This is a genomic window from Streptomyces actinomycinicus, from assembly GCF_016741775.1.
Lineage (GTDB): Bacteria > Actinomycetota > Actinomycetes > Streptomycetales > Streptomycetaceae > Streptomyces > Streptomyces actinomycinicus.
In genome coordinates this window covers 341,374-447,726 of sequence record NZ_JAERRK010000006.1, presented here as the reverse complement: position 1 = coordinate 447,726, position 106,353 = coordinate 341,374, and the positions used below count along the sequence as shown (strand labels likewise).

At 72.2% G+C, this 106,353-nt stretch carries 86 protein-coding genes, 11 tRNA genes, 1 other RNA gene and 1 riboswitch (1 of these 99 only partly in view); of the genes, 51 read left to right on the top strand and 47 right to left on the bottom strand.

Annotated elements, in window-relative coordinates; translation table 11 throughout:
• Nucleotides 1-268: 268 nt before the first annotated feature.
• Nucleotides 269-823, bottom strand: coding sequence for a MarR family winged helix-turn-helix transcriptional regulator (locus JK359_RS15905; protein WP_201836017.1), 555 nt, complete (start codon nt 821-823; stop codon nt 269-271).
• 110 nt (nt 824-933) lie between these two features.
• Here JK359_RS15905 and JK359_RS15900 point away from each other — a divergent pair, with 110 nt between their 5' ends.
• Nucleotides 934-2,217: an MFS transporter gene (locus JK359_RS15900; RefSeq protein ID WP_307788117.1), complete on the top strand. Its 1,284-nt coding sequence runs from the start codon at nt 934-936 to the stop codon at nt 2,215-2,217.
• 240 nt (nt 2,218-2,457) lie between these two features.
• Here the strand turns inward: JK359_RS15900 and JK359_RS15895 are convergent, their stop codons facing one another.
• Together JK359_RS15895 and JK359_RS15890 are read right to left on the bottom strand one after the other, a co-directional pair.
• Nucleotides 2,458-4,104 (bottom strand): ATP-binding SpoIIE family protein phosphatase, encoded by a 1,647-nt coding sequence (locus JK359_RS15895; protein ID WP_201836015.1) that lies wholly within the window; start codon nt 4,102-4,104, stop codon nt 2,458-2,460.
• A gap of 131 nt (nt 4,105-4,235) precedes the next feature.
• Complete coding sequence (locus JK359_RS15890; protein ID WP_201836013.1) at nt 4,236-5,615, bottom strand: NAD(P)/FAD-dependent oxidoreductase; 1,380 nt, start codon at nt 5,613-5,615, stop codon at nt 4,236-4,238.
• A gap of 377 nt (nt 5,616-5,992) precedes the next feature.
• Here JK359_RS15890 and JK359_RS15885 point away from each other — a divergent pair, with 377 nt between their 5' ends.
• Nucleotides 5,993-6,829 (top strand): TetR/AcrR family transcriptional regulator, encoded by an 837-nt coding sequence (locus JK359_RS15885; protein WP_201836011.1) that lies wholly within the window; start codon nt 5,993-5,995, stop codon nt 6,827-6,829.
• 350 nt (nt 6,830-7,179) lie between these two features.
• Nucleotides 7,180-9,129, top strand: a complete 1,950-nt coding sequence (locus JK359_RS15880) for a sigma-70 family RNA polymerase sigma factor (protein ID WP_201836009.1) — start codon at nt 7,180-7,182, stop codon at nt 9,127-9,129.
• Here JK359_RS15880 and JK359_RS15875 read toward each other — a convergent pair.
• The gene (locus JK359_RS15875; protein ID WP_201836007.1) at nt 9,116-12,514 is read right to left on the bottom strand and encodes an AfsR/SARP family transcriptional regulator; all 3,399 of its coding nucleotides are present in this window, start codon (nt 12,512-12,514) and stop codon (nt 9,116-9,118) included. The two genes, JK359_RS15880 and JK359_RS15875, sit on opposite strands and share 14 nt — an antisense overlap.
• Before the next feature lie 269 nt (nt 12,515-12,783).
• The gene (locus JK359_RS15870; protein WP_201836005.1) at nt 12,784-14,859 is read right to left on the bottom strand and encodes an asparagine synthase-related protein; all 2,076 of its coding nucleotides are present in this window, start codon (nt 14,857-14,859) and stop codon (nt 12,784-12,786) included.
• 724 nt (nt 14,860-15,583) lie between these two features.
• On the opposite strand from JK359_RS15870, the gene JK359_RS15865 reads away from it, so the two are divergent.
• From JK359_RS15865 to JK359_RS15850, 4 genes are all read left to right on the top strand, one after another.
• The gene (locus JK359_RS15865) at nt 15,584-17,008 is read left to right on the top strand and encodes an NsdA family TPR-like regulatory protein (protein ID WP_201836003.1); all 1,425 of its coding nucleotides are present in this window, start codon (nt 15,584-15,586) and stop codon (nt 17,006-17,008) included.
• Between the two features lie 218 nt (nt 17,009-17,226).
• Nucleotides 17,227-18,444 carry an L-2-hydroxyglutarate dehydrogenase gene (lhgD, locus tag JK359_RS15860; RefSeq protein WP_201836001.1) on the top strand — a complete coding sequence of 406 codons (1,218 nt, stop codon included), beginning with the start codon at nt 17,227-17,229 and terminating at the stop codon, nt 18,442-18,444.
• A gap of 258 nt (nt 18,445-18,702) precedes the next feature.
• The gene (trmB, locus tag JK359_RS15855; RefSeq protein ID WP_201835999.1) at nt 18,703-19,530 is read left to right on the top strand and encodes a tRNA (guanosine(46)-N7)-methyltransferase TrmB; all 828 of its coding nucleotides are present in this window, start codon (nt 18,703-18,705) and stop codon (nt 19,528-19,530) included.
• 43 nt (nt 19,531-19,573) lie between these two features.
• Nucleotides 19,574-20,893: a PrsW family intramembrane metalloprotease gene (locus tag JK359_RS15850; protein ID WP_307788116.1), complete on the top strand. Its 1,320-nt coding sequence runs from the start codon at nt 19,574-19,576 to the stop codon at nt 20,891-20,893.
• Between the two features lie 222 nt (nt 20,894-21,115).
• Here the strand turns inward: JK359_RS15850 and JK359_RS15845 are convergent, their stop codons facing one another.
• Nucleotides 21,116-22,060, bottom strand: coding sequence for an aldo/keto reductase (locus tag JK359_RS15845; RefSeq protein WP_201835994.1), 945 nt, complete (start codon nt 22,058-22,060; stop codon nt 21,116-21,118).
• 120 nt (nt 22,061-22,180) lie between these two features.
• On the bottom strand, nt 22,181-23,230 hold the full coding sequence (locus tag JK359_RS15840) for a M23 family metallopeptidase (protein WP_201835992.1): 1,050 nt from the start codon (nt 23,228-23,230) through the stop codon (nt 22,181-22,183).
• 9 nt (nt 23,231-23,239) lie between these two features.
• A riboswitch (cyclic di-AMP (ydaO/yuaA leader) is annotated at nt 23,240-23,405 on the bottom strand.
• 318 nt (nt 23,406-23,723) lie between these two features.
• Here JK359_RS15840 and JK359_RS15835 point away from each other — a divergent pair.
• Nucleotides 23,724-23,797: transfer RNA gene (locus JK359_RS15835), tRNA-Met, on the top strand.
• Nucleotides 23,798-23,963: 166 nt separating this feature from the next.
• Here the strand turns inward: JK359_RS15835 and JK359_RS15830 are convergent.
• The gene (locus tag JK359_RS15830) at nt 23,964-25,097 is read right to left on the bottom strand and encodes a dihydrofolate reductase family protein (protein ID WP_201835990.1); all 1,134 of its coding nucleotides are present in this window, start codon (nt 25,095-25,097) and stop codon (nt 23,964-23,966) included.
• Nucleotides 25,098-25,177: 80 nt separating this feature from the next.
• On the opposite strand from JK359_RS15830, the gene JK359_RS15825 reads away from it, so the two are divergent.
• Entirely contained in the window at nt 25,178-25,711 is a 534-nt protein-coding gene (locus JK359_RS15825) for a MarR family winged helix-turn-helix transcriptional regulator (protein ID WP_201835988.1), read from the top strand.
• 96 nt (nt 25,712-25,807) lie between these two features.
• The gene (locus JK359_RS15820) at nt 25,808-26,443 is read left to right on the top strand and encodes a GTP cyclohydrolase II (RefSeq protein ID WP_201836074.1); all 636 of its coding nucleotides are present in this window, start codon (nt 25,808-25,810) and stop codon (nt 26,441-26,443) included.
• Nucleotides 26,444-26,728: 285 nt separating this feature from the next.
• On the opposite strand, the gene JK359_RS15815 is transcribed toward JK359_RS15820, so the two are convergent.
• Nucleotides 26,729-28,504, bottom strand: a complete 1,776-nt coding sequence (locus tag JK359_RS15815) for an MFS transporter (RefSeq protein WP_236677858.1) — start codon at nt 28,502-28,504, stop codon at nt 26,729-26,731.
• 11 nt (nt 28,505-28,515) lie between these two features.
• Entirely contained in the window at nt 28,516-29,136 is a 621-nt protein-coding gene (locus JK359_RS15810) for an NADPH-dependent FMN reductase (protein ID WP_201836070.1), read from the bottom strand.
• 152 nt (nt 29,137-29,288) lie between these two features.
• Here JK359_RS15810 and JK359_RS15805 point away from each other — a divergent pair, with 152 nt between their 5' ends.
• Nucleotides 29,289-29,972 (top strand): TetR/AcrR family transcriptional regulator C-terminal domain-containing protein, encoded by a 684-nt coding sequence (locus JK359_RS15805; protein WP_201835986.1) that lies wholly within the window; start codon nt 29,289-29,291, stop codon nt 29,970-29,972.
• 259 nt (nt 29,973-30,231) lie between these two features.
• The gene (locus tag JK359_RS15800; RefSeq protein ID WP_201835984.1) at nt 30,232-30,912 is read left to right on the top strand and encodes an HdeD family acid-resistance protein; all 681 of its coding nucleotides are present in this window, start codon (nt 30,232-30,234) and stop codon (nt 30,910-30,912) included.
• Between the two features lie 246 nt (nt 30,913-31,158).
• Here the strand turns inward: JK359_RS15800 and JK359_RS15795 are convergent, their stop codons facing one another.
• From JK359_RS15795 to JK359_RS15760, 8 genes are all read right to left on the bottom strand, one after another.
• Nucleotides 31,159-31,887 carry an SDR family oxidoreductase gene (locus JK359_RS15795; protein ID WP_201835983.1) on the bottom strand — a complete coding sequence of 243 codons (729 nt, stop codon included), beginning with the start codon at nt 31,885-31,887 and terminating at the stop codon, nt 31,159-31,161.
• A gap of 110 nt (nt 31,888-31,997) precedes the next feature.
• Nucleotides 31,998-32,666: a nitroreductase gene (locus JK359_RS15790; RefSeq protein ID WP_201835982.1), complete on the bottom strand. Its 669-nt coding sequence runs from the start codon at nt 32,664-32,666 to the stop codon at nt 31,998-32,000.
• Nucleotides 32,667-33,030: 364 nt separating this feature from the next.
• Entirely contained in the window at nt 33,031-33,516 is a 486-nt protein-coding gene (locus JK359_RS15785) for a MarR family winged helix-turn-helix transcriptional regulator (RefSeq protein WP_201835981.1), read from the bottom strand.
• A gap of 310 nt (nt 33,517-33,826) precedes the next feature.
• Nucleotides 33,827-33,899 (bottom strand) — tRNA-Lys (locus JK359_RS15780).
• Between the two features lie 99 nt (nt 33,900-33,998).
• Nucleotides 33,999-35,522: an amino acid permease gene (locus JK359_RS15775; RefSeq protein ID WP_201835980.1), complete on the bottom strand. Its 1,524-nt coding sequence runs from the start codon at nt 35,520-35,522 to the stop codon at nt 33,999-34,001.
• 362 nt (nt 35,523-35,884) lie between these two features.
• On the bottom strand, nt 35,885-37,960 hold the full coding sequence (locus tag JK359_RS15770) for a DEAD/DEAH box helicase (protein WP_201835979.1): 2,076 nt from the start codon (nt 37,958-37,960) through the stop codon (nt 35,885-35,887).
• Nucleotides 37,961-38,434: 474 nt separating this feature from the next.
• Nucleotides 38,435-38,977, bottom strand: coding sequence for a hypothetical protein (locus JK359_RS15765; RefSeq protein WP_236677857.1), 543 nt, complete (start codon nt 38,975-38,977; stop codon nt 38,435-38,437).
• A gap of 51 nt (nt 38,978-39,028) precedes the next feature.
• On the bottom strand, nt 39,029-39,379 hold the full coding sequence (locus tag JK359_RS15760; RefSeq protein WP_201836066.1) for a metallopeptidase family protein: 351 nt from the start codon (nt 39,377-39,379) through the stop codon (nt 39,029-39,031).
• An 83-nt stretch (nt 39,380-39,462) separates the two neighbouring features.
• Here JK359_RS15760 and JK359_RS15755 point away from each other — a divergent pair, with 83 nt between their 5' ends.
• The 9 genes from JK359_RS15755 to JK359_RS15715 all read left to right on the top strand — a co-directional run bounded on the left by JK359_RS15755 (nt 39,463) and on the right by JK359_RS15715 (nt 48,079).
• Entirely contained in the window at nt 39,463-41,019 is a 1,557-nt protein-coding gene (locus JK359_RS15755) for a metallophosphoesterase family protein (protein ID WP_201835978.1), read from the top strand.
• A gap of 80 nt (nt 41,020-41,099) precedes the next feature.
• A tRNA-Glu gene (locus JK359_RS15750) sits at nt 41,100-41,172 on the top strand.
• Between the two features lie 36 nt (nt 41,173-41,208).
• Nucleotides 41,209-41,283 (top strand) — tRNA-Asp (locus JK359_RS15745).
• 24 nt (nt 41,284-41,307) lie between these two features.
• Nucleotides 41,308-41,381 (top strand) — tRNA-Phe (locus tag JK359_RS15740).
• Nucleotides 41,382-41,452: 71 nt separating this feature from the next.
• The gene (locus tag JK359_RS15735; protein WP_236677856.1) at nt 41,453-43,075 is read left to right on the top strand and encodes a carboxypeptidase-like regulatory domain-containing protein; all 1,623 of its coding nucleotides are present in this window, start codon (nt 41,453-41,455) and stop codon (nt 43,073-43,075) included.
• A 69-nt stretch (nt 43,076-43,144) separates the two neighbouring features.
• Nucleotides 43,145-43,465: a hypothetical protein gene (locus JK359_RS15730; RefSeq protein ID WP_201835975.1), complete on the top strand. Its 321-nt coding sequence runs from the start codon at nt 43,145-43,147 to the stop codon at nt 43,463-43,465.
• Between the two features lie 77 nt (nt 43,466-43,542).
• Entirely contained in the window at nt 43,543-47,499 is a 3,957-nt protein-coding gene (gene hrpA, locus JK359_RS15725; RefSeq protein WP_201835973.1) for an ATP-dependent RNA helicase HrpA, read from the top strand.
• Between the two features lie 95 nt (nt 47,500-47,594).
• Nucleotides 47,595-47,669: transfer RNA gene (locus JK359_RS15720), tRNA-Asp, on the top strand.
• Nucleotides 47,670-47,884: 215 nt separating this feature from the next.
• On the top strand, nt 47,885-48,079 hold the full coding sequence (locus JK359_RS15715) for a DUF6274 family protein (protein ID WP_201835972.1): 195 nt from the start codon (nt 47,885-47,887) through the stop codon (nt 48,077-48,079).
• Nucleotides 48,080-48,539: 460 nt separating this feature from the next.
• Here the strand turns inward: JK359_RS15715 and bldC are convergent, their stop codons facing one another.
• Both bldC and JK359_RS15705 read right to left on the bottom strand, forming a co-directional pair.
• Entirely contained in the window at nt 48,540-48,746 is a 207-nt protein-coding gene (gene bldC, locus JK359_RS15710; RefSeq protein WP_003949541.1) for a developmental transcriptional regulator BldC, read from the bottom strand.
• Between the two features lie 538 nt (nt 48,747-49,284).
• On the bottom strand, nt 49,285-50,127 hold the full coding sequence (locus JK359_RS15705; RefSeq protein ID WP_201835970.1) for a DUF8083 family protein: 843 nt from the start codon (nt 50,125-50,127) through the stop codon (nt 49,285-49,287).
• A 200-nt stretch (nt 50,128-50,327) separates the two neighbouring features.
• Here JK359_RS15705 and JK359_RS15700 point away from each other — a divergent pair, with 200 nt between their 5' ends.
• Both JK359_RS15700 and JK359_RS15695 read left to right on the top strand, forming a co-directional pair.
• On the top strand, nt 50,328-51,434 hold the full coding sequence (locus tag JK359_RS15700; protein ID WP_201835968.1) for a Leu/Phe/Val dehydrogenase: 1,107 nt from the start codon (nt 50,328-50,330) through the stop codon (nt 51,432-51,434).
• Nucleotides 51,435-51,724: 290 nt separating this feature from the next.
• Nucleotides 51,725-51,973, top strand: a complete 249-nt coding sequence (locus JK359_RS15695; protein ID WP_201835966.1) for a DUF3073 domain-containing protein — start codon at nt 51,725-51,727, stop codon at nt 51,971-51,973.
• A 63-nt stretch (nt 51,974-52,036) separates the two neighbouring features.
• Here the strand turns inward: JK359_RS15695 and purM are convergent, their stop codons facing one another.
• From purM to purS, 7 genes are all read right to left on the bottom strand, one after another.
• Nucleotides 52,037-53,131, bottom strand: a complete 1,095-nt coding sequence (gene purM, locus JK359_RS15690) for a phosphoribosylformylglycinamidine cyclo-ligase (RefSeq protein WP_201835964.1) — start codon at nt 53,129-53,131, stop codon at nt 52,037-52,039.
• A 33-nt stretch (nt 53,132-53,164) separates the two neighbouring features.
• Entirely contained in the window at nt 53,165-54,694 is a 1,530-nt protein-coding gene (purF, locus tag JK359_RS15685) for an amidophosphoribosyltransferase (RefSeq protein ID WP_201835962.1), read from the bottom strand.
• Nucleotides 54,695-54,894: 200 nt separating this feature from the next.
• A complete protein-coding gene (locus JK359_RS15680; protein ID WP_307788115.1) occupies nt 54,895-55,329 on the bottom strand; it encodes an META domain-containing protein in 435 nt (144 codons plus the stop codon).
• 56 nt (nt 55,330-55,385) lie between these two features.
• Entirely contained in the window at nt 55,386-56,183 is a 798-nt protein-coding gene (locus tag JK359_RS15675) for a maleylpyruvate isomerase family mycothiol-dependent enzyme (RefSeq protein WP_201835958.1), read from the bottom strand.
• A gap of 204 nt (nt 56,184-56,387) precedes the next feature.
• Nucleotides 56,388-58,664 carry a phosphoribosylformylglycinamidine synthase subunit PurL gene (gene purL, locus JK359_RS15670; RefSeq protein WP_201835956.1) on the bottom strand — a complete coding sequence of 759 codons (2,277 nt, stop codon included), beginning with the start codon at nt 58,662-58,664 and terminating at the stop codon, nt 56,388-56,390.
• Nucleotides 58,661-59,365, bottom strand: a complete 705-nt coding sequence (gene purQ, locus JK359_RS15665; protein ID WP_201835954.1) for a phosphoribosylformylglycinamidine synthase subunit PurQ — start codon at nt 59,363-59,365, stop codon at nt 58,661-58,663. Before purQ ends, purL begins: the two co-directional genes overlap by 4 nt.
• The gene (purS, locus tag JK359_RS15660) at nt 59,362-59,625 is read right to left on the bottom strand and encodes a phosphoribosylformylglycinamidine synthase subunit PurS (protein ID WP_201835952.1); all 264 of its coding nucleotides are present in this window, start codon (nt 59,623-59,625) and stop codon (nt 59,362-59,364) included. The genes purQ and purS overlap by 4 nt, the downstream gene beginning before the upstream one ends.
• Before the next feature lie 310 nt (nt 59,626-59,935).
• On the opposite strand from purS, the gene JK359_RS15655 reads away from it, so the two are divergent.
• The 8 genes from JK359_RS15655 (at nt 59,936) to JK359_RS15620 (ending at nt 64,504) form a co-directional block, all read left to right on the top strand.
• Nucleotides 59,936-60,253, top strand: a complete 318-nt coding sequence (locus tag JK359_RS15655) for a histone-like nucleoid-structuring protein Lsr2 (protein ID WP_145488531.1) — start codon at nt 59,936-59,938, stop codon at nt 60,251-60,253.
• Between the two features lie 165 nt (nt 60,254-60,418).
• Nucleotides 60,419-60,490: transfer RNA gene (locus tag JK359_RS15650), tRNA-Gly, on the top strand.
• An 80-nt stretch (nt 60,491-60,570) separates the two neighbouring features.
• Nucleotides 60,571-60,643: transfer RNA gene (locus JK359_RS15645), tRNA-Gly, on the top strand.
• 127 nt (nt 60,644-60,770) lie between these two features.
• Nucleotides 60,771-61,745 carry an ABC transporter ATP-binding protein gene (locus tag JK359_RS15640; RefSeq protein WP_201835949.1) on the top strand — a complete coding sequence of 325 codons (975 nt, stop codon included), beginning with the start codon at nt 60,771-60,773 and terminating at the stop codon, nt 61,743-61,745.
• The gene (locus JK359_RS15635) at nt 61,742-62,530 is read left to right on the top strand and encodes an ABC transporter permease (RefSeq protein ID WP_201835948.1); all 789 of its coding nucleotides are present in this window, start codon (nt 61,742-61,744) and stop codon (nt 62,528-62,530) included. Before JK359_RS15640 ends, JK359_RS15635 begins: the two co-directional genes overlap by 4 nt.
• A gap of 16 nt (nt 62,531-62,546) precedes the next feature.
• Nucleotides 62,547-63,794, top strand: coding sequence for a sensor histidine kinase (locus JK359_RS15630; protein WP_201835947.1), 1,248 nt, complete (start codon nt 62,547-62,549; stop codon nt 63,792-63,794).
• Nucleotides 63,791-64,405, top strand: coding sequence for a response regulator transcription factor (locus JK359_RS15625; protein ID WP_201835946.1), 615 nt, complete (start codon nt 63,791-63,793; stop codon nt 64,403-64,405). The genes JK359_RS15630 and JK359_RS15625 overlap by 4 nt, the downstream gene beginning before the upstream one ends.
• Before the next feature lie 23 nt (nt 64,406-64,428).
• Nucleotides 64,429-64,504 (top strand) — tRNA-Gly (locus JK359_RS15620).
• A gap of 172 nt (nt 64,505-64,676) precedes the next feature.
• On the opposite strand, the gene JK359_RS15615 is transcribed toward JK359_RS15620, so the two are convergent.
• The 6 genes from JK359_RS15615 to ffs form a co-directional block, all read right to left on the bottom strand.
• Nucleotides 64,677-65,576 (bottom strand): phosphoribosylaminoimidazolesuccinocarboxamide synthase, encoded by a 900-nt coding sequence (locus JK359_RS15615; protein WP_201835945.1) that lies wholly within the window; start codon nt 65,574-65,576, stop codon nt 64,677-64,679.
• 103 nt (nt 65,577-65,679) lie between these two features.
• Nucleotides 65,680-67,179, bottom strand: a complete 1,500-nt coding sequence (locus JK359_RS15610) for a N,N-dimethylformamidase beta subunit family domain-containing protein (protein WP_201835944.1) — start codon at nt 67,177-67,179, stop codon at nt 65,680-65,682.
• Between the two features lie 258 nt (nt 67,180-67,437).
• Nucleotides 67,438-69,204 carry a M48 family metalloprotease gene (locus JK359_RS15605; protein ID WP_201835943.1) on the bottom strand — a complete coding sequence of 589 codons (1,767 nt, stop codon included), beginning with the start codon at nt 69,202-69,204 and terminating at the stop codon, nt 67,438-67,440.
• A 297-nt stretch (nt 69,205-69,501) separates the two neighbouring features.
• Nucleotides 69,502-70,803, bottom strand: a complete 1,302-nt coding sequence (gene purD / locus JK359_RS15600; protein WP_201835941.1) for a phosphoribosylamine--glycine ligase — start codon at nt 70,801-70,803, stop codon at nt 69,502-69,504.
• Between the two features lie 218 nt (nt 70,804-71,021).
• Nucleotides 71,022-73,643, bottom strand: a complete 2,622-nt coding sequence (locus tag JK359_RS15595; protein ID WP_201835939.1) for a DNA polymerase III subunit gamma and tau — start codon at nt 73,641-73,643, stop codon at nt 71,022-71,024.
• A 54-nt stretch (nt 73,644-73,697) separates the two neighbouring features.
• Nucleotides 73,698-73,796: signal recognition particle sRNA small type (gene ffs, locus JK359_RS15590), an RNA gene on the bottom strand.
• Between the two features lie 97 nt (nt 73,797-73,893).
• Between ffs and JK359_RS15585 the strand changes: the two genes are divergently transcribed.
• A tRNA-Ser gene (locus JK359_RS15585) sits at nt 73,894-73,981 on the top strand.
• Between the two features lie 124 nt (nt 73,982-74,105).
• On the opposite strand, the gene JK359_RS15580 is transcribed toward JK359_RS15585, so the two are convergent.
• The 8 genes from JK359_RS15580 to JK359_RS15545 form a co-directional block, all read right to left on the bottom strand.
• Complete coding sequence (locus JK359_RS15580; RefSeq protein ID WP_201835937.1) at nt 74,106-74,765, bottom strand: hypothetical protein; 660 nt, start codon at nt 74,763-74,765, stop codon at nt 74,106-74,108.
• Between the two features lie 208 nt (nt 74,766-74,973).
• Nucleotides 74,974-76,458, bottom strand: a complete 1,485-nt coding sequence (locus tag JK359_RS15575; RefSeq protein ID WP_201835935.1) for an alpha/beta hydrolase — start codon at nt 76,456-76,458, stop codon at nt 74,974-74,976.
• Between the two features lie 310 nt (nt 76,459-76,768).
• The gene (locus tag JK359_RS15570) at nt 76,769-78,874 is read right to left on the bottom strand and encodes a serine hydrolase (protein WP_201835933.1); all 2,106 of its coding nucleotides are present in this window, start codon (nt 78,872-78,874) and stop codon (nt 76,769-76,771) included.
• 322 nt (nt 78,875-79,196) lie between these two features.
• Nucleotides 79,197-81,050, bottom strand: a complete 1,854-nt coding sequence (locus JK359_RS15565) for a copper resistance CopC/CopD family protein (RefSeq protein WP_201836062.1) — start codon at nt 81,048-81,050, stop codon at nt 79,197-79,199.
• Between the two features lie 398 nt (nt 81,051-81,448).
• Complete coding sequence (locus JK359_RS15560) at nt 81,449-82,210, bottom strand: SDR family NAD(P)-dependent oxidoreductase (protein ID WP_201835931.1); 762 nt, start codon at nt 82,208-82,210, stop codon at nt 81,449-81,451.
• A complete protein-coding gene (locus JK359_RS15555; protein WP_201835930.1) occupies nt 82,207-82,683 on the bottom strand; it encodes a cupin domain-containing protein in 477 nt (158 codons plus the stop codon). The genes JK359_RS15560 and JK359_RS15555 overlap by 4 nt, the downstream gene beginning before the upstream one ends.
• Nucleotides 82,680-83,267, bottom strand: coding sequence for a GNAT family N-acetyltransferase (locus JK359_RS15550; RefSeq protein WP_201835928.1), 588 nt, complete (start codon nt 83,265-83,267; stop codon nt 82,680-82,682). The genes JK359_RS15555 and JK359_RS15550 overlap by 4 nt, the downstream gene beginning before the upstream one ends.
• Nucleotides 83,260-85,500 carry a penicillin acylase family protein gene (locus JK359_RS15545; protein WP_201835926.1) on the bottom strand — a complete coding sequence of 747 codons (2,241 nt, stop codon included), beginning with the start codon at nt 85,498-85,500 and terminating at the stop codon, nt 83,260-83,262. The genes JK359_RS15550 and JK359_RS15545 overlap by 8 nt, the downstream gene beginning before the upstream one ends.
• Nucleotides 85,501-85,575: 75 nt before the next feature.
• Between JK359_RS15545 and JK359_RS15540 the strand changes: the two genes are divergently transcribed.
• The 4 genes from JK359_RS15540 to JK359_RS39860 all read left to right on the top strand — a co-directional run bounded on the left by JK359_RS15540 (nt 85,576) and on the right by JK359_RS39860 (nt 87,738).
• Nucleotides 85,576-86,298, top strand: coding sequence for a siderophore-interacting protein (locus JK359_RS15540; protein WP_201835924.1), 723 nt, complete (start codon nt 85,576-85,578; stop codon nt 86,296-86,298).
• A 105-nt stretch (nt 86,299-86,403) separates the two neighbouring features.
• Nucleotides 86,404-87,000, top strand: a complete 597-nt coding sequence (locus tag JK359_RS15535; protein WP_201835922.1) for an HhH-GPD-type base excision DNA repair protein — start codon at nt 86,404-86,406, stop codon at nt 86,998-87,000.
• A 238-nt stretch (nt 87,001-87,238) separates the two neighbouring features.
• On the top strand, nt 87,239-87,559 hold the full coding sequence (locus JK359_RS15530) for a hypothetical protein (protein ID WP_201836078.1): 321 nt from the start codon (nt 87,239-87,241) through the stop codon (nt 87,557-87,559).
• A gap of 53 nt (nt 87,560-87,612) precedes the next feature.
• Nucleotides 87,613-87,738: a hypothetical protein gene (locus JK359_RS39860; protein WP_269139006.1), complete on the top strand. Its 126-nt coding sequence runs from the start codon at nt 87,613-87,615 to the stop codon at nt 87,736-87,738.
• A gap of 22 nt (nt 87,739-87,760) precedes the next feature.
• Here JK359_RS39860 and JK359_RS15525 read toward each other — a convergent pair whose 3' ends face one another.
• A complete protein-coding gene (locus JK359_RS15525; RefSeq protein ID WP_201835920.1) occupies nt 87,761-89,323 on the bottom strand; it encodes a helicase HerA-like domain-containing protein in 1,563 nt (520 codons plus the stop codon).
• 113 nt (nt 89,324-89,436) lie between these two features.
• Between JK359_RS15525 and JK359_RS15520 the strand changes: the two genes are divergently transcribed.
• Complete coding sequence (locus tag JK359_RS15520) at nt 89,437-89,733, top strand: type II toxin-antitoxin system VapB family antitoxin (RefSeq protein ID WP_003999914.1); 297 nt, start codon at nt 89,437-89,439, stop codon at nt 89,731-89,733.
• 98 nt (nt 89,734-89,831) lie between these two features.
• Nucleotides 89,832-90,470: a LytR C-terminal domain-containing protein gene (locus tag JK359_RS15515; RefSeq protein WP_236677852.1), complete on the top strand. Its 639-nt coding sequence runs from the start codon at nt 89,832-89,834 to the stop codon at nt 90,468-90,470.
• 118 nt (nt 90,471-90,588) lie between these two features.
• Here JK359_RS15515 and upp read toward each other — a convergent pair whose 3' ends face one another.
• Nucleotides 90,589-91,224 carry a uracil phosphoribosyltransferase gene (gene upp / locus JK359_RS15510; protein WP_103817752.1) on the bottom strand — a complete coding sequence of 212 codons (636 nt, stop codon included), beginning with the start codon at nt 91,222-91,224 and terminating at the stop codon, nt 90,589-90,591.
• A gap of 104 nt (nt 91,225-91,328) precedes the next feature.
• Between upp and JK359_RS15505 the strand changes: the two genes are divergently transcribed.
• The 9 genes from JK359_RS15505 (at nt 91,329) to JK359_RS15465 (ending at nt 96,942) form a co-directional block, all read left to right on the top strand.
• Nucleotides 91,329-91,577, top strand: coding sequence for a DUF4461 domain-containing protein (locus tag JK359_RS15505; RefSeq protein ID WP_236677931.1), 249 nt, complete (start codon nt 91,329-91,331; stop codon nt 91,575-91,577).
• 302 nt (nt 91,578-91,879) lie between these two features.
• On the top strand, nt 91,880-92,413 hold the full coding sequence (locus tag JK359_RS15500) for a tRNA adenosine deaminase-associated protein (protein WP_201836058.1): 534 nt from the start codon (nt 91,880-91,882) through the stop codon (nt 92,411-92,413).
• 59 nt (nt 92,414-92,472) lie between these two features.
• On the top strand, nt 92,473-92,904 hold the full coding sequence (gene tadA, locus JK359_RS15495; RefSeq protein WP_236677850.1) for a tRNA adenosine(34) deaminase TadA: 432 nt from the start codon (nt 92,473-92,475) through the stop codon (nt 92,902-92,904).
• A gap of 69 nt (nt 92,905-92,973) precedes the next feature.
• Nucleotides 92,974-93,058: transfer RNA gene (locus JK359_RS15490), tRNA-Ser, on the top strand.
• 154 nt (nt 93,059-93,212) lie between these two features.
• Entirely contained in the window at nt 93,213-93,392 is a 180-nt protein-coding gene (locus tag JK359_RS15485) for a hypothetical protein (protein ID WP_189296847.1), read from the top strand.
• 10 nt (nt 93,393-93,402) lie between these two features.
• Nucleotides 93,403-93,696 carry a Dabb family protein gene (locus JK359_RS15480; RefSeq protein WP_201835916.1) on the top strand — a complete coding sequence of 98 codons (294 nt, stop codon included), beginning with the start codon at nt 93,403-93,405 and terminating at the stop codon, nt 93,694-93,696.
• A 176-nt stretch (nt 93,697-93,872) separates the two neighbouring features.
• Entirely contained in the window at nt 93,873-94,715 is an 843-nt protein-coding gene (locus JK359_RS15475) for an RNA polymerase sigma factor SigF (protein ID WP_236677930.1), read from the top strand.
• Nucleotides 94,716-95,061: 346 nt separating this feature from the next.
• On the top strand, nt 95,062-96,003 hold the full coding sequence (locus JK359_RS15470) for an RNA polymerase sigma factor SigF (protein ID WP_201835912.1): 942 nt from the start codon (nt 95,062-95,064) through the stop codon (nt 96,001-96,003).
• A gap of 162 nt (nt 96,004-96,165) precedes the next feature.
• Nucleotides 96,166-96,942: a hypothetical protein gene (locus JK359_RS15465; protein ID WP_201835910.1), complete on the top strand. Its 777-nt coding sequence runs from the start codon at nt 96,166-96,168 to the stop codon at nt 96,940-96,942.
• A 3-nt stretch (nt 96,943-96,945) separates the two neighbouring features.
• On the opposite strand, the gene JK359_RS15460 is transcribed toward JK359_RS15465, so the two are convergent.
• Nucleotides 96,946-97,149: a hypothetical protein gene (locus tag JK359_RS15460; protein WP_201835908.1), complete on the bottom strand. Its 204-nt coding sequence runs from the start codon at nt 97,147-97,149 to the stop codon at nt 96,946-96,948.
• Between the two features lie 204 nt (nt 97,150-97,353).
• Between JK359_RS15460 and JK359_RS15455 the strand changes: the two genes are divergently transcribed.
• The 4 genes from JK359_RS15455 (at nt 97,354) to JK359_RS15440 (ending at nt 101,888) form a co-directional block, all read left to right on the top strand.
• On the top strand, nt 97,354-97,848 hold the full coding sequence (locus tag JK359_RS15455; RefSeq protein WP_201835906.1) for a MarR family winged helix-turn-helix transcriptional regulator: 495 nt from the start codon (nt 97,354-97,356) through the stop codon (nt 97,846-97,848).
• An 82-nt stretch (nt 97,849-97,930) separates the two neighbouring features.
• A complete protein-coding gene (locus JK359_RS15450; RefSeq protein WP_504739953.1) occupies nt 97,931-100,426 on the top strand; it encodes an MFS transporter in 2,496 nt (831 codons plus the stop codon).
• Nucleotides 100,427-100,529: 103 nt separating this feature from the next.
• Complete coding sequence (locus JK359_RS15445) at nt 100,530-101,351, top strand: YceI family protein (protein ID WP_201835902.1); 822 nt, start codon at nt 100,530-100,532, stop codon at nt 101,349-101,351.
• 63 nt (nt 101,352-101,414) lie between these two features.
• The gene (locus JK359_RS15440) at nt 101,415-101,888 is read left to right on the top strand and encodes a PPOX class F420-dependent oxidoreductase (RefSeq protein WP_201835900.1); all 474 of its coding nucleotides are present in this window, start codon (nt 101,415-101,417) and stop codon (nt 101,886-101,888) included.
• 21 nt (nt 101,889-101,909) lie between these two features.
• On the opposite strand, the gene JK359_RS15435 is transcribed toward JK359_RS15440, so the two are convergent.
• The 3 genes in view from JK359_RS15435 to JK359_RS15425 are tightly spaced (at most 59 nt apart) and all read right to left on the bottom strand, a layout consistent with a single transcriptional unit that may run on beyond the window.
• The gene (locus tag JK359_RS15435) at nt 101,910-102,668 is read right to left on the bottom strand and encodes a TetR/AcrR family transcriptional regulator (RefSeq protein WP_307788114.1); all 759 of its coding nucleotides are present in this window, start codon (nt 102,666-102,668) and stop codon (nt 101,910-101,912) included.
• 58 nt (nt 102,669-102,726) lie between these two features.
• Nucleotides 102,727-104,112: an MFS transporter gene (locus JK359_RS15430; RefSeq protein WP_201835898.1), complete on the bottom strand. Its 1,386-nt coding sequence runs from the start codon at nt 104,110-104,112 to the stop codon at nt 102,727-102,729.
• A gap of 59 nt (nt 104,113-104,171) precedes the next feature.
• Nucleotides 104,172-106,353, bottom strand: partial view of a glycosyltransferase family 39 protein gene (locus tag JK359_RS15425; protein ID WP_201835896.1) — the 3' portion only. Its footprint extends 56 nt past the window's final position; only the last 2,182 of its 2,238 coding nucleotides appear in the window; its start codon lies off the right edge, out of view; its stop codon occupies nt 104,172-104,174.

Here is a 106,353-nt window from a genome sequence, read left to right as displayed (position 1 = left end):
CCTTCCCGGCCGTTGGGCCGTTCCGACGTCTCAAACCTTAGCGGATCCGCCCGGCGATTCCCAATCGGGCCGCCGAGTCCCTATTCGAATTGAATTCGGGCACGCCGAAATCAACCCGGTCGGGAGATCGTGCTGATGGTGTGAGGGGTGCCGCTCGAAGCGGCTGAGTGTTGTCGCAGAAGCGTTACGGCTCCGTGGCAACCCGAAGAACTCTACGGAACGGACTGGGGCGTGTCAACAGCCACCTGTCAAGATCTTTTGTGCGGTCTCAGTCGAGATCGCTGAGCCGGCCGCCGGCGTCCGGCTGGGCGTCTTCCACCCTGCGCAGCAGGCGGGTCAGGACCTCGCCGAGCACCGCACGCTCCGCGGGGGTCAGGTCCTGGAGGAGGTCCTCCTCGAACACGGTCGCCAGGCGCATCGCCTCCAGCCACTTCTCGCGGCCCTCGGGTGTCAGCTCGACGATGACCCGGACGCGGTTGGACTCGTCACGCTCACGGGTGACCAGGCCCTCTCCGACCATGCGGTCGATCCGGTGGGTCATCGCGGCCGGGGTGAGACCGAGGCGCTTGGCGAGTTCACTGGGGCCGAGGCGGTAGGGGGCACCGGAGAGGACCAGCGCCTTGAGGACCTCCCACTCGGCGTTGCTGATGCCGAGGGCGGCGGTCTGCCGGCCGTACGCGACGTTCATACGGCGGTTCAGCCGCGACAGCGCCGACACGATCTTCTCGACCTGGGGGTCGAGGGCCTGGAACTCGCGCTGGTACGCGGCGATCTGTTCTTCGAGCGTCGGCTCCGTGTCCGTGACGCCGGGTGTGTCGGCCATGGGCGCAGTATGGCACGCCACCCCTTTGCTTTGAAGTCCTTCGGCATGTACTCTTTAGCTTCGAACTTTAGCCTTGAAGTCTTCGGACTTAACTAGTGAGAGAGGTGAACGTGACCAGGGCGATGGGCGCAGCGATGCGCCGGATCCACGTGGGCAACGCACTCAGCGCGTTCGGGCTCGGCTTCACCGTCCCCTACCTGTACGTCTATGTGGCGCAGGTGCGGGGCCTTGGAGCCATGACGGCGGGACTCGTGCTCGCCGTCTTCGCCGTCGCGGCGCTGATCGTTCTGCCGTTCGCCGGCAAGGCGATCGTGCGGCGCGGCCCGCTGCCGGTCCTGCTCGCCGCCCTGGGCACCGCCGCGCTGGGCGCACTGAGCCTCGGCCTCGCGGGCAGCCCGGCCACCGTGCTGGCGGCCGCCGCTGCGCTCGGTGCCGGGCAGGCCGTGATGCAGCCGGCGCTGGCGACGATGATCGTGGACTGCTCGACGGCGGACACCCGCTCGCGGGCGTTCGCGATGCAGTTCTTCCTGCAGAACCTGGGGCTCGGCGTAGGTGGTCTCATCGGCGGTCACCTCGTCGACACCACGCGCGTGTCCTCGTTCACGCTGCTGTTCGCGATCGAGGCGGCGATGTTCCTGCTGCTGGTCGGCGTGATGGCGACCGTGCGGATGCCGCACTCGCCGCGGATCGCGGACGCGCCCGCGCGGCCGGCCAAGGGCGGCTGGAAGCAGCTGCTCGGCAACCGCGCCATGGTGCAGCTGTGTGTACTGGGCTTCGTGCTGTTCTTCGCCTGCTACGGACAGTTCGAGTCAGGTCTGAGCGCGTACGGCGTGGAGGCCGCGGGCATATCCACCTCCGCCCTCGGAACGGCCCTGGCCGCGAACACCCTGATGATCGTGGTGGCCCAGTTCGCCGTGCTGAAGTTCGTGGAGCGGCGGCGGCGGTCCCGGGTGATCGCCGGGGTCGGTCTGATCTGGGCCGTGGCCTGGCTGGCCGCCGGGTACGCGGGGCTGGGTCACGGCAGCCAGGAGATGGCCGCGGCTGCGTTCGTGTCGACGTACGCGCTGTTCGGGCTCGGCGAGGCGATGCTGTCACCGACGGTCGCGCCACTGGTCGCCGATCTTGCGCCGGAGGGGATGGCCGGGCAGTACAACTCGGCGTTCGCGCTGGTCAAGCAGCTGGCCCTGGCGGTCGGTCCGGCGGTGGGCGGTCCCCTGGGCGCCGCGCTGCATGGGCCGTACATCGTGACGTTCCTGCTGTTCTCGCTGGGCATCACCTACCTGGCGCTGCGGCTGGGCCGGGAGCTGACCACGGCACAGGACCGGCCGTGGCTCGCCGCGCGGAGTCGCGTGGTCGCCCGTGGCGAGGCGCCTGCGGAGTCCCTCGCGGCGTAGCTCTTCAGCGCGTGCCGCCGGGGCGGGCCGGTGGTGGGTCGCCCGCTCCTTGCGGCGCAACGCCCCGCAAGGAGCGCGGGGAACTGCGCGGCCGGCGATCCACGCACCCGCACCACCAGCACCCGCACCGCCGGCACCCGCACCGCACCACCCGCACCCGCACCCCCACCCGCACCCGCACCCGCACCCGCACCCGCACCCGCACCCGCACCCGGCAACGGTCCGAGACCTACGAGGCGGCTAGCCCTTCGGCAGGACGAACTCGCACCACACCGCCTTGCCGCCGCCAGGCGTCCGTCTGCACCCCCAGCTGGAGGCGATCGTCGCGACGATGGCGATGCCCCGGCCCGATTCGTCGCCCGGTTCGGCGCGGCGGCGTCTTGGCAGGTGGTCGTCGCCGTCCGTGACCTCGATGATCAGACGGCGGTCGGTGCGGCGGAGCCGCAGTCGCATGGGCGGGGTGCCGTGCTGAAGGCTGTTGGCGACCAGTTCGCTGGTGGCGAGGACGCCGAGATCGTGCAGTTCGGCGGGGAAGCGCCAGCTGGCGAGGACGCCGGAGGCGAAGGCGCGGGCGCGGGGCGCTGCCTCGACGCCGCCGAGGAGTTCCAGGGCCGCGTTGCGGAAGAGGTCGCCGTCGGGTCCCGTACGGGCCGGGTGCTGGAGGACGAGTACGGCCACGTCGTCGTCGTGGTCGGCGGTGACGCCGGCCGAGCGGACCAGGCGGTCGCAGACGACCTGCGGGGTGCCGGTGGCGCCGGCCAGGGCGCCTTCGAGAGCGGCGATGCCCTCGTCCAGGTCCTCGTCGCGGCGCTCGACCAGACCGTCGGTGTAGAGGACGGCCGTGGCGCCGGGGCCGAGGGCGATGGAGCCGGATGCGTGCATCCAGCCGCCGGTACCGAGCGGCGGGCCGGTGGGCTCGTCGGCGCGGGAGACGGTGCCGTTCTCGTCGCGGACCAGGATCGGCAGATGGCCCGCGGACGCGTACACCAGGCGGCCCTCGTTGGGGTCGTGGACGGCGTAGACGCAGGTCGCGATCTGGTTGGCGTCGATCTCGGTGGCGAGGCCGTCGAGGAGCTGGAGGACCTCGTGCGGGGGCAGGTCGAGGCGGGCGTAGGCGCGGACCGCTGTGCGGAGCTGGCCCATGACCGCCGCCGCACGCACCCCGCGGCCCATGACGTCGCCGATGACCAGGGCGGTGCGGCCGCCGCCGAGGGTGATCACGTCGTACCAGTCGCCGCCGACCGCTGCCTCGGTGCCGCCGGGCTGGTAGGTGGCGGCGATGCGCAGGTCGTCGGGCTGCTCCAGTTCCTGCGGGAGCAGGGAGCGCTGGAGGGTGACGGCGGTTTCGCGCTGGCGGCGTTCACTGGCTCGCAGGCGTTCGGCGGCCTCGGCGTGGTCGGTGACGTCCGTGGCGAAGACGAGCACGCCCGCGTCCCGGTCGCCGTCCTCGGCGACGGGTGTGCACGTGAACGTGTACGAGCGGCCGTCGACGGCCTTGCGGGACTTCAGCGTGCGGGGCTTGCCGCTGCGCAGGACCTGGTCGAGCAGCGGGAACAGGCCCAGTTCGGCGAGTTCCGGCAGGGCCTCGCGGGCGGCGGCGCCGGTCGCGCGGGTGCCGAAGGCGGTCGTGTAGGCGTCGTTGACGTAGGCGATGCGGTGGTCGGGGCCGTGGACGAGGGCGACGAGGGCCGGGACGCGGTCCAGGACGTCACGCGCGGGCAGTTCGTCGACGGCGGGCACCGGTGGGGTCTCGGCGGCGGGCTGTTCGGCGCGGGCCGCGGGCACGGAGCCCTCCCCCCGCCGGTCCGGGGCGACCGGGGTCTCGGTCCGCGCGGCGGCGCGGCGCTGTGTTCCGGGGAGGCGGGCGCTCCAGCGCGTGAAGTTCACTGTGGAAAAAGCCTCGTGAGTGCGGTGGGCGGGCGGGTGGCCCGTCCGAGGACATGGGGCAGTCTGGCAGGGGACGGGCCGCGGCGACATGGGTCAGACGCCTCAGCGGTCCGTGGAGTTCCTGGGTCCGGTCAGGACGACCCCTTCGGGTCGTCGGAAGGGCTGTGAGGAGGCTTTCCACCGGCCGCGAGTTCGAACTCCGCTCGAGGATGTTCGAGTGAACCGAGCGAGACGATCTCTCGTTTGAAGAGTCCGGCGAGGGTCCATTCGGCGAGCACGCGGGCCTTGCGGTTGAAGGTGGGCACCCTGCTGAGGTGGTACACGCGGTGCATGAACCAGGCAGGGTAGCCCTTCAGCTTGCGCCCGTAGACCTGGGCGACGCCTTTGTGCAGGCCGAGGGAGGCGACGGAGCCGACGTACGCGTGCGCGTACGTCTCCAGGGGCTCGCCGCGCAGGGTGTGGACGATGTTGTCGCCGAGGACCTTGGCCTGGCGGACCGCGTGCTGGGCGTTGGGCGCGGTCTCGGTGCCGGGCTCGTCGGCGGTGACGTCGGGGACGGCGGCGGCGTCGCCCGCGGCCCATGCGTGCTCCGTGCCGTCGACGGTCAGCTGGGCCGTGCAGCGCAGCCGGCCGCGGTCGGTGCGCGGGAGGTCGGTCGCCTCGAGCAGCGGGTGCGGTTTGACGCCGGCCGTCCACACGAGCGTACGGGTCGGGAAGCGCTGGCCGTCGCTGAGGACGGCGACGCGGTCGGCGCAGGACTCCAGGCGGGTGCCCAGCAGCACCTGGATGTTGCGGCGGCGCAGCTGGGTGACCGTGTAGCGGCCCATCTCCGGGCCGACCTCGGGGAGGATGCGGTCGGTGGCCTCCACGAGGATCCACTTCATGTCCTCGGGGCGGAGGTTGTGGTAGTACCGCGCGGTGTAGCGGGCCATGTCCTCCAGCTCGCCGAGGGCCTCGACGCCGGCGTAGCCGCCGCCGACGAACACGAAGGTGAGGGCGGCGTCCCGGATCGCGGGGTCGCGGGTGGAGGAGGCGATGTCCATCTGTTCGATGACGTGGTTGCGCAGGCCGATGGCCTCCTCGACGGTCTTGAACCCGATGCCGTACTCGGCGAGGCCGGGGATGGGCAGCGTGCGGGAGACCGAGCCGGGGGCCAGCACGAGTTCGTCGTAGCCGAGGAGTTCGGCGGCCTCGCCCGCCTCGGCGTTGGCGAGCGTGGTGACGGCGGCGGTCCGCATGCCGTGGTCGATCGACGTCACCTCGCCGATCACGACGTGGCAGCGGTCCAGGACGCGGCGCAGCGGTACGACGACGTGGCGCGGGGAGATCGAGCCCGCGGCGGCCTCGGGGAGGAACGGCTGGTACGTCATGTACGGGTCGGGTGTGACGATCGTGATGTCGACCTCGCCCCGCCTCAGCTCGCCCTTCAGCTTCCGCTGGAGGCGCAGGGCCGTGTACATCCCGACGTAGCCGCCGCCGACAACCAGAATGCGCGCACGTTCCTTCACCATCCCATGACGCACCCGTCGCTGTTGTTTGTCCACAGCCCCGGCAATTTGTGTGACCGGCGGCCGGGTGCGCGCAGAGGCGGGTGCGGTATCCGTGCAGGACGAAAGGGAGCAGGTCAGAGGGGTCGGACGAGCGGGGGCGAAGGGGCGGAATCGGGGCGTACACCCCCCGTACTCCGATCGGGGGGCGCACTGTGCGGAACCTGCCCCTTCTGAATTGACTGCCTCTCAACTATGTTCGTGTGTCGACGGGGTGTAGGGAATGTGGTCGAACGGGTCCGCGACGGGCGGGTCCGGTCGGGACCGATGCCACTGCCGCGCACTTCGTATTCAGTGGCGGGGAGAGTCTCCGGGGGGAGACGTCATTACCGGGGGAAGACATGCATGTTCAGGACACGCATTGGTCATCTGCAGCCGCTGTCGCGCCCGCTGGCGCGACGGTGAACGCGGCGATGAACGCGGCGGCGGGCAACGGACGCGTCGACGGGGCGCGTACGACGCCGCTGCGGGTGGACGCACAGCGCAATCTGGAGCACGTGCTGCGTGCGGCGCGTGAGGTGTTCGGCGAGCTGGGGTACGGCGCGCCGATGGAGGATGTGGCGCGGCGGGCACGGGTCGGGGTCGGCACGGTGTACCGGCGTTTTCCCAGCAAGGACGTGCTGGTCCGGCGGATTGCGGAGGAGGAGACGGCGCGGCTGACCGAGCAGGCGCGGGCCGCGCTCGGGCAGGAGGACGAGCCGTGGTCGGCACTGTCCCGGTTCCTGCGGACGTCCGTGGCATCGGGGGCGGGGCGGTTGCTGCCGCCACAGGTCCTGCGGGTCGGTTCCGCCGGTTCGGACGAGCCGGGCGAGGCCGATGCGGTGGCGTCCGCGGCCTCGGTCGCGTCCGCCGGCTCGGTCGGCTCGGTCGGCTCCGTGGAAGAGGCTCGGGTGCCTCAGCAGCGGATGCATCCGGGCGGTGGTGAGCTGCGGCTCGTGTCGGACGGGGCTGCGGCGGTGGCGGATGACGCCGGGGCCGGGGCGCTGCTCGACGTGGTCGGGCAGTTGGTCGAGCGGGCCCGGACGGCCGGAGAGCTGCGGGCGGACGTTTCCGTGGCCGACGTGCTGTTGGTGATCGCCACGGCGGCGCCGTCGTTGCCGGATGCGGCGCAGCAGGCGGCTGCGTCCGCGCGGTTGCTGGACATCCTGCTGGAGGGGCTGCGGTCCCGGCCGGCGTGAGTACGGGGCGGCGGGAGCCGATGGATGCGGGGGTGCGGGTGGTCGGCTGCGTGCGGGTCCGTTCGGGCTTGCCGCGCCGTTCCCCGCGCCCCTGAGGGGGTGTCGGGGGCGTTCTCACGGGGCGTGCCCCGGGGACGGTCAGCGCGGGTTCCGTGGCCGGTTGTGTGCGGGCTCGTTTCGGCTCGTCGCGCCCTCCCCCGCGCCCCTGAGGGGGTGTCGGGGGCGTTCTCTTGTTCGTGGGGTGGGCTCGGACGGGTGGATGGATTGTGCGGGAGGTTCTTTCGGGTGGGCGGTGTGGCACGCTGAGCCGGTGACGGGTTGGGCTGGGCCGGTTCCGGGGGCTTTCCACGATGGGCGTTGACGGGTGGGGCGAGTCGCGCGGTGGCGAGGGGGGCCTGGAGGAGCAGGGGCCGGTCTCACCACAGGTACCGAAACAAGGCGGGCGCGCCGCTTCCCCCGGCAGGCCCGGTGACGAGAGTGTGCCGGCCCAGCGCGGGGGCACCGTGCTGCCGCCGCCCAGGGACGTGCCCCCTGCCGACGGCGAGTTGATCGCACGGATGCGCGGCGGGGACGACTCCGCCTACGAGGAGCTGTACCGGCGGCATGCCGATGCGGTCCGGCGCTACGCACGCACCTGTTGCCGTGACGGGCACACCGCCGACGACCTCACCGCCGAGGTGTTCGCCCGGATGCTGCAGGCGGTGCGCGGCGGGTCGGGACCCGAGCACGCCGTACGGGCCTATCTGCTGACCTCCGTGCGGCGTGTCGCCGCGCACTGGACCAGGTCCGCCCGGCGCGAGCAGCTCGTCGACGACTTCGCCGTCTTCGCCCAGCAGACCGCACGGTCGACGGAGGGGTCCGGCGACACCGCGGCCCTCGGCGCCTTCGGAGCCGGCCTCGGCGCCGACGTGCGTGCCATGCACGAGGCCGAGCAGTCCATGGCCATGCAGGCCTTCCGTTCGCTGCCCGAACGCTGGCAGGCCGTGCTCTGGCACACCGAGGTGGAGGACGAGTCCCCCAGCGAAGTGGCCGTGCTGTTCGGGCTGGACGCCAACGGCACCCGGGTGCTCGCCAGCCGTGCCCGGGAAGGGCTGAAGCAGGCCTACCTCCAGGCCCACGTCAGCGCCGCCCTCACCCACGACGAGCAGTGCGCCCGCTACGCAGACCAGCTGGGCGGCTACGCCCGCCGCAAGCTGCGCGTGCGCGCCGAACGGGGCCTGCGCAAGCATCTCGAGGAGTGCGCCAGGTGCCGGCTCGCGGCGGCGCAGATCGAAGAGGTCGCGAACGGCATCCCCGGTGTCGTCCCGGTCGCCGTCATCGGCTGGTTCGGTGCCGCCGGATACGCCAAGGCCCTCGGGATCGTGGCCGGCAGCGCGGGGGCGGGGGCCGCCGGTGCCGTCGCCGCGGCCGGCGGTTCGTCCGGCAGCGCGGGAGGTGCGGGCGGGAGCGCGGCGGCGGAAGGGCTCGGGGCCCCGCTGAAGGCAGGCGTCGCGGCCGGTGTGGTCGCGGTGGCCGCCGCCGCGGTCGCACTGGCCCTGGTGAACGACGGCCGTCCGGTGAAGAAGGTGGCCCAGCCGGCCCCGTCCGCGCCGATCGTGCGACCCGGGCCGCCGTCGGCACCGCCGCCGAAGCACAGGCCCACGCCCGAACCCGTGGTCCCGCCCCGGCCCGTGGCCCTCGTCCCCGAGCCGGCCCCGGCACCCACCGGGAAACCGGCACCCACGCCCACCCCGACACCCACGCCGACGCCGACTCCGACTCCGACACCCAGGCCCACTCCGACGCCCACCGCCGCGCCGAGGCCGGAGCCCGAGCCGACGCCGGAGCCCGAGCCCACGCAGGCACCCACTCCGCCGCCCGCGCCCACCGTCTATCAACTCGGCGACCTGCGCTACGACGTCATCGGTGACGGCAGCCGGCCCGAGATCGCGCTGCACGAGAGCAGCTGGGTGTGGCAGCGGTACGGCATGTCGATCGGCGGCAAGCAGTACGCGCGCGGGGTGACCGTGTACGGCGCGTCCTCCGTCACCGTCACCCTCAACCGGCAGTGCACCGCATACGACGCACTGGCCGGCGTGGACGACCTGACCCTCGGCCTCGGCAAGGTCTTCTTCTCCGTCTACGCCGACGGGACCCGGCTGTGGTCGTCTGACCTGGTCAAGGGCCATGACCAGGCCGTTCCCGTCCATGTGGACCTGGCCGGGCGCAAGACCGTACGGCTCGTCGCGGAGCCGCACAGCAACGCCTTCGACCGGGCGGCGCTGGTGGACTGGGCGGATTCCCGTTTCACCTGCCGGTAGCCGTGGTCCCGGCCGACCTGCCCGTCGCCGGGGCCCGTTCCGTCGCCGGCGGTCGGACCCGCTCGCCGTCGGAGGCCGGTGTCACCGCGTCCAGCTCCTGGAGGACCTCCGCCGTGCCGAGGGCCGCGCCCCGGGCGCACTCCGCCGCGTAGCGGTCGGCCGGGAGGGCCGCGCGGGCGCCGGCGTGCACCCGGACGGCGTTGCTGTGTTCCGGTTCGGGTCGGGGACAGCCGTCGCGCCAGTGGTCCGCCGCCGTGAACAGACGGACCGCGGCCGTCAGGTTGCCGAGACGGGCCAGCAGTCCGGCCGCCACGTCCACCAGCCCCGCGGTGATCACCTCGGCGCACCGGTGGGCCACCGCCTCGCGCAGGCCCTCCGCGATGACCGCCACCCCGCGCGCCGGCCCGGACTCGTCGGCCGCGAGGAGCGCCTCGATCATCCGCTGGGCCGCCATGAACTGCGGGGGCGGGGTGCTGCTCCCGGTCGCCGCGCAGATCGACTCGTACAGTTCGCGGGCGCGGGCGGTCTGCCCGTCGCCCAGGGCGATGAGGGCGCGCAGGAGCAGTACGAAGGCCCGTGCCTCCGGCGCCGTGTACCGGTCGGCGCCCTCTTCCGCCTGGTCCAGGGCGGCCAGGGCGGCCTCCGGGTCCCCGGAGCGGTAGGAGATCTCGGCGAGCCTCGCCATCAGGAACGGCTTCTCGGCGTGGGCGCCCACCTCGTGGGCGAGCCGCAGCGCCTCCTCGTACTCGCCGCGCGCCTCGTCGAACCGGCCCCGGGCCATGGCCGCCTCGCCGGCCGCGCCGCACACCTGTGCCCGCATCCAGCGGTCACCGACGCGCCGGCTGAGGAGCCGCAGTTCGGCCAGGTCCTCGTCCACGCCCCGCAGGTTGCCCGGTGAGTCGACGGTGATGTGGGCGCGGTACATCAGGGCGACCCCGATCTCCCAGTCGCCGCCGAACCGGCGGCAGTTGTCGACGGATGTCGTCATGGCGGGGCCGAGGTCGACCGGGCCGCCCAGGTAGTAGGCGGTCAGCGGCCAGACGATGCCCGGGAGCCGGGCCGCCCGGGGACCGCCGGGCTCATAGGCCGCCCGCACGCGCGCGATGTACTCCACCGCCCGCTCGTCGGCCGCGAGGTTCTCGGTGCTGGACTCGGACGTGAGGAACAGGTCGAGCATGCGCAGGTCCATCCGCAGCTCGTGCAGCGGATGCCCGGCCTCCGTCTCGGGCGGCGCGGCGAGGAAGGCGCCGACGGGGTCGGCCGACTCCACCAGCGCCGCCAGGTCGTCGGCCGGCGCGTCCGCGGGCAGGGCGTCCAGGGCGACGCCCAGGCGGAGCACCAGCCGTACCCAGGCCACGGCCTCGTGCCGGTGGTTGCGCATCCACCAGAACCAGCCGATGGCGAGGACGACGGCGCCCGCCTGCGCCTCGTCCCCCGCGCGCAGGGCACGGTCCAGGGCCGCGCGGATGTTGTCCAGCTCGGTCTCCAGGCGGGAGAACCAGGGCAGCTGGGCCGCGGACCGCAGTTGCGGTTCGGCCTGCTCCACCAGTGCGCGCACCCACGCGCGGTGGCGGCGTTCGGCCGCCGCGCGCAGGCCGGGGATCTCGGCCGCGCGCTCGGTGGCGTACTCGTGGATGGTCTCCAGCATGCGGTAGCGCATGCCGGTGCCGTCGGGGCCGTGCGGGGTCGCGATCACCAGGGACTTGTCGACCAGGGCGCCGATCAGGTCCGCCGCGGGGCCGGTGCAGACGGCCTCGGCGGCGGCGAGGTCCCAGCCGCCGGCGAACACGGACACCTCGCGCAGGACCGTCCGCTCCGGTTCGTCCAGCAGGTCCCAGGACCAGTCGACGACCGCGCGGAGGGTCTGCTGGCGGGGCAGGACGGTACGGCTGCCGGAGGTGAGCAGGCGGAAGCGGTCGTCCAGGCGGTCGGCGATCTGCCGCGGGGTCAGCAGCCTGAGCCGGGCCGCGGCCAGCTCGATGGCGAGCGGCAGTCCGTCCAGGCGGCGGCAGATCTCCGCCACGGCCTCCGTGTCCGCGAGCACGGCGTCGGCGTCGGGACGGACGGCCTTCGCGCGCTCGGCGAAGAGGCGGTGCGCCTGCTCCGGGACGAGGGGCTCGACCGGGCGCACCGACTCACCGGGGACGCCCAGGGGTTCACGGCTGGTCGCGAGGATGGTGAGCCCGGGGCAGTGGGTGAGGAGGGTCTCGGCGAGGGTGGCTGCCGCGCCGATGACGTGCTCGCAGTTGTCAAGGATCAGGAGTTGGCTGCGCGGGGCGCAGTGCTCGATCAGCAGGGCCGTGGGGTCGGCCTGCGGGGTCGCCAGGTCGTTGGTCAGGAGCACGGTCTCGCGCAGACCGAGCGCGCTGATCACCGCGCCGGGCACCGCCTCCGGGTGGTCGAGCGGGGCCAGCTCGACCAGCCATGCCGAGGGGAACGCCGTGGCGGCCTCCTCGGCGAGGCGGGTCTTTCCGGAGCCGCCCGGTCCGGTGAGCGTGACCAGGCGGGCCCTGTGCACATCGGAACGGATGGCCTCCAGCTCCGGTTCCCGACCGACGAAGGAGGTCAGACGGGGGCGCAGATTGCCCGTGTGCTCAGGGGGCCGAGCCGTGGGCGGCAAGGGCCGCGGCGGTGCCGTCAGTGTGCCGTGCGCCGTGGGACTGCTGGGTTCCTGCGTCAGCAACGACACGTGCAGCGCCTGGAGTTCCGGTCCCGGGTCGGTGCCGAGGGTGTCGGCGAGGGTGTGGCGGGCGGACTCGTAGGCGGCGAGGGCGTCGGCAGGGCGGCCCGTGTCGCGCAGGGCGCGGATGAGGAGGACGTGCAGGGGTTCGTCGTAGGGGTGGGCCCGGGTGAGTTCCGTCAGCTCCGGTACGGCCTCCTGGGCGCGGCCGAGAGCGAGTGCCGCGGCGGCGCGGGCGCGGGTCGCCTCCAGGCGCAGGGCCTCCGGGCGGGTGGCGGCGGTGCGGTCGGGGAGGTCGGCCAGCGGCGGGCCGTACCAGAGGGCGAGGGCCTCGGTGAGAGTGCGGTGGGCGGTGGCCGGGTCGCCGGTGGCGAGGGCCGTGGTGCCGGTGCGGGTGAGGCGTTCGAAGACGTGGAGGTCGACGTCGTCCTCGGTCGCCTCGAGACGGTAGCCGCCCGGGGTGGAGACGACGGTGTGCCTGCCGAGGGCACGGCGGAGACGGCCGACGAGGGCCTGGAGCGCGGCGGGGGCGTCCTGGGGCGGGTCGTCCGCCCAGATCTCGTCGATGAGGGTGTCGGGCGTGGTGGTGCGGCCGGGGCGGAGGGCCAGGGCGGCGAGGAGCGTGCGGAGGCGTTGACCGCCGATGGGCAGAACGGTGCCCTGGTCGTCCGCTGCTTGGGCCACGCCCAGGATTCTGTACCGCACGTGGTCATTGTCGCCGGGAAGCGAGCACTGCGACACGGGGGTTCCAACGGCCGGCGTTCCGTCACGACCGGTCCCCCAAGGAGCGCGGGGAACTACGCAACCAGCCACAACCCACCCGCACCACAACCACCGGACGGCCACCACCCCAAGGGGCGCGGGGAACTACGCAACCAACCACGACGCACCCGCACCCGGAAGACGGCCGCCACCCGACGCACCCGCACCCGGAAGACGGCCGCCACCCACCCGCGGCCGGCCCCCGACGCCGCTCACGCCCCCGGCGCCAGCGCGCCCCTTCTCGGCTGGATGCCCGAAGGGACCGCGCGGGCGCGTGAAGGCGTGCCCGTCCAGCACGTGCCTCGGCGGGAGAGCAGGCGGCGCAGCCAGAGTTCGAGGGAGACGAGGTCGGCGAGGCCGTCCAGGGGGAGGGGCTCACCGGCCGCGGTGGCACGCAGCGCCTTGCGGATGACGCGGGCCTCCACCAGGCCGGCGTCGGCCAGGAGGGGCGTGGCGAAGAGGTCCATGAGGGGGTCGGCCGCGACCCGCAGCCCCGCGCGCGCGGCCGCCGCCGAGGAGGCGTGCGAGGGGGCGCCCCAGCCGGGCGGGAGGTCGGTGACGCCGGCGCCCTCCAGGACCGTACGGAGGATCGCGGCGCGCGCGCCGGGCTGGACGCGCAGTGCTTCGGGGAGGTCGCGGCAGGCGCGGACGACCTGGTTGTCGAGGAACGGGGCGTGCAGCCGCTGGGAGCGGATCTCCGCGGCCTGTTCCAGGACGCGCAGGTCGGCGGCGTGCCGGGCGAGAGCCGCGCGCGCACGGTAGTCGCCGGGACGCTGCGCGCCGCTGCCGGAGCGGTCCGCTTCCATCCCCAGCAGAACCGATACTTCAGCCAGCGCCTCACCCGTCAGCCACCGTGCGGCCGGCCCGGGTCTGGCCCAGGTCAGCGCGGCGAGGGACGCGCCGACCGCCCCCTTGGGCTCGTCGAAGCGGCGGCGCATCAGCCGCTCGGCCAGTACCTCAAGGCCGGCCCGGTAGGGAGTGCGGGCGAGGCGGCGGGCCGCGCCGTACACGCGCGCGGGGACCATCACCGAGCCGTCGGCGCGGGCCAGCGCGGCGACCGGCCGGACCAGGTGCCGCCGCTGCCGGTCCATCAGCAGGTCGGCGAGGCGGGCCGGGTGCGCGTCGAGGACCTGGCGGGCGCCGTGGCCGGTGAAGTGGTCGGCGCTGCCGGCGGCGAGGCGCGCCCGGTGCCGGCCGGCCAGCACGAGGGAGGGTCCCGGCTCGTCGGTGAGCGGGCCGTCGAGGTCGGCGTACGGCAGGGTCTCCTCGCCCCCGGTGACCACGACGTGGTGCAGGCGGGGGTTCGCGGCCAGGGCACCGGCACGTTCGAGTTCGGCCTCGCGGCCGGGCACGGCCAGGTCGTTGAAGGTGACGGCGAGGAGGCGTTCACCCGCGCCCGTGCCGTGCCCGAGCAGCGTGCCGGGTCTGCCGGGCAGCCCGGCGGCCAGCAGCGCGAGGGTGCCGGAGGCGGGCCCGCCGGACAGGTCGGCGCCGATGCCGGGAACCGGCATCCCGCGCGCGGCCCGCCGCTCCGCCGGGCCCATGCCGGGCACCGGCCCGGGGTCGAGGTCGGGCACGTGCCGGGGTGCCGACAGCCGGGTGCGGACCGCCTCCACCAGGGCGTCCCGTACGGCGTCCACGGCACGGCCGGGTTCGGCCGGGGGTGCGGCCACGGCGAGGGAGGCGACCGGCTCGTACCCGGCGATCTCGCGTGCCCCTGCGCGCAGCACCAGCGCATGCCCCGGCGGAATGCGGCGCACGCCGTCGTACGGGGTGGTGTCGCGCAGCGCGGCCGGTACGTCCGGGGCGGCGAGCAGGGCGGCGAGGTGGGTGAAGTCGAGGTTGGCCTCGACGAGGTCGGCGAGGGGCAGCGCGGCGGTGGCGTAGGCCGTGCCGCCGGCCCAGGGGGTGTGGAACACCGGCCGGGCGCCCGCGAGATCACCGCACACGGTGATGCGGCGGCCGGCCTGGACGACGGCCGTGTAGCTGCCGGGCCAGGTGGTCAGATGGCGCAGCGCGCCTCCGCGCGCGGTGAACAGGCCGCGGCGCAGTTCCTCGTCGGAGGCACCGCAGATGCCGAGGACGGCGATCCGGTTCTGTGGGTCGGCGTGCACCACACGCACCTCGTCCGGGCGCCAGTCGCCCACGGCCCACAGCGGGTCAGGGTCGCCCCACAGGAGTTGGGAGCCGACCGGCTGCAGGGTCTCGCCGTCGTATCCGGTGGCGCCCGCGGAACCGGTCCCGGCGACGCCCGCGGCGGTGCTGCTCCAACCCACCAACCACCGCATCGACGCCTCCACAGACCGTGGACAACCAGTGCACCGTACGAACCGGACCCCATGCTGCCATGAAGAACGCGCCGGAGAGGGGCGGCGGCACCGCCTCGGACCGTGTGAAGTTCCCTTGGCCCGCGCGGCGAGTTGACGGGCGGCCGCAGGGGACGGGATGCGCCGGACCTGGGAGACGTCCGATGGGTGCGGCGCGAATGCGCCCCCAATGCGCTCCCCCAAAACGCCCTTCACGCCCTCAAGTTGCATGGTCGCAGGGGCAATTCACCGCATATGAAGGGGGTCGATTTTCGGCCAAATCCGTGGAGTACGGCGCAAGATGAGCACGCTCCGTACAGGCCTGCGGAGCGCGCGGTGGCCCGCACACGCGCACAGTCCGGGAGGCGGGTGTCGCCTCCCGGACCGGTCCGCCACCCGCGGGGATGAAGGTGGCGGTGTCCCCCAGCCCACTGGATCCAGTACAGCGGGCCGACCCACGCAAGAGCCATGGAACCGCTCCCCCGGTGGCCGGAGAAGAGCGCACGGACGGGCGCACGGCCACACGGCCGGGGGCACGCCGCGACGCACCGTGCACGGTGCGTACAGGGCCGTACTTCCGTACGGACCACAATCCCGCCATCCGGAACAATGCCCCTTAACGCTTGGGATGCGGCGAACTACGCTGGGTTTACGAATGCCGCGTGGTTATGCCAGCGCGACAGCCGTCTGTGTCGAGGGGTGGCGCATGTCCAGGGAGCAACGCGGGCCGAACGAAAAGCTCGGCACCGTTCTCGCCCTCGCGGGAATCAGCAACGCAGGGCTCGCGCGACGCGTCAACGACCTTGGTGCGCAACGCGGGTTGACTCTTCGCTACGACAAGACGTCGGTGGCGCGCTGGGTGTCGAAGGGAATGGTGCCGCAGGGTGCGGCACCGCACCTCATCGCCGCCGCCATCGGCCAGAAGCTCGGCCGCCCCGTGCCGCTCCACGAGATCGGCCTGGCGGACGCGGACCCCGCGCCCGAAGTGGGCCTCGCCTTCCCCAGAGACGTAGGACAGGCGGTGAAGTCGGCGACGGAGCTGTACCGTCTCGACCTCGCCGGGCGCCGGGCCGGCTCCGGCGGCATCTGGCAGTCACTCGCCGGATCGTTCGCAGTGAGCGCATACGCAACGCCCGCCTCACGATGGCTGATAACCCCCGCCGACAGCTCGGTCGCGCGGGAGGCGGGCTCCGCCGAGGGTTCCGGCGCACCGATCAAAGTCGGCCACAGCGACGTGCAGAAGCTGCGGGAAGCCGCCGAGGACGCCAGGCGCTGGGACTCCAAATACGGAGGCGGTGACTGGCGTTCGTCCATGGTGCCCGAGTGTCTGCGGGTGGAGGCGGCGCCGCTGCTGCTCGGCTCCTACTCCGACGAGGTCGGCCGCGCCCTGTTCGGCGCCTCCGCCGAACTCACCCGGCTGGCCGGCTGGATGGCCTTCGACACCGGGCAGCAGGAGGCCGCGCAGCGGTACTACATCCAGGCGCTGCGCCTCGCGCGCGCGGCGGCGGACGTCCCGCTGGGAGGCTACGTCCTCGCCTCCATGTCGCTGCAGGCGACCTACCGGGGGTTCGGCGACGAGGGGGTCGACCTGGCGCAGGCCGCGCTGGAGCGGAACCGGGGACTGGCGACCGCGCGGACGATGAGCTTCTTCCGGCTGGTCGAGGCACGGGCGCATGCGCGCGCGGGAGACGCGCAGGCGGCCGGCACCGCACTGAAGGCGGCCGAGGGCTGGCTGGAGCGGTCCCGGGAGGGCGACAACGACCCGTCCTGGCTCGGTTTCTACGGGTACGACCGGTTCGCCGCCGATGCGGCCGAGTGCTACCGCGACTTGAAGGCGCCGCGGCAGGTGCGGCGGTTCACCGAGCAGGCGCTGTCCAAGCCGACGGAGGAGTTCGTGCGGTCGCACGGACTGCGGCTGGTCGTCTCGGCGGTGGCCGAACTGGAGTCGGGGAACCTGGACGCGGCCTGCGAACAGGGTGTGCGGGCCGTGGAGGTGGCCGGGCGGATCTCGTCGGCCCGGACGACGGAGTACGTGAAGGATCTGCTCCACCGGCTGGAGCCGTACGGGGACGAGCCGCGGGTGGTGGAGCTGCGGGAGCGGGCCAGGCCGCTTCTGATGGCACCGGCGTGAGGGCCGCCCCTCGCCTGCCGGGCCGCCGCCGGCTCGCGGCCGCGGGCCCGTCGTGGCTGGTCGCGCAGTTCCCCGCGCCCCTTCCGGGGCGCCGGTGCGGTCCCGCGACTGCCGGTGTGCCGTGGCTCGTCGCGCGGTTCCCGCGCCCCTTTCGGGGTGCTTTCGGGGGCGGCGTTTGAAGGCGGTGTCAGTGGCGCAGTGCACTATCGAGGGCGGAGGTGGTGCAGGTGCGGGCCGGTGCGTACGACTGTGATGTGCTCGTGATCGGTGGGGGGATCGTCGGGCTGTCGACGGCGTACGCGATCACGCGGACCGCACCGGGTAGCCGCGTGTGCGTGCTGGAGAAGGAGCACGGACCGGCCCGGCACCAGACGGGACGCAACAGCGGCGTCATCCACAGCGGGATCTACTACCGCCCCGGATCCCTCAAGGCGCGGTACGCGGTGAGCGGCGCCGCCGAGATGGTGAAGTTCTGCGCCGAGTACGGCATCGCGCACGCCGTCACCGGCAAGCTGATCGTCGCCACCGAGCGGGAGGAGCTGCCCCGGCTGCACGCGCTCGTGCAGCGCGGCCGGGAGAACGGGATCCCGGTGCGCGAGCTGGGCCCCGCCCAGATCGCGGGGTACGAGCCGGAGGTGCGCGGCCTGGCCGCCATACACGTCGGGACGACCGGGGTGTGCGACTTCGTGGGCGTCGCCCGCGAGCTGGCCCGGGCGTCCGGGGCGGAGATCCGTTACGGCGCACGGGTCGTCCGGGTGGACCGGCGGCCGGACCGGGGCGTGGCCGTCCTCACCGCGGCGGGGGACGTCGTCCGCGGGCGGGTGCTGGTGAACTGCGCCGGCCTGTACTGCGACGAGGTGGCCCGGCTGACGGGGGACGAGCCCGAGGTACGGATCGTGCCGTTCCGCGGCGAGTACTACGAGCTGGCCCGGCCGGAGCTGGTGCGCGGGCTGGTGTATCCGGTGCCGGACCCTGCGTTCCCGTTCCTCGGGGTGCATCTGACCCGGGGCATCGACGGGGGCGTGCACATCGGCCCCAACGCGGTGCCGGCGCTGGCCCGGGAGGGATACGGCTGGGGCGTCGTACGGCCCCGGGAGCTGGCCGGCACGGTGGCTTGGCCGGGGTCGTGGGCGATCGCCCGGCGGCACTGGCGGTACGGAGCGGGTGAGCTGCGCCGCTCGGTGTCCAAGGCGGCGTTCCTGGAGGCGGTGCGCAGGCTGCTGCCCGCGGCGGAGGCCGGGGATCTGGTGCGGGCCCCTGCCGGGGTGCGGGCGCAGGCGGTGCTGCGGGACGGGACGCTGGTGGACGACTTCCTGATCAAGGAGGGGGCGCGGGCGGTGCATGTGCTCAACGCGCCGTCCCCCGCGGCGACGGCGTCGCTGCCGATCGGGCGGGAGGTCGGGCGGCGGGTGCTGGCGATGCTCGGTTCGCTGTAGTGGCCCGTCCAGGGGCTGCGCCTTCCTGGACCCCTACTTCTGGCGGCCCGGGCACAGTCCGTTGCGGTCGAGCACGGCGCCGACCTGGGTGCCGGACCGCCCGGCCATGACGGCCGGCGGGAAGGGCCCCCGACCGCCACCGGCCGCCGGCCGGGAAGGTGCCGGAGCCGTCCGTCCGGGGCCGTCTGCCGGCGGGCTGTCGTCGAGGGTGGTGGCTGGTCGGGGGCCTCGGCGGTGCGCCTTAAAATTGTGCTTACTGTGTCTGACTCCCTGAACTCCCCCGACGCCCCGCCCTCGGCCCCCCACCGCCCCGGTGCCTCCATCCGGCACACCCGGGCGAAGGGTGAGCCGCGCTTTCCGGACGGGCCCAGGGCCGATCCCGCCGGATCGCACTTCGAGCGGCGGATCCGGAGCTTCCAGCCGCGGCGCAGCCGGGTGACCGCCGGACAGGCGGACGCCCTGCAGCGGCTGTGGCCGAAGTGGGGCCTGGACATCGACGGGCAGCGGGTGATCGACTTCGGCGAGCTGTTCGGGAACGACCGTCCCGTGGTCCTGGAGATCGGGTTCGGGATGGGCGAGGCGACCGCGCAGATGGCCGCGGCCGACCCGGGCACCAACGTCCTGGCCGTGGACGTGCACACGCCGGGCCAGGGCAACCTGCTCAACCTCGCCGACCGGAACGGTCTGGACAACGTCCGCGTGGGCAACGGTGACGCGATCATCCTGCTTCGGGAGATGCTCACCCCGGACTCGCTGGACGGGCTGCGCGTCTACTTCCCGGACCCCTGGCCGAAGAAGCGGCACCACAAGCGCCGGCTGATCCAGCCCGAGTTCCTGTCGCTCGCCACGACCCGGCTCAAGCCCGGCGCGATCGTGCACTGCGCGACCGACTGGGAGCCGTACGCCGAACAGATGCTGGACGTGCTCACCGCACATCCCGACTTCGAGAACACCCAGGCCGACGGTGGTTTCGCGCCACGCCCGGAGTTCCGGCCGCTGACCCGTTTCGAGGGACAGGGACTGGACAAGGGACATGTCGTGAACGATCTGCTGTTCCGGCGCGTACCGCACAGCCAGGGCCGATAATCCGCTCCAGCCCCTCGTCCCGTCACCGTTAGGGTCGATGCCTGTGGCCACCAGTCCTCCGTTTCCGACGTATCCCCCGAGCCCCGGCGACGGTGTGCTCCTGCGCCACCCGCACTGGTGGCAGCGCAAGTGGGTGCGGTACGGGGCACTGAGCAGCCTGCTCGCGCTGTCCGGGCTGGTGATCCTCGCGCTCGTGCGGCGGCAGACCGGCACCGAGGGGTTCCTCGTCGGGCTGGGGCTGGCCGTGCTGCCCGTGCCCTGGCTGATAGCCGCCTTCCGCTGGCTGGACCGGGTGCAGCCCGGACCCTGGCGGAACCTGGTCTTCGCCTTCGCCTGGGGAGCGTGTGCGGCGGCGCTGATAGCCATCGTGGCCAACAGCTTCGCGACCAGATGGATAGCCACCTCGGTCGCGGATCCGGCCAGCGCCGACACTCTCGGCGCCACGGTGATAGCGCCGATCGTGGAGGAGTCCGCCAAGGCCGCGGCCGTGCTGCTGGTCTTCCTGTTCCGCAGGCGTGACTTCACCGGGATCGTGGACGGGATGGTGATAGCGGGCATCACCGCGACCGGCTTCGCGTTCACCGAGAACATCCTCTACCTCGGCACGGCCTTCGGGACCGACCAGCTCACCGGCGACCGCGGCATCGCCTCCGTCACCGCCGCCACCTTCTTCGTGCGCATCGTGATGTCCCCGTTCGCGCACCCCCTGTTCACCGTCCTCACCGGCATCGGCTTCGGGATCGCCGCGCTGTCCGCCGAGCGGCAGCACGCACGGCGGATCCTGCTGCCGGTCTGCGGGCTGCTGCTCGCGATGAGCATGCACGCCTTCTGGAACAGCTCCTCCACCTTCGGCGAGTACGGCTTCTTCGCCGTCTACGCCGCCTTCATGGTGCCTGCGTTCGCGCTGCTGACCTGGCTCGCGGTCTTCACGCGGCAGCGGGAGCTGCGGACCGTGCGCGCGGAGCTGCCGGCGTACGTGGTGGCCGGGTGGCTGGGTCCGGGCGAGCCGTTCGCACTCGGGTCCATGCGGGCGCGGCGGATGGCCCGCGACTACGCCCGGCACCACCACGGGCGGCCGGCGGCACGGGAGGTGGCCCGGTACGAGGGGGACGCCACCTCGCTCGCGACGCTGCGGCAACGGGGCCGCCGGGGGAAGGCGGGGGCCGACTTCGTGGTGCGGGAGCGGGAACTGCTGGACGGGCTGTGGCAGCGCCGGCACGTGGCGCGGCCGGCGCTGGAGTATGCGGCGCGGGCGGCTGCGCCGGTCCGGCCGGTGTACACGGGACCGGCACCCGTCGCGTACTGGCCGGCGTACGGCAGGCCGGCGGTGCCGTACCCCGAGCACAACCCGTACCGGACCTAGCCGCCCGGGCCGCGGAGCGCACGGCACCGCCGGAACACACCGTCGTGGCCGGACGCCGTCGCGGCGGGGAAGAACCACCGGCGAGTCCCGCCGCGGCGGGAGACCGCCCGTCGAGCCCGCCCCGGCCGCGACCGCCGGCCCGCGCAGCGCCGGCCGCCCGGCCGTGCCCCAGCAGACACGCTCCCGGTAGGCGGGGTGTGTTCCGGCGGAGCCGGTCGGGGGCTAGGACGAGGCTTCTGTCAGCTTGGTGGTTTCCGCGTCCGTCAGCTTCAGCTCTGTCACTCCCAGCAGGGCCGGCAGCTGCTGCACCGTCCTGGCCGAGGCGATGGGGGCCGCGATCGTCGGCTGGGCGGCCAGCCAGGCGAGGGCGACGGTGGCGACCGGGGCCCGGTGGGCGGCGGCGATCTCGTCGAGGGCCGCGAGGACCTTCCGGCCGCGTTCGGACTCGGCGTACTTCGCGGCCCCGCCGGCGCGGGCGCTGTCCACCGTCGTGCCCGGCCGGTACTTGCCGGTCAGGAAGCCGGAGGCGAGGGAGAAGTACGGGACGGCGGCGAGGCCCTCTCGGGCGGCGAGATCCTGCAGCGGGCCCTCGTAGGTGTCCCGGGAGACCAGGTTGTAGTGGGGCTGCACGGCCACGTAGCGGGCCAGGCCCTCGCGGTCGGAGAAGTCGAGGGAGGCCTGCAGCCGCTCGGGGGTGATGTTGGAGGCGGCGATGTGCCGGACCTTGCCGGCCTTCACCAGCTCGTCCAGCGCGCCGATGATCTCCTCGACCGGCACCTCGGGCTTGTCGAAGTGCGTGTAGTAGAGGTCGATGTAGTCGGTGTCCAGGCGACGCAGGGACGCGTCGGCGGCGGCCTTGATGTTGGACGCCGACAGGCCCTGGAACCGGGGGTGCTGGCTGACCTTGGTGGCGATGACGACCTCGGAGCGGTTGCCGCGCGCCCTCATCCAGTTGCCGATGACCGTCTCGGACTCGCCGCCCTGGTTGCCCTCGACCCAGGCGCTGTAGCTGTCGGCGGTGTCGACGAAGTTGCCGCCCGCGGCCGTGTAGGCGTCGAGGACGGCGAAGGAGGTCTGCTCGTCGGCGGTCCAGCCGAAGACGTTGCCGCCGAGGGAGAGGGGGAAGACCTCGAGGTCGGAGGAACCGAGTTTATGCAGAGTTGTCATGCTTTACAGCAACGCCGACGGCAGATGATCGCATTCCGCCGCGGCGCCGCTTTCCGCGAAGGCCTGCCCGACCGGACCTGGCAGGGCCGGGCAGGGGTCGCGGGAAGGATCAGGGGTTGATCAGGGGTTGAGGCCCTTGTCCCGCAGCCATGCCATCGGGTCGATGCCGGTGGCCTGGCCGCCGGGGTGGACCTCCAGGTGCAGGTGCGGGCCGGTGACGTTGCCGGTGGCGCCGACGCGGCCGATGACCTCGCCGGTGGAGACCTGCTGGCCGACGGAGACACTGATCGAGGACTGGTGGCAGAACCACAGCTCGGTGCCGTCGTCCAGGGTGAGGATCGTGCGGTAGCCGTAGGAGCCGGCCCAGCCCGCCTCGGTGATCTTGCCGCTGTGCACGGCCTTGATGAGGGTGCCGGTGGGGGCGGCGAAGTCGAGACCGGTGTGGTAGCCGGAGGACCACATCGAGCCGGCCTGGCCGAACGTCGAGGTGATCGTGTACGAGGAGGTCGGGAGCGCGTACTGCTTGGCCACCTCGGCCAGACGCTTCTCCTCCGCCTCCTGCTTGGCGGCCTCCGCCGCCTTCTTGGCGTCGGCCTCGGCCTTCTCCTTGGCGGTGGCGGCCTTGGCGGCGGCCTCCTTCTCCGCCTTGGCTGCCGCGTCGGCGGTCTGCTTCTCGGCGGCGGCCAGCGCGACGGCATTGGCCTTGCTGTCGGCCTGGCCCTGCTGCTGCTCGGCCTGGGCCATGATCCGGTTGCGCAGGGCCTCGCCGGCGTCACCGCCCTGCTCGTCCTCGACGGAGGTGACGCCGACGTTGCTGAGCGTGGTGGCGGCCTCAGGAGCCTTGGCGGAGCCGTCGTCGAAGAGGGACCCGACGGAGGGCAGGTCCGGGAGGGAGATGGAGACCGGCGGCTTGCCGGTGTTGGCGCTGGCCATGCCGCCCGCGCCCACCGCGGCGATCACACCGACGCCGAGGACGGTGGAGCTGCGCGCGAACCCGCCGCGCTGCTTGGCGACGCGGTGCCGGCCGCGGACCGGGGCGATGGACTCCTCAGTGGGATTCCATTCCTCCCAGGGGCCTTCCTCCGCACGATAGGCGTCGTAGCCGAAGGTCTCGGACTCGCGCTGTGCCGGTATGAACGGGGCTTCGGGGGCAGGCCGGTTGGACGCCACGCGGGCGTACTCCTTTCCTTCCTCCGCCTACCGGGTTAGCTGACGGGTTCGGAGCAGGAAGGTCTCCTACGCGCGTATACCGCTCGTGACTCCGTGAGTTCACGAGCGCATCCGCGTGATTCACCCCAGGATGGTGGTTCCCCGGTTCCCTTGCGGGATTCGGCGCGTGCGCACGGAGCCGCCTCTTGTGACGGCTGGGACGACCGCGCTGCGTTATCGAACGTTAATAGACCTGCTGGTCACTTTCCAAGCCGTTCGGCTTGATCATTAACGTTTTGCCCGCGGATCTATCGGCAAGTACGCGGCCGAATCGGACGAGTTGGCCGCGCTTCCGGAATATTCAGCAGTCACTCAGGGTTTTGATGGTTACTCAGGTGTTAAGCGGAGGGCTCCCGACCGCTTACCGTGCGTGACGAAGCACTGCTCGCCGGCGGGCCCGGGGAAAGGCGTGTGCGAGGCGTCCCGCGCATGGCGTACACTGGAGACACAACGACGCGGGGTGGAGCAGCTCGGTAGCTCGCTGGGCTCATAACCCAGAGGTCGCAGGTTCAAATCCTGTCCCCGCTACTGAAGGCTCAGGGCCCGGAATCCAATGGATTCCGGGCCCTGAGTGTTTCCGGCCACGGGATGGGCCGGTTCGCACCCCCGGTTGGTGCTTCCGGCCCCCGGACGGGACCGGTCCTCACCCGGCGGGTGTTTCCGGCCCCGGGGGCACCTCCGCACCCGGCGCTCCTCACCCCAGGAGGTGGGCGTTCGGCGCCTTGGCGAGTTCCTCCAGCTCCGGCAGCACGACGACCTGCGCGCCCCCGGCGCGGAGCACCCCCGTCCCGTCGGCGCCCGCGACGAACGTGTCCGGCTCCCGCCATGCCGTGACCACGCGGCGCACGCCCGCCGCGAGGATCCGCTCGGCGCAGGGGGCGGGGCGGGAGGCGCGGCGGGCGCAGGGCTCCAGGCTGCTGTAGACCGTGGCGCCGGGCAGCCGCGGATCGGCGGGGTCGGTCTTCGCGAGGGCCGCCTCTTCGGCGTGGACCACCGGGTCGGCGCCTTCGCGGGAGTGACCGCGGGCCAGTTCCGTGCCGTCGGCCGCGACCACGACCGCGCCGACGCTGAACGCCGTGTCCGACGGCGGGCACAGCGCGGCCAGCTCGCAGGCGGTGCGCAGCCAGTGGCGGTCGGCGGCGGTGGGGACCGGGCCGGCGCCGGGGGCCGTGGGCTCGTAGCGCATGAGAACGACGTCCTCGATCCGGCGGGTGTCGCACAGGCGCAGGCGTCCGCCCTGGTAGCCGCCCGGCCCGAAGAGCCGCGGGGCCGCGGGATCGCCGACGAACAGCGGGGCGAGGACCAGTTGCAGTTCGTCGGCGAGCCCCTGCCGGAGCAGCTGGGTGTGGACCTGTCCGCCGCCCTCCACCATCAGGCGCCCGACCCCGCGCACGTCGTGCAGGTGCTCCAGCAGGTCCCGCCAGTCCAGGTCAGGGCCGAGCGGGACGACGTCGGCGCTGCTCCCGAGGAGACCGGAGGCCCGTTCGGCACCCTTGTCGGTCGTGTAGACGAGCTTTTCGCCGCCGGTGTGCCAGAAGTTGGCCGCGGGGTCGAGGTCGCCGGAGGCGGTGACGGTGACCTTGAGCGGGCACTCGGACCTGCCCGCCCGGGTGCGGGCCGCGCGGCGCTCGGCGGAGTTGACCAGCAGGCGCGGGTTGTCGGCGCGGATGGTGCCGGCGCCGACGAGGATGGCGTCCACGGAGGCCCGTACCTCGTCGACCCGGTCGAAGTCGGCCGGGCTGGACAGCAGGAGCCGTTCGGGGCCGGTGTCGTCCAGGTAGCCGTCGAGGGACACGGCGGCGGACAGCAGCACGTACGGCAGGGGCATCGGCGCACTCTCTTCCGGAGGGCGGACGGTTGACAGGCAGACCGCTTGGTTCAAGTTTGAAACAAACTTACACTGGCGACATGACGACCCGCTGGCTCACCCCCGAGGAGCAGCGCGCCTGGCGCGCCTACATCGCCGCGTCCCGCCTCCTCGAGGACGCGATCGACCGGCAGCTCCAGCAGGACGGCGGCATGCCGCACCTCTTCTACTCGGTGCTGGCCAACCTCTCCGAGGCACCCGACCGGCAGCTGCGCATGACCGATCTCGCCGAGACGCTGAAGATCACGCGGAGCAGGCTGACGTACGTGGTGTCCCGGCTGGAACGGGACGGCCTGGTGCGCCGCGAGACCTGCAGCTGGGACAAGCGCAGCTCGCTCGCGGCACTGACGGACGAGGGGATGGCCCTACTGGAGCGTACGGCACCCGGGCACGTCGAGACGGTGCGCAGCACATTGTTCGACCGGATCACTCCTGAGCAGGTGGGGCAGCTGGAGGAGATCTGCACGGGCATCGCGCGGGGGCTGCAGGGCGAGGACGACGGGACGCGGGCCGGGGCGGAGGAGGTGCCGTGGCGCCGGCGGTCCTCGCCGTGCTCCGGCTCGCCGTCCGACTGAACACCATTGATTCAACTTTTAAGCATGGGGTAGGGTCTCGAACCGGCATCTGCTTCAAATCTGAAGCAGATGACTCGACGGAACCCGGAGACCCGCATGCCCGACATCCCCGCCGCCACCCCGCGCGCCCGCGTCCGGGTACCGCTGCGGTTCGCCGACGGCTACAGCGCCGACGCGGACATCGTCACCTTCCACGGCCTCGCCGACGGCCAGGAGCACATCGCCGTCGTCCTCGGCGAGCCCGGCCCCGTCCCGCTGGTGCGGCTGCACTCCGAGTGCCTGACCGGCGACGTCTTCGGCTCGGCCCGCTGCGACTGCGGTCCCCAGCTGCGCGAGGCCGTCGAACGCATCGCCGACCGAGGCGGCGTCCTGCTCTACCTCCGCCAGGAGGGCCGTGGCATCGGCCTCTACAACAAGCTCGACGCCTACGCCCTCCAGGACCAGGGTCTCGACACCTACGAGGCGAACGCCGCGCTCGGCCTCCCGGAGGACGCCCGCGACTACACGGCCGCCGCGCAGATGCTCGCCGCCCTCGGCGTCACGGAGCTGGACCTGCTGTCCAACAACCCCGACAAGGCCGGGCAGTTGCGTTCACTGGGCGTCGCCGTACGGGACCGGGTGCCGACCGGTGTCTTCACCACCGCCCACAACGTCCGCTACCTGCGCGCCAAGGTCCTGCAGACCCAGCACACGCTGCCGCTGGCCGAACTGACGGGGCTGAACGTCGGTTAGGAGCCCCTCCCGGACCAAGCCGCCCCCGTCCGTCCGTCGGCCCGATCCGGAAGCCCCCGGGGCGCCGGGGCGCTCAGCCCTGGGTCAGCCCCGGCTCCGGTCATACCCGGCCCCGGCTCAGCCCGCCTCCGGCCAGGCTCGGCTCGGCTCGGCTCGGCTCCGGCCAGGCTCAGCTCGCCTCCGGTCAAGCCCGGCCCCGGCTCAGCTCGCCTCCGGTCAAGCCCGGCCCCGGCTCAGCTCGCCTCCGGCCAGGCTCGGCTCGGCTCGGCTCGGCTCCGGCGCTGCTCAGGTCCGGCTCCGGCCCGGGAGCCGCAGTGCCGACGGGATGCCCAGGGCGAGGAACACCGCCGCCACGGCGTAGGTGAGCCGGAATCCGGCCGGGTCCGGTCCCGTCGCGCCCAGCACCACCGACAGCACGGCCGTACCGGCGGACGCCCCCAGCTGGGCGTTGATACTCAGCGCGGTGCTCGCCCCGGCCAGCCGGTCCGGAGGCAGGTCGCGGGTCGCCGTGGTCATCGCCGGCATCAGCGTCATTCCGGCGCCCGCGCTCATGACCATGCCCGCGACCACGATCCGCCAGGGGGACACCCCGGCCGTACCCGTCTGCCACGCCAGCAGGGCCATGCCCAGGGCGGCCACCGCGCACCCGGCCGCGATCAGCCGGCGCGGCGCGACCCGGTCCACCCGGCGGGCCGCGATCTGCATCGCCGTACCGACCACGAGCCCGACCGGCGCCCCGAGCAGTCCGGCCGCCGCTGCGCTCAGGCCCCGTTCCTGCTGCCAGTACAGCGGTCCGAGGAGCATCGACCCGAAGTAACCGCAGGTGAACGGGGCGAGGGTGCCGATACCGGCGGCGAAGGTGCGGTTCCGCAGCAGCCGCAGGTCCAGCAGTGGGGCGCGGGCGGAGAGCGAGCGCCGTACGAAGGCCGCCGCGAGCGCGGCACCGGCCAGCGTCGGGAGCAGTGTGCCGGGCGCCGTGAAATCACCGCGTTCACCGCCACGCGCGAGGCCGTACAGGAGCAGCGCCAGCCCGGGCGAGAGCATCAGCAGGCCCGGGACGTCCAGCCGGGGCGGGTCCGCGCGGCGGGCGTCCGGGGCGTCCGGCCGCCGGGGCGGGCTTGTGCGGCGGGCGTCCGGGGTGTCCGGCCGGGGCGGGTCCGCGCGGCGGGCGTCTGGGGCGTCCGGCCGCCGGGGCGGGTTCGCGCGGTGGACGTCCGGGGTGTCCGGCGGCAGCAGTCGGACGGCGAGCAGCAGCGCCAGCGCACCGACGGGCAGGTTGATCAGGAAGATCCAGTGCCAGGAGGCGGCGTCCACCAGCCAGCCGCCGAGCATCGGACCGGCCACCGGCCCGACCAGGATGGGCAGCCCCAGCAGACCCATCGCCCGGCCGAGCCGCGCCCGGTCGGCGACCCGCATACCCATCGCCATACCGACCGGCTGGAGCAGACCACCGCCCAGGCCCTGCAGCACACGGAACGCGATCAGACTGCCCGCGTCCCAGGCGCAGGCGGCGAGCAGGGAGCCCAGCGTGAAGAGGGCCAGCGCGACCGTGTAGGTCCGCTTGGCTCCGATCCGGCCCATCGCCCAGCCCGCGGTCGGAATGACGGCGGCGAGCGCGAGGGTGTAGGCGGTCGCGGTCCACTGGATGGTCTCCAGCGGGGCACCGAACGACTCCGAGAGGTGCCGCATCGCGACGTTGACGATGGTCATGTCGAGCACGGCCATGACCGAGCCGAGGACCACGACGGTGACGATCCGGTAGAGGGCGGCGGAGGGGACGGACGCCGGGGCGCCGGCCGAAGGGACGGACGCCGGGGCGCCGGCCGAGGGGGAGGGTGCCACCACTTCGCCAGACGGCGGAACGGAACCCACCTCGCCGGCCGGCGGAAGGGGACTCACCTCGCCCGTCGGCGGAAGGGGAGCCGCGTGGTCCGCGGCCGGAACGGGAGCCTCGTGGCCCGCGACCGGAACGGGAGCCGCGTGGTCCGCGGCCGGAACGGGGTCCGCCTCGTCGGCCGGGGGGCTCGGCCGGGCGGGGTCGGTGGGGTGGGCGGTGGGCATCGTGTCGTACCTCAGCCCGCGTAGGGACGCTCGGCGCGCGCGGACCGCAAGGCCCGGCCCCACCAGGTGAGTTGGCCGAGCATGCCCTTGGCGGCACCGGTGCACACGTCCGCGTCGCGCGGGACGCCGTCCTCGCCGAGGCCGGACCAGGGCCCGTGCAGGCTCACCGAGTCGCGCACGGTCACCGCGTGCAGTTCGGCGAAGACCAGCCGCAGCTGCTCCACCGCCCGCAGCCCGCCGCCGAGACCGCCGTACGACACGAACCCGACCGGCTTGGCCTGCCACTCGCGGTGGTGCCAGTCGATGACGTTCTTCAGGGACGCCGGGAAGCTGTGGTTGTACTCGGGGGTGACGACGACGAACGCGTCGGCGTCGGCGAGCCGCGGCGACACCTCCCGCAGCGCGGCGACGGCCTCCGGGCTCGGCGTACCGCCGTAGCCGGGCAGCACCATCGGCAGGTCGACGTCGGCGAGGTCGACGACGTCGAAGGTGAAGCCCGGGTCCCCGGCGGCCGTCGCGAGGAACCAGTCGGTGACGGCCCGGCCCCGGCGTCCCTCGCGCACGCTGCCGACGACGACGGCGACGCGGAGCGGACGGTCCCCGGCGGTGCGGGCACCGGTGGCGGAATCGATGACGGACACAGTCGTCCCCCTCTGTTCTGAGCATCCGATGGCGGGCGACCGCTTCTGGCGATCGCCTCCCCAGCAAGGTACAACGGTCGTTGTAAAAATTACAACGCACGTTGTAATTGAGTTAGAGTCGGCTGGTCACCGAGGAGGCGGACGTGGGCGAGACGAACGAGTCCCGACTGGAGCGGGCGCGGAGCGAGGTGTCCCCGCGCAAGCTCCGGAAACAGATGGCTATCGCGAGCGCGGCGTGCGCGGTCTTCGGCCGCGAGGGCTACGCGCGCGCCTCGGTCGACGCGCTCGCCGCCGCGGCCGACGTCTCCACGCGTACGCTCTACAACCACTTCCCCGGCGGCAAGGCCCAGCTCTTCCAGACGGTCGTGACGTGGACGTCGAGCGAGGTCCGCGACGCTCAGCTGGCCCGCCTGCGCGCCGCGCTGGACCCGGAGCACCCGCCGCACCCCGGGGACCTGGAACGCGATCTGGTCTTGCTGGCCCGGGGGTTCAGCGGACTGCTGACCGAGTACGCGAACCACTTCGCCCTGGTCCGCCACATCCACGCGGAGGCCGACCACGTACCCCCCGAGGTACTCGAGGCCTGGCACGAGGCCGGCCCGGAACCGGTCGGCCGGGCCGTCACCGAGGCGATGGCCCGCCTGGAGGACGCCGGCCTGCTGAACCTGCACGGCGACGCGGCGCTGGCCGCGGGCCACTTCACGGCCCTGATCTCGCACAGCATCATCCAGCGGACCCACTACGGCGTCCTGCCGCTGCCGGCGGCGGAGGCGGAGCGCCTGATCAGCGGCGGGGTGAGCGCGTTCCTGCGGGCGTACGGGGCCTAGCGGCCAGCCGACCGACGCGACCATCGGCCGGCCGACGCGACCATCGGCCGGCCGACCGACGCGGTCGGCCAACCGACGGTCGGCCTGCCGACGCGCCCGCGGGACGCGCTGGTGACGGCGGCGGTGGAGCGGATCGTGCCGGAGGCCCGGACCGTCGGGCGACGCCGGAACACCTCCCCAGGCGCGAAGGGACCGAACGGGTGACGATGGAGGTGTTCTCGCCTCACCGTTCGACGCGATGGGAATTGAGGTGGATGAGATGACCCTGCCCTCCGATTCACCCGGCAACAGCCGACCGGGCGCGACCCGGCAACCGGGCGCGCCGCTGGACGAGGGCCTGGCGGCCATGGCGAACCTCGGCTGGCAGGCCCTGCTCACCATCGGTCTGGCTTCGATCGCCCTGGGTGCGGTCGTGCTGGCCTGGCCGGGTGAGACCCTGCGCGTCGTCGGCATCGCCTTCGGTGTCTACCTGCTGGTCACCGGGGTCTTCCAGCTCGCCGCGACCTTCGGCACACAGGTGCCCGCACATCTGCGCGCGCTGCACTTCATCACCGGTGCGCTGTGTGTGCTGCTCGGGCTCGTCTGCTTCCGGGGCACCCTGGAATCGGTCCTGCTGCTCGCCCTCTGGATCGGCTTCGGATGGCTGCTGCGGGGCGTCACGTTGACGGCGGCCGCAGCATCGGACCGCGACATCCCGGCCCGCGGCTGGCTGCTGACGCTGGGGATCCTCACCCTCCTCGCGGGCATCGTGGTGATCGTCCTGCCGTTCGGCTCGATCGGCGCGCTCACGCTGACGGCGGGCATCATGTCGATCGTCGTGGGTGTCGTCGAGGTGTTCCACGCCGTCCAGCTGCGTGTCGAGGCCGGCCGGCTGACCAAGGGCACGACCACCAAGCAGCGGCGGTCCCTGTTCCACGCACACCCCCACCCGCAGCACTGACCCCCACCTGCAGCACTGACCCCCACCCCCCGCACCCGCTCCGGCCGCCGAACCGGGGCGGGCGCCGGCGCGTGGTCGTACAGGGGCCGGGTTCGTACCGGGGCCGGGTTCGTACAGGGACCGGTTGCGGAGCTACCCCTCGACGAACGTGACGGTCTCGGCGAGCGGCGCCCGGCCCGTACGGGCGTAGACCACCGACAGCACTGTCCCGGCCGGCCGGGACAGGACACATTGGGGGCCGGGACGTCAGGAGAGCCAGTCGGTGTAGTGGGTGGGGGCGAGGTGGGCGTTCCGGTCGGTGAGGACGTCGCCCTTGACGGCGGCGAACATGCCGGCGGTGGGGTCGACGACGACGGTGCGGTTGTCGCCCTTGTGGGCCAGGGTGATCCGGCCCACTTCGTCCAGGGTGTAGACGTCGGGGCCGGCGATGTTGCGGATGCCGTTCAGCGGGGTGCCGGCGGCGACCTCCGCCACCGCGTCGGCCACGTCCTTGGAGGCGATGGGCTGGATGGGGGTGGCGGGCAGCCGGACGGTGTCGGCGTCGGAGGTCCAGGACAGGACCGCGTCCATGAAGTCCATGAACTGGGTGGCCCGCACGATCGAGTACGGGATCGGCCCGGCCGCGAGGATCTTCTCCTGGAGCACCTTGGCGCGGTAGTAGTCCAGCTCCGGCACCTGGTCCACGCCGACGATCGAGAGGATGACGAAGTGGCCGACGCCGCCCTTGTGGGCCGCGGCCAGGAGGTTGTCCATCGAGGTCTGGAAGAAGGCCGGGGACGCTTCGTCGAAGGTGGGGGAGTTCGTCAGGTTGACGACGACGTCGGCTCCCGCCACCGCCTCCTCCAGCCCCTGGCCGCTGATGACGTCGATCCCGGTGGACTTCGAATGCGGTACCGCTTCGTGCCCGGCGGCGTTCAGGTCATTGACGACCTGCGATCCGATGAGTCCGGTACCGCCGATGACTGCGATCTTCATGACATACCTTTCGTCGGTATTCCGTGCGCAATATGGCATATGAACCATTAGGTGGGCGCGCCATGAACCGGCGCTCCGGCCGGCCGGCAGGGGCGGTCTCAGAGGGGGGCTCAGAGGCCGTCGACGAAGGTGACCGTTTCCTCGAGCGGCGCCCGGCCCGTGCGGACCTCACCGGCGGTGACGTCCTCGAACCCGATCGACATGCCGCAGAAGAGGATCAGCTCGTCCGGCGGTGAGAGGACCTCCGCGACGGTCCTGTGGTACTTCGCCCACGCCATCTGCGGACAGCTGTGCAGCCCCTCGGCGCGCAGCAGCAGCATGACGGTCTGCAGATACATGCCGGCGTCGGACCACTGGGGGCGGCCCATGTCACGGTCGATGTAGCAGAACAGGGCGGCGGGCGCGCCGAAGCAGTCCCAGTTCGCGGCGGCGGCCCGCTGACGCGCCTCCAGGTCCTCGCGCGCGATGCCGAGCGCGCCGTAGCGCTGCTCACCGAAGGCGGAGCGGCGCTCGCGGTACGGGGACTTCAACGCCGCCGGGTACATCTCGTACTCCGGCACGTCGAAGGAGTCGCCCGTGGCCAGGCGCTCACCGGCGCGTTTTTTGAGTTCGGCCAGCGGTGCGCCGGTCACCACGTAGATGTGCCAGGGCTGGATGTTCGACCCGGACGGTGCCCGGGACGCGGCGGACAGCACCCGCTCCAGGGCTTCCCTCGGCACGGGCCGGTCGGTGAAGGCGCGCACCGCCCGTCGGCTCGTCACCGCCTCGTAGACATCCATGACGCCCGCCTCCGTCCATCCAACGGGTCTGTCTTCGTTACATTCGCAATGGTATCACTCAATACTGTATCGAGCGAGACTAGCTTGCGGCGCGAATTCCCGCCGTTGGCTCCCCGCCTCGGGGCACTGCACTTGGACGAGGTCCGTGATCACACTGCTGCACATCACCGCCGACGCCCGGTCAGCCGGTAACGCCGCCCTGGCCGAGCGCACGCACTACGAGGCGTCGCGCGAGCGCGCATCGAGGACGAGCGCGCATTCGAGGACGAGCGCGCATCGAGGACAAGCGCGCCTGCGAGGAGGCGACCGCCTCGGCCGAGGAACTCGCGGAGCGCCTCGCCGCGTAACCGGTGCGCCGGCGCGCTCAGGCCTCGCCGACCGCCGGATGGGCAAGCCGGGTCAGCAGTTCCGTCAGCCTCTCGGGCTCGCCGGGTCCCAGTTCCGCGGCCAGCCGCTCGGCCAGCGGCTCCGCCGCCACATGGACCGCGTCGAAGAGTTCCAGCCCGGCGGGGGTGATCTCCACGGCCCGCACCCGCCGGTCCCCCGGAACCGCCTTGCGCACGGCAAGGCCCTTGCGCTCCAGATCGTCCACGACCCGCATGATCCCGGCCTTGTCCGATCCCGTCGCCGCCACCAAGTCCCGCTGCACCGTGGGCCCGTGGTTGACCAGCTCGATCAGCACCGCGAAATGCCGCAGCTCGATGCCCAGCGGCCGGAGCGCCTCCGCCATCACCGCGGCCACCCGCCAGTGCGCCCGGCGCAGCAGCAGGCCGAGGGCGAAGGGCGACGTGTCCCCGGGGCGGTCGGTCGCATGCGAGGTGGTCGTGCGGCGAGGGGCGTCAGCGGCCATGAGGCCAGGCTACTTCACTCGATACGGTATCGCCTGAAACCACATGACGGCTTCCGCTGCGCGCTCCCCCGCACCGGAGGCGTGGACGACGACAGCCGCGAACACCCGAGCGGCGTACGGGGCTTCGCCGCAGGACGCGGGTGCAACCACGCACGCACTGCACCCGCACCCGCACCCGCACCAGCACCGCGCCCGAACGATCCCGAACGAGCCCGAACGAGCCCGGGAACGAGCGAGCGCCCGGGTCGGCCGAAGCCGACCCGGGCGCTGCCCAGCAGGTCAGAGGGGTCACCCCCTCGCCCACAGCCCGTAGGCCCTGTGGGACTCGAACCCACAACCAATGGATTAAAAGTCCACTGCTCTGCCAATTGAGCTAAGGGCCCAGGCGATGTTGCGTGTCCGAGCATAGCCGGACGAGGCCGTGTCGCCGATCGGGTATCGGGGTCGCGGCCGCGTCGGAGTCGGACGGAGAGGGGAGATGGTCACTTTTCGGCCGGTACCGGATCGGCCTGCGGGGTGCGGGCCAGGAACCAGTGGCGGGCCGAGGCGAGCCACCAGGTGGCCGCGAAGCCGAGGACGACCAGGACGGCGACCGGGGCGTAGTTGAAGGTCGTCCAGGTGATCGGGGAGACCTGGGGGAGCAGGAAGAGGATCGTGATCGCCACCACCCAGGTCACCGAGACCAGTCCGATCGGCCGCGACCAGCGGCCCAGGTGCCAGGGGCCCCGTGCGAAGTCGGCGCCCTTGCGGACCCGGAGGTAGGTCGGGATGACGTACGCGATGTAGAGGCCGATGACCGCGATCGACGTCACCGCCGCGTAGGCCGTCGTGTTGATCAGGTAGGGCAGGCCGAGGGCCAGCGCGCCGGAGGCGGCGAGCCAGACCGCCGCCACGGGCGTCCGGGTGCGCGGGCTGACCGTGTGCCAGACACGGGAGAAGGGCAGCGCGCCGTCCCGCGAAAAGGCGTAGATCATACGGCTGTTGGCGGTGACCGAGGCCATCCCGCAGAAGAGCTGGGCACCGATCACGACCAGCAGCAGCAACTTGCCCGTCGTCGCGCCCAGCGCGTCCAGGAGGATCTGGGCGGGGGGTGCGCCGGTCGGGGACGTCCGCTCCTCGTCGTACGACTGGATCGCGAAGGTGAAGCCGAGCAGGAGGACGAAGCCGGCGATCCAGGAGGTCCAGATCGAGCGGACGATGCCCTTCGGGCCGGCCGTGGCCGCGTCGTGGGTCTCCTCGGTCATGTGGGCGGAGGCGTCGTAGCCGGTGAAGGTGTACTGGGCCATCAGGAGACCGAGGAGCACGACGTACGGACCGCTGCCCCAGCCCGTCTCGTTGACGAAGTGGGTGAAGACGAAGGACGCCGACCGGTGGTGGTCGGGGACCAGGGCCAGCGCGCCGACGATCACCGCCACGCCGAGGACGTGCCACCACACGCTCACGCTGTTCAGCAGCGCCACGATCCGGACGCCGAAGGTGTTCAGCAGGCCGTGCAGCAGGAGGATCGCGGCGAAGAGGAGGACCGTACGGACCGGGGTCACCCGGAAGTCGAACTGGAGGTTCAGGTAGGCACCCAGGAAGGAGGCCGCGCCGAAGTCGATGCCCGCGGTCACGGCGACCTGGCCGAGCACGTTGAACCAGCCCGTGAACCAGGCCCAGGCCGCCGCCGAGCGCGGAGGTGCCAGCCGGTGGGCCCAGAAGTACAGGCCGGCCGAGGTCGGGTAGGCCGAGCAGATTTCGGCCATCGACAGGCCCACGAACAGAGTCATGAGGCCCACGGCCACCCAGCCCCAGGTGATCACCGCGGGCCCGCCGGTGGTCATGCCGAAGAGGTAGAGGGTCAGGCAGCCGGAGAGGACCGAGATGATCGTGAAGGAGACGGCGTAGTTCGAGAACGCCGACATACGGCGGGCGAGGACCTGGGTATAGCCGAGCTGGGCCAGCCGTTCCTCGTCCGAGAGGCCGGGTGTTCCCTGTGTTCCGCTCGCTCTCGCGTCATCTGTCATGCCCCCAGCAATTCCCTCACCGGGGGCGTGACATGCGCCACTCGGGAACCCGGTATGGCTAAAAAATGCCCATGCAGCCCTGCCAGCCGGTCCCGATCTTCACGCGCGCCGCGCACGAACCCCTGCCGTCGCCGGTCTGGCGGTACAGGTCCCCGGCGCCGTCCCGCGCGACCAGGTCCTTCCTGCCGTCACCGGTGATGCCCGGCCCCGGCGACCGCGTCGTACGAGACCACCAGTGCGACGATCCCCTTGTCCGCCGGAAACGCCGGAAACGCCGGAAGGGCCCGTACGACCGGAGTCGTACGGGCCCTTCGTCAGCTCACTCGGTGTCAGCCGTTGCGCCTACGGCGCGGCTTGTCGTGTCAGCCGTTGCGCTTCCAGCGCGGCTTGTCGTCGCGGCGGCCGAAGGAGCCGGTGCCGCGGTGGTCGTCACGGCGGCCGTAGGGGCGCTCGTGACCACCGGTACGGAAGCCCGGGCGGTCGTCGCGGCGGTCACGGTTGAACGGACGGTCGCTGCCCCGGTGCCCGCCGCGCTCGTCCCGGCGGAAGCCGCCACGGTCGTCGCGACGCTCGAAGCCACGGCCACCGCGGTCGTCACGGCGCTCGAACGGACGGCGCTCGCCCCGGTCGTCGCGACGCTCGAAGGAACGGCCACCGCGGTCACCGCGGTCACCGCGGTCGTCACGGCGCTCGAAGCCACGGCCGCCGCGGTCACCACGGTCGTCACGACGCTCGAAGCCACGGTCACGGTCGAACGGACGACGCTCACCGCGCTCGCCCCGGTCGTCACGGCGCTCGAAGCCACGGCCACCGCGGTCACCACGGTCACCGCGCTCGAAGCCACGGTCACGGTCGAACGGACGACGCTCGCGGCGCTCGTACGGCGCCGAAGCCGCCGGACGCTCCTCGCGCTCGGCCTCGCGCTGGGCCGGCACCTCGGCCACGGCCGCCTCGACCACGGCCTCCGCCGCGGCCGCCTGGGCCTCTGCCACCGCGGTCTCCGGGTCCTCGCCGCGCTCGCGGGCGACCCGGGCGACCAGCCGGTCGGCCTCCTCGCGCAGCTCGGTCGCGCGGCGCTGGGCGCGCTCCAGCTGCTTGGTGAGCTGGGCGACCTCGCGCTCGGCCTGCTGGGCGGCGTTGCCCGCGGACTCGGCCTGGACCTCGGTCATCGAGCGGGCGCCGGTGATCTCGGCGACCTCCGGGTCGAAGGCGGCACCGCCCTGGATGATGTGGCGGGCCGCGTCGACGCCGGCGTCCTCCATCAGGCGGAAGATCTGGCGGCGCTGGTGCGGCAGCGACAGGGAGACGACCGTGCCGGTGCGGCCGGCGCGAGCGGTGCGGCCGGCGCGGTGCAGGTAGTCCTTGTGGTCGCCGGCCGGGTCCACGTTCAGGACCAGGTCGATGCCGTCGACGTGGATGCCGCGCGCGGCGACGTCGGTGGCGACCAGGACGTTGACGTAGCCGTCCTTGAAGTCGGCCAGGGTGCGGGTGCGCGCGCCCTGGGTCATGCCGCCGTGCAGCGCGTCGGCCTTCACACCGGCGTCGCGCAGCTGCTCGGCGACGCGGTCGGCGCCCAGCTGGGTGCGGACGAAGATGATCGTGCGGCCCTTGCGGGAGGCGATCGCGGCGGTGACCGGTGCCTTGTCCTTGGGCTTCACGATGAGGATGTGGTGCGACATGGTCGTCACCGCGCCCTGCGCCGCGTCCACCTCGTGGGAGACGGGGTTGGTCAGGTAGCGGTCGACGAGGGTCTGGATCTCGTTCTCCATCGTGGCGGAGAAGAGCATGCGCTGGCCGCCGGCCGGCACCTGGTCGAGCAGCTCGGTGACCTCGGGCAGGAAGCCCAGGTCGGACATCTGGTCGGCCTCGTCCAGGACGGCGATCTGCACGTCCTCCAGGGAGCAGGCGCCGCGGTTGATGATGTCGCGCAGGCGGCCCGGGGTGGCGACGAGGACGTCGACGCCGCGCTCCAGGGCGTAGATCTGGTTGCCCATCGACGTGCCGCCGCAGACGACCTTCATCTTCAGGCCGAGGACGTCACCGTAGGGCTGGAGGGCGTCGGCGACCTGCATGGCCAGCTCGCGGGTCGGGGTGAGGATGACCGCGCGGGGCCGCTTCTTCTCGGTGCGGCCGCCGGCCAGCGTGGCCAGGGTCGGCAGGCCGAAGGAGAGGGTCTTGCCGGAGCCGGTGCGGCCACGGCCGAGGATGTCCTTGCCGACCAGGGCGTCCGGGATGGTCGCGGCCTGGATCGGGAAGGGGGTCGTCACGCCGTTCTGCGCGAGCTTGCGCACAACGCCCTCGGGGAGGCCGAGGTCGGCGAAGGTGGTCTGGGGGGTGGTGTCAGCGGCCTCGGGGGCCTCGGTGACCTCGGACGTCACGTCGACGAGTTCGTTCTCGTTCTCGGACACGACGATCTGGTCAGTACTGGACACGGACATGCGAATGCGAAACCTTCCGGAGTCTCTTCGGCACGCGCCCGTCAACTCCGTGAATCGCTCACGACCGCCTCAATGCGGTCCGCCACGGCAAAGGAGAGTACGCGCCACACGGCGCGCTCTGTGGTGGCGCCGGGCAAATGGGATCAAACGATCTACCACCATACGCACTCACCACCCCCAAAGGCAAACCGAGCACCGCCCCCGCCCCCACCGCACCCCCTCAGCGGCACGGGGGACTACGCAAGCACCCACCCCGAGCCGACCCCTCAGGGGCGCAAAAAACTGCGCGGACCCCGCCGCGAACCGACAGCCGAGCAACCCCCTGAGGGGCACGGTGAACTGCGCGAACACCCACCGCACACCCGCAGCCGAGCACCACCAGGGGCGCGGGGAACTGAGCGAACGCCCTCACGCAGCCGCAGCCGGTGGCCGGCCTGTGCCCGGCACGCGCCCCGCACGGCCGTGCGAGGGACGTCACACCGCCACCCCCGCCGCGGGCGCCGGCTCCCGCTGCACCAGCTGCGGCTCCGTCTCCTCGTGAGCCGAGGACGACGGCTCGGCCGACGGCGGCTCCGAGACCGGCGGCGGTGTGGAGGCCGGCGGCTCGGGCGGCGGGGTGGAGGCCGGCGGCGTCGGCGGCACCGCACTCGGCTCCGGCTCCCCCGGCTTCTCGGTCCTGCCCGGCTTCGCCGGGACCGCGGAGGCGCTGCCCGCACGGGACGGACGGGCCGACGCCGAGACCGGCTTCCCCGGCTTCTTCTTGCGGCCGTGCCCGTGCTTGCCGTCGGCCGCTGCCTCCTCGTGTCCGAGATCACCCACCCCGGCCACCGGGCCGCCGTCGGGCGCCTCGCCGCCCCGCTGCCCCGCCGAGTGGACGGGCCGGGCCCGGCCCGCATCGTCACCCACGTTCACACAGCCGGCGGCGGCGGTCACGGCCAGCGCCGCCACGGCGAGACGGACGGGTACGTACAAGGGGCGCACGGCGGCCACCTCCGGGGCAAGGAAAGGAGTCGACATGCCCAACTCCCGCCGCCCGCAAGAAGACACGCGCCGTGTTCGAACAGCCGCTCAGCCGTAACCGAGGGCGTGCAGCCGGGCGTCGTCGATGCCGAAGTGGTGGGCGATCTCGTGCACCACGGTCACCTCGGTCTCCGCGACGACGTCCGCACGGGACTCGCACATCCTGAGCGTGGGCCCCCGGTAGACGGTGATCCGGTCCGGCAGCACACCGGCGTACCACTCGCCCCGGTCGGTCAACGGGGTCCCCTCGTACAGCCCGAGCAGCTCGGGGTCGTCGGCCGGCGGTTCGTCCTCCACGAACACCGCCACGTTGTCCATGAGCCGTGTCAGCTCCGGCGGGATCCGGTCGAGCGCCTCGGCGACCAGCTCCTCGAACTCCTCGCGCGTCATCTCCAGCACACCGACATTGTCGGGCACGCACGGCCCGTACGAGAGAGCGGAACCGTCGCATATCCGCGCCGGGACATGGGCATACGGGACCAATGGCCCGCGTCCCCGTCGCAGCCCTGAGCACCCTGCTGAACCGGATCCACCCGCGCAACCGCCCCGCCCGCCCGCTCCCCGACCTCGAACTCGCCACCCGCCCCCGGCCGTGGCTGCGCGCCCTCGGGCTCACCACGGTGGTCCTCGTCGGCGCCTGGCTGGGCCTGCTGATCGTCGGCAATGTCCGGGCCCCGGTCGGACCCATGGACACGACGATGGCGCTGCGCCCCTCCCTCACCGGCGGCACGAAGATCAACGTCTCCCCGCTGGGCGCACTCACCCTGGACAGCCATGTGGCGCCGGTCCGCCTGGACGTCAACGTCGACCAGCTGGACCCGCTGCGCGCCCAGGCCCTGGTCGACCACCCCGAGCGGATCTCCGGCATCCAGGACGAGGTGGCCCGGGACGTCGAGCACGGCACGCTCGACCTGGCCGTACGCTCCGGCGTCGCCGTGGTCTCCGGGGCCACGGCCCTGGGTCTCGCCGTCTACCGGCGCCCGCGCCGGGCCCTGGCCGCCGGCGGGCTCGCGCTCGCCCTGCTGGCCGCCTCCGGCGCGTCGGCGTACGCCACCTGGAACCCGAAGTCGGTCCTGGAGCCGAGGTTCTCCGGGCTGCTCAGCTCGGCACCCTCGGTGGTCGGCAACGCCCGCAGCATCGTCACGGAGTTCGACGTCTACCAGAAGGAGCTGGCGCGCCTGGTGACGAACGTGACGAAGCTCTACGACGTCACGTCCACGCTCCCGGCCTACCGGCCCGACCCCTCCACCATCCGGGTCCTGCACGTGTCGGACATCCACCTCAACCCGGCGAGCTGGAAGATCGTCGGCTCACTGGTGGAGCAGTACAAGGTGGACGTGATCGTCGACTCCGGCGACACGATGGACCACGGCGCGGCGGCGGAGAACGGCTTCCTGGACCCGGTCCGGGACCTGGGCGTGCCGTACGTGTGGGTGCGGGGCAACCACGACTCGCGGACCACCCAGCGCTATCTGGAGCGCATGGAGAACGTGCACGTCCTGGACGACGGCCGGGCGGAGACGGTCGCCGGACTGCGGTTCGCGGGCATGGGCGATCCGCAGTTCACGCCCGACCGCTCGGTGGTGCCCGGCGGTGACGCGTCCGAGCGGCTGGCGGGCGACCGGCTGGCCAGCGCCCTGCGCGACCAGCGGGCGGCCGGCACCCCGGTGGACGTGGCGGTCGCGCACGAGCCGTCGGCCGCCAGGGAGACGGACGGCTTGGTCCCGCTGGCGCTCTGCGGCCACCTGCACCACGAAGGGACGGAGATGCTGCCGTTCGGCACCCGGCTGCGGATGGAGGGCTCGACCGGCGGCAGCGGGCTGCGGGCCGTGGAGCGCAAGTACCCCGCTCCGATCGAGGCCTCGATCCTCTACTTCGACCGGGACAGCCGCCGGCTCCAGGCCTGGGACGCGATCAGGCTGGGGGGCCTCGGTCTCACGACAGCCGAGGTCAGCCGCCATCTGGCGGAGGAGAACCAGCCCGGTGCCGCCGGTGTCTCCCCCTCCCCGCCCCGCGCCTCCTCCAGCACCTCGCCGTAAACCGTTTTGGCGATACCCCTCGCCATCCCATATGCTTCTCACGTCCCCGACGCGCTGAGAAGCGCCCAGGCGGGCCGATAGCCCTCATCGTCTAGCGGCCTAGGACGCCGCCCTTTCAAGGCGGTAGCACGGGTTCGAATCCCGTTGGGGGCACGCAACACCGTGTGCGACACTGTTGCACGCACGCTTGGTCCTGTGGAGCAGTTTGGAGTGCTCGCCACCCTGTCAAGGTGGAGGCCGCGGGTTCAAATCCCGTCAGGACCGCTGGTGTTTCACGTGAAACACCGTGGCTGGGTAGCTCAGTTGGTACGAGCGTCCGCCTGAAAAGCGGAAGGTCGCCGGTTCGACCCCGGCCCCAGCCACAAGAACGAAACCCCCCTCCCGAGCAGTCGGAGGGGGGTTTCGTCGTTCCCGGAAACCCTGAGGGGGGTTCTTGAGACAGATCGCCAGAGGCATGGTCACGGCCGGCGCCGTCCTCGTCGCCACGCTCACCCTGCCCGGCACCGCCCACGCCGCGGGACCGAACGTCAAGGAAGCGACCAGCAACCAGTCCGACTGGTCCGTCCTGGACGTACGGCTGAACTACAGCGGCGGGATCGACAAGATCACGGCCAGGCTCCGCCCGGTCGGCAGCAGTGACACGGACGAGCCCGTGGCCACGATCAGCGACTTCACCAAGCGGTACGAGTACAGCTCGTGGGACGCCGTCTGGGCCTCCCAGCCGATCCACCTGGACACCCTCGGCGACTACACCGTCGACATCGAGGCCACGGAGAGCGACGGCGAGACCACCGTCGAGAAGAACGCGGGCACGCTGCACTACCAGAAGCAGCCCGTCTTCACCGGCTTCGCCGTCACGCCGGCCGAACCGGACATAGAGCACCAGACCTTCACCGCCGGCGGCGACATGGTCGTCCGCGACCCCAGCACCCGCGAGACCGTGCCGCTGCCCGGCGCCACCGTGAACCTCACGTTCGACGGGGGGAGCGCGGAGGCGACCGCCGTCACGGACGAGGCCGGTCACTTCTCCGCCCCGCACCGGCTGGCCCAGAGCGGCTGGGTCTTCGCCGACTACAACGGCGGGCTGGGCTTCGCCGCGAGCCCCTGGATCGATGTCCGGCCGAAGGCCGCGCCGACCCGGCTGGTCCTCGACAAGAGCAGCTTCCATGTCACGGCCGGCGACAAGGTCGACGTCACCGGCACGCTCCAGTACCAGATTGGCGAGGAGTGGAAGCCGCTCCCCGGCATCCCGCTGGAGATGGACTACAAGGAGTGCACCACCTGCAGCCCGGTCGGCACGACCACCGACGCGAACGGCCGCTTCTCCTTCGTGCGGACCCCGTACGGCCCCAAGAGCGTCTACGAGGTGACCTTCGCGTCGTACACGCCCTTCGCCCAGCACAGCACGGCCGACATCACCGTGGCGGTCACCGCGACGACGAAGTTCAGCGAGTTCACCGCTCAGCTGGACAAGTACGCACAGCTCGACGTCACCGGCAGTGTCGACCTGGTCGGGCGCGACACCAATGACCGGATCGCCGTCGACATCCAGTACTCGCCCGACGGCAAGACGGGCTGGACCACCAAGAAGACCGTGCAGACCAGCAACGGCGCCCAGTTCGTCGTCGAGGAGCTGCCGGGTTACCCGGACGGCTACTGGCGACTGCACTACGCCGGCTCCACCACCAAGGACATCAAGGGTGGTGTCAGCAACAGCCTGCACCGCTACCGGGCCCTCACCCGGGTCAAGGACGCCAACGCCTCCCCCGAGCCGGTGACCAAGGGCCGGACGATCACCGTGAAGGGCGTGCTCCAGGAACGCGCGGCCGGCTCCTCCACGTGGAAGGCGTACGGCGCCAAGAAGGTGCAGATCCTCTTCCGGCCCAAGGGCGCGAAGACCTGGTACGTGATGTCCACGGTCACCTCGAAGAGCAACGGCTCCTTCAGCAAGGGCTTCACGGCCCGGCAGGACGGCACCTGGGTGCCCGTCTTCCTCTATCCCGACAGCAAGCACTTCGTGGGCAGCGGCAGGGAAGACTACGTCGACGTCCGGTGACCTTGGCACCACGCTCGCCCGGCGCTACGTTCAGGCTGATCGAGCGTGGTGTTCGGCGGTGGGGGAGACATGAGCCGGGACGAGGCCAGAGCCATTCGGGATACCGACCTGGAGAAGGACCGGGCCCGCTACGGGCTGCTCGCGGTCGTCATCAGCAACCTTGCGATCGCCGGAGTGGCGATCTTCGGCGTGTGGCAGCTCCACGGCGACAAGGCGGTGATCGTCGGCATCCTCACCGCCGCCTTCACCGCGGTGAGCAGCATGACCACCGCCTACCTGGGCATCAAGGCCGTCTCCAACACGGCGAGGTCCATCGCCCTCGGCGACGGTCCCGCCCGCCGGTACACCGAGCCGGCCCCGCCCGCGCCGCCGGCCCAGCGCACCCCCTAGCCGGGGCGGTGGCCCAACGGCGGCCGTCGTCAAATCGTTCGCGTCTTTTTCGGCCGGGGTGAGATCCTGGATCGCGTATGTCTACGCATCCCGCCCCCGCCCTCGGCGCCCTCGCCCCCCGTCTGACCGAGCTGTCACTGCGCGACGCGCACCGGCTCGGCCGGCGGCTGGAGGGCGCGCGCAAGATCCGCAAGCCGGAGGCACGCGCCGCCGTTCTCGCCGAGATCGACGCCGAGATCGGCAAGGCCGAGGTCCGGATGGCCGAGCGGCGCTCCCGCATGCCGGCCGTCAGCTACCCCGAGCAGTTGCCCGTCAGCCAGAAGAAGGACGAGATCGCGGCGGCCATCCGTGATCACCAGGTCGTCATCGTCGCCGGTGAGACCGGGTCCGGCAAGACGACCCAGATCCCGAAGATCTGCATGGAGCTGGGCCGCGGGGTCCGCGGGATGATCGGGCACACCCAGCCCCGTCGTATCGCCGCCCGTACCGTCGCCGAGCGCGTCGCGGAGGAGCTGAGGACCCCCCTCGGCGAGACCGTCGGCTGGAAGGTCCGCTTCACCGACCAGGTGAACCCGGACGCCACCTACGTCAAGCTGATGACGGACGGCATCCTGCTCGCCGAGATCCAGACCGACCGCGAGCTGCGCGCCTACGACACGATCATCATCGACGAGGCCCACGAGCGGTCCCTCAACATCGACTTCCTGCTGGGCTACCTGGCCCAGCTGCTGCCCAAGCGCCCGGACCTGAAGGTCGTCATCACCTCGGCGACCATCGACCCGGAGCGTTTCTCACGGCACTTCGGGGACGCCCCGATCATCGAGGTCAGCGGGCGGACCTACCCGGTGGAGGTGCGCTACCGCCCGCTCCTCGAAGAGGATTCCGAGGACGCCGACCGGGACCAGATCACCGCCATCACCGACGCCGTCGAGGAGCTGATGGGGGAGGGACAGGGCGACATCCTCGTCTTCCTCTCCGGTGAGCGGGAGATCCGGGACACCGCGGACGCCCTGGAGAAGAAGAAGTACAGGTTCACCGAGGTGCTCCCCCTGTACGCCCGGCTGTCCCACGCCGAGCAGCACCGGGTCTTCCAGCCGCACACCGGACGCAGGATCGTTCTGGCGACCAACGTCGCCGAGACCTCCCTGACCGTCCCCGGCATCAAGTACGTCATCGACCCCGGCTTCGCCCGGATCAGCCGCTACAGCCACCGCACCAAGGTGCAGCGGCTGCCGATCGAGCCGGTCTCGCAGGCCAGCGCCAACCAGCGCAAGGGCCGCTGCGGCCGTACGTCCGACGGCATCTGCATCCGGCTGTACTCCGAGGACGACTTCCTCGCCCGCCCTGAGTTCACCGACGCGGAGATCCTCCGCACCAACCTGGCCTCCGTCATCCTGCAGATGACCGCGGCCGGCCTGGGCGAGATCGAGAAGTTCCCCTTCATCGACCCGCCGGACCACCGCAACATCCGCGACGGCGTGCAGCTGCTGCAAGAACTGGGCGCGCTGGACCCGGCCCAGAAGGACGTCCGCAAGCGGCTCACGGACACCGGCCGCAAGCTGGCCCAGCTGCCCGTCGACCCGCGCCTGGCCCGCATGGTCCTGGAGGCCGACAAGAACGACTGCGTCCGCGAGGTCATGGTCATCGCCGCCGCGCTGTCCATCCAGGACCCGCGCGAGCGGCCGGCCGACAAGCAGACCCAGGCCGACCAGCAGCACGCCCGCTTCAAGGACGAGACCAGCGACTTCCTGGCCTATCTGAACCTGTGGCGGTACGTCCGCGAGCAGCAGAAGGAGCGGGGCTCCAGCTCGTTCCGCCGGATGTGCAAGCAGGAGTACCTCAACTTCCTGCGCATTCGCGAATGGCAGGACATCTACACCCAGCTGCGCACGGTCGCCAAGCAGATGGGCATGCACGTCAGCGAGCCGTCGGCGGGCACGGACGCCCCCGGCGACCGCATCCACGTGTCGCTCCTGGCCGGCCTCCTCTCCCACATCGGGCTGAAGGACGTGAAGGACGGCAACAAGAACGAGTACCTGGGTGCCCGCAACGCGAAATTCGCGATCTTCCCCGGCTCGGCGCTGTTCAAGAAGCAGCCGAAGTTCGTGATGTCGGCCGAGCTGGTGGAGACCTCGCGGCTGTGGGCGCGGGTCAACGCCAAGATCGAGCCCGAGTGGGTCGAGCCGGTCGCCGGGCACCTCCTCAAACGGACGTACAGCGAACCGCACTGGGAGAAGGACCAGGCGGCCGTGATGGCGTACGAGAAGGTCACGCTGTACGGCGTCCCGATCGTCGCCCAGCGGAAGGTGAACTACGGCCGGATCGACCCCGAGGTCTCCCGCGAGCTGTTCATCCGCAACGCGCTCGTGGAGGGCGACTGGCGCACCCACCACAAGTTCTTCGCTGACAATCGCAAACTCCTCAGCGAGGTCGAGGAGCTGGAGCACCGGGCCCGGCGCCGGGACATCGTCGTGGACGACGACACGCTCTTCGACTTCTACGACCAGCGGGTGCCCGAACACGTCGTGTCCGGCGCCCACTTCGACTCCTGGTGGAAGCGGAAGCGGCACGAGCAGCCCGACTTCCTGGACTTCGAGCGCGAGATGCTCATCCGGGAGTCGGCCGAGGCGGTCACCAAGGCCGACTACCCGGACACCTGGCGCCAGGGCGAGCTGAAGTTCCGGGTCACCTACCAGTTCGAGCCGGGCGCGGACGCCGACGGCGTGACCGTCCACGTCCCGCTCCAGGTCCTCAACCAGGTCACCGACGAGGGCTTCGACTGGCAGATCCCGGGCCTGCGCGAGGAGGTCGTGACGGAGCTGATCCGTACCCTCCCCAAGCCGGTCCGCCGCCACTACGTACCGGCGCCGAACTACGCGAAGGCGTTCCTGGAGAAGGCGGTGCCCCTGCAGGAGCCGCTGACGGTCACGATGGCCCGCGAGCTGAAGCGCATGGTCGGCGTCCCCTTCGAGGCGGGCGACTTCGACTGGGCCAAGGTCCCCGACCACCTGAAGGTCACCTTCAGGATCGTGGACGAGCGGCGCCGGAAGCTGGCCGAGGACAAGGACCTGGAGGCGCTGAAGCTGAGCCTGAAGCCCAAGGCCCGCAAGGCCCTCTCGCAGGCCGCGGCGGCCACCGCGTCCCGCGAGGGCGGCGAGTCCCTGGAACGCAGTGGGCTGACCGAGTGGACGATCGGCACGCTCACCCGGGTCTTCGAGACCCGCCGGGCCGGGCAGCCGGTCAAGGCCTACCCGGCGCTGGTGGACGACGGCGACACCGTCTCCGTCCGCCTGTTCGACACGGAGGCCGAGCAGGCGGAGGCCATGTGGAAGGGCACCCGCCGGCTGATCCTGCGCAACATCCCGGTCAACCCGGGCAAGTTCGCCTCGGACAAGCTGACGAACCAGCAGAAGCTCGCCCTGTCCGCGAACCCGCACGGCTCCATGCAGGCCCTGTTCGACGACTGTGCGACGGCCGCGGCGGACAAGCTGATCCAGGACTTCGGCGGGCCGGCGTGGGACGAGGAGTCGCACCGGAAGCTGTACGACAAGGTGCGCGCGGAGATCGTGGACACGACGGTCCGCACGGTCGCCCAGGTGCAGCAGGTCCTGGCCGCCTGGCAGGCCTGTGAGCGCCGTCTGAAGGCCGTGAGCAGCCCGGTGCTGCTCGCCAACCTCACCGACGTCCGCAAGCAGCTGGACGCCCTCGTGAAGCCCGGTTTCGTGACGTGGGCGGGCATACGACGGCTTCCCGACCTGATGCGCTACCTGGTGGCCGCGGACCGGCGCCTGCAGCAGATGCCGACGAACGTCCAGCGGGACACCACCCGCATGGAGAAGGTCCACGAGATGCAGGACGAGTACGCCTGGCTCCTGGAACAGCTCCCCCAGGGCCGGCCGGTCCCCACCTCAGTCCTGGACATCCGCTGGATGCTGGAGGAGCTGCGGGTCAGCTATTTCGCCCACGCGCTGGGCACGGCGTACCCCGTCTCCGACAAGCGGATCGTGAAGGCGATCGACGCGGCCGTACCGTAGTCGATCATGTACGGAGGGTGAGTTCGACCAGGACCCTCACCCTCCTGTACAGTCCTTCTCGCAGCGCAACGCAGCAAGCAAGCGCCGCGAAACCTGGTCCTGTGGAGCAGTTTGGAGTGCTCGCCACCCTGTCAAGGTGGAGGCCGCGGGTTCAAATCCCGTCAGGACCGCATAGAGATCGAGGCCCGCATCCGACAACGGATGCGGGCCTCAGTCGTATCCACGCCCGGAAGCGGGCCTCAGCCGTATCCACACCCATCCCGCCGAGGGCCCTCCCGTCCGTGCGGGGCGCGCGGGGGCGGTGTCGGCGCCCTTGACGGCGTCACATTCCGCCGGTACCCAAGGAACAGAACCCCGTTCCTCCCGTGCGGCCCGGAGGTGGCGTATGGCGGCGTCGGTCAGGCACGAGACGCGGGCGCTTCTGAGGGCGCATCTGTCGGCCGCCTCGTCCTACCGGCACCTCACCCGCCGCTGCCCCGTCTGCCACCGCCTGCTGCGGCTGGCGATGGCCGCCGGTCCGCGCGGCCAGGAGGGCGAGCCGGAGGCCGCCCCCGAGGACGAGAGCCCCCGCACCGCGTGACCCCCGGCCGGCTCAACGGCCGTACGCGCGTGGGACCCTGGGCGAGGCGGATCCAATAGCGCACGGACGGCGCGGGCAACAAGCGCCCAGTCGTGTGACGGGAGTCACCGCATGAGTTTTCAAAACAGCGGTACTTACCCCCTTCCTACAACTGGTCAATTTAATATGTGCAATTGCACCGCTCTCAGGAGTCCCGCACAGCCGTTCCGACAGGCCTCCCCAGAGTCCGACAAGGACGCGCACAGCCCCGCTGGGCGCCCCCGGCCTGCGCACAAAAAAGATCGCGCTGGACCCGGCGGAGTCCAGCGCGATCGACGACGCACCCTGTGAAGCTTGCCTGCAACGTTCTTTCGGCCTGGGCGAGGGCCCTGTTGGGGCAGGTCCCGCGTCGCTTGGAGCTAGGGTTTCGGGCGCCCTGGCCGGTTGGGGGACCGACCGTTCTGCCCGGTTATGAAGTTGTTCAGGCCTCGCTGCGCTGCTGCGGGATACCCGCAAGCAGGGCACGAACCTCGGCCTCGCGGTAGCGGCGGTGCCCGCCGAGCGTACGGATGGAAGTAAGCTTCCCGGCCTTCGCCCACCGCGTGACCGTCTTGGGGTCGACGCGGAACATCGTGGCGACCTCAGCCGGGGTCAGCAGCGGCTCAGCATCAGGGGTGCGAGCGGTCATGAGCGGCCTCCTCGGGAGAACCGAACCTTCTCGGTTCTTTCCTCTAAATTCTGCACCTTGACCCGCGTTGCCCGAAATGGCGGACGCGAGTCGAGTCGGTTATAGGACGAACGGCTTGTCCTCGGCACTACAACTACACCATCTGTCCAGCCCGGTCGGCCAAACCGATGGAATTGCCCTCCCAGGTGTTCATCAGCGACGGAAGCCGATGGACCATGCCATAGCGGACAGTCACGCCACTGTGACGATCAGTCACAGGACGATCAGGAGCCACGAGACCCCCCAAAGCGCGCAATGCCGAGAATCCGCCCGCAGTGGAGCTTAGTTGGACGGAAGGAGACCTCCCCGGACTCCTTGTCCTATTTTGGCACGAGGGGCGGCAAGAGGCGCAAGGGCCAGGTAAGTGCCGTCCATCACCCTTGAGACAAAAGTCCAGATCGGAACCAACGTCCCGTCAAATGGGCAAGTGCCGTAGACCGTACGTGGTTCGCCGCGGTTTGGGCCGTGACGTACGTCACCATGTTCGACTCGGGCGCGCTCAGTTCGCCGAGCGCAGATCCCGTACCGCCCGCCACCGCTCCACCAGCCGACCGTACGCCTCCCCCGCGGCCGTCCCGTCCCCCCGGCGCAGCGCCTCGATCCCGGCGGCCACGTCCGCCGCCGAGTGGTCGTCCTCCAGCTCGCCCGCCGGCAGCACGTGCACCAGGCCGCCGTAGTCCAGCTCCACCAGCGAGCGCGGGTGGAACTCCTCCAGCCAGCGGCCCACGTCCACCAGGCCGTCGACCAGCGGGCCCTCCTCGACGGTGTCCTTCAGGGTGCGCAGCGCCCGCGCCACCCGGCGCCTGGCCTGCACCATGGGCGTGCGGTAGCGCAGCAGCGGGGGCACCTCGGCGGTCCCCTTGTCGTACCGCCGCTCCTCGTCCGAGACCAGCACGAACCAGTTCAGCGGCACCTGCCAGGTCGCGGTGCGGATCCACGGGCGGGCGTCGGGGTTGCGGGCGAGCCAGCGCTCGTAGTCCTGGGCCGCCTGGTCGCGCACCAGCGGCGGCAGCACCGCGTCCAGCACGGTGGGGGGCAGTTCGTCGGCCAGCTCGTCCAGGGCCAGCCAGCCGCGCAGCCGGGTCCGCCAGGGACACACGCAGACCACCCCGTCGACCTCCAGCACGAAGGCGTCGCCGCTCTCGTGCACCGGCACCGCGACCGGCGGGGTAGGCAGCAAGTCGGCCAGGGAGCGCCGCAGTTCGTCCTGGTAGGTGGGGCGGTCGGGGCGGCGGGCGTAGCGCGTCCAGTGGCTGCGCTCCGGTTCCGGGAAGGCGCCCAGCGGCTCGTACACACGCAGGTACGCGGCATAGGGGACGACCACGGAGGACACCTTCGGCACGCCTGCTCCCTCCCCATCGGACCCGGCTCGAAACCCTTGCAAATCGTCCCACGCCCCTACGTGCACGAGAGGCGCGCAAGAGTGATCCTGAACACTGCGCGGATGGTGGTCGTGCCGAGGCTCTACGCTCATGCCACGGCACCCCGCCACCCGCACGGGGTCCGACCCCACTCGCCGCTATTTACACAGGAGTCACCACAGTGACCGACGTAACCGGCGCGCCTGCTGATGTCCTGCACACCCTGTTCCACTCGGAGCAGGGCGGCCATGAGCAGGTTGTGCTCTGTCAGGATCAGGCCACCGGCCTGAAGGCCGTGATCGCCATCCACTCCACCGCCCTGGGCCCGGCCCTCGGCGGCACCCGCTACTACCCGTACGCCACCGAGGCCGAGGCCGTGGCCGACGCCCTCAACCTGGCACGCGGGATGTCGTACAAGAACGCCATGGCCGGGCTCGACCACGGCGGCGGCAAGGCCGTGATCATCGGCGACCCCGAGCGCGACAAGACCGAGGACCTGCTCCTCGCCTACGGGCGCATGGTCGCCTCGCTCGGCGGGCGCTACGTCACCGCGTGCGACGTCGGCACGTACGTCGCCGACATGGACGTCGTGGCCCGTGAGTGCCGCTGGACCACCGGCCGCTCCCCGGAGAACGGCGGCGCCGGCGACTCCTCCGTGCTCACCGCCTTCGGCGTCTACCAGGGCATGCGCGCCTCCGCCCAGCACCTGTGGGGCGACCCGCTGCTGCGGGGCCGCAAGGTCGGTGTGGCCGGTGTCGGCAAGGTCGGCCACCACCTGGTGCGGCACCTGCGCGACGAGGGCGCCGAGGTCGTGATCACGGACGTGCGCGCGGACGCCGTCCAGCGGATCCTCGACCAGTACCCGGAGGGCGTGACGGCCGTCGCCGACACCGAGGAGCTGATCCGGGTCGAGGGCCTGGACATCTACGCTCCCTGCGCCCTCGGCGGCGCCCTGAACGACGCCTCCGTCCCGGTCCTCACCGCCAAGGTGGTGTGCGGCGCGGCCAACAACCAGCTCGCCCACCCGGGCGTCGAGAAGGACCTCGCGGACCGGGGGATCCTCTACGCGCCGGACTACGTGGTGAACGCCGGCGGGGTCATCCAGGTCGCGGACGAGCTGCACGGGTTCGACTTCGACCGGTGCAAGGCGAAGGCGTCGAAGATCTTCGACACCACGCTGGCCATATTCGCTCGCGCAAAGGACGACGGTATTCCGCCGGCCGCGGCGGCCGACCGGATCGCCGAGCAGCGGATGGCCGAGGGTCGTGCGCGCGGAGCCGGACACTGACAGCGTCGAACAGGTGAGCGGTACCCGTCGGCGGGAACTTAGAGAGAACTCTCACTTCCACCGGCGGGTCGTTCCCCGATAAGTGGTTAAAATCGCCACTGACCAGCGAGGACGGGGCGCCTCGAAGGTGCTGGGCACACGCGCGTGCTGCGGGCGACGTACCGTATGGGCGCGGGCTCAGGTACCGTGGAAGCCCTACGGACCGGCCTCTCCACGGAGAGTCCGTTCCAGATCATGAACGCGTGTCAGACTCTGGGGCCGTCGAGCCCCGTCGTTGAGGGGGTCGAGCCATGGGGCGCGGCCGGGCCAAGGCCAAGCAGGCGAAGGTTGCCCGTCAGCTGAAGTACAACAGCGGTGGGACAGACCTCTCACGCCTGGCCGAGGAGCTGGGCGCATCGACGTCGAACCAGTCGCCTAACAGTGACCGCTTCGAGGACGATGAGCACGACGACGACTTGTATGCACGGTACGCCGACCTCTACGAGGACGACGACGAGGATGAGGACGAGGACCCCTCGCAGCACCGTCGCGGCGCTTGACCTTGCATTGACCCGTCCGGTCGGTGGCAGAGCCACCGACCGGCTTTTGTGCTGTCCGCACGGTCAGACGGCGTAGTCACCCACCAGCTCGGCACCGGTCTCCTTGGCACCGCGCTCGGTGATCTCGCCGGCCACCCACGCCTCGACACCGCGGTCGGCCAGGGTGGCCAGGGCCACCTCCGTGGACTCCGCCGGGACGATCGCCATCATGCCGACGCCCATGTTCAGGGTCTTCTCCAGCTCCAGGCGCTCGACGTTCCCGGTCTTCCCGACCAGGTCGAAGATCGCACCCGGGGTCCAGGTGGACCGGTCGACCACGGCCTGCAGGCCGTCCGGGATCACCCGGGCCAGGTTGGCGGCCAGGCCGCCGCCGGTGATGTGGCTGAACGCGTGCACCTCGGCGGTACGGGTCAGCGCCAGGCAGTCCAGGGAGTAGATCTTCGTGGGCTCGAGCAGTTCCTCGCCGAGGCTGCGGCCCAGCTCGGCGACTTCGGTCTCCAGGGCCAGGCCCGCCGTGTTCAGCAGGACGTGGCGGACCAGGGAGTACCCGTTCGAGTGAAGCCCGGAGGACGCCATGGCGATCACGGTGTCGCCCGTACGGATGCGATCCGCGCCCAGCAGCCGGTCGGCCTCCACCACGCCGGTTCCGGCGCCGGCGACGTCGAAGTCGTCCTCGCCGAGCAGGCCCGGGTGCTCGGCCGTCTCGCCGCCCACCAGGGCGCAGCCGGCCAGCACACAGCCCTCCGCGATGCCCTTCACGATGGCCGCGACGCGCTCGGGGTGGACCTTGCCGACGCAGATGTAGTCCGTCATGAACAGCGGCTCGGCGCCGCACACCACGATGTCGTCCATGACCATGGCGACCAGGTCGTGGCCGATGGTGTCGTAGACGCCCATGCGGCGCGCGATGTCGACCTTCGTGCCGACGCCGTCGGTGGCGGAGGCGAGCAGCGGGCGCTCGTAGCGCTTGAGGGCGGAGGCGTCGAAGAGCCCGGCGAAGCCGCCGAGGCCGCCCAGGACCTCGGGGCGCTGGGTCTTCTTCACCCACTCTTTCATCAGCTCGACGGCGCGGTCACCCGCCTCGATGTCGACGCCCGCCGCTGCGTAGCTGGCACCAGTTCCCGCGTGCGGAGCACGCTGATCGAATTCAGCAGACATGACTGTGAGAGCTTTCGTGTCGTACGCGGGCGGTTACGGGCGACGGATCGCGTCGGCCGCGGCCGTGGCGGCGGGACCGGCCGCCAGCTCGGTCTCCAGCAGCTGCTTGCCGAGCAGCTCCGGGTCCGGCAGCTCCATCGGGTACTCGCCGTCGAAGCAGGCGCGGCACAGGTTCGGCTTGGCGATGGTCGTCGCCTCGATCATGCCGTCGATGGAGATGTAGGCGAGCGAGTCGGCGCCGAGGCTGGTGCCGATCTCCTCGATGGTCATGCCGTTGGCGATCAGCTCCGCGCGCGTGGCGAAGTCGATGCCGAAGAAGCAGGGCCACTTCACGGGCGGGGAGGAGATCCGGATGTGGACCTCGGCGGCACCGGCCTCGCGCAGCATGCGGACCAGGGCCCGCTGGGTGTTGCCGCGCACGATCGAGTCGTCGACGACGACCAGGCGCTTGCCCTTGATGACTTCCTTCAGCGGGTTCAGCTTCAGGCGGATGCCCAGCTGACGGATGGTCTGCGACGGCTGGATGAAGGTCCGTCCCACGTAGGCGTTCTTCACCAGACCGCTGCCGAAGGGGATGCCGGAGGCCTCGGCGTAGCCGATGGCGGCCGGGGTGCCGGACTCCGGGGTCGCTATGACCAGGTCGGCCTCGACGGGGGCTTCCTTGGCCAGGCGGCGGCCCATCTCCACGCGGGAGAGGTACACGTTCCGGCCGGCGATGTCTGTGTCCGGGCGGGCCAGGTACACGTACTCGAAGACACAGCCCTTGGGCTTCGCTTCTGCGAATCGCGAGCTGCGCAGGCCGTTCTCGTCGATGGCGACGAACTCGCCCGGCTCGATCTCGCGGACGAAGCTGGCACCGCAGATGTCCAGGGCGGCGGACTCGGAGGCGACCACCCAGCCGCGCTCCAGGCGGCCGAGGACCAGCGGGCGGATGCCCTGCGGGTCACGGGCGGTGTAGAGGGTGTGCTCGTCCATGAAGACGAGCGAGAAGGCGCCCTGGACCTGGGGAAGGACCTGGTGGGCCGCTTCCTCGATGGTCAGCGGCTTGCCGTCCTCGTCGACCTGGGCGGCCAGCAGGGCCGTCAGCAGGTCGGTGTCGTTGGTGGCCGCGACCCGGGTGGAGCGGCTGTTGTTGTCGTTCGGCAGCTCGGCGACCATCTCGGCGAGCTGGGCCGTGTTGACCAGGTTGCCGTTGTGGCCGAGCGCGATCGAGCCGTGCGCGGTGGCACGGAACGTCGGCTGGGCGTTCTCCCACACGGAGGCGCCGGTGGTCGAGTAGCGGGCGTGTCCGACCGCGATGTGACCCTGGAGCGAACCGAGAGAGGTCTCGTCGAAGACCTGGGAGACCAGGCCCATGTCCTTGAAGACGAGGATCTGGGAGCCGTTGCTGACCGCGATTCCCGCGGATTCCTGACCCCGGTGCTGGAGGGCGTAGAGCCCGAAGTACGTGAGCTTTGCGACCTCTTCCCCCGGAGCCCAGACGCCGAAGACGCCGCAAGCGTCCTGGGGGCCCTTCTCGCCGGGAAGCAGATCGTGATTGAGTCGACCGTCACCACGTGGCACGCCACCGAGTGTAGGCGAGGTCGACCACTGGTCCGAATTGGGGATCGTGCCCATAACCGACGGAGCCGTTCCGATCACCTTGGACGTTCCTGCGTTTGCGCTGGTCAACGCGGCGCGTCAGCGTGCCCCCGGGCCCGCCGACACGCCGGACGGACCGGTTGCGGGTATTTTCACCCCGGGCATGAGTGAGGTGTCGCACATCATTCGGGTGTGCTCCGGCTGAGGTGGACGCGGTCGCCGTCGCCGTCGGTGAGCGTCAGCTTCGCCGCGTCGGTCCTCGCGGTGAGCGTCCCGGTGGTGAGGGCGCGGGCGAGGGCGCGCTCGAAGTCCATCCGGTCCCGGTCGCAGGCCATCTTCGTGGTGCGCAGGTCACCGATGGTGATCCGGTCGCCGTCGACGGTGGCACGGGCGCTGAAACGGTTGCAGCCGAGGTTGCCGGCCGCCCTGCCGTCCTCGTCGATGCGGAGCCGGGCGGTGGCGGGCGCGTGCCGGGTCGTGCCGTCGACGGTGATGCCGTCGACCCGCCAGTCGATCCCGGTCACCGGCTGCTGGGCTTTCACCGCACCACTGTCCCCCTTCTCGCTGCCACAGGCCGGCACGCACGGCAGAAGCACGGCGGCCACCGTCAGGATCACGCACTGCTTGTACCGGTTCATACGGATTCGACGGGCCGGCGGCACGCCCGGTTCCGCTAGGTCATGACCGGCAGCAGCTCCCCGATGTCCGCCCGCTCCCCGCTCGCGCTGACCTTCGCCCCGGCGAGGGCGTCCTTCCAGGCCGTGCGCCCGGTGGCGAGCCGGATCCAGGTCAGCGGGTCGGTCTCCACGACGTTGGGCGGGGTGCCGCGGGTGTGCCGGGGTCCCTCGACGCACTGCACGACGGCGTACGGCGGCACCCGGACCTCGGTGGAGGCGCCGGGCGCCTTCAGGGCGAGGGCGTCGGCGAGCAGGCGGGTGGCCGCGGCCAGGGCCTGCCGGTCGTACGGCACGCCGAGACCTTCGACGGCGGCGTTCAGGTCGTCGGTGTGGACGACGAGTTCGACGGTGCGGGTGACCAGGTAGTCGTCCAGCGGCATGGCGCCCGCACTGGTCTCCAGGAGCCGGCCGCCGGAGTGCTCGGCCAGCAGGGCGCGCAGGCTCCGGTCCACGTCGGTGAGGTAGGCGTCGAGGTCGGGGTGGTCCGCGGCGAGGTTCCGGGTGAAATCGGAGATCGCGTCGGCGGAGGCGGCGGTGGCGAAGGGCCACTGGACGACCTGGGCGTCCTGCCTGGGCGGGGCGGGCCGGGCGGCGGCGCGGTGCACGGCCGTGACGGCCATGCCGATGTGCGCGACCAGGTCCCGTACGGTCCAGTCGCCGAGCCGGGTGGGCAGGGCGAGCTGCCCGGGCGTGAGGCCACGGACGGCCTCGCGTACGTTCCCGAGCTGGGCTAGGACCGCGGCGCGGGTCTTGGCGGGGTCGTAGCTGCGGGCGCGTTTCTTGGCCGGTGGCATGGCCGTGAGCCTATGCCCTGACCGCGTGGTCCTTCAGTCCCTTTTCGCCCCGGTCGAAGGCCTGCCGGGCGCGGTCGGCGCCCCGGAGCGTGCCGGCGCGGCCGGTGGAGGAACCCGTGGCCGCACGACCCCGTGGCCACACGGGGAAGGCCCCGTCCGGCGGTCCGGACGGGGCCTTCTCACGGCCCTGCGGCCCGAAGGCGCCTACGCCAGCAGCGCCGGGATAGTGCCCTCGTGCGCCTCGCGCAGTTCGGCGAGGGAGAGGGAGAACTCGCCCTGGACCTCCACCACTGCCTGTGCGTCGGACGCGTCGCCGTCCACGACACCGATCCGGGTGGCCGGCAGGCCACGCGCACCGCACATGTCGTTGAAGCGGACCTCCTCCGAGCGCGGCACGGCGACGATCGCACGGCCGGCCGACTCCGAGAACAGGAAGGTGAAGGCGTCCAGGCCGTCCGGGACGACCAGCCGGGCGCCCTTGCCGCCGAGCAGCGCGGACTCCACGACCGCCTGGACCAGACCGCCGTCGGACAGGTCGTGCGCGGAGTCGATCATGCCGTCGCGGGAGGCGGAGATCAGGATCTCGGCCAGCAGCCGTTCACGCTCCAGGTCGACCTGCGGGGGCAGACCGCCGAGGTGGTCGTGGACCACCTGGGACCAGGCCGAGCCGCCGAACTCCTCGCGGGTGTCGCCGAGGAGGTAGATCAGCTGGCCCTCCTCCTGGAAGGCGACCGGGGTGCGGCGGGCGACGTCGTCGATGACGCCGAGCACGGCCACCACCGGGGTCGGGTGGATGGCGACCTCGCCCGTCTGGTTGTAGAGCGAGACGTTGCCGCCGGTCACCGGGGTGCCCAGCTGCTGGCAGCCGTCCGCCAGGCCGCGCACGGCCTCGGCGAACTGCCACATCACCGCCGGGTCCTCGGGCGAGCCGAAGTTCAGGCAGTCGGACACCGCGAGCGGCTTGGCACCGGTCGTGGCGACGTTGCGGTACGCCTCGGCCAGGGCCAGCTGGGCGCCGGTGTACGGGTCCAGCTTGGCGTAGCGGCCGTTGCCGTCGGTCGCGATGGCGACGCCGAGGCCGGTCTCCTCGTCCACGCGGATCATGCCGGAGTCCTCCGGCTGGGCGAGGACGGTGTTGCCCTGCACGAAGTGGTCGTACTGCGAGGTGATCCACTTCTTCGACGCCTGGTTCGGCGAGGCCACCAGCTTCAGGACCTGGTCCTTCAGCTCCTCGCTCGTCTGCGGCCGGGGCAGCTTGTTCGCGTCGTCCGCCTGGAGGGCGTCCTGCCACTCCGGACGGGCGTACGGGCGCTCGTAGACCGGGCCCTCGTGCGCGACCGTCCGCGGGTCCACGTCGACGATCTTCCCGCCGTGCCAGAAGATCTCCAGCCGGTCGCCGTCGGTCACCTCACCGATGACGGTGGCGATGACGTCCCACTTCTCGCAGATCTCCAGGAAGCGGGCGACCTTCTCCGGTTCCACGACCGCGCACATGCGTTCCTGCGACTCGCTCATGAGGATTTCCTCGGGCGAGAGGGTCGAGTCGCGCAGCGGGACGTCGTCCAGGGTGACGCGCATGCCGCCGGAGCCGTTGGAGGCCAGCTCGGAGGTGGCGCAGGACAGACCCGCGGCACCGAGGTCCTGGATGCCGACGACCAGCTTCTCCCGGAACGCCTCCAGGGTGCACTCGATGAGGAGCTTCTCCTGGAAGGGGTCGCCGACCTGGACCGCGGGGCGCTTCGACGGCTTGGCGTCGTCGAAGGTCTCGGAGGCGAGGATCGACGCGCCGCCGATGCCGTCACCGCCGGTCCGGGCGCCGTACAGGATGACCTTGTTGCCGGCGCCGGAGGCCTTGGCGAGGTGGATGTCCTCGTGCCGCATCACACCGATGGCACCGGCGTTGACCAGCGGGTTGCCCTGGTAGCAGGCGTCGAAGACGACCTCGCCGCCGATGTTGGGCAGGCCCAGGCAGTTGCCGTAGCCGCCGATGCCGGCGACGACGCCCGGCAGCACGCGCTTGGTGTCGGGGTGGTCGGGGGCGCCGAAGCGCAGCGGGTCCACCACCGCGACCGGGCGTGCGCCCATCGCGATGATGTCGCGGACGATGCCGCCGACACCCGTGGCCGCGCCCTGGTAGGGCTCGACGTAGGACGGGTGGTTGTGCGACTCGACCTTGAAGGTGACCGCGTAACCCTGGCCGACGTCCACCACACCGGCGTTCTCGCCGATGCCGACGAGCAGCGCGTCCGACTCGGGCGCCTTCTCGCCGAACTGGCGCAGGTGGACCTTGGAGGACTTGTACGAGCAGTGCTCGGACCACATGACCGAGTACATGGCGAGCTCGGCGCCGGTCGGGCGGCGGCCGAGGATCTCCACCACCCGCTCGTACTCGTCCTTCTTCAGGCCGAGTTCGGCCCAGGGCAGCGTGACGTCGGGGGTCGCGGCGGCGTGCTCGACCGTGTCCAGTGGCGTCCGGCTCATGCGTTGACCAGCTTCTTGAGGATCGAGGTGAAGAAGGGCAGGCCGTCGGTACGGCCCGTACCGATCAGCGGCTCCACGGCGTGCTCGGGGTGCGGCATGAGGCCGACGACGTTCCCGGCCTCGTTGGTGATGCCGGCGATGTCCCGCAGCGAGCCGTTGGGGTTGCCATACCCATGAGCGGCTTCGCCGCGGGCGACGTACCGGAAGACGACCCGGCCCTCGGCCTCCAGCTTGTCGAGCGTGTACTCGTCGGCGACGTACCGGCCGTCCATGTTCTTCAGCGGGATGTTGATCTCCTGGCCGGCCCTGAAGTCACTGGTCCAGAAGGTCTCCGCGCTCTCCACCCGCAGCTTCTGGTCGCGGCAGATGAAGTGGAGATGGTCGTTGCCGAGCATCGCACCCGGGAGGAGGTGGGCCTCGGTGAGGACCTGGAAGCCGTTGCAGATGCCGAGGACCGGAAGTCCGGCCTTCGCCTGCTCGATGACGGTCTCCATCACCGGCGAGAACCGGGAGATGGCACCGGCCCGCAGATAGTCGCCGTAGGAGAAACCGCCCGGCAGCACCACGGCGTCGACCTGCTTGAGGTCCTTGTCCTTGTGCCACAGGGCGACCGGCTCGGCGCCCGCGAGGCGGACCGCGCGCTGGGTGTCACGGTCGTCCAGGCTGCCCGGGAAAGTGACGACGCCGATCCGAGCGGTCACTTCGCCGCCTCCGCGACTTCGTCGACCCGGACGGTGAAGTCCTCGATCACGGTGTTGGCAAGGAAGGATTCCGCAAGATCGCGGATGCGGCCGAGTGCGGCCTCGTCGACCGGCCCCTCGACTTCGAGTTCGAAACGCTTTCCCTGACGTACGTCCGAGATCCCTTCGAATCCCAGGCGCGGCAGCGCACGCTGGACCGCCTGGCCCTGGGGGTCGAGGATCTCCGGCTTGAGCATGACGTCGACTACGACGCGTGCCACTGGCACTCCCGATGTGTGGTGCTGAGCAGGTTCCTTCAGACTACCCGCACAAAATTTCTACGCGAGTAGAGTTGGAGGAAAGTACGTGAGGCGCATCACGATCGGGTGTCGAACCCGCGCACTCGCGAAAAGTTCTGGGAAAGTTCCACAGTCCGTCCGCCCCACCTATTGCGCCCGGACACGCGGGCGGATTTAGTCGGGCTTCACTTTGCATTGCCGGGCACTGTACAAATGAATTGGCAATAGCCGATACTCGGCATGTCGACGGCGTTGAGCTGTAACGACGTGCCGCACGAAGGGACCGATATTCGTGGCGCAAAAGGTCGTGGTCACTCTCTTTGACGACATCGACGGCTCGGAAGCGGCGGAAACGATCGCCTTCGGACTCGACGGCAAGTCGTACGAGATCGACCTGAACGAAACCAACGCCAAGAAACTGCGCAAGGCGCTCGCGCCCTACGTGGAGGCCGGCCGTAAGCGGTCCCGGTCCGGCAAGGCGTACAAGCAGACGGAGGTCGCCCCCGACCCGGCGGCCGTGCGCGCCTGGGCCCAGGCGAACAAGATGGACGTGCCGGCCCGCGGACGCATCCCGAAGAAGGTCTACGAGGCGTTCAGCTCCGCCCAGTGAGCCCGCGAAGGGGCGAGCCCTCAGGGTCCGTCAGCGGGCCCTGAGGGCCGTGCACTTGGGGCAAAAAGGGCCACGGGGGAACCGACTTGCGCTACCCCCCTGCCGATCAGCTAATGTCTGGGACACGCCGAGGGGCGAGGCCGGAAGGCCGGATCCCCGGACCGTGCGGGTGTAGTTCAGTAGTAGAACATCCCCCTTCCAGGGGGAAGGCGCAGTGTGCGATTCCTGTCACCCGCTCTGCACCGCCGTCACGACCACTCCAGTGGATCGGGTAGGCTGGTGCTCGCACCGATCGGTGGGAGCCGGTCGGGAGCAGTGCGGACGTAGCTCAGTTGGTAGAGCGCAACCTTGCCAAGGTTGAGGTCGCGAGTTCGAGCCTCGTCGTCCGCTCGGGAAAAAGACCCCGGTCCTCTGGACCGGGGTCTTTTCGTTGTCCGTGACCGGCTCTGACATTTGTCATGCCGAGCGATGACACCACGCACTGCCCGCCGGTCCGCACCGCCGGGACGCTGAAGTCATGAACACCGACGGACACGAGCACGCGATCGAGGTCACCGGCCTCCGGCGTGTCTACGGGGGCGGGTTCGAGGCCGTGCGCGGAATCACCTTCTCCGTGGCACGCGGCGAGATCTTCGCCCTGCTGGGCACCAACGGCGCGGGAAAGACCTCCACGGTCGAAGTCCTGGAAGGACTCGCGGCCCCGGCCGGCGGCCGGATAAGGGTCCTGGGCCACGACCCCTTCCACGAGCGGGACGCCGTACGGCCCCGCACCGGCGTGATGCTCCAGGAAGGCGGTTTCCCCGCCGAGCTGACCGTCGCCGAGACCGCCCGCATGTGGGCCGGGTGCACGACCGGGGCACGGCCGGAGCACGAGGTGCTGGAGCTGGTCGGGCTCACCGGCAAGCACGGCGTCCGGGTCAAGCAGCTGTCCGGCGGCGAGCGCCGGCGCCTCGACCTGGCCCTCGCACTGCTGGGCGACCCAGAGGTGCTGTTCCTCGACGAGCCGACCAGCGGGCTCGACGCCGAGGGCCGCCGGGACACCTGGACGCTGGTGCGCCGGCTGCGCGACGCGGGCACGACCGTGCTGCTCACCACGCACTACCTGGAGGAGGCGGAGGGCCTGGCCGACCGGCTCGCCATCCTGCACGAGGGCCGTATCGCCGCCTACGGCACGCCGGCCGAGGTCACCGCCGGCCGCCCCTCCCGGATCAGCTTCGAACTGCCCGACGGCTATTTCCTCGGCGATCTGCCGCCGCTCGCCGCCCTCGGCGTCTGCGGACACGAGAACGACGGCAAGGTCGTCCGGCTGCGCACCCTCGAACTCCAGCGGACCGCCACCGCCGTGCTCGTCTGGGCCGAGCGGGCCGGCGTCGAACTGCGCGGCCTCGACGTGCGCCCGGCCTCCCTGGAGGAGGCCTTCCTCGGCATCGCGCGGACGGGGTTCCCCCCGCCCGGACGAGGGCGGGAGCAGGGCGGGGAGGAGGCGGCATGAACACCCTGACGACAACCGTCCGCACGCCCGCGGTACGGCGGCTGCGAGCGCTGGCGCGGGCCGAACTCACCCTGCTCGGCCGCAACCGCGGGGTCGTGCTCACCGCACTCATGGTGCCGCTCTCCGTGCCGTTCAGCGTGCGGCCGGCGCTCGACGGGCTGGATCTGGAGAAGCACGGGGTGAGCGTCGGCGCCGCCATGCTCACCGCCGCGATCGGCTTCTCCTTCCTCTTCGCCGTCTACACCGCACTGGTCAACACCTATGTCGCCCGCCGCGAGGAACTCGTCCTCAAACGACTGCGCACCGGCGAAATCTCCGACACCGGGATCCTCACCGGCACCGCCCTGCCCGCCCTGACCCTCGGCCTCGCCCAGGCACTCGTACTGTGCGCCGGATGCGCCGTCCTGCTGCACGCCGGAGCACCCAGGGCGCCGTACCTGACCCTGCTGGGGCTCCTGGCCGGGCTGGTGCTGAGCGCCGCGCTCGCCGCTCTCACCGCGTCCTTCACCCCGACCGTGGAGAGCGGTCAGGTCACCGCGCTGCCGCTGGTGCTCGTGTCGATGACCGGCTCGGGAATCATGTTCCCCACCGAGGCCATGCCGGAGCGGCTCGCCTCCGTCTGCGAACTGCTCCCGCTGTCCCCCGCCGTCCGGCTCGTCCGGGCGGGCTGGACCGGGCAGTTGAGCGCGTACGAGGCCCTCGGCGCCGCCGCGACGGCGCTGGCCTGGACCGTGGTGGCGGTGTTTGCTGTACGACGGTGGTTCCGGTGGGAGCCCCGGCGCTGAGGAACGGGGGGCGCACATGGTGGGGCGGATACGACGGTGGCAGCAGCGGCACTGGGGGGAGCGCAGCAAGGCGGAACGGGTCGAGCTGCAGAGCCTGATCACCTGGCACGCCACCGTCTGGCTGTTCCCGCTGGGCTGGCTGCTGATGCCCCTGGTGGGCGGGCTGCACCGGCAGCCGCTGCCACTGGTGCTCGGCGGGCTGCTGATCTTCACCGGGCTGCTCCAGTGCGCGGCGGCCGGCCGGCTGCTGCGGCCCGCGCTCGACCACTACCTCGAGCGCGCCCCACTGCCGTCCCGCGCCCAGCGCGTTCCCGCCGTACTGCTCGCCCTGGCGCTCGGTCTGGTCCTGGTGCTGGCCGCGGTCCGCGGGAGCGATCCGTTCGCCCTCCGGCTCGCGGTGGGGGCGGCGCTCACGGCCTTCGGGCTGGTCTACGCGCTCACCGTGCCCATCCGGGTGTACCTGCTCCGGTTCTCGGTCCTCTCCGCGGTGATCACGATCGCTCTCACCGGCGCCGATCCCAGCGGCTCCGGAGCGCTGGCCACGGCCCTGATGTCCGCGTTCGCGACGCTGTTCGCCCTGACGGCCGCACGGTGCGGCGCCTGGACCCTGTCCGTGCTGTGGGAGGCGGAGCGGGCCCGGGAGGTCGAGGCCCGGCTCGCCGTCGCCGAGGAACGGCTGCGGTTCGGACGGGACCTGCACGACGTGCTGGGGCGAAACCTGTCGGTGATCTCCCTCAAGAGCGAGCTGGCCGTCCAACTGGCCCGGCGGGGACGGGCGGAGGCCGTGGAGCAGATGATCGAGGTGCAGCGCATCGCGCAGGAGTCCCAGCGTGAGGTACGGGCCGTCGTACGCGGCTACCGCGAGGCCGACCTGGGAGCCGAACTCGCCGGCGCCCAGGGCGTGCTGACCGCCGCCGGGATCGACTGCACGGTCCGCTCCGACGCCACGGGGCTGCCCGCGCAGGTGCAGTCCGCACTCGGCTGGGTGGTGCGCGAGGCGACCACCAACGTGCTGCGGCACGGGGACGCGGACCACTGCGAGGTGGGACTCTCGGTGCTGGAGGGCCGTGTGGTGCTGACGGTGGAGAACGACGGTGTGTCCGAGAAACCGCGGAACGACGGCGGTACCGGACTCGCGGGGCTGCGGGAACGGCTCGCCGCGGTCGACGGAACCCTGGAGGCGGGGATCACCGGCGCCGGCCGGGACCGGTTCCGGGTGGTGGCGGAGGTCCCCCTGGCGACTGTGAGAGGAGTCACCTCGTGAGCGTGCCGGTACGGCTGTTGCTCGCCGACGACGAGCACCTGATCCGGGGTGCGCTGGCCGCGCTGCTCTCGCTGGAGGACGATCTGCTGGTCGTCGCCGAGGCGGCGAGCGGGCCGGAGGCGCTGGCGATGGCACGGGCGCACGAACCCGATGTGGCCGTGCTGGACCTCCAGATGCCGGGCGCCGACGGTGTGAGGGTGGCCACATCCCTGCGGACCGAGCTGCCCGGCTGCCGGGTGCTGATCGTCACCGGACACGGCCGGCCCGGCCACCTGAAACGGGCGCTCGCGGCCGGTGTGCGCGGGTTCGTCCCGAAGACCGTCAGTGCCCAGCGGCTCGCCGAGATCATCCGGACCGTGCACGCCGGGAACCGTTACGTCGACCCGGAGTTGGCCGCCGACGCGATCTCCGCCGGCGACTCCCCGCTGACCGCCCGGGAGGCCGAGGTGCTGGAGCTGGCCGCCGACGGCGCGCCCGTCGCGGAGATCGCCGAGCGGGCCGCTCTGTCGCCGGGGACGGTGCGGAACTACCTCTCCTCGGCGGTCACGAAGCTCGGTGCCGAGAACCGGCATGCCGCAGTGCGTCTCGCACGCGAGCGAGGTTGGGTATAGTTGCTTCCGCGCCACGGCGCAGTGCGGACGTAGCTCAGTTGGTAGAGCGCAACCTTGCCAAGGTTGAGGTCGCGAGTTCGAGCCTCGTCGTCCGCTCCATGGAGAAGCCCCCGGTTCCGGCCGGGGGCTTCTTGCGTTCGGCCCCCGGTTTTCCGCCGGGGCTAATTGCGTTCGGCCCCCGGTTTTCCGCCGGGGCTACTTGCGTTCGGCCCCGGTTCCTCCCGGGGCCTTTCGTGCGGGTGCCCCCGGCCGGGCGCCGGGGGCGGGGGCGTCAGCTCCAGCCGGTGCCCGTCAGGCGCTCGTACGCCTCCACGTACTTCTGCCGGGTCGCCGCCACGACCTGCTCCGGCAGCGGCGGCGGGGGCTGCTCGCTCCTGCGGTCCCAGCCGGACTCCGGCGAGGTCAGCCAGTCCCGCACGAACTGCTTGTCGTACGACGGCTGGGCGCGGCCCGGCTGCCACTGGTCGGCCGGCCAGAAGCGGGACGAGTCCGGGGTGAGCACCTCGTCGGCGAGGACGAGCGTGTCGCCGTCGAAGCCGAACTCGAACTTCGTGTCGGCCAGGATGATCCCCCGCTCGCGGGCGATGTCCCGGGCGCGCGCGTACACCGCCAGCGTGGCCTGGCGCAGCTGGGCGGCGGTCTCCGCGCCGACCTGGCGGGCCACCTCCTCGTAGGAGACGTTCTCGTCGTGCTCGCCGACCTCGGCCTTGGTGGCCGGCGTGAAGATCGGGCCGGGCAGTTCGGAGCCGTCGACGAGGCCTTCGGGGAGGGCGAGGCCGCAGACGGTCCGGGACTCGTTGTACTCGAGCAGGCCCGAGCCGGTGAGGTAGCCGCGGGCCACGCACTCCACCGGGACCATCTCGAGCGACTTGCAGACCAGGGTGCGGCCCTGCCAGTCGGCCGGGGCGCCCTCGGGCACCTCGGTGCTGATCACATGGTGGGGGGCGAGGTCGCGCAGCTGGTCGAACCACCACAGGGAGAGACGGGTGAGGACCCGGCCCTTGTCGGGGATCTCCGTGGGCAGCACCCAGTCGTAGGCGGACATGCGGTCGCTGGCGACCATCACGAGGTCGCCCGCCTCGTTCCGGTACAGCTCGCGCACCTTGCCGGTGTGCAGGTGCACCAGGCCCGGAACCTCGATCGGTTCGGGCTTTTCTACGAATCCGGACACGGTTCCTCCCCGTGGCTCTGTCCAAGTGCCTCGATTCTCCCTTATCGGGGCGATCGGTTTCCGCCAGGGGGGTGGGCGGGCGCCGGCGGGGCCCGCCCGGTGGTCAGTCGCGTTTGCAGATACGGTCCAGCAGGTTCGCCGTGGCCCGTTGGACGCGGGGGTCGACGTGTTCGGGACGGTCCAGGGCCGGGGACCAGGCGAAGGTGCCGGAGGCGAAGACCCAGGCGCCGGAGGGGGCCCGGTAGAGCGAGGTCTCCTGGTGGCGCAGGACGCCGTCGTTGTCGGTGTAGGGGGAGTGGGCGAGCAGGATGCGCTCGTCGTGCTCGGGCAGCGGGGTGCGCGGGAAGTACCGGTCGGCCTCGCCGGCGACCAGCCCCTCGATCTCGTCGCCCTCGTGCGCGCCGGTGGCCTCCCACAGCCAGTGGCCGCCGTTGCGGACGATCAGCGGGTACGGCTCGGGCACCCGGCCCGCGTACTGGATGCCGACCGTCTGCTGCTCGGGCCGGTCGACCTCCCGCCACAGCACCGGCTTCCCGGGGCCCTTGCGCTTGCGGCAGGTCAGCAGCCGGTCCGGGACGCCGGACGGGGACGGACCCAGCTCCACCTGCCAGTACATGGTGTTGGCCGACAGGAAGACCAGTGAGGTCCCGCGGTCCCGGGCGTCCTCGACGGCCCGCCGCATCGGCGCCGACCAGTACTCGTCGTGGCCGGGGAAGACCAGGCCACGGTAGCGGGAGGTGTCGACACGGCCGGCGTGCAGGTCGCGGGCGTCGGCGTAGGCGATGTCGTAGCCGTAGCGCTCGGCCCAGCGGATGAAGTCGTAGGCGTGGCCGACGTGCAGGGGCAGGCCCGCGCCCGCGTACGGGCGGTCGAAGGAGACCGTGGTGGCCGCGTCGGCCTCACCGAGCAGCCGGCCCCTCTCGTCCCAGGCGTGGTACAGGCTGGCGCCGGTGCGGCCGTCCTCCGGGTACAGGTTGTACGCCTGCCAGGTGATGTCGGGCAGCAGCAGGAGCAGATCGGCCGGATGATCGTCGCGGACCGTGAACGGCACGTGGGAGCGGTAGCCGTCGACGGTGGTGAGGACGGCCACGTAGGCGCCGATGCTCCAGTAGGACGGCACCTGCAGGCGCCAGGACAGCCACCAGTGGTGGCAGGAGACCGTGCGGTCGGCGGCCAGCGGCGGGGGCTGGACGATGCCGGACAGCCGCGGACTGGTGGTGATCTTGGAGGCTCCGTCGCCGCCGTAGTGGCCGATGCGGTAGATGTCGACGCTGAACTCCTGCGGCGGATCGACCGTGATGCGGAAGTCGATCGCCTCGCCGGGCGAGACGGCGCCGGTGGAGGTGAAGCCCTTGATCTGACGGTGCACGTCGTCCGCCGAGCGGGGGCCTGAGCCGGCCGACCGCGGCGCCGGTACGCGTGCGCCGGCCGCGCCGGTGAGCTGCTGCGGGCCGGCGTCGACGTACCAGGGCACGACGTGCCCGGTGTCGTCGAAATACGTCTCACTGCCGCGCAGCCAGGGCACCGGGCCCTGGCCGAAGGGGTCCGTGACGGCGTGCGCGAGTGCTCCGGACTCCCAGCGGCGGATGTGGTCCGAGGCCATGGTCGCTCCCCTCCCTCATGCCCCCGTGTCCTGTCTCGGTGGTGCTCGGGTCGTGCTCGCTGTGTGCGTGGGACGTGCTCGCCGTGCTCGGCCGCGCTGTCGTATGTCGCAAGCCTTTGCCAAAGGCGTGGTCGGTCCCAGCACATCACATAACGCACGGGCCCGGTCACTAGTCGTTGCGATTTGACCTGAAGTGGAAGTCGTCTTTCCGTTACGACGTCCGGATCGGACCCTCTCAGGTGCTGCGGCAGGGCCGGGTCAGACCAGCCGCACGGGCTTCTCGGGGCGTATCCCGGACGCGGCCAGCCAGTCGCGCAGCGGGCCCGGGTCTCCCTCCTCGATCAGGCTCAGCACCCTGGGCGTCAGATCGGGGGCCCGCTCACCGCCCAGCAGCAGGGACGGCCCGTCCAGCCAGTCCAGGGCGGGGGCCGCACCGGCGGTGTCGACGGCCGCGCAGCACACCATCGCCGTGAGGTGGTCGGCGAGCAGTTCGCGGGCGGTGCGCGGGGCCTGGAGCGGGAAGAGCGGGAGTCCGCCGTCGTCCCACAGGGCGCTCTCGGGGCTGCGCCGGGCCGCGTCGGCCGCGCCCGGCACGGCGGCCTCCTCCCGGGCCAGCGCGGCGCTCAGCCCGGCGGCGAGCGCGGCACTGCGCTCGGTGGTGGGGTCGGGGTCCTCATCGTCGTCGAACGGAGGAACAGGAGCGGGGGCGGGGGCGCCGCCGGAGCCGGGACCCTCACACCCGGGGGCGGACGGTTCCGCCAGGTGGTCCAGGACGCGGGCCAGCGTGGGACCGCCGGGCTCGGGGGCCGCGGGGTCCGGGGCGGGAAGGACGCCCAGGGCGTCCAGGACGCGGTGCAGCCGGGCCGCGTCGGCACGCCAGGTGCGGTCCACGACCTCCTCCGGGTACGCCTGCCAGTCCACCGGGGACCAGGCCGGGCCGGACTCGGCGGGGCCGCCGTGGAAGAGGCGGGCGGCGAGCAGCGAGGCGGCCTCGTCCATCACGCCCGGCTCCTCCAGCAGATCGCAGGCGGGGCGCTCGCCGAGCCGGGAGGCGAAGCCCTCGGCGAGCCGGTCGCGGCGGGACAGCTCGGTGAGCGCCGCCACCACACCGGCGTCCAGCCGGGAGGGCCAGCGGCCCATGCGCCAGGCGGGCAGTGCGACCCGGGTCAGCAGCCGGTCCCAGCCGGCGTAGGCGAGCCCGACCTGCTCCTGGGCGACGATCCGCAGGCCGTAGTCCACCGTCTGGGCGCGCTCGGCCGCCGCCGCCGCGACCCCGCGCTCCATCTGCGTCGCATGCTCCCGGCAGCCGCGCAGCAGCAGCCTGGCCACCCAGCCGAGGGCCCCGCAGACCGCGCGGGCCAGCGGGCAGCGGCCCGGGGTGGCGGCGACGGCGACGGCCGCGTCCAGACCGCGCACGAAACGGCGGGCGGCGGCTATGTCGGGGTGCGCGGAGGGGCCCGTACCTGCGACGACCGGGGCGAGGACCGCCCGCAGCTCGCCGACCCGCATCCACCACAGGAACGGGGAGCCGATGACCAGCACCGGCGCGGCCGGGACCCGGCGGCGGCCCGGGCCCGCTATCTCGTCGGGCGCCGGACGCGGGGGCGGGCCGTGGGCCGCATGGGTGCGGTCCTCCAGCCAGCTGTCGCAGTCCGGGGTGAGCGCTATGGCCGAGGGGGCCGGCACGTCCAGGCGCTCGGCGAGGTCGCGCACCATCCGGTACAGGTCCGGTGCGGTCTCCTCCGGAACCGCCACCGTGGGGCTGGTGGCGGGGCGGGCCCGGGCGACGACCAGGGCGATGCCGGCCGCGGCCAGCAGGACCAGCACGGCGAGCACGCCCACCGTCCAGCGGGCGGCGTCCCAGCCCGGGCCGACGAGATGGCCGGAGGACGCGCCGGTCAGCAGGATCACCGCGGCGCCCGCGGGCAGCACGGCCACCGCCAGCGCCCGGCCCCGGACCCGCAGCACCGCAAGGGCCCGGGAGCGCGCGGCCTGCGCGCCCATCTCCACACCGATTCCGCTCACGTGCCGACCTCGCCCCCTCCCTGCCGATCGCGTGCTGTCCTGGTCTTGCTCACTCCCCCACTGTGGCACCCGCCGGTGACATCGCAATGTCGGTGGGCCAAGTGCCGGAACGCTTGCGCGGCACCCTAGTTGGGGCCCAGGCCCTCGTCAGCCGTATGGGGCATCGCTCACTCGATGGAATGGCCTTGGTCAGAGGTGGGTGACAGACAGCAAAGATCAGGCCCCGGATTCTGTCCGGGGCCCGAGGGGTGAGGAAAGTGCGTCCGACCGGCGCGTTCAGGTGCGTACCGCGGTGGTTTACGCCTGCGCGGAGCGAGCCGTACGGGCGGCTTCCGCCGCCTTCGCCGCGATGTCGGTGCGGTGCTGCGAGCCGTCGAGCCGGATCCGGCCCACCGCCCGGTACGCCCGCTCGCGCGCCTCGGTCAGGTCCGCGCCGACGGCCGTGACGGACAGCACCCGGCCACCCGCGCTGACGACGGCGTCGCCGTCCCGGCGGGTGCCGGCGTGCAGCACGTAGGCGTGCGGCGCGTCCTCGGCGGCCACCTCGTCCAGGCCGGTGATCGGGTCACCGGTACGGGGGGTGCCGGGGTAGTTGTGCGAGGCGACGACGACCGTGACGGCCGACTCGTCGCTCCAGCGCAGCGGCGGCAGGTCGGCGAGGTTGCCGGTGGCGGCGGCCATCAGGACACCGGCCAGCGGGGTCTGCAGCCGGGCCAGCACGACCTGGGTCTCGGGGTCGCCGAAACGGGCGTTGAACTCGATGACCCGGACCCCGCGCGAGGTGATCGCGAGACCGGCGTAGAGCAGGCCCGAGAAGGGCGTGCCACGCCTGCGCATCTCGTCCACCGTCGGCTGCAGCACGGTCTGGAGCACCTCGTCGACCAGCTTCGGGTCGGCCCACGGCAGCGGTGAGTACGCACCCATGCCACCGGTGTTGGGGCCCTCGTCGCCGTCCAGCGCCCGCTTGAAGTCCTGGGCGGGCTGCAGCGGGACGACGGTGTCGCCGTCGGTCACGGCGAACAGGGACACCTCGGGGCCGTCGAGGTACTCCTCGATCACCACGCTCCCCCGCTTGGCGCCAGGCGTTCCCAGGCACCCGGCGGCGTGCGCCTCGGCGGCCTCAAGGTCGGAGGTGACGACGACGCCCTTGCCCGCGGCGAGACCGTCGTCCTTGACGACGTAAGGGGCACCGAAGGCGTCGAGGGCCTCGGCGACCTCCTCGGCGGTGCTGCAGACGTAGGAGCGGGCGGTCGGCACCCCGGCCCCCGCCATGACGTCCTTGGCGAACGCCTTGGACCCCTCGAGCTGCGCGGCCTCCCCGGAGGGGCCGAACACCGGGATGCCCGCCGCGCGGACGGCGTCGGCCACGCCGGCGACCAGCGGGGCCTCCGGGCCGACGACGACCAGTTCGGCACCGAGCCGGGTGGCCAGACCGGCCACCGCGGCGCCGTCGAGCGCGTCGACCTGGTGCAGCTCGGCGACCTCGGCGATGCCGGCATTGCCGGGGGCGCAGTGCAGCGCGGTGACGTCGGGATCGAGGGACAGGGAGCGGCACAGGGCGTGTTCGCGGGCGCCGCTGCCGATGACGAGGACCTTCACGGGGGTCAGCCTAATGGCAAGGTCGCCGAAGACCGGGGGTCGGGGAACTTGTACGTTCCTACGAGTACGGCCACGGGACGCCCGCCCGCCCCCGCGGCCCCACACCGGCCGGCACCGGCCCCGTCGGCACCTGGCCCACACCGACCTCGCACCGGCCCCGGGCGCACGCCCGGTCGGCGCTCCGGCCGGCACCGGCCCCGGGCTGTTCGTTCCCGGGGCTATTCGTTGGTGAACTCCTCGACCACCGTCGCGCCCAGTTCCCGCACGATCAGTTCGTGGCCGGACAGCGCCGACTCGTCCAGATCGGGGTCGTCGTCCTCGGGGATGTCGTCCTCGGGGGCGACGGGCGGCGGCTCGGGAGCGGCCGGCGGCCGGGGCGCCGGGGCAGGCGCGGCGGACGGGGCCTGGGCACCGCCCTGCGCGGCGGCGGGGGCTTGCGGGGCCGGCTGGGGAGCCGCCGGGCGGGACGCGGCCGGGGCGCCGTAGCCGCCGCCGGTACCGCCGGGGGAGCCGCCGGAGGGAGCGCCGCCGTAGCCGCCGTGCCCCCCGCCGGAGCCGCCGTAGCCGCCGTAGCCGGACGAGCCGCCCCCGGTCGCCGGGGCCGAGCCGCCGGACGGGTCGACGATCGCCTCGATCTTCCACTGCACGTTGAACTGCTCGGCCAGCGCCTGCCGCAGCACGTCCTCGCTGCCGCTGCCGGCGAAGTTGTCGCGGGCGCCGGCGTTGACGAAGCCGAGCTGGAGCGTGGTGCCGTCGAAGCCGGTCACCTGGGCGTTCTGGCTGAGCAGGATCCAGGTGAAACGGCGGCGGTTCTTGACGGCCTCCAGGATGTTCGGCCAGAGCCCGCGGGGGTCGAGACCCCCGGTGGGGACAGCGGCCGGAGCGGGAGCCGGGGCGGCCGGAGCGGGAGCGGGCTGCCCTGTGTGGTGCCCCGCCTGGTGGCCCGTCTGGGGCTGCTGCTGGTGGGGCTGGGGCTGCGCGGGTCCTCCCTGCGCCGGCCGGCCACCCGCCGGAGCGGCGGCCGTGGGCCAGCCGCCGGGGCGCCGCCCGCTGCCCGCGGAGGCGGCCGTGGGCCAGGCACCGGGCGCGGCCGGGGCGTCCGACGGGGGCGCCGGGGGCTGGGCGGCGGGGCCGGTCGCGGGGGTGGGGGCGGCAGGGGGCGTGGCAGTGGGGGCGGGCTCCGGGGCGGAGGGGGAGGCGGGAGCCGTAGGCGCCGCCGGAGCGGCAGGGGCCGTGCCCCCGGCGGACGGACCGCCATCGGACGGACCGGCGGCACCCGGGCCACCCGCGGACGGACCGACGGCACCCGGGCCACCGGCGGACGGACCGGCGGCACCCGGGCCACCCGCGGACGGGCCACCAGCGGACGGACCGGCGGCACCCGGGCCACCGGCAGCCGGGCCGCCGGCAGGACCAGTGCCGACAGGGCCAGTGCCGGCCGGACCCGGAGTCGGCGCCGCACCACCGGCGGGGCCCGTGGACCCCGGACCACTCGCGGCCCGTACCGCCGCGCGGGCCGCCGCGACTCCACCGCCGGGCGGCACGGGCGTCGCACCCGCACCGGCAGCCGCCCCTACGCCCGCACCCGCACCCGCACCCGCACCCGACGCGAACGCTCCGCCGTGGGACTCGGGGCCCGGGACGTACCCCATCGCCGGTGCGCCGGCGCCGGGCGAGAAGGCGACGCCGCGCTCCAGGCGGTCGAGGCGGGCCATGACCGAGCGCGCGTCGCCGTAGGCGGCGGGGAGCAGGACACGGGCGCAGATCAGTTCCAGCTGGAGGCGGGGCGAGGTGGCGCCGCGCATCTCGGTCAGGCCCTCGTTGACCAGGTCGGCGGCGCGGCTCAGCTCCGCGGCACCGAAGGTCCCGGCCTGCGCCTGCATGCGCTCCAGCACGTCGGCCGGGGCGTCGAAGAGTCCCTTCTCGGCGGCGTCCGGCACGGCGGCGAGGATCACCAGGTCGCGCAGCCGCTCCAGCAGGTCGGCGACGAACCTGCGCGGGTCGTTGCCGCCCTCGATGATGCGGTCCACGACCTCGAAGGCGGCGGCCCCGTCACCGGTGGCGAAGGCCTCGACGACGGAGTCGAGCAGGGAGCCGTCGGTGTACCCGAGGAGGGACGTGGCCATGGCGTACGTCACACCCTCCGCGCCGGCACCGGCGAGGAGCTGGTCCATGACGGACATGGAGTCACGCACGGATCCGGCACCGGCACGCACGACGAGCGGCAGGACGCCGTCCTCGACCGGGATGTCCTCCTGCTGGCACACCTCGGCCAGGTAGTCCCGGAGAGTGCCAGGCGGTACCAGCCGGAACGGGTAGTGGTGGGTCCGCGACCGGATCGTCCCGATGACCTTCTCGGGCTCGGTGGTCGCGAAGATGAACTTGAGGTGCTCCGGCGGCTCCTCGACGACCTTCAGCAACGCGTTGAAGCCGGCCGACGTGACCATGTGGGCCTCGTCGATGATGTAGATCTTGTACCGGCTGCCGGCGGGCCCGAAGAAGGCCTTCTCACGCAGCTCACGGGCGTCGTCCACACCACCGTGGGACGCCGCGTCGATCTCGATGACGTCGATCGAACCCGGCCCGTTCCGGGCGAGGTCGCGGCACGACTGGCACTCCCCGCACGGCGTCGGAGTGGGACCTTGCTCACAGTTCAGGCAACGGGCCAGGATGCGCGCGCTGGTCGTCTTGCCACACCCGCGCGGCCCGCTGAACAGGTACGCGTGATTGACCCGGTTGTTCCGCAGCGCCTGCTGCAGCGGGTCGGTGACATGCTCCTGCCCGATGACCTCGGCAAAGGTCTCCGGGCGATAGCGGCGGTACAGCGCGAGAGACGACACGCATACGAGGTTATAGGCGCCCACTGACAACGGGATCCGCCCGCAGCCCCGGGAAACGCAAGCGCCCCCCACGCACCCGCCAGAGCCGACCTACCCTTGCTGCCTTCCGGCCCTGGGGGAGTTCAGTCAGATAGCGCCGCGTGAGGGGCTGCGCTCCACAGTACCCGATCGCGGGCCGCGGCCAGTACCCGATGCGGGCCTGCGGGAACGGGTTCGCGAGCACTCCCCTCGGTCATGTAATGTTTCCGGCGGAGGATTCGCCTAGAGGCCTAGGGCGCACGCTTGGAAAGCGTGTTGGGGGCAACCCCTCACGAGTTCGAATCTCGTATCCTCCGCCAGCCCGAAGGGCCGGACCGCAGCAGCGGTCCGGCCCTTCGGCGTATGTCCGTCCGAGCAGGCCCTTCCCGGACCCGCGACCGGTGGGGAGCGGTCAGCGGGGCCGAGAGGGCCTGTGTGGGCCGGTCAGCGGGTCGGGGAGGAAGTGGGCGGGGCTGTCGGGAGGGGACTGATGCCCGGCTCGTAGTGGTCGCGGAGGTAGATGCGGGTGCGGTCCGGGGCGTAGTCGTGGGCGTAGAGGCTGACGCAGCCGGTGTCCGAGGTGCCGTACGGGTCGGCGAGCGGGTCCGGGCTCGCGGTGGGCCCGGGGTCGGCGCCGGGGCAGACGGAGCCGTAGCGCAGGCCCTTCTGGAACGACTCCGGTTCCGGCACGCCCAGGTGTCTGAAGTCGTGGGTCCGCACATCGGTCACGGCGGCCGTGGGCTCCAGCAGCTCGCCGGCCGGCGGATAGGCGGCCAGGAACGCCCGTGCCTGGGACCTGGTCAGGGTGAAGGTGAGCACACCGGTGTCGAAGCGGGAGGTCACCTGATAGCCGGCCCGCGCGTCCTGGGCCCCTGCCGGGATGTCGACACCCATGTGCCCGCTCATCCACCCCGGCGTGACGCCCTCGACCCACCTGACGTCCGCGGTCTGCCCGGCGGCGCGGTCACCGGCCGGGCCGGTACCGGAGCCGGGTGCGGAGCAGCCTGTCGCCGTCAGGGCGCCCAGGAGGGCCAGCGTGCCGAGGGCCGCCCCGGCGGCGCGCGTCCGGCGGTGGCCGCCTGTGTCGTCGTCGGCGTCGTTCATCGGACGGCTGCCCTCCCGGGTGACCTGTGCGTCGTACGGCCCTGCTGTTGCTCCCGGCCCGGGTCCGTGCGTCCGTCCCTGCTTTCGTCGGGGCCCGGCAGCGGGGACTGGTTGGGCTGCGAGGAGCCGAGATCATAGTGGAAGCGTGTTGGGGGCAACCCCTCACGAGTTCGAATCTCGTATCTCCGCCAGCCCTCTGGCGTTTCCGTCAGGACGGCACGGCGGGGCAGCTGGTGCCCCGTGGTGGGAGTGCCAGGTCGGTGAGGTAGCTGTCCACGGCGTGTTCCATGCACGGGCCGCTGGTGACGCTGCCGTGGCCGTGGCCCTCGTAGGTGAGGAGCACGCCGCTGCGGCCGAGCTGCCGGGCCACCGAGACCGCCCACGGGTAGCCGGTGGCGGGGTCGTGCAGCGCGTTCGACACGAGGATCGGCGGGGCGCCGTGTGCGTCCAGGCGGCGCTGCGGGTTGGCGGTCGGTGCGCCCAGACACGCCGCTGCCATGTGCATCGGCAGCAGAGAGGGCAGGTCGGGCGCGGCCTTGTGCATCGTGGCGACAAGCGAGGCGTACTGCCGGTAGTCGCGCACGGGCAGGTGCCAGTCCGAGCAGAAGACCGGGGTGGCTGACGGCAGCGGCGCGGGCGAGGTGGGCGACTCGGGCAGCGGCCTGCTCGTGTCCATCCCCGCGAGTGCCTTGGCCAGGCCCGCGTGGTCGGCCGTGTAGAACTTGCGGAACGCGACCTTGTTGACCAGGTCCGAGGACGACAGCGCGGTGCCCGGCTTCGCCGGGTCCTCCAGCTCGCCGCGCCCGGCCCGGGCCAGCAGGCCCTGCCAGACGACGCGGACGTCACGGCCGTGCAGCGCGCAGTCCGCGGCACCGTCGCACCACTTCACGAACTCCTGAAAGGAATCCTCCGCCGCGGCCGCCTCGGACCGCAGGAAGTCACGGGTGGTCGGGACGCTGTGGTCCATGACACTTTCCAGCACCATCGCGCGCACGCGGTGCGGGTAGGTCTCGGCGTACTGTGCCCCGAGCAGCGTGCCGTAGGAGCTGCCGTGAAAGGTCAGTTTCCGCTCGCCGAGGGCGGCCCGGAGGGCGTCCACGTCCCGGACCGTCTGGGCGGTGTCCAGGTGGTCGAACACCGGGCCGGTGCGGGCCCGGCAGTCCGCACGGAGCCGCCTGTTGTACGCCATGGTGGTATCGAAGTCCGCCTGGCTCCTCAGCTCCGGTGACGGCCGCTCCGCAAGCAGGTCGCCGGAGCAGGTCACCGGGTTGCTGCCGCCCACACCGCGCGGGTCGAAGCTCACGATGTCGAACCTGCGGCGGACCTCGGGGCTGAACCGGCTGACCCGGCCCACCACCATGTCCACGCCCGAGTCGCCCGGCCCGCCTGGGCCGAAGATCATCGAGCCGACGCGTGCACCGGGCTCGGTGGCCTTGCGGCGGGCGACAGCCAGGCCGAGTCCCGGCCCGTCCGGGTGGGCCCAGTCGACCGGCACCCAAAGCGTGGCGCACTCGGCTCCCGGCTTCTCCGGGGCGTCACACGGCGCCCACCGCAGGCCCCCCGTGGCGGACGCTGACGCGTGGACCGCGGGAGCGGCGGCGAAGCCGGGGACGAGGGCCATGGCGGCTCCCACGGCCACGGCCGTGCCCCGCGCGGCGATGCGCCGCAGTGTGGATCTGGCCCGTAACGGCATGTTTCTCCTCGTGACGAGAGCGGCTGTGTCAGGCGTGCGGACCCGGCCGGGGCGCCGTCGTCACGCTAGGTGCACTGATGGCTCTGTGGTGCCCCCGTCAGGGGCTTCTCCGGGTCGGATCAGGGACCGCTCAGGGGCGATCGGAGCCCCGGGCGAACTCGGTCAGAGCCCGGTCGGGGGAAGGGCACTGCCGCGGCCCCGGCCGGCTCGTCCGAGGAGGACCCGCGGTCCCGGCCGGCTCGTCCGAGGGGGCCGGCACGAGGTCGGCCCCCGGATGTGTGTCCGCGCGCCGCGAGGCCTCACCGCCGTATCAGAGGCCCTGCTTCTCGGGCCAGGCGTCCACCTGGTCGTGGATGTCCCACAGCAGCTTGTAGAGGGCCGCTTCGGTGTTCTTCGCGGCGTCGGACCGGTTCGTGGTGTCCATCCTCCGGGTGTTGGCGAGGGCCGCCCAGCAGAAACCGTGTCGGGTACGCACCAACACGGAACTGCTGCCCGCCAGGTTCCCGGTGTGCCACCACGTCTGGGTGGCCGGGTGGACGGCCCAGCCCTTCGCGTAGCCGTTCGCGCCCTTGGCGGTGGACGGCGTGGTCATGGTCTGGATCGACGCGGAGGACAGGATGTCGGGGGGTGCGCCGAAGCCGTCCACGCGGGTGACGAAGCGCATCAGGTCGGTCGCGGTGCCCAGCCAGCCTCCCTCGGCGTCCTTCCTGGTGATCGGGGAGCCGTAAGGGTCCTCCTTGTTCTGGTCGTAGTACGCGACCTCCCCCGGACGCCGGTCCGCGCGGGTGTTCCCGGCGATCCGCATCCCGGTGATCCCGCACGGGGCCAGGATCTGCCGGCTGACGTACTCCTCGTAGGGCCGGCGGGTGACCCGCTCGATGATCCGCCCCAGGACGATGTATCCGAAGTTGGAGTAGGCGAACTCCGTGCCGGGGCCGGTGCCCGCGGCGTTGTTCAGCGGGCGCTGGTCGAGCACCCAGGAGATGAGCTGCGCCTGGTTCATCTCCGGGTGCTCGTACACCGGATCGGGGATCTGGTTGCTCCAGCCGGGTCCTGCCGTGTGCTCGAGGAGGTTCTGGACGGTGATGCTCTCGATCCCGGTCCCGTAGGGCTGCTTGCCGAATGTCGTCCCGAGGAGTCCCCGTGGCCCGAAGACGGTGTCCGCCAAGCTGAGCTGTCCCGTCTCGGCCAGCGTCATGACGGCGGTGGAGGTGATCGTCTTGGTGACGCTGGCGATCCGGAACAGACTTGCGTCCGTGACCTTCTCACCGGTGTCCTTGTCCGCCGTGCCGAAGCCCTGGGCGTAGACCAGCCCGCCCTGGTGGGCGAACGCCACCGAAAGCCCCGGAATCTCCAGCTTCTTCATGCACGCGTCCACCAGGTCCGGCATCACGGCGCCGGCCTCGCACCGCCGCCAGACCGGGCAGAACCCGGGCGTCGCGTTCTTGCCGCCCCCGTAGTCGGCCGTGAAACCGCCCACGAAGACCGGCCGGTACGACCGTCCCGCATGCTCGACCTCATGCTGGTACATGCGGGTGTCGATGCCGTGGCGGGCCACGAAGGCGCACTTCACGGATTTCTCCAGGGCCGCCGTGTAGTACGCCGTCTGCCCCGCGCCCCCGGGGAGGAACGCGCTGACCCGGGCGGGCCGGTAGTCCTGCTGCACGACCTTTTCGAAAGCCTGCTGGTAGTACTCCCGCACCCGCGGTGATATGTACCCCCAGTGACGCCCGTCGGCCAGTTCCCAGATCATGGCGAACCGGGTGCCGCGGAAGTCCTGCCCGGGATACGCGCTGATGTCGACGAGCCGGTATTTCTTCGCCTCGCGTTCATCGACCACGGAACGGAGTTCGGAATCCGGGACGTCGTGCCGGGACCACCACTTCGCATCGGAGTATTCCTCGGACCACCATTTGGGTGCCTCCCCTGTACGGCGGTCCCAGATGGCCGCGAAGAACACGTTTCCGGCGATGTTGTAGCCGTTCAGCCGGACCAGTTGGAAGTCGTCCTTGTGCCCGTCGAACACTCCGGCGTATTCGGCGAGCGGAATCGCGTGCAGCGAGAACTGCTCGGGTCCGGGCCGCTGCTCCCAGATCGCGGCGAACCGGGCCCCCTCGCCGGCCTGGTACCCGCAGACGTCAAGGAGTCGGTAGTTCTCCTTGTCGAGCCGCCGGAACTCCGCCTGGTACTGATCCGCCGTCAGATCGTGCCGGGCGACCCAGGGTTGGATGAACGGCGACTGCACGTCCGCGCGGGCGCCCCCGGGCGGTCCGGCCGTTCGCCGGGCGGAGAATCCGCGGGGAAGTACGGTGAAGGCCGCGCCCACGCCCAGCGAACCGGCAAGGAAATCGCGGCGTGACGGCAGGGGACGGTCCTGGTTCGCCGGCCGCTCCGGCACCCCTGACGGTCCGGTCATGGGTCTCTCCTGTGGACACGGCGGAGTCGGAAGCGCTGGCTCCGGCCCCGGGGGGAAGTCCACTGCCGGAGTGATTCCATGATGCGCGTCCGCACAGGGTTTTTCCTGTCGGGCGGCGGCGGGGAAGCGGCGGCCGAGGGCGTACGGCCGCTGAGGGCGGCGGCGATGTGGGTGTCGTCGCGCGTGTGCGGCTCGTGCTGCAGTCGAGGTGGATGCCCACGCCATGGGACCCCCGCCCTCCGGTCGGCCACACGCCGGCCGTCCACCCGTCACACCGGCGGATGTGTCAACTGCCTTTGTGCGTACGGGAGTGACTTCCGTGCTACCGCGTCACCCGCACCGGTGCCGACACCGTCACCTGGTCCACCTCGGAGACGCGGACCGTCACCTTCATCGTCCAGGTGCCGGGGAGGGGGAGGGTGAAGGACGGGGTGGACCAGTAGCCGCCGAGGTTCGTCACCCTGGTGTCCAGGGGACCCACGCGCTGGGCGGGCAGGGTGAAGGTGATGCGGAGTTCGGGGACCTTGCTGAAGCCGCCGTCGGGGCCGTAGACCACCGCCTGGACCGAGTTGGTGCCGGCCCGGCCGGGGTCCAGGGTGATCTGGACGGTGCCGCGACCGCCCGAGGCGCCGGTGTCGAAGGGGATCGTGGTGACGGAGGCCGTGGGGATGCCCGTCGTGATCGACGGGGTGTCCGGCTGCGCGGACTCGGCGGCCGCACGGCCGGGCACGGTGCCGGTCAGGAGCGTGGTCAGGGCGAGGACCACCACGGCGACCGCCGTCTCCGCCAGGATCGAGCGGCGCAGGAGGTGGAAGGAGGCGTGGGCGGACGTCGCGGCTTCCTCGGCGGCCGGGTCCGGGGGGAGCGGAGGAGCCAAGGGCGGTTCCGGGGGGAGCGGAGGAGCCGAGGACGGTTCCGGGGGGAGCGGAGGAGCCGAGGACGGTTCCGGCGGGAGCGGCGGGACCGTGGCAGGTTCGCGGACGTGGGCCCGGGCGGGGGTCGTCGCCCGGGTCAGGCGGGTGGCCCAGGTGCGGGAGCAGGCCGCCGCGAGGAGGAGGGCCGCCACCGCCGCCAGTTTGGCCAGCAGGGTGCGGCCGTAGGTGGTGTCCGTCAGTGCCTGCCAGGAGCCGAGTCCGCGCCAGGACTGGTAGACGCCGGTGAGGACCAGGGCGGTCACCGAGAGCGTGGCCAGCCGGGAGAAGCGGGCCGGGACCCTGGCGGGCAGGCCGTCCGGTGCCGGGGTGTGCCGCAGCGTCCACAGGAGGGCTGCCAGGCCGCCCAGCCAGGCCGCCATGGCCAGCAGGTGCAGGGTGGTCGAGGCGATCGCCACCGGTACCTGGATGCCCGCCGAGGCGTGGTCAGACCCCGCCCAGGTCAGGGACAGGGCGAGGGAGAAGGCCGCGGCTGCCGTGAGGGTGGCGCGGCGCGGGAGCCGGGCGCGACGGGTTCTCAGCAGGGCCGCGCAGGCCGCCGCCAGGAGCAGCAGGGCCAGGCGGGCCAGCAGGAGCCGGCCGGGCCGGGTCGTCGCCGTCCGGGTGAGGGTGGAGAGACTCAGGCCGGACGTCGGGGAGGCGGCCTCCTCGTAGGGCACCCGCAGGAGGTACAGGGCGGCCGTGGTGACCAGGAGCGCGGTCGCGGCGGCCAGGGCGGGGGCACGCAGGTGGGCGGTCGTCGGCGGGCGGCAGTACGCCACGAACGCGACGATGCCCAGGAGCAGGGCCAGGGAGAGGTAGGCGAGGTAGCGCGCGATGGTGTGGAGGGCCGTGGTCGTCCGGTTCTCCGTGCGGTCCGGCAGCAGGGCGGCCGGGGCCGCCGTGCGGGTGCCGACCGAGAAGGTGAGGGCACCGGACACCGGGTGGCTGTCGGCCGACACCACCCGCCAGGCGACCGTGTACGTGCCGGTGGCGAGCCGGGCCGGGAGGGTGACGCGGGCCGTGTCGGAGCGGCCGGCGGCGTGGTCGGCGGGGCCGGTGCGGACGCGGTGGTTGCGGGGGTCGTAGATCCGGAAGGAGTCGGTCAGCAGGCCGACCGACTCGGTGAAGGTGAGGGTGACGTGGCGGGGGGCGGTACGCAGGACCGTTCCGTCGGCGGGGTCGGTGGCGCGCAGGACGGCGTGCGCCGAGGCGGGGGCCGCGGTACCGACGAGGAGGCCGAACAGCAGGGCAGTCAGGAGCAGCAGTGCGCCCTTCGAGAGCCGCACCGGTCCATGCGGCCGAACCGGACCGTGGGGCCGAACCGGACCGTGTGGCCGGACCGGTCCTTGTGGCCGAACCGGGCCTTGTTGCAGGACCGGGCCTTGTTGCAGGACCGGACCGTGTGGCCGTCGCGGTCGTCGGTGTCCGTCGCGCAGCACCGTCAGCCTCCGTTCCCGCATGCGCCCGTACCTCCGTGCCCGCCTCCACGGCCGTGCCCGCGCCCGTGCCCCTGCCCGTGCCCGTGCCCGTGCCCCTGGGGCAGATCTCCGTGCCCGTGGCGCCGTGGCAAGGCCTCCGTGGCAGGGCACCCGGACGGCGTCCTCAGCGAAGGCCTCGGTGGAGGACCTCCGTATAGGTACGGGGGAAACGGGCCGTCTGCTCACCAGGTCGGGCGGGCGGTCACTCCGCCGTCCACGACCAGGTCGTGGCCGGTGACCCAGGCCGCGAGCGGCGAGGCCAGGAACACGCAGGCGTCGGCCACGTCCTCGGGCCGGCCCAGGCGGCCGGCCGGGGCGGCGGCGAGCCAGCGCCGTACGCCGTCCGGCCAGGCCTCCGCCAGTCCTGGCCGGTCGATGAGGCCGGGCGAGACCGTGTTGACCCGGATTCCGTCGGGGCCGTACTCCAGGGCCGCCGCGCGGGCGTGCATGACGACCGCCGCCTTGGCCGCGCTGTAGTGGGCGTGGCCCGGGGCTGGGTGGCCGGCCTCGATGGAGGCGATGTGGGTGACGGTGCCGCCACCGTGCGCGCGCATGTGGGCGGCGGCCGCCTGGCTGCAGGCGAAGACGCTGGTGAGGTCGGTGTCGACGACCGTGCGCCAGTCCGCCGCGGTCATCCCGGCCAGCGGCTGGACCGGCTGCACGGCCGCGTTGTTGACCAGGGCCGTGAGGCGGCCGCCCGACCAGGCCACCGTCTCCTCGACCAGGCGCCGGCACGCGCTCTCGTCCGTCAGGTCCGCCCGGAGCACGACCGCTTCGCCGCCCCCGGCCCGGATACGGTCGGCCACGTCGGTGGCGGCGTCGACCGCCGTACGGCAGTGGACCGCCACCGCCGCGCCCTCCTGCGCGAACCGCAGGGCGATGGCACGGCCGATGCCGCCGCCCGCGCCGGTCACCAGGGCGGTCTGTCCGTCGAGCAGGCTCATGGGCGGCAGAGTCCCGTGATCAGCGCGACCTGCGCCGGGTAACGCGCCGTGAGGTCCGCCGCGTCCCCGTGCTCGTAGTCCGGGTAGGTGAATCCGGGGGCCATCGTGCAGCCGAAGAAGGACCACGCGCCGCCCGCCGCCACCCGTGCGCCCATCCAGGTGCCGGCGGGCACGGTCAGCTGCACGTGCCGGCCTGAGCGCGGGCCGGGGCCGAGGACGGGGGTAGTGGCGGTGCCGTCGGGGGCGAGGAGCAGCAGCTGGAGCGGGTCGCCGAGGTAGAAGTGCCAGATCTCGTCGAAGGGCAGGCGGTGCAGCGCGGAGAAGTCGTCCGCGGTGAGCAGCACGACGATGGCGGAGCCCTCGGGTCGGCCGTCCGGCCGCTCTGGCCCCGCCCACGTGCGCCGGAACAGGCCGCCCTCGCGCGGGAGGGGTTCGAGGCCGTAGTGGGTGATCAGCTCATCGGGCGTCGTCACCCGGGGAAGGCTACCTCCCGGTCGAGGAAAGCGAGTTGGGCGTGCTTCTCGGGCAGGTACACGTCGGGCAGGTCGACCTCGGGCAGGACGACGGCCGGTCCGCGGCGGAAGCCCTGGCGTTCGAAGCGGGCGAGCGCCTTGGTGTTGCGCACGTCCGGGTCGACCACGATCCGGCGGCGGTCCAGGACGAGCAGCGCGTACGCCGCCATCGCCGTCAGCAGGGCGGAGGTCCAGCCGGGGCGCGGGCCCGCGGTGCCGGCGGGGGCCAGGAGCAGGTGGACGCCGAGGTCGCCGGGGCGGACGTCGTAGCACTCGCCGACCCGGTCGGCGGACGGCTCGTACGTCTGGAAGAGGGCGGCCGGTTCGCCGTCCTTGGTGACGAGGTGGGCGTGGTGGGTGTCGAGCGTGGCCATGTGGGCGTAGACCTCGGCGACCTGCTCCCGGGTGAGGCCGTTCATGCCCCAGAACCTGGCGCGTTCCTCGCTGACCCAGGCGTGGACGACGTCCGCGTCCCCCTCCGGGTCGAGGGCGCGGATGCGGACGGTGCCGTAGCCGTCGACGTGCTGGACGTGGAGGTCAGTCATCGGTCTCCTCAGACGCGGGGAACGTGGTGTCCGTGGGTGCTTCGGGGGTGAGCTGGGCCCAGTCGGTGACGACCGGGGCGAGTTCTCCCGCGAGCCACAGGGGGAGTTGGTCGCTGTGGTGGGCGGCGCCGGGGACGCCGTCGGCGCCGAAGGGGACCACCCAGCGGCTGTTGTCGCGGTCGGCCAGGTCCCAGACGTAGCGGGCGGCCGGGCCCCGGACACTGCGGTCGGTGAGACCGGGGACGGCCGAGGTGCACAGCACGCAGTCGTGATCACCACCGAGCCCGGGTTCCAGCGCCGGGGCGTGCGGGGCCGGCTGGGCGGCCGGGTCAGGGTCCCGGTTCGGGGGGAGCGCCCGCCAAGCGGTGAGGCGGTGGGTGGCGGACCAGGGGGTGGTGGGGGGCGCGGCGGCGACCTCCTCCAGTGCGCCGCGGACGGCTGCCGCGCGGTCGATGCCGTACAACTCCTCGGTCCGCAGCAGGTGTTCGAGTGCGAAACCGATGCGCGGTACGAGGGCGAGCCAGGGCAGCAGGACGTCCGGGTAGGCCGGGGGCTCGGTGAGCGGGGCGAGGACCGGGTGGGCGGCGAGGCGGCGTACGACCGCACTGCGCACCGCCGCGAACGCCGCCGCGTCGGCGCTGTCCGCCTCCATGCGGCGGTCCCAGGCGAGCAGCCGCTCCCGCAGGCCGGCCGCGGCCGGGGTCAGGCCGGTGAGGGCCGCGAGGTGGTCCAGGAGGGCAGCGGCGGAACCGAGGTGGGTGTCCGTGTGGATCGCCGCCATGCCGTCGGCGGACCAGGTGGGGCGCGCGTCGAGCAGGGCGCGGATGCGGGCGGCGCGGTGCGGTGGGGCGAATTCGACGCCGAGGGGGGCCGCCAGGCCGCGGGCGTTGGCCATCACCGCGATCCCGTCCTCCTCGGCCGGGTCGGCGTACGGCGTCTCGTGCGTGCCGTGCCACTCGTGGCCGGGTTCCCAGGCGGGCACCGGGTGGATGCGGTTGGCCTCGGCGCGGGTGGGGACGTGGCCGGCGACGCGGTGCAGGGTACGGCCGGTGGTGTCGGCCGCGTGTACGACGTTGACCGGCTCGGCCCAGGTGTCCAGGGCCCGGTCGAGGTCGGCGACGGTGCGGGAGCGCAGGAGGGGGAGGAGGGCGCTGAAGCCGAGGTCTTCGGTGACGCGGGGCGGGTAGCGGAGGGCGAGCGCCTCGGCTTCGCCGTCGGCCCCGGTGCCGTACCCATCCGCACCGCCCGTGCGGCTCTCGTCGTCGGGTGCGGGTGGCCCCTGCGGGGCGTTGCCGATGGTGGCCTCCAGGCCCTCTGGGCCGCCGGCTATCACCGGGCCCCGGGGGGTTTCGATCAGCTCTATTTCCAGAGGGGGTTCGCCTGCTGTCCGTACCGTCTCCGTGTGACGGGCCGCGCGGTGCCAGGTGCCGTCGGGGCCGAGGCACTCGATGCCGGCGCCCGTGCGGCGCAGCCGTTCGCGGTAGAGGTCCTGGTAGTCGGCCATGGCGTTGGTGATGGCCCAGGCGACCGTGCCGGTGTGGCCGAAGTGGGCGATGCCGGGGACGCCGGGGACGGCGAGGCCGACGACGTCGAACTCGGGGCAGGACAGGCGGATCTGCTGGTAGACACCGGGGTCCTCGATGAACCGGTGCGGGTCGCCGGCGATGAGTGCCCGGCCGGTGGTGGTGCGGTCGCCGGTGACCATCCAGCCGTTGCTGCCCGCGGTACGGGGGCCGTCCGTCGCGAACAGCCCGACGGCGTCGGGGCCGAGGTGCCGTATCGCCTGCTCGCGCCAGAGCTTGGCGGGGAAGCCGGCGAAGAGGATGTGCGTGGCGAGCCAGACGCCGAGCGGGGTCCACGGCCGCCAGTCGCCCGGGGTGAGACCCGTACGGGCGAACTCGGGGGCGCGGCGGGCGCCCGCCGGCAGGCCCTCGTTGACGCCCTCGACGTACGCGCGGACCCAGTCGGCCGTCTCGGGGTCCCGGCGTTCCAGCGCGGCGAAGCAGCGGCGGGCGGTGTCGTCGAGGCGGGCCCGGCGGGCGAAGACGTCCCAGGAGAGGGACTCGGCGCCGAGGAAGGAGGCCGCGGTGCCCTGGGAGCGGTGGCGTTCGACCTCCAGTTGCCAGGCCCGGTCGTGGGCGGTGACCCTGCCCTGCGCACGGGCGAGTTCACGGGCACTGGACGCGCGCAGGTGGGGGATGCCCCAGGCGTCTCGGTAAGTCTCGGTCGTCACCCGCGTGACCCCCTTTATTTTAGGTTAGCCTGTCCTAAGTTTTCGTGGGGATCGTACGCGAGCACCGGAGGGGTCATGGGGCAGGGGCGGGGTTGGGAAGGTGCGGTCCTCAGACTGCTGCGGGCCAAGGACCACGTGTGCACCGTCCTCGAGGCCGAGGACGTCACCCCGCACTACCGGCGGCTCCGGCTGAGCGACGGCGGGCTGCTCGCCGCGACCGGCGTCCACCCCACGATGTGGGTCCGCCTCTGGTTCTCCGACGACGGCCGGCCGCACCAGCGCGCCTACACCCTGGTCGATCCCGACCCGGCGTCCGGCACCTTCGGCCTGGAGTTCGCCCTGCACGAGGGCCGGGCCTCCGACTGGGCGCGGGCCGCGCAGCCGGGCGACACCATCGAGGCCACCGTGCAGGGCACCGGGTTCCGGCACCCCGACCCGGCGCCCTCGCACGTCGTCGCGATCGGCGACCCGGCCTCGCTGCCCGCCATCAACTCCCTGCTCGGGGCGCTGGGTGCCGCGCCGGCGACCGTCTGGTTCGAGGGGGACCCGGCCGGACTGCCCTGCCGTGCCGAGCCGGACCGGCACGAGATACGGCCGGTGCCGCGCCGGGACGCGGGCGCCCACCTGGTCGAACGGATCCGCGCCGAGCTGCCCGCCGTCCTCGCCGGCACCCCCGACCCGTACGTCTGGATCGCCTGCGACGCGGCCACCACGCGGACGCTCACGGCCTACGTCCGCAAGGAACTGGCGGTGCCGAAGCACCGGGTGCAGGCACTGGGGTACTGGCGCGCCGAGTGAGCCGGCGCCGCGGGCGGGCGCGCGGACCGGGCGGGCGCGCGGACCGGGCGGGCGCGCGGACCGGGCGGGCGCGCGGACCGGGCGGGCGCGCGGGATCATCGACGCATGGACGTCACCCTGCACCTCGCCCAGGACCCAGCGGCCGACGCGCTGCTGGGACGGTCCCCGCTCGCCGCGCTGACCGGAATGCTGCTCGACCAGCAGGTCCCGATGGAGTGGGCGTTCAAGGGGCCCCGGACCATCGCGGACCGGCTCGGCACCGAGGACCTGGACGCGCACGAGATCGCGGCGATGGACCCGGAGGCCTTCGCCGCGGTGCTCTCCGGGAAGCCCGCGGTGCACCGCTATCCCGGTTCGATGGCCAAGCGGATCCAGCAGCTGTGCCAGTACCTCGTCGAGCACTACGACGGGGACGCCGAGGGCGTCTGGCGGGGCGCCGGCAGCGGCGCCGAGCTGCTGCGGCGGCTGGAGGACCTGCCGGGGTTCGGCAAGCAGAAGGCCCAGATCTTCCTGGCGCTGCTCGGCAAGCAGCTCGGTGTGGCACCGGAGGGGTGGCGGGAGGCGGCCGGGGCGTACGGCGAGCCGAAGGCCTTCCGCTCCGTCGCCGACATCACCGGGCCGGAGTCACTGGCGAAGGTGCGGGCGCACAAGCAGGAGATGAAGGCGGCGGCGAAGAAGAAGACGGCGGCGGCGAAGAAGTAGGACGCCGGGCGTCACCTGGTCACCGCCGGCCGTAGCGCCCCGCGGGGGCACACCTCGGCGGCACCGGGCGGACACGGGACCGTGGAGATCGCCGCCGCGTCCCGCGTGCGCGGCCGGGCCCGCCATGTCCCGCGGCCGGAGTGACCACCGTCAACCACACGTGCCGCGGGTACGCCGAGCGGGCGGATCTGGCACCCGGCGTGCTGCCCCGGCCGCCCGTCCCGGGCAGGGACGTGCCGTGAGCGGAAACAGGAGCAGATCGCGGGGCCGTACCTGGCCACGGGTGCTCGTGCTGCTCCTCGCCCTGTGGGTGCCCGGCGCCCACGTGCAGGCCCAGGCGGCCCCGGCCTTCGCCGTGACCGCCCAGAGCGCCGAGCACGACGTCCTCGACGTCCTCCTGCGGCCGCCCGCCCGCACCGTCCACCGGGCCGACGTACCCGACCGCCCGGCACCCCTCCCCCGCCCGGCGCCCGGCCGCCCGGCGGCCCGGCAGCGCGCCGGCGCACCGCGGCTGCCGTACACCGCGCCCCTGCTCCGCACGGTGGTCCTGCGCTGCTGACGGACCCGCGTCCCCGCAAGGTCAGTCGGCTCGACGCAAGGAGCAGTACAGCCATGCCCAGAGATCCCTACGCCGTCCTGCGCGCTCTGCTGCGCGCGGAGGCCCGGCGAGGTACGGCACCCAAGCCGGACCAGCGGACACCGCAGCAGCAGCGGACGCCCGGGGAAGGCGAGCGCTGATCCCGGAACCGGCGGGGGCGGGTCACCGCCTCCGCCGGGCGGTGCCGAACAGGGAACGGGTGATCTCCCGGCCGAGCTGGGTGCCGACCGAGCGGGCCAGGGACTTGAACATTCCGCTGTTCACGACCTGTTCGGCCAGGGACGGCTCCTCCTGCGGGGCCTTGGCGGGTGTGGGCGCCGGGGCTTCGGCCCGCGCCGGCCGTGCGCTCAGCCTCTCGTACGCCGACTCCCGGTCCACAGCCTGTGCATAACGGCCGTGCAGGGGGGAGCTGCGTACCGCCCGGTCCAGTTCGGCGGCCCCCACGGGCCCCATCAGGGACTGCGGGGCGCGCAGCCGGGTGGCGGCGACCGGGGTCGGGGCGCCGGTCTCGCTGAGCACGGTCACCACGGCCTCGCCCGTACCCAGGCCGGTGAGCAGTTCCTCCAGGTCGTAGGCCGACCGGGGGAAGGTCTGCACGGTCGCCCTGAGGGCCTTCTGGTCGTCGGGGGTGAAGGCGCGCAGGGCGTGCTGGACGCGGTTGCCGAGCTGGCCGAGGACATCGCCGGGCACGTCCTTCGGGCTCTGGGTGACGAAGAAGACGCCCACGCCCTTGGACCGGATCAGGCGGACGGTCCGGGTGATCGAGTCCAGGAACGCCTTGGAGGCGTCGTCGAACAGCAGGTGTGCCTCGTCGAAGAAGAACACCAGCACGGGCTTGTCGGCGTCCCCGATCTCGGGCAGGTCGTGGAAGAGGTCTGCGAGCAGCCACATGAGGAAGGTCGAGAACAGCTGCGGCCTGTCCTGCACGGCGGGCAGTTCCAGCACCGAGACGATGCCCCGGCCGTCCTCGGCCGTGCGCAGGAAGCCGGCCGTGTCGAACTCCGGCTCGCCGAAGAAGCCGGCCGCGCCCTGCGCCTCGAACGCCGTCAGCGAGCGCAGGATCACCCCGGCCGTGGCGCCGGACAGGCCGCCGATGTTCCTCAGCTCGGCCTTGCCCTCGGCGGAGGTGAGGAAGGCGACGACCGCGCGCAGGTCCTTGAGGTCGACCAGCTCCAGGCCCTTGGTGTCGGCGTAGTGGAAGATCAGGCCGAGTGACTGCTCCTGGGTGGGGTTCAGGCCGAGCACCTTCGACAGCAGCAGCGGGCCGAAGCTGGTGACCGTGGCCCGTACGGGGATGCCGTGGCCGAGGCCGCCGAGCGCGAAGAACTCCGCCGGGAACCCGGCCGGCGCCCAGTCCTGGCCCACCTCCGCGGCCCGCCCCCGCACCCGGTCGTCCGGCTGCCCGGGCCGCGCGATGCCGGACAGGTCGCCCTTGACGTCCGCGAGGAACACGGGCACGCCCTGCGCCGACAGCTGCTCGGCGATCAGCTGGAGGGTCTTGGTCTTGCCGGTGCCGGTGGCGCCCGCGACCAGGCCGTGCCGGTTGAGCATCGGCAGCGGGACACGGACCGGCGCGCCGGTGTGGCACCGTCCGTCCCACAGGAGGGCGCCGAGGTCGAGGGCGGGACCGTTGAAGGCGTATCCGGAGGCGATCTTCTGCGCCTGCGGGGGCGGTGCCGTGGCTCCTCGAGGGCCGCCGGAGGGGTCGGTCTCGCGGTCGCTCATCTCCGGCCTCTGTTCCCGTAGTAGCCCGTTTGCCCGAATTACTCCATCTTTTCAAGCGTCGCACTCGGCCGCCATGGCTGCGCCCGGAACGTCTTGACCGGTAGGCTTTCCGTGTGATCTTCAAGCGCATCGGAAACGGCCGGCCGTACCCCGACCACGGCCGGGAAAGCACCCGGCAGTGGGCGGATGTCGCGCCGCGCCCGGTCCGCCTCGATCAGCTCGTGACGACCAAGGGGCAGCTCGACCTGGAGACCCTGCTGGCCGAGGACTCGACGTTCTACGGCGATCTCTTCGCGCACGTCGTGAAGTGGCAGGGCGACCTGTACCTGGAGGACGGCCTGCACCGCGCGGTCCGTGCCGCGCTCCAGCAGCGCCAGGTGCTGCACGCACGCGTGCTCGAACTCGACTGACCCGGCGCGACACGGCCGTTGGCCCTTTCGGGTTCCGCTATGCGGCCTCGACTGATCATCTGATAGGCATCGCCGCTCGGGCGCACTACGCTGCGCTCATGAGCATGCTGACTCCCCCCGGCATGGGCGGCCAGTACCGCATCACGGGGGACAAATACCCTCGGATGCGTCCGCCCCGGCGGACCGGCAGGCTCGTGGCCGCCCTGGTGGCGTCCGTCGCCGTGCTGGGGCTGATCGGCTGGGGCACCCTGCAGCTCATCGACGTCTTCTCGGGCGGTGGCGGCAAGGCCACCGCGTCCGGGTCCAGGACCGACTGCCGCACCAGGACGGCGGCAGCCCCCGCAGCCCGGGTCCAGGCACTCCCGAAGCCCGGCCAGATCACCGTGAACGTCTACAACGCCACCGCGCGGACCGGGCTCGCCAAGGCCACCGCGGACGAGCTGAGGAAGCGCGGCTTCAAGATCGGTGACGTCGGCAACGCGTCCAAGCAGTTCGACAAGAAGGTCAAGGGCACGGGCATACTCGTCGGCCCGCCCGCCGCCCAGGACACCTCCCTGCGGGTGCTCGGCACCCAGCTCGGCGGCACGGAACTGCGCGCCGACGGCCGCAAGGGCGGCGACGTCGACCTCGTCCTGGGTGACAAGTTCAGGGGCCTGACCAAGCAGCCGGCCGCCGACCAGGCGCTGACGGCCCTGACCGCGCCGGAGCCGACGGCGTCCACGAAGAAGAGCTGCTGAAGAGCGCCCCGGCAGGGGCGCGGGGAACCGCGCGAACGACCCACGCACCCGCGCCCGCGAACGGCGCTCGAGCCGCACCCCGGTGGGCGCGGAGAGCCGCCCGGCAGTCTCCGGAGAACTACTCGGCCGCCCCGTAGAGACGATCCCCGGCGTCTCCCAGCCCCGGCACGATGTACCCGAGTTCGTTGAGGTGGTCGTCCACGGCGGCCGTGACGACGGTGACCGGCGTCCCCGCCAGCTCCCGCTCCATCACCTCGACGCCCTCCGGCGCGGCGAGCAGCACCACGGCGGTCACGTCGTCCGCGCCGCGCTTGATCAGCTCCTGGATCGCCGCGACCAGCGTGCCGCCCGTGGCCAGCATCGGGTCCAGGACGTACACCTGGCGGCCCGAGAGGTCCTCCGGCATGCGCGAGGCGTAGGTGGAGGCCTGCAGCGTCTCCTCGTTGCGGATCATGCCCAGGAAGCCCACCTCGGCGGTCGGCAGCAGCCGGACCATGCCGTCCAGCATGCCGAGACCGGCGCGCAGGATCGGCACCACCAGCGGGCGGGGACGGGCCAGCTTGACGCCGGTGGTCCGCGCGACCGGCGTCTGGATGTCCACGGCCTCGGTCCGTACGTCCCGCGTGGCCTCGTAGGCGAGCAGGGTGACCAGTTCGTCGGCGAGTCGCCGGAAGGTCGCGGAGTCGGTGCGCTGGTCGCGCAGCGTGGTGAGCTTGTGGGCGACCAGGGGGTGGTCGACGACGTGGAGACGCATGCCCCTAACGGTACCTGCGCCGCGGGCCCCGATCGCGCTGGCGTCAAACCCGCCGTCCGAGGGAAAGTGGGAGAGGAGGACTGGGGTGGTGTGACGTGTCTGACCTGCCTGACCTGCCCGCGGACGCCTCCGGGGCCACCGGTGACGAGGGCGGCCCCGCAACGCCCGGACCGGAGAAGTCCGCGGGCAGGGATCCCGCAAAACCCGAGAGCGAGGCCGAGCGCCGGCGGCGCCGCGCCCAGTTCCTGCGCGATCTCGCCGAGGCGCGGGAGCTGCGTGCCCGGGTGCAGCCGCGGCGCGCGAAGGCGGCCCGGCTGCGCCATGCGATGCGGATGCGGACCTTCCGCTGGTAGTCCGGCGGGGCGGTCCGAGGGGCGGAAGATCCACGCCCGCACCGGTGTTGGCGTGGTGGGCGTGCGTGACCGTCAGGAAAAGCCGCGTACGATCCGCAGGTGGCGGCAATGAGTGCGCTGGTGAGCCGATGAGGTATCCACGCTCGAAACAGCCAGACACAGGGAGCCGAAGACGTCCCCTGAACGCCTTGTTTCTGCCACGATTCCGAGTGGGTGGGGCTCGGAGCCCAGCTCTCCCCGCCCATGTACCTCCGCCGGGGGGACCCCCAACCGGCACGCCTATGACCAGTGGGAGAGTCACGGTGTACTTCGCCGCACTGCTCGCGCGCACCGAAGACGGGTGGGAAGCGAGCGACACAGAGCTCGACGATGTGGAGACCCTGTCGGATCTGGCCGACCTGGCCCGGGAAGCCTCTCCCGACGAGGACACGGTGCTCGTCCTGATCGAGCAGGAGGACGCCTGGTTCGGTGTCGTCCGCGTGGACGGCGAGGACGACCCTCGCATCTACGTCTCGGACGCCGCCGCCGCCCAGCGCAGCGCGTACGGGGAGCTGCTGCTCACCGACGAGCTGCTCGGCCGGGAGCCCGGCGCGGACGACGGCCCGGACCTGGACTCCCTGGACCTCGACGGCACCGAGGACGGTGAGCCCGACGAGGACGATGACGAGGAGGGCACCGCCGCCGACGCGGTGCCGCACAGCCCGGTGGGCGACAGCGAGATCCTGGACGACCTGGGCATCGGCGAGAAGGAGCTGCGCGCCCTGGACGCCGAGGACGCGTTGAGCACGATCGCCGAGGCCCTGGGTGCCTCGGAGGTGCTGGAGACCGTCCGCTGACCACCGCACAGGACCCGCGGGGCACTCCGGACCCGGTACGCGACCGCTGGCGGGCCGCGATGCGGCTCGCCCTGGACGAGGCGGAACTGGCCGTACGGGGCGGGGACGTCCCCGTCGGCGCCGTCGTGCTGGCCCCGGACGGTACGACGGTGCTCGGAGCCGGGCACAACGAGCGCGAGGCCACCGGCGATCCCACGGCCCACGCGGAGGTCCTCGCGATCCGCAGGGCCGCCGCCAGGCTCGGCGGGTGGCGGCTGACCGACTGCACGCTGGTCGTCACCCTGGAGCCGTGCACGATGTGTGCGGGGGCGCTCGTCCAGTCCCGGGTGGACCGGGTGGTCTACGGCGCCCGGGACGAGAAGGCGGGCGCGGCCGGCTCCCTGTGGGACGTGGTGCGCGACCGCCGGCTCAACCACCGCCCGGAGGTCGTCGAGGGCGTCCTCGCGGCGGAGTGCGCCGGAGTCCTCACGGAGTTCTTCCGGGATCGCTGACGGTCCCCGCGCGCACGCCCCCGGACATCGATTTCGAAGCACGCCCCGCCGTGCTGTAAGGTCTCCCTCGGTAGCGTGTCCGAGCGGCCGAAGGAGCTCGCCTCGAAAGCGAGTGTGGCGCAAGTCACCGAGGGTTCAAATCCCTCCGCTACCGCTTGCGGAAGGGCCCCGTCCACGGACGGGGCCCTTCGTGTGTTCCCGCGCAACGCTCCGGCACGGACGGGCTGTTGGCCGGGGAGGAAGGCGCGAAGGTTACACTCGCGGCCGGCAGCAGGGGCCCTCGGGCCATAAGGGCAGGGGAGGCCGTGGTGGCGGTGAACGCCAAGAAGATCGCCGTGTACGTGCTCGTGGTCTTCGCGCTGTACGTGATCATCACGGATCCGGCCAAGGCGGCCGACTACGTGCAGATAGGCTTCGAGGGCATATCGGACGCGGCCAAGGCCGTGGGCGACTTCATGACCTGGGTCGCCAACGGAGGAAAGAGCTGAGGTACACCCCATGATCCGCCATCTGGTCCTCTTCAGGCTCAACGAGGGCGTCGAGCGTGACGATCCGCAGGTCGTGGCGGGCGTGGAGGCCTTCCGGGCGCTCGGCGGCCAGATCGAGGAGCTGCGCTTCTGGGAGTGCGCCTGGAACATCAGCGACCGCCCGATCGCGTACGACTTCGCGATCAACTCCGCCGTCGAGGACACCGACGCCCTCAAGCGCTACCTGGAGCACCCGGCCCACCAGGCGGGTGTCGCCCTGTGGCGTGAGTTCGCCACCTGGGTGATCGCCGACTACGAGTTCTGACCCCCGCTCCCCGCAAGCCCCCCGCCGGTTCCGGCGGGGGGCTTTCGCGCTTTACAACGCCCCAACTTGTCGGCATTTGACCACAACACGGCGTTATCCGGTGCTTGCACACAGTGCACATGTCTTGTGATGCTATGACCGCTTTTGACGGATGATTGACCGATGAAGAGGTGGCGTTGACCGTGTCGGCCAGTACTGCGCCGCCCCAGGAAGAGGCACCCACCCCGACCCCGACCCCGACCGCCCCCGAGAAGCGCCGTGGCGCGGACACGCGTGCCCTCACCCAGGTCCTGTTCGCCGAGCTGAAGCAGCTCACCCCGGGTACGCCGGAGCACCACCGGGTGCGGGGGGCGCTGATCGAGGCGAACCTCCCGCTCGTGCGCTACGCCGCCGCCCGCTTCCGCTCCCGCAACGAGCCCATGGAGGACGTCATCCAGGTCGGCACCATCGGCCTGATCAACGCCATCGACCGCTTCGATCCCGACCGGGGGGTGCAGTTCCCGACCTTCGCGATGCCGACCGTGGTCGGGGAGATCAAGCGGTACTTCCGGGACAACGTGCGCACGGTCCACGTCCCGCGCCGGCTGCACGAGCTGTGGGTGCAGGTCAACAGCGCGACCGAGGACCTGACCACGCTCTACGGCCGCTCACCCTCCACCGCCGAGATCGCCGACCGGCTCCGGATCAGTGAGGACGAGGTGCTCAGCTGCATCGAGGCCGGACGCTCGTACCACGCGACCTCACTGGAGGCCGCGCAGGAAGGCGACGGACTGCCCGGCCTGCTGGACCGGATCGGCTACGAGGACCCCGCCCTGGACGGCGTGGAACACCGCGACCTGGTCCGCCACCTCCTCGTCCAACTCCCCGAGCGGGAACAGCGGATCCTGCTCCTGCGGTACTACAGCAATCTCACCCAGTCTCAGATCAGCGCGGAACTCGGCGTCTCCCAGATGCACGTCTCGCGCCTCCTCGCCCGTAGCTTCCAGCGGCTGCGTTCCGCAAATCGGATCGACGCCTAGCCGACGTCGGACCGTGGCACAGCAGGCGTTCGGCTGATGCATAGCGGGCGCACGGAAGCACGGCTCGAGCGATACTGCATCGCAAGCCCGAGCGATCCGTAACCGCCACGGGCGAATCGCTCACCAGGGCGGATGCCGACAGTTAGGGCCCGAGAACCCGTCAGACCCCTTCTTTCCAGGGCCGTTTCGGATCTGTCGTGTCGACATGTCGGTACAGCGCGTTGCCGACATGTGACATTCTGCGGGAAGCGCGTTTGCCGAGGCTCCGGCTCCGGTATTCAGGTGAAGGCTGCGTTGCCCGGAAGAGAACGCCGCCGCGACCGTCCCGCGACCCAAAGGGGGTGGCATGTCCGCAGACCAGGGCAGCTCGAAGGTGCTGACGCCCACGAACAGCGAGGCAGCGCCCAAGGAGTTCGACGCTCTCGACGTCCTCGACGGCTTCGAGGGCGTCACGGCCCTCGAAGCCGTGCCGTCCCCGCCCGCCGGCCCGGCCGCTGAAGCAGTCCCGGCCCTGCAGGACACGGCGAACATCGACACCCGCACCCTGTCCCGGTCCCTGTTCCTGCGCCTCGCCGCGCTGGACGAGGACAGCCCCGAGCGGGCGTACGTGCGGGACACCCTCATCGAGCTGAACCTGCCGCTGGTGCGGTACGCGGCAGCGCGCTTCCGCTCCCGCAACGAGCCGATGGAGGACATCGTCCAGGTCGGCACCATCGGCCTGATCAAGGCGATCGACCGGTTCGACTGCGAACGCGGGGTGGAGTTCCCGACCTTCGCGATGCCGACGGTCGTGGGCGAGATCAAGCGCTTCTTCCGCGACACCTCGTGGTCCGTGCGCGTACCGCGCCGGCTGCAGGAGCTGCGCCTGGCCCTCACCAAGGCCAGCGACGAGCTGTCCCAGAAGCTGGACCGCTCCCCCACGGTGACGGAGCTGGCGGCGGTGCTCGGCGTCTCCGAGGAGGACGTGGTCGACGGCCTCGCGGTCGGGAACGCCTACACCGCCTCCTCCCTCGACTCGCCGGCCCCCGAGGACGACGGCGGCGAGGGCTCCCTGGCCGACCGGCTCGGTTACGAGGACACGGCCCTGGAGGGCGTGGAGTACCGCGAGTCCCTCAAGCCCCTGCTGGCCAAACTCCCGCCCCGGGAGCGACGGATCATCATGCTGCGCTTCTTCGCCAACATGACCCAGTCGCAGATCGGCGAGGAGGTGGGCATCTCCCAGATGCACGTCTCCCGGTTGCTCACCCGGACCCTGGCCCAGCTCAGGGACGGTCTGATCGCGGACTGACCGCTCCCCGGGCCGTACCGACGCCTGCGGGACCGCCACGGACACACCGCCGGGCGGGCCGCGGCGCCGTCGCGGCCGGGCGCGCGGTTCCCCGCTCCCCTTTCAAGGGCGCCGCGCTGCAGGCCACTTCACATCTGACGCTGCGTCAGTCAGCATGACCCGATGCTGCACACGGGAACGGTTCGCACGACGGCATGGACACGTGGCCGCCGAACCGCCGTCACGACGGCTTCGGCGGCCGTCGTCGTGCTCGGCGGGGTGCTGGCCGCCTGCGGGGGCGCGGGCCCGGGCGGCGGTTACACCGCGGTGGGCGCGGGACCGGGCGGACCGACGGCCGTCGCACCGACGGGGTCGGTCACGCTGGTGCCGCTGGACGGGCCGCACAGCCGGGGAACGGGCGGAGAAGGAGCCTCGCCAGGTCGGCGCGGCACGGCCAACGGCCGTCCCCTGCCCAGCGGTTCAGCCGGCACCCCGAGTTCCCCCGCCGCCGCACCGACACCTCGCCACACCCCCGGCGGGCACGGCGGGAACCCGGTCCCCGGCACACCGGGACCGAGCGGCGGCCAGGACGGCCCCACGACTCCGCCGGCCGCCTCACCGAGCCCAACCGCCGGTCACGGCAAGCCCCCCACGCCCGCAGACCTCTCCTGGGGAGACCCGGCGGACGAGGACGGCGACAAGCGCTGGTGCCAGTCGGTGACCGTCGCATTCCACAACTCGGGCGGTGAGGCGGTGCGTTCGGGCGAGGTGACGTTCGGGACGCACATCATCGGCGCGCTCGGCATCGACTGGGGAACGGTCGAGTCGACCGTGGAGCTGCCGGTGCCGATCGCGCCGGGTGCGCGCAAGGAGCCCACCTGGACGGTGTGCGTCGACGCCTGGCGCGTGCCGCTCGGCATGCACATCGAGACGCGGGACGTGTCCGTCCGCTGGGAGTAGGCGCTAGTTCAGCGCCAGCCAGGCGACGCCGGCCACGACGGCGAGCGCCACGACGACACCGATGATCAGACCGATCCGGGGGCCGGAGGAGGAAGAGGAGGCCGCCTGCTGCCGGCGCCCCTGGGGGGCCTCGTCCACGAACGCGCGGAACATCTGGGTGCTGCCGGCGGGGTCGTAGTTGCCCTGGGGGCCCTGGGTGTTAGCCATGCCCCGAGACCTTAGCGAAGACGGGCCCGGGCGCCCAAGTGGGGGGCCACCGGGACAGAGGCGGCCACCTCACCCACAGCCACCTGGGTATTTACGGTTGCAATACTTGCCTTTGCCAAGTTTTTGCGCCTGACCCCCCTCATTTGTTTGCCTGCAGCAACCAAGCAGCCTATGGTTGCCCCAAGCAACGATACGGGAGGTGTGATGGCCGAGCAGGCGCAGTTCGAGGAGCTGGCGCGTCAGCTCAGCGCCGTCGGAGCGGTGAAACGGGACATGGGGCGGATCCTGCCGCCCGACTGTCCGGCCGGCTCGGCAGCCGTGCTGACCCTGCTCGGCCGCCACGGCGACATGCGCATGAGCAAGCTCGCCGAGCTGCTCGCCGTGGACATGTCGGTGACCAGCCGGCATGTCGCGCACGTCGCCGCACGCGGCTGGATCGAGCGGCACCCGGACCCCGCGGACAAGCGCTCACGCATCCTGCGGCTGACACCCGAGGGCCTGGAGCAGCTCGTCGAGCTGTCCCGGCGGACCACGCGGCTGCTGGCCGAGCGGCTGGCCGACTGGACCGACGAGGAGGTCGGCCAGCTGATCCGGCTGATGACGCGCCTGCGCGATTCCTTCGGCGACTGCCGCTCCGCCCCGCTCCGGCTGCCCGCCCCCGTACTCGAAGAGACCACCCGTACACCCGCAAGCACGTAAGAGAAGGAAGCCCATGGCAACGACCACACCAGCCGGTGTGCGGGCTCACGCCAAGCACGGGGGAGGCACAGGTCACGCCCCGATGACGCACCGGCAGATCATGGAGGCCCTCTCCGGGCTGCTGCTCGGCATGTTCGTGGCGATCCTGTCGTCCACGATCGTCTCCAACGCCCTGCCGGAGATCATCGGCGATCTCGGCGGCGGTCAGTCCGCCTACACCTGGGTGGTCACCGCCGCCCTGCTGTCGATGACCGCGGCCACTCCCCTGTGGGGCAAGCTCGCCGACCTGTACAGCAAGAAGGCGCTCGTCCAGATAGCCCTCGTCATCTACGTGGTCGCCTCGATGGCGGCCGGCCTGTCGCAGAACCCCGGCATGCTCATCACCTTCCGGGTGTTCCAGGGCATCGGCGTCGGCGGCCTGTCCGCCCTGGCGCAGATCGTCATGGCGGCGATGATCTCCCCGCGTGAGCGCGGCCGTTACTCCGGCTACCTGGGTGCCACGTTCGCCGTCGCCACCGTCGGCGGCCCGCTGCTCGGCGGTGTCATCACCGACACCTCATGGCTGGGCTGGCGCTGGTGCTTCTACGTCGGTGTCCCCTTCGCCGTCATCGCCCTGTTCGTGCTGCAGAAGACCCTGCACCTGCCCGTGGTCAAGCGGGAGGTCAAGGTCGACTGGGGCGGCGCGTTCCTCATCTCGGCCGCCGTCTCGCTGCTGCTGATCTGGGTCACCTTCGCCGGTGACAAGTACGACTGGCTGTCCTGGCAGACCTACGCGATGGTCGGCGGTTCGATCGTCCTCGGCGTGCTGTTCGTGCTCGTCGAGTCCAGGGCGAGCGAGCCGATCATCCCGCTGCGCCTGTTCAGGAACCGCACGATCACGCTGGCCTCGCTGGCCTCGCTGTTCGTCGGTGTCGCGATGTTCTCCGGCACCGTGTTCTTCAGCCAGTACTTCCAGCTCGCCCGGGACGAGTCCCCGACGATGTCCGGCGTGCTGACGATCCCGATGATCGGCGGCCTGTTCGTCTCCTCCACCGTCTCCGGCCAGTTCATCACCCGCACCGGCCGCTGGAAGGCATGGCTGGTCGGCGGTGGCCTGCTGGTGACGGCCGGCCTGGGGATGCTCGGCAGCCTGCGCTACGACACCGACTACTGGAAGATGGCCATCTGGATGGCCCTGCTGGGTCTCGGCATCGGCATGATGATGCAGAACCTGGTCCTCGCCACGCAGAACCAGGTGGCGCCGTCCGACCTCGGCTCGGCCAGCTCCACGGTCACCTTCTTCCGCTCCCTCGGTGGCGCGGTCGGCGTCTCCGCCCTGGGCGCGGTGATGTCCCGCCGGATCACGCACTACGTCGAGGACGGCGTCTCGGCCCTGAGCCCCAAGTACCAGAAGGCCCTGGCCGGCGGCTCGGGCTCCACCGACAGCATCCCGGACATGGACGCGCTCCCGAAGCCCATCCGGACGCTGCTGGAGAGCGCGTACGGCCACGGCATCGCCGACGTCTTCATGATCGCGGGCGCCCTCGCGGCCGTCGCCTTCCTGATCACGCTGTTCATCAAGGAAGTCCCGCTGAAGACCAAGGGTGCGCTGGCCCAGGCCGCCGACGGCACGGCCCCGGTGACCGACCCCGCCGCCGCGCCCGCCGTCGCCGAGGCCCAGTCCCCGGCCGAGCAGCCGGGCGCCACGCAGGACGCCGTCCCGGCGCCGGAGCGGGTGCCCGCCTGGGCCGCTCCCGTGGCCGGCGAGGACGGCACCGCGGCGGAGGCGGGCACGCAGCTCACCGCCGTCGCCACCGTCGCCGGTCCCGGCACGGCAGGCGGCACCCCGGTGCACGGCTACGTCCGCGGCGCCGAGAGCGCCCCGGTCGGGCAGGCCGCGGTCACCCTGATCTCGCTGTCCGGCCGCCAGCTGGGCCGCTCGGTCACCCAGCCCGACGGTTCCTACGCGCTGGCCGCCCCCGGCACCGGCTCGTACGTCCTGATCGCCGCCGCCGACGGCTACCAGCCGCAGGCCTCCACCGTCGTCGTGGGCGAGGAACCGCTGTCGTACGACATCCTGCTCAGCGGCACGAGCGGGCTGACCGGTGTGGTCCGGGCCGCGGGGAGCGCGCTGCCGGTCAAGGACGCCATGGTGATCGTCACCGATGTGCGCGGTGACCTGCTGGCCACCGCCGCCACCGGCGAGCAGGGCGGCTTCGTCCTCACCGACCTGGTGCCGGGCACGGTGACCGTCGCGGTCAACGCGAGCGGGTTCCGGCCGCGGGCCCTGCCGGTCGAGGTCGGCGCCACCGGCGTGACCCGGATCGAGGTCGACCTGGACGCCGGTGCCCGGCTCCAGGGGGTCGTCCGCGCCCCGCACGGTCCGCTGGCCGACGCCCGGGTGACCCTGGTCGACCAGGCGGGCAACGTCGTCGGCACGGCCACCACCGGTACGGACGGGGCGTACGCCTTCACCGACCTGAACGGCGGCGAGTACACCGTCATCGCGACCGGCTACCCGCCGGTGGCCACCGCGCTGACCGTCGCCGGCCCCGGAGTCGACGGCCACGACATCGAACTCGCCCACCCCGGCGAGTAGTCACACCCCGGCCCGTGGCGGCGCGCGCCTTGAGCGGAGGGCGCGCCCGCCGCGGGCCGGTCTCATACGACCAATTTTTGAGCTTTTCCAGGGAGAAAACGGGATGGGACTGACCGCGAGGATCCGTACGCGGGACGGGTGGGCCGTGTCGCACGCGGTCGTCACGGTGACCGACATGACCGGTACGCAGGTGCTGCGGGCCGAGGCGGACACCGAAGGGGCCGTACGGGACACCACCGAGCTGGCGCCGGGCGCGTACACCGTCATCGTGACCGCCGTCGGGTACGCGCCCGCCGCGTCGAGCGCGATCGTCACCGCGAGCGGCCGGGCCGAGGCCGGCACGGTGACGCTGGCCCGGCAGGGCGGCACCGAGCTGCCGCCGCCCGGCCCGTGGACCATCGACCCGGTGCACTCCTCCGTCGCCGCGGTCGCCCAGCACCTGGGGATCTCCAGCGTGCACGGCCGGTTCACCGAGTTCGGCGGCACGATCGAGATCGCGCCGGACGATGTCACCAAGTCCCGGGTGGAGGCGGTGATCTGGGCGGCCTCCGTCGACACGGGCAACGGCATGCGCGACACCCACCTGAAGTCCGCGGACTTCCTCGACGTGGAGCGGCACCCCGAGATCACCTACCGTTCGACGGGCGTGACGGCCGCCGGTTCGGACCGCTGGACGGTGCACGGCGAGCTGTCCCTGCACGGCGTCGTACGCCCCGTCGACCTGGACCTCGCCTACCTGGGCACCGGAGCGGACCCGTGGGGCGGCACCCGGGCCGCGTTCCGCGCGACCGCCGAACTGCAGCGGGAGGACTTCGCCATGAACTACAACCAGGTCCTCCAGGCCGGCATCGCCGCCATCGGCACGACGCTGAAGGTGGAGCTGGACATCCAGGCGGTGCAGGGCGACTCGCTGCCGGCGGCCTGACACCCGGTCGGTGTCCTCAGCAGGGTCAGGATGGGCGGCCCCCTTTCCCCCTAGGGTGCCGGCATGGCACCGAACATCGCTACCAACACCCGTGTGTCGCTGGACGAGCTGCTGGAGTTCGTACGGCCCCGGCACCGGGCCCTGCTCCTCACCCGCCGGGCCGACGGTTCCCCGCAGGCGTCGCCGCTGACCTGCGGGGTGGACGACTCGGGGCGGATCGTCGTCTCCACCTACCCCGAGCGGGCCAAGACCCGCAACGCCCGGCGTGACGCCCGGGTCGCCCTGGTCGTCCTCAGCGACGACTGGAACGGCCCCTGGGTCCAGATCGACGGCACCGCCGAGGTCATCGACTCACCCGACTCCGTGGAACCGCTGGTCGAGTACTACCGCAACATCGCCGGCGAACACCCCGACTGGGACGAGTACCGCGCGGCCATGGTCAAGCAAGGCAAGTCGATCATCCGCGTGACACCGGAACGCTGGGGGCCGGTCGCCACCGGAGGTTTCCCGGCACGGCTCGCGACCGAGGAGCGGTAGCCGGCTGCCGGGCGGCGGCGGTCAGCCGCGGGCAACCATCGCCTCGATGCCCGCGATCAGCAGGTCCAGGGCGAAGGTGAAGTCGCGGTTCAGCATCTCGGCCACCGTGTCGCCGCCGCGGGCCGCCATGAGGTCCTGGGACTCCTTCATGACCTCGGCGGTCCCCGGCACCTCGGCCACCGTCGACATCGCCTGCTCGAAGTACTCCTCCGGGCTCAGCCCGGTGTCCGCGATCCGGCCGAGGAAGTGCCCCTCGATCGTGCCGTAGCCGTACACGAACTCGAAGACGGCCGCGATCGCCCCGGTCACCCCGTGCGCGGGCAGCCCCGCCCGGCCGATGACCTGCTGGACCACGCGGGAGAAGGCGACCGAGTTCGGGCCGATGTTGAGATAGCGCCCGGCCAGCGGCGACAGCCAGGGATGGCGGACCAGCAACCCCCGGTAGGCGGTGGCCAGCTCCCGCAGCTGCTCGCGCCAGTCCTCGCCGGCGTCCTCCGGATCGGGCAGCCGCAGCTCGGCGTACGTCGCGTCCAGGGCGAGTTCGAGCAGGTCGTCCTTGGTGTCGACGTACCAGTACAGGGACATCGCGGTGACGTTCAGCTCGGCCGCCAGCCGCCGCATGGAGAACTTCGCCAGCCCCTCGGCGTCCAGCAGCCGTACGGAAGCCTCGGTGATCCGCTCCCGGTCCAGCCCGGACGGCTGCGCACTGCGCCCGCCCCGCCGGTCCTTGCCCACCAGCCACACACTGGCCCGCGCCGACCGACCTGCCTGCTTCGTCACCGGCGGCCCTTCCTCGATTCCGATCGCTGCTGAAGATGCTAGGGCCGCGGCCGGGCTCCTAGGCGGACACCCGCTCCGCCCGCCGGAGAAGCCCCGCGGCCAGCAGCCCGCCCAGGAGCACGGCGACGGCCCCGACCAGCTGTCCCGTTCCCAGACCGGCCGACAACGACTTCCCGGACGCCACGGAAGAGCTGAGGACGGCCCCCAGGACGGCCACACCGAGACCGTTGCCGAACTCGGCGAGGGTGCCGTTGACGCCGGCCCCCACCCCGGCCTTCTCCGGAGGGATCGCGCTCATGACGGCGTGTGCCATCGCCGGGTTCGCGACAGCGCACCCCGCACCGATCAGCACCAGTCCGAGCAGCGTGCCCGCGTAACCCCCCGGGTCCACCTCCGCGATGCACACCAGGCCCGCGGCCATCACCACCATGCCCAGCGCGATCGACACCGGCGTGCCCAGCCGTGCCGACCACTTCGCCGACAACCCGGTGAAGTTGAGCACCACCACCGTCAACGCCAGCGGCGCCGTGCGCAGACCGGCCTCCAGCGGCTCGTAGCCGAGTACGGACTGCAGGTGCTGCGTCAGCAGGAACAGCGCGCCGCCCATGCCGAAGGTGATGAGCACCGCGCCGGCGACCGCGCCCGTGAACCGCCGGTCCCGGAAGAAGTGGAGGTCGAGCATCGGCTCGTCCACCCGGCTCTCCCACCACGCGAAGCACCCGAGGACCAGCACCGCGACGGCCGCGGAGGCGAGCACACGCGCCGACGTCCAGCCGTGCCCGGGCCCGGAGATGATCGCGTAGACCAGCGCGGCCATGCCGATGGTGGACAGCAGGGCGCCGAGCAGATCCGGGCGGTCGCCGCGACGGTGCTTCGACTCGGGTACGAGGACCGCCACGGCGATCAGGCCGAGTGCCGCGACCGGCAGGTTGATCAGGAAGATCGCGCCCCACCAGAAGTGGTCGAGCACGAAGCCGCCGATCAGCGGTCCGCCGGCGAAGCCCAGCGCGTTGACCGCGCTCCAGATGCCGATCGCCTTGGGCTGCTCTTCGGGCGCGAAGATCTGCATCGCCACGGCCAGCGTGGTGGTCATCAGCAGCGCGCCGCCGATGCCCATCCCGGCCCGGGCGGCGATCAGCCGGCCGGTGGTACCGGCGAGCCCGGCGACGAGCGAGCCGATGCCGAACAGGGTGAGCCCGGTGAGCAGCATCTTCTTGCGTCCGTAGCGGTCGGCGGCGCTGCCCGCGCTGAGCAGCAGGCCGGACTGCACCAGCGAGTAGGCGTTGATCATCCACTGGATGTCGGAGGTGTCTGCGTGCAGTTCGCGGGTGAGCGAGGGGATGGCCACGTTCAGGACGGTGTTGTCGAGCAGCACGGTGAGCTGCGCGAGGCAGATGACGCCGAGGATCAGCCAGCGCTGGGGATGACCTTGGGGGCCAGACATGCCGTACACCGTATAGCGACAGCTATACGGTGTACAACACGGTTTTCCGGGCCACCGCGTCAGCCGGACGCCTTCTGCGTGAGGTCGTAGAACGTTGCCGAACCGGCCGTCACCTTCTGGAAGTTGCTCTGGACCCATGAGCTGATCCGGGAGGCTGTGCCGCTGCCGGAGCCACCGCCCGGTCCGGCGCCACCGCCCGCGATGAAGTAGTGGATCTTCCCTTCCGCCACGTACTTCTTGAACTGGGCGAGCGTCGGGGACGGGTCGGTGCCGTTGAAGCCGCCGATCGCCATCACCGGGTCGCCCGTGGCGAGTTGGTAGCCGGCCGCGTTCTGGCTGCCGACGGAGGCGGCCACCCAGGTGTACCGCGCGGCGTTCTTCTCCAGCAGCCTCCGGGCCTCGGCGGAGACGCTCGCGCCGTTCAGCAGGCCGCCGGAGCCGCCCATGCCGCCCTCGCCCGTCCCGCCGCCGGGGAAGCCGTTGCCGTTCGGCCCGCCCGGTCGCCCCTGCTGCCCGGGCTGCATCTGGCTGGGGCCGTTGCCGTTCTGCTGGCTCCCGCCCGGCATGCCACCACCGGGTCCGCCGGCCCCCGGAAAGCCGGCACCGGGACCGCCCAGCCCGCCCTGCTGACCCTGCTGGCCCTGCCCGCCCTGCTGGCCCTGTCGGCTGGGCATCGCGCCGCCGAAGCCGCCGCGCACGCCGCCACCGCCGGGGCCGCCGCCGGGGCCGCCCATCATGCTCGCGCCCGCCGGGCCGGCCGTGACGATCGAGCCCGTGTGGCCCTCCTGCAGCGTGCTCAGGGTGTACGCCGTCGGTCCGGCCAGCGCGGCCACCAGACCCACGGCCGCCGCGCCGAGCGCGAGTCGCCGGGTGATCCGGCCCGCGAAGACCAGGCCGAACGCGGCGACCAGTCCGCCGGTCAGGACCAGCCACTTCAGCCAGGGCAGGTAGTCGGGGGTGCGGTTGAGCAGGACGTACCCCCAGGCCGCCGCCGCGACCACCGACACGGCGAGCGTGATCGACGCCCACGGCCGCCGCCGCCTCTCCCACAGCAGCCCGGCGCCCATGCCGGTCACGGCCGCGAGGTAGGGCGCGAGAGCCACGGTGTAGTACTGGTGGAAGATCCCCGCCATGTAGCTGAAGACCGCCATGGTCATGAGCAGCGAGCCGCCCCAGACCAGGAACGACGCCCGGGTGACGGAGGTCCGCCGCAGCTTCCTGGTGGCCACGAGCCCCGCGGCCAGCAGGATCAGCGCGGCCGGCAGCAGCCAGGAGACCTGGCCGCCGGTCTCGGAGCCGAACATGCGGTCCCAGCCGGTCTCGCCCCACCGGCCGGCGCCGTTTCCGCCGCCACCGCCGCCCATGCTGCCGGTCTCGTCACCGTTGAGCCGGCCCAGGCCGTTGTAGCCGAAGGTCAGCTCCAGGAAGCTGTTGTGCTGCGAACCGCCGATGTACGGGCGGGAGGAAGCCGGCCACAGCTCGACGACCGCGACCCACCAGCCGCCCGCGACGACCAGCGCGAGCGTCGCCGCGGCCAGTTGCCCGAAGCGCTTCCTCCACGGCACGGGCGCGCACACCGCGTACACGATCGCCAGCGGCGGCAGGATCAGGAACGCCTGCAGGGTCTTGGCGAGGAACGCGAAACCGATCGCGAGCCCGGCCCACACCAGCCACCTGGTGCGGCCGTCCTCCACGGCCCGCACGACGAGGTAGCAGGCCACCGCCATCAGCAGGGCCAGCATGGCGTCCGGGTTGTTGAACCGGAACATCAGCGCCGCGACGGGGGTGAGCGCGAGCACCGCACCCGCGGTCAGACCGGCCACCGGGCTGAACCGGCGGCGCACGGCGGCGTACACGACGGCGACGGTCGCCACGCCCATCAGCACCTCGGGGGCCAGGATCGCCCACGAGCGGAGGCCGAACACCCGGACCGACAGTTCCATCGGCCACAGCGAGGCCGGGGGCTTGTCGACGGTGATGGCGTTCCCGGCGTCCAGCGAACCGAAGAAGAACGCCTTCCACGACGTGCTGCCCGCCTGGACGGCGGCCGAGTAGAAGGAGTTGGCGTAGCCGGAGGCGCTGAGGTTGTGGAGGTAGAGCAGCAGGGTGGCGGCCAGCAGTCCGAGGAAGGCCGGGCGCACCCAGCGGGGGTCCTCGGGACGGCCGCGCCACAGTCTGCCCGGCAGCGGCTGCCGGGGCCCGGCGGGCCCGGGACGCCGTTCCGGCGCGGTGCGGGGCGGG

Bases quoted from the DNA above. Each gene is read 5' to 3' on its own strand.
- JK359_RS15905 (WP_201836017.1), bottom strand. From the start codon at position 823: ATGGCCGACACACCCGGCGTCACGGACACGGAGCCGACGCTCGAAGAA.
- JK359_RS15890 (WP_201836013.1), bottom strand. From the start codon at position 5,615: ATGGTGAAGGAACGTGCGCGCATTCTGGTTGTCGGCGGCGGCTACGTC.
- JK359_RS15885 (WP_201836011.1), top strand. From the start codon at position 5,993: ATGCATGTTCAGGACACGCATTGGTCATCTGCAGCCGCTGTCGCGCCC.
- JK359_RS15880 (WP_201836009.1), top strand. From the start codon at position 7,180: ATGGGCGTTGACGGGTGGGGCGAGTCGCGCGGTGGCGAGGGGGGCCTG.
- JK359_RS15870 (WP_201836005.1), bottom strand. From the start codon at position 14,859: ATGCGGTGGTTGGTGGGTTGGAGCAGCACCGCCGCGGGCGTCGCCGGG.
- JK359_RS15865 (WP_201836003.1), top strand. From the start codon at position 15,584: ATGTCCAGGGAGCAACGCGGGCCGAACGAAAAGCTCGGCACCGTTCTC.
- JK359_RS15845 (WP_201835994.1), bottom strand. From the start codon at position 22,060: ATGACAACTCTGCATAAACTCGGTTCCTCCGACCTCGAGGTCTTCCCC.
- JK359_RS15830 (WP_201835990.1), bottom strand. From the start codon at position 25,097: ATGCCCCTGCCGTACGTGCTGCTGTCCGCCGCCGTGTCCCTCGACGGC.
- JK359_RS15825 (WP_201835988.1), top strand. From the start codon at position 25,178: ATGACGACCCGCTGGCTCACCCCCGAGGAGCAGCGCGCCTGGCGCGCC.
- JK359_RS15820 (WP_201836074.1), top strand. From the start codon at position 25,808: ATGCCCGACATCCCCGCCGCCACCCCGCGCGCCCGCGTCCGGGTACCG.
- JK359_RS15815 (WP_236677858.1), bottom strand. From the start codon at position 28,504: ATGCCCACCGCCCACCCCACCGACCCCGCCCGGCCGAGCCCCCCGGCC.
- JK359_RS15800 (WP_201835984.1), top strand. From the start codon at position 30,232: ATGACCCTGCCCTCCGATTCACCCGGCAACAGCCGACCGGGCGCGACC.
- JK359_RS15795 (WP_201835983.1), bottom strand. From the start codon at position 31,887: ATGAAGATCGCAGTCATCGGCGGTACCGGACTCATCGGATCGCAGGTC.
- JK359_RS15790 (WP_201835982.1), bottom strand. From the start codon at position 32,666: ATGGATGTCTACGAGGCGGTGACGAGCCGACGGGCGGTGCGCGCCTTC.
- JK359_RS15785 (WP_201835981.1), bottom strand. From the start codon at position 33,516: ATGGCCGCTGACGCCCCTCGCCGCACGACCACCTCGCATGCGACCGAC.
- JK359_RS15775 (WP_201835980.1), bottom strand. From the start codon at position 35,522: ATGACAGATGACGCGAGAGCGAGCGGAACACAGGGAACACCCGGCCTC.
- JK359_RS15770 (WP_201835979.1), bottom strand. From the start codon at position 37,960: ATGTCCGTGTCCAGTACTGACCAGATCGTCGTGTCCGAGAACGAGAAC.
- JK359_RS15765 (WP_236677857.1), bottom strand. From the start codon at position 38,977: ATGTCGACTCCTTTCCTTGCCCCGGAGGTGGCCGCCGTGCGCCCCTTG.
- JK359_RS15755 (WP_201835978.1), top strand. From the start codon at position 39,463: ATGGCCCGCGTCCCCGTCGCAGCCCTGAGCACCCTGCTGAACCGGATC.
- JK359_RS15730 (WP_201835975.1), top strand. From the start codon at position 43,145: ATGAGCCGGGACGAGGCCAGAGCCATTCGGGATACCGACCTGGAGAAG.
- hrpA (WP_201835973.1), top strand. From the start codon at position 43,543: ATGTCTACGCATCCCGCCCCCGCCCTCGGCGCCCTCGCCCCCCGTCTG.
- JK359_RS15715 (WP_201835972.1), top strand. From the start codon at position 47,885: ATGGCGGCGTCGGTCAGGCACGAGACGCGGGCGCTTCTGAGGGCGCAT.
- bldC (WP_003949541.1), bottom strand. From the start codon at position 48,746: ATGACCGCTCGCACCCCTGATGCTGAGCCGCTGCTGACCCCGGCTGAG.
- JK359_RS15695 (WP_201835966.1), top strand. From the start codon at position 51,725: ATGGGGCGCGGCCGGGCCAAGGCCAAGCAGGCGAAGGTTGCCCGTCAG.
- purM (WP_201835964.1), bottom strand. From the start codon at position 53,131: ATGTCTGCTGAATTCGATCAGCGTGCTCCGCACGCGGGAACTGGTGCC.
- JK359_RS15675 (WP_201835958.1), bottom strand. From the start codon at position 56,183: ATGCCACCGGCCAAGAAACGCGCCCGCAGCTACGACCCCGCCAAGACC.
- purL (WP_201835956.1), bottom strand. From the start codon at position 58,664: ATGAGCCGGACGCCACTGGACACGGTCGAGCACGCCGCCGCGACCCCC.
- JK359_RS15640 (WP_201835949.1), top strand. From the start codon at position 60,771: ATGAACACCGACGGACACGAGCACGCGATCGAGGTCACCGGCCTCCGG.
- JK359_RS15635 (WP_201835948.1), top strand. From the start codon at position 61,742: ATGAACACCCTGACGACAACCGTCCGCACGCCCGCGGTACGGCGGCTG.
- JK359_RS15630 (WP_201835947.1), top strand. From the start codon at position 62,547: ATGGTGGGGCGGATACGACGGTGGCAGCAGCGGCACTGGGGGGAGCGC.
- JK359_RS15610 (WP_201835944.1), bottom strand. From the start codon at position 67,179: ATGGCCTCGGACCACATCCGCCGCTGGGAGTCCGGAGCACTCGCGCAC.
- JK359_RS15580 (WP_201835937.1), bottom strand. From the start codon at position 74,765: ATGAACGACGCCGACGACGACACAGGCGGCCACCGCCGGACGCGCGCC.
- JK359_RS15575 (WP_201835935.1), bottom strand. From the start codon at position 76,458: ATGCCGTTACGGGCCAGATCCACACTGCGGCGCATCGCCGCGCGGGGC.
- JK359_RS15570 (WP_201835933.1), bottom strand. From the start codon at position 78,874: ATGACCGGACCGTCAGGGGTGCCGGAGCGGCCGGCGAACCAGGACCGT.
- JK359_RS15560 (WP_201835931.1), bottom strand. From the start codon at position 82,210: ATGAGCCTGCTCGACGGACAGACCGCCCTGGTGACCGGCGCGGGCGGC.
- JK359_RS15550 (WP_201835928.1), bottom strand. From the start codon at position 83,267: ATGACTGACCTCCACGTCCAGCACGTCGACGGCTACGGCACCGTCCGC.
- JK359_RS15540 (WP_201835924.1), top strand. From the start codon at position 85,576: ATGGGGCAGGGGCGGGGTTGGGAAGGTGCGGTCCTCAGACTGCTGCGG.
- JK359_RS15535 (WP_201835922.1), top strand. From the start codon at position 86,404: ATGGACGTCACCCTGCACCTCGCCCAGGACCCAGCGGCCGACGCGCTG.
- JK359_RS39860 (WP_269139006.1), top strand. From the start codon at position 87,613: ATGCCCAGAGATCCCTACGCCGTCCTGCGCGCTCTGCTGCGCGCGGAG.
- JK359_RS15525 (WP_201835920.1), bottom strand. From the start codon at position 89,323: ATGAGCGACCGCGAGACCGACCCCTCCGGCGGCCCTCGAGGAGCCACG.
- JK359_RS15515 (WP_236677852.1), top strand. From the start codon at position 89,832: ATGAGCATGCTGACTCCCCCCGGCATGGGCGGCCAGTACCGCATCACG.
- upp (WP_103817752.1), bottom strand. From the start codon at position 91,224: ATGCGTCTCCACGTCGTCGACCACCCCCTGGTCGCCCACAAGCTCACC.
- tadA (WP_236677850.1), top strand. From the start codon at position 92,473: ATGCGGCTCGCCCTGGACGAGGCGGAACTGGCCGTACGGGGCGGGGAC.
- JK359_RS15480 (WP_201835916.1), top strand. From the start codon at position 93,403: ATGATCCGCCATCTGGTCCTCTTCAGGCTCAACGAGGGCGTCGAGCGT.
- JK359_RS15470 (WP_201835912.1), top strand. From the start codon at position 95,062: ATGTCCGCAGACCAGGGCAGCTCGAAGGTGCTGACGCCCACGAACAGC.
- JK359_RS15465 (WP_201835910.1), top strand. From the start codon at position 96,166: ATGCTGCACACGGGAACGGTTCGCACGACGGCATGGACACGTGGCCGC.
- JK359_RS15460 (WP_201835908.1), bottom strand. From the start codon at position 97,149: ATGGCTAACACCCAGGGCCCCCAGGGCAACTACGACCCCGCCGGCAGC.
- JK359_RS15455 (WP_201835906.1), top strand. From the start codon at position 97,354: ATGGCCGAGCAGGCGCAGTTCGAGGAGCTGGCGCGTCAGCTCAGCGCC.
- JK359_RS15450 (WP_504739953.1), top strand. From the start codon at position 97,931: ATGACGCACCGGCAGATCATGGAGGCCCTCTCCGGGCTGCTGCTCGGC.
- JK359_RS15445 (WP_201835902.1), top strand. From the start codon at position 100,530: ATGGGACTGACCGCGAGGATCCGTACGCGGGACGGGTGGGCCGTGTCG.
- JK359_RS15440 (WP_201835900.1), top strand. From the start codon at position 101,415: ATGGCACCGAACATCGCTACCAACACCCGTGTGTCGCTGGACGAGCTG.
- JK359_RS15430 (WP_201835898.1), bottom strand. From the start codon at position 104,112: ATGTCTGGCCCCCAAGGTCATCCCCAGCGCTGGCTGATCCTCGGCGTC.